Annotated in this window: 112 protein-coding genes, 4 pseudogenes and 2 riboswitches (2 of these 118 cut by a window edge); of the genes and pseudogenes, 93 read left to right on the top strand and 23 right to left on the bottom strand. The window is 36.5% G+C overall.

Features of this window, described 5'->3' with window-relative positions:
- Together AN964_RS12710 and AN964_RS12705 are read right to left on the bottom strand one after the other, a co-directional pair.
- Positions 1 to 118: the 5' end (the start) of a DNA-3-methyladenine glycosylase I gene (locus AN964_RS12710; RefSeq protein ID WP_055741236.1), read on the bottom strand. 452 nt of this gene lie to the left of the window's left edge; only the first 118 of its 570 coding nucleotides appear in the window; it begins with the start codon at positions 116 to 118; its stop codon lies beyond the left edge, outside the window.
- A gap of 27 nt (positions 119 to 145) precedes the next feature.
- Positions 146 to 589 carry a YaiI/YqxD family protein gene (locus AN964_RS12705; protein WP_055740033.1) on the bottom strand — a complete coding sequence of 148 codons (444 nt, stop codon included), beginning with the start codon at positions 587 to 589 and terminating at the stop codon, positions 146 to 148.
- A 274-nt stretch (positions 590 to 863) separates the two neighbouring features.
- Between AN964_RS12705 and AN964_RS12700 the strand changes: the two genes are divergently transcribed.
- The 4 genes from AN964_RS12700 to AN964_RS12685 all read left to right on the top strand — a co-directional run bounded on the left by AN964_RS12700 (position 864) and on the right by AN964_RS12685 (position 8,075).
- Positions 864 to 1,325, top strand: coding sequence for a nucleoside 2-deoxyribosyltransferase (locus AN964_RS12700; protein ID WP_055740032.1), 462 nt, complete (start codon positions 864 to 866; stop codon positions 1,323 to 1,325).
- A 251-nt stretch (positions 1,326 to 1,576) separates the two neighbouring features.
- Positions 1,577 to 2,854, top strand: a complete 1,278-nt coding sequence (locus AN964_RS12695; protein ID WP_055740031.1) for a metallophosphoesterase family protein — start codon at positions 1,577 to 1,579, stop codon at positions 2,852 to 2,854.
- Entirely contained in the window at positions 2,851 to 6,369 is a 3,519-nt protein-coding gene (locus AN964_RS12690) for a YhaN family protein (RefSeq protein WP_055740030.1), read from the top strand. Before AN964_RS12695 ends, AN964_RS12690 begins: the two co-directional genes overlap by 4 nt.
- 236 nt (positions 6,370 to 6,605) lie before the next feature.
- A complete protein-coding gene (locus AN964_RS12685) occupies positions 6,606 to 8,075 on the top strand; it encodes a nicotinate phosphoribosyltransferase (protein WP_055740029.1) in 1,470 nt (489 codons plus the stop codon).
- Between the two features lie 70 nt (positions 8,076 to 8,145).
- On the opposite strand, the gene AN964_RS12680 is transcribed toward AN964_RS12685, so the two are convergent.
- The 4 genes from AN964_RS12680 to AN964_RS12665 all read right to left on the bottom strand — a co-directional run bounded on the left by AN964_RS12680 (position 8,146) and on the right by AN964_RS12665 (position 11,857).
- Positions 8,146 to 9,279 (bottom strand): hypothetical protein, encoded by a 1,134-nt coding sequence (locus tag AN964_RS12680; RefSeq protein ID WP_055740028.1) that lies wholly within the window; start codon positions 9,277 to 9,279, stop codon positions 8,146 to 8,148.
- A gap of 256 nt (positions 9,280 to 9,535) precedes the next feature.
- Complete coding sequence (gene pcp / locus AN964_RS12675; RefSeq protein WP_055740027.1) at positions 9,536 to 10,183, bottom strand: pyroglutamyl-peptidase I; 648 nt, start codon at positions 10,181 to 10,183, stop codon at positions 9,536 to 9,538.
- Positions 10,184 to 10,196: 13 nt separating this feature from the next.
- The gene (locus tag AN964_RS12670; protein WP_055740026.1) at positions 10,197 to 11,150 is read right to left on the bottom strand and encodes a DUF979 domain-containing protein; all 954 of its coding nucleotides are present in this window, start codon (positions 11,148 to 11,150) and stop codon (positions 10,197 to 10,199) included.
- Complete coding sequence (locus tag AN964_RS12665; RefSeq protein WP_055740025.1) at positions 11,147 to 11,857, bottom strand: DUF969 domain-containing protein; 711 nt, start codon at positions 11,855 to 11,857, stop codon at positions 11,147 to 11,149. Before AN964_RS12665 ends, AN964_RS12670 begins: the two co-directional genes overlap by 4 nt.
- A gap of 276 nt (positions 11,858 to 12,133) precedes the next feature.
- On the opposite strand from AN964_RS12665, the gene pxpB reads away from it, so the two are divergent.
- The 22 genes from pxpB to AN964_RS12560 all read left to right on the top strand — a co-directional run bounded on the left by pxpB (position 12,134) and on the right by AN964_RS12560 (position 32,676).
- A complete protein-coding gene (gene pxpB / locus AN964_RS12660) occupies positions 12,134 to 12,844 on the top strand; it encodes a 5-oxoprolinase subunit PxpB (RefSeq protein WP_280513062.1) in 711 nt (236 codons plus the stop codon).
- Positions 12,841 to 13,851 (top strand): 5-oxoprolinase subunit C family protein, encoded by a 1,011-nt coding sequence (locus tag AN964_RS12655; RefSeq protein WP_055740023.1) that lies wholly within the window; start codon positions 12,841 to 12,843, stop codon positions 13,849 to 13,851. The genes pxpB and AN964_RS12655 overlap by 4 nt, the downstream gene beginning before the upstream one ends.
- Positions 13,852 to 13,853: 2 nt before the next feature.
- On the top strand, positions 13,854 to 14,621 hold the full coding sequence (locus AN964_RS12650; RefSeq protein ID WP_055740022.1) for a LamB/YcsF family protein: 768 nt from the start codon (positions 13,854 to 13,856) through the stop codon (positions 14,619 to 14,621).
- 113 nt (positions 14,622 to 14,734) lie between these two features.
- Positions 14,735 to 14,922: riboswitch (cobalamin riboswitch) on the top strand.
- A gap of 152 nt (positions 14,923 to 15,074) precedes the next feature.
- Entirely contained in the window at positions 15,075 to 16,028 is a 954-nt protein-coding gene (locus AN964_RS12645) for an ABC transporter substrate-binding protein (protein ID WP_055740021.1), read from the top strand.
- A gap of 32 nt (positions 16,029 to 16,060) precedes the next feature.
- Complete coding sequence (locus tag AN964_RS12640) at positions 16,061 to 16,651, top strand: cob(I)yrinic acid a,c-diamide adenosyltransferase (protein WP_055740020.1); 591 nt, start codon at positions 16,061 to 16,063, stop codon at positions 16,649 to 16,651.
- Positions 16,652 to 16,748: 97 nt separating this feature from the next.
- On the top strand, positions 16,749 to 17,786 hold the full coding sequence (locus AN964_RS12635; RefSeq protein WP_083489339.1) for a FecCD family ABC transporter permease: 1,038 nt from the start codon (positions 16,749 to 16,751) through the stop codon (positions 17,784 to 17,786).
- A gap of 3 nt (positions 17,787 to 17,789) precedes the next feature.
- Positions 17,790 to 19,256 (top strand): adenosylcobinamide amidohydrolase, encoded by a 1,467-nt coding sequence (locus tag AN964_RS12630; protein WP_055740018.1) that lies wholly within the window; start codon positions 17,790 to 17,792, stop codon positions 19,254 to 19,256.
- A complete protein-coding gene (cbiB, locus tag AN964_RS12625; RefSeq protein ID WP_055740017.1) occupies positions 19,253 to 20,218 on the top strand; it encodes an adenosylcobinamide-phosphate synthase CbiB in 966 nt (321 codons plus the stop codon). Before AN964_RS12630 ends, cbiB begins: the two co-directional genes overlap by 4 nt.
- Complete coding sequence (cobD, locus tag AN964_RS12620) at positions 20,193 to 21,269, top strand: threonine-phosphate decarboxylase CobD (RefSeq protein WP_055740016.1); 1,077 nt, start codon at positions 20,193 to 20,195, stop codon at positions 21,267 to 21,269. The genes cbiB and cobD overlap by 26 nt, the downstream gene beginning before the upstream one ends.
- Positions 21,251 to 21,841 (top strand): bifunctional adenosylcobinamide kinase/adenosylcobinamide-phosphate guanylyltransferase, encoded by a 591-nt coding sequence (locus AN964_RS12615; RefSeq protein ID WP_055740015.1) that lies wholly within the window; start codon positions 21,251 to 21,253, stop codon positions 21,839 to 21,841. The genes cobD and AN964_RS12615 overlap by 19 nt, the downstream gene beginning before the upstream one ends.
- The gene (locus AN964_RS12610; protein ID WP_205603445.1) at positions 21,825 to 23,342 is read left to right on the top strand and encodes a cobyric acid synthase; all 1,518 of its coding nucleotides are present in this window, start codon (positions 21,825 to 21,827) and stop codon (positions 23,340 to 23,342) included. The genes AN964_RS12615 and AN964_RS12610 overlap by 17 nt, the downstream gene beginning before the upstream one ends.
- Complete coding sequence (cobS, locus tag AN964_RS12605) at positions 23,339 to 24,142, top strand: adenosylcobinamide-GDP ribazoletransferase (RefSeq protein ID WP_055740014.1); 804 nt, start codon at positions 23,339 to 23,341, stop codon at positions 24,140 to 24,142. The genes AN964_RS12610 and cobS overlap by 4 nt, the downstream gene beginning before the upstream one ends.
- Positions 24,100 to 24,744, top strand: coding sequence for a histidine phosphatase family protein (locus AN964_RS12600; protein WP_055740013.1), 645 nt, complete (start codon positions 24,100 to 24,102; stop codon positions 24,742 to 24,744). Before cobS ends, AN964_RS12600 begins: the two co-directional genes overlap by 43 nt.
- The gene (locus AN964_RS12595) at positions 24,678 to 25,121 is read left to right on the top strand and encodes a bifunctional adenosylcobinamide kinase/adenosylcobinamide-phosphate guanylyltransferase (RefSeq protein ID WP_055740012.1); all 444 of its coding nucleotides are present in this window, start codon (positions 24,678 to 24,680) and stop codon (positions 25,119 to 25,121) included. Before AN964_RS12600 ends, AN964_RS12595 begins: the two co-directional genes overlap by 67 nt.
- 15 nt (positions 25,122 to 25,136) lie before the next feature.
- Positions 25,137 to 25,604, top strand: coding sequence for a hypothetical protein (locus AN964_RS12590; protein WP_055740011.1), 468 nt, complete (start codon positions 25,137 to 25,139; stop codon positions 25,602 to 25,604).
- Positions 25,601 to 26,302 (top strand): hypothetical protein, encoded by a 702-nt coding sequence (locus tag AN964_RS12585; RefSeq protein WP_055740010.1) that lies wholly within the window; start codon positions 25,601 to 25,603, stop codon positions 26,300 to 26,302. The genes AN964_RS12590 and AN964_RS12585 overlap by 4 nt, the downstream gene beginning before the upstream one ends.
- Positions 26,303 to 26,673: 371 nt before the next feature.
- Positions 26,674 to 27,045 (top strand): FAS1-like dehydratase domain-containing protein, encoded by a 372-nt coding sequence (locus AN964_RS12580; RefSeq protein WP_055740009.1) that lies wholly within the window; start codon positions 26,674 to 26,676, stop codon positions 27,043 to 27,045.
- 362 nt (positions 27,046 to 27,407) lie between these two features.
- On the top strand, positions 27,408 to 28,559 hold the full coding sequence (locus AN964_RS12575) for a DNA/RNA non-specific endonuclease (RefSeq protein WP_152982384.1): 1,152 nt from the start codon (positions 27,408 to 27,410) through the stop codon (positions 28,557 to 28,559).
- A gap of 122 nt (positions 28,560 to 28,681) precedes the next feature.
- Positions 28,682 to 28,831 (top strand): DUF4304 domain-containing protein, encoded by a 150-nt coding sequence (locus AN964_RS27290; RefSeq protein ID WP_083489337.1) that lies wholly within the window; start codon positions 28,682 to 28,684, stop codon positions 28,829 to 28,831.
- Positions 28,832 to 28,853: 22 nt separating this feature from the next.
- Positions 28,854 to 29,084 carry a hypothetical protein gene (locus AN964_RS26385; RefSeq protein ID WP_055740008.1) on the top strand — a complete coding sequence of 77 codons (231 nt, stop codon included), beginning with the start codon at positions 28,854 to 28,856 and terminating at the stop codon, positions 29,082 to 29,084.
- Between the two features lie 579 nt (positions 29,085 to 29,663).
- Positions 29,664 to 30,272 carry a DUF998 domain-containing protein gene (locus tag AN964_RS12565; RefSeq protein ID WP_055740007.1) on the top strand — a complete coding sequence of 203 codons (609 nt, stop codon included), beginning with the start codon at positions 29,664 to 29,666 and terminating at the stop codon, positions 30,270 to 30,272.
- Positions 30,273 to 31,446: 1,174 nt separating this feature from the next.
- Positions 31,447 to 32,676, top strand: a complete 1,230-nt coding sequence (locus AN964_RS12560; protein ID WP_055740006.1) for a collagenase — start codon at positions 31,447 to 31,449, stop codon at positions 32,674 to 32,676.
- A gap of 549 nt (positions 32,677 to 33,225) precedes the next feature.
- On the opposite strand, the gene AN964_RS12555 is transcribed toward AN964_RS12560, so the two are convergent.
- Entirely contained in the window at positions 33,226 to 35,319 is a 2,094-nt protein-coding gene (locus AN964_RS12555; RefSeq protein WP_055740005.1) for a glycoside hydrolase family 3 protein, read from the bottom strand.
- A gap of 345 nt (positions 35,320 to 35,664) precedes the next feature.
- Between AN964_RS12555 and AN964_RS12550 the strand changes: the two genes are divergently transcribed.
- Complete coding sequence (locus AN964_RS12550) at positions 35,665 to 35,982, top strand: YciI family protein (RefSeq protein WP_055740004.1); 318 nt, start codon at positions 35,665 to 35,667, stop codon at positions 35,980 to 35,982.
- 261 nt (positions 35,983 to 36,243) lie between these two features.
- Here the strand turns inward: AN964_RS12550 and AN964_RS12545 are convergent, their stop codons facing one another.
- On the bottom strand, positions 36,244 to 36,669 hold the full coding sequence (locus AN964_RS12545) for a YfmQ family protein (RefSeq protein ID WP_055740003.1): 426 nt from the start codon (positions 36,667 to 36,669) through the stop codon (positions 36,244 to 36,246).
- Between the two features lie 250 nt (positions 36,670 to 36,919).
- Between AN964_RS12545 and pdxR (AN964_RS12540) the strand changes: the two genes are divergently transcribed.
- The 25 genes and pseudogenes from pdxR (AN964_RS12540) to AN964_RS12420 all read left to right on the top strand — a co-directional run bounded on the left by pdxR (AN964_RS12540) (position 36,920) and on the right by AN964_RS12420 (position 60,817).
- Positions 36,920 to 38,353: a MocR-like pyridoxine biosynthesis transcription factor PdxR gene (gene pdxR / locus AN964_RS12540; protein ID WP_055740002.1), complete on the top strand. Its 1,434-nt coding sequence runs from the start codon at positions 36,920 to 36,922 to the stop codon at positions 38,351 to 38,353.
- Positions 38,354 to 38,482: 129 nt separating this feature from the next.
- The gene (locus AN964_RS12535) at positions 38,483 to 38,680 is read left to right on the top strand and encodes a hypothetical protein (protein ID WP_055740001.1); all 198 of its coding nucleotides are present in this window, start codon (positions 38,483 to 38,485) and stop codon (positions 38,678 to 38,680) included.
- A gap of 296 nt (positions 38,681 to 38,976) precedes the next feature.
- Entirely contained in the window at positions 38,977 to 39,423 is a 447-nt protein-coding gene (locus AN964_RS12530; RefSeq protein WP_055740000.1) for a MarR family winged helix-turn-helix transcriptional regulator, read from the top strand.
- 285 nt (positions 39,424 to 39,708) lie between these two features.
- Positions 39,709 to 40,260 (top strand): DJ-1/PfpI family protein, encoded by a 552-nt coding sequence (locus AN964_RS12525; protein ID WP_055739999.1) that lies wholly within the window; start codon positions 39,709 to 39,711, stop codon positions 40,258 to 40,260.
- A gap of 644 nt (positions 40,261 to 40,904) precedes the next feature.
- Positions 40,905 to 41,816, top strand: a pseudogene (locus AN964_RS27085) (serpin family protein).
- A gap of 338 nt (positions 41,817 to 42,154) precedes the next feature.
- Positions 42,155 to 42,982, top strand: a complete 828-nt coding sequence (locus AN964_RS12510; RefSeq protein WP_055739996.1) for an alpha/beta hydrolase — start codon at positions 42,155 to 42,157, stop codon at positions 42,980 to 42,982.
- A 181-nt stretch (positions 42,983 to 43,163) separates the two neighbouring features.
- The gene (locus AN964_RS27610; RefSeq protein ID WP_161809244.1) at positions 43,164 to 43,313 is read left to right on the top strand and encodes a hypothetical protein; all 150 of its coding nucleotides are present in this window, start codon (positions 43,164 to 43,166) and stop codon (positions 43,311 to 43,313) included.
- Positions 43,314 to 43,849: 536 nt separating this feature from the next.
- On the top strand, positions 43,850 to 44,857 hold the full coding sequence (locus tag AN964_RS12505) for a Gfo/Idh/MocA family protein (protein WP_055739995.1): 1,008 nt from the start codon (positions 43,850 to 43,852) through the stop codon (positions 44,855 to 44,857).
- Between the two features lie 164 nt (positions 44,858 to 45,021).
- Positions 45,022 to 45,999, top strand: a complete 978-nt coding sequence (locus tag AN964_RS12500; protein WP_055739994.1) for an ABC transporter substrate-binding protein — start codon at positions 45,022 to 45,024, stop codon at positions 45,997 to 45,999.
- 78 nt (positions 46,000 to 46,077) lie between these two features.
- Positions 46,078 to 47,568, top strand: a complete 1,491-nt coding sequence (locus tag AN964_RS12495) for a sugar ABC transporter ATP-binding protein (protein ID WP_055739993.1) — start codon at positions 46,078 to 46,080, stop codon at positions 47,566 to 47,568.
- A 17-nt stretch (positions 47,569 to 47,585) separates the two neighbouring features.
- Positions 47,586 to 48,611, top strand: a complete 1,026-nt coding sequence (locus tag AN964_RS12490; RefSeq protein WP_235950758.1) for an ABC transporter permease — start codon at positions 47,586 to 47,588, stop codon at positions 48,609 to 48,611.
- A 49-nt stretch (positions 48,612 to 48,660) separates the two neighbouring features.
- Positions 48,661 to 49,980, top strand: a complete 1,320-nt coding sequence (locus tag AN964_RS12485) for an alpha-glucosidase/alpha-galactosidase (RefSeq protein ID WP_055739991.1) — start codon at positions 48,661 to 48,663, stop codon at positions 49,978 to 49,980.
- 190 nt (positions 49,981 to 50,170) lie between these two features.
- A riboswitch (TPP riboswitch) is annotated at positions 50,171 to 50,278 on the top strand.
- Positions 50,279 to 50,400: 122 nt separating this feature from the next.
- On the top strand, positions 50,401 to 51,102 hold the full coding sequence (gene tenA / locus AN964_RS12480) for a thiaminase II (RefSeq protein WP_055739990.1): 702 nt from the start codon (positions 50,401 to 50,403) through the stop codon (positions 51,100 to 51,102).
- A 74-nt stretch (positions 51,103 to 51,176) separates the two neighbouring features.
- On the top strand, positions 51,177 to 51,800 hold the full coding sequence (tenI, locus tag AN964_RS12475; protein ID WP_152982383.1) for a thiazole tautomerase TenI: 624 nt from the start codon (positions 51,177 to 51,179) through the stop codon (positions 51,798 to 51,800).
- A complete protein-coding gene (gene thiO / locus AN964_RS12470) occupies positions 51,797 to 52,918 on the top strand; it encodes a glycine oxidase ThiO (RefSeq protein WP_055739989.1) in 1,122 nt (373 codons plus the stop codon). The genes tenI and thiO overlap by 4 nt, the downstream gene beginning before the upstream one ends.
- Positions 52,919 to 52,931: 13 nt before the next feature.
- Complete coding sequence (thiS, locus tag AN964_RS12465; RefSeq protein WP_055739988.1) at positions 52,932 to 53,135, top strand: sulfur carrier protein ThiS; 204 nt, start codon at positions 52,932 to 52,934, stop codon at positions 53,133 to 53,135.
- 1 nt (position 53,136) lies between these two features.
- The gene (locus AN964_RS12460) at positions 53,137 to 53,904 is read left to right on the top strand and encodes a thiazole synthase (protein WP_055739987.1); all 768 of its coding nucleotides are present in this window, start codon (positions 53,137 to 53,139) and stop codon (positions 53,902 to 53,904) included.
- Positions 53,901 to 54,920 carry a thiazole biosynthesis adenylyltransferase ThiF gene (locus tag AN964_RS12455; protein ID WP_055739986.1) on the top strand — a complete coding sequence of 340 codons (1,020 nt, stop codon included), beginning with the start codon at positions 53,901 to 53,903 and terminating at the stop codon, positions 54,918 to 54,920. Before AN964_RS12460 ends, AN964_RS12455 begins: the two co-directional genes overlap by 4 nt.
- A gap of 310 nt (positions 54,921 to 55,230) precedes the next feature.
- Positions 55,231 to 55,842, top strand: a complete 612-nt coding sequence (locus AN964_RS12450) for a YgaN family protein (RefSeq protein WP_055739985.1) — start codon at positions 55,231 to 55,233, stop codon at positions 55,840 to 55,842.
- Between the two features lie 298 nt (positions 55,843 to 56,140).
- Complete coding sequence (locus tag AN964_RS12445) at positions 56,141 to 56,554, top strand: DUF1259 domain-containing protein (protein WP_055739984.1); 414 nt, start codon at positions 56,141 to 56,143, stop codon at positions 56,552 to 56,554.
- A gap of 165 nt (positions 56,555 to 56,719) precedes the next feature.
- On the top strand, positions 56,720 to 58,054 hold the full coding sequence (locus AN964_RS12440; protein WP_055739983.1) for a hypothetical protein: 1,335 nt from the start codon (positions 56,720 to 56,722) through the stop codon (positions 58,052 to 58,054).
- 82 nt (positions 58,055 to 58,136) lie between these two features.
- Entirely contained in the window at positions 58,137 to 59,249 is a 1,113-nt protein-coding gene (locus AN964_RS12435) for a mandelate racemase/muconate lactonizing enzyme family protein (RefSeq protein WP_055739982.1), read from the top strand.
- A 25-nt stretch (positions 59,250 to 59,274) separates the two neighbouring features.
- Entirely contained in the window at positions 59,275 to 59,544 is a 270-nt protein-coding gene (locus tag AN964_RS12430) for a hypothetical protein (protein ID WP_055739981.1), read from the top strand.
- Positions 59,490 to 59,762: an amino acid permease gene (locus AN964_RS12425; RefSeq protein ID WP_083489335.1), complete on the top strand. Its 273-nt coding sequence runs from the start codon at positions 59,490 to 59,492 to the stop codon at positions 59,760 to 59,762. Before AN964_RS12430 ends, AN964_RS12425 begins: the two co-directional genes overlap by 55 nt.
- 254 nt (positions 59,763 to 60,016) lie before the next feature.
- On the top strand, positions 60,017 to 60,817 hold the full coding sequence (locus AN964_RS12420; RefSeq protein WP_083489334.1) for a GNAT family N-acetyltransferase: 801 nt from the start codon (positions 60,017 to 60,019) through the stop codon (positions 60,815 to 60,817).
- Between the two features lie 515 nt (positions 60,818 to 61,332).
- On the opposite strand, the gene AN964_RS26705 is transcribed toward AN964_RS12420, so the two are convergent.
- The gene (locus AN964_RS26705; protein ID WP_055739979.1) at positions 61,333 to 61,560 is read right to left on the bottom strand and encodes a hypothetical protein; all 228 of its coding nucleotides are present in this window, start codon (positions 61,558 to 61,560) and stop codon (positions 61,333 to 61,335) included.
- Positions 61,561 to 61,967: 407 nt separating this feature from the next.
- On the opposite strand from AN964_RS26705, the gene AN964_RS25565 reads away from it, so the two are divergent.
- Positions 61,968 to 62,138: an aspartyl-phosphate phosphatase Spo0E family protein gene (locus AN964_RS25565; protein WP_083489333.1), complete on the top strand. Its 171-nt coding sequence runs from the start codon at positions 61,968 to 61,970 to the stop codon at positions 62,136 to 62,138.
- Between the two features lie 91 nt (positions 62,139 to 62,229).
- Complete coding sequence (locus AN964_RS12410; protein ID WP_055739978.1) at positions 62,230 to 62,613, top strand: hypothetical protein; 384 nt, start codon at positions 62,230 to 62,232, stop codon at positions 62,611 to 62,613.
- Positions 62,614 to 63,107: 494 nt separating this feature from the next.
- On the opposite strand, the gene AN964_RS12405 is transcribed toward AN964_RS12410, so the two are convergent.
- On the bottom strand, positions 63,108 to 64,007 hold the full coding sequence (locus AN964_RS12405) for a LysR family transcriptional regulator (protein WP_055739977.1): 900 nt from the start codon (positions 64,005 to 64,007) through the stop codon (positions 63,108 to 63,110).
- Between the two features lie 144 nt (positions 64,008 to 64,151).
- On the opposite strand from AN964_RS12405, the gene AN964_RS12400 reads away from it, so the two are divergent.
- From AN964_RS12400 to AN964_RS12385, 4 genes are all read left to right on the top strand, one after another.
- Positions 64,152 to 65,171: an alpha/beta fold hydrolase gene (locus AN964_RS12400; RefSeq protein ID WP_055739976.1), complete on the top strand. Its 1,020-nt coding sequence runs from the start codon at positions 64,152 to 64,154 to the stop codon at positions 65,169 to 65,171.
- A 223-nt stretch (positions 65,172 to 65,394) separates the two neighbouring features.
- Positions 65,395 to 66,576, top strand: a complete 1,182-nt coding sequence (locus AN964_RS12395; protein ID WP_055738254.1) for an IS256 family transposase — start codon at positions 65,395 to 65,397, stop codon at positions 66,574 to 66,576.
- 936 nt (positions 66,577 to 67,512) lie between these two features.
- Positions 67,513 to 68,199 carry an aspartate/glutamate racemase family protein gene (locus AN964_RS12390; protein ID WP_055739975.1) on the top strand — a complete coding sequence of 229 codons (687 nt, stop codon included), beginning with the start codon at positions 67,513 to 67,515 and terminating at the stop codon, positions 68,197 to 68,199.
- Between the two features lie 73 nt (positions 68,200 to 68,272).
- Positions 68,273 to 68,653: a VOC family protein gene (locus AN964_RS12385; RefSeq protein ID WP_055739974.1), complete on the top strand. Its 381-nt coding sequence runs from the start codon at positions 68,273 to 68,275 to the stop codon at positions 68,651 to 68,653.
- A gap of 124 nt (positions 68,654 to 68,777) precedes the next feature.
- Here AN964_RS12385 and AN964_RS12380 read toward each other — a convergent pair whose 3' ends face one another.
- Positions 68,778 to 69,326, bottom strand: a complete 549-nt coding sequence (locus AN964_RS12380; protein WP_055739973.1) for a TetR/AcrR family transcriptional regulator — start codon at positions 69,324 to 69,326, stop codon at positions 68,778 to 68,780.
- 218 nt (positions 69,327 to 69,544) lie between these two features.
- On the opposite strand from AN964_RS12380, the gene AN964_RS12375 reads away from it, so the two are divergent.
- From AN964_RS12375 to AN964_RS12315, 11 genes and pseudogenes are all read left to right on the top strand, one after another.
- The gene (locus tag AN964_RS12375; RefSeq protein ID WP_055739972.1) at positions 69,545 to 70,300 is read left to right on the top strand and encodes a carboxymuconolactone decarboxylase family protein; all 756 of its coding nucleotides are present in this window, start codon (positions 69,545 to 69,547) and stop codon (positions 70,298 to 70,300) included.
- A 20-nt stretch (positions 70,301 to 70,320) separates the two neighbouring features.
- On the top strand, positions 70,321 to 70,725 hold the full coding sequence (locus AN964_RS12370) for a cupin domain-containing protein (protein WP_055739971.1): 405 nt from the start codon (positions 70,321 to 70,323) through the stop codon (positions 70,723 to 70,725).
- Between the two features lie 91 nt (positions 70,726 to 70,816).
- Positions 70,817 to 71,680: an aldo/keto reductase gene (locus tag AN964_RS12365; RefSeq protein WP_055739970.1), complete on the top strand. Its 864-nt coding sequence runs from the start codon at positions 70,817 to 70,819 to the stop codon at positions 71,678 to 71,680.
- A 381-nt stretch (positions 71,681 to 72,061) separates the two neighbouring features.
- On the top strand, positions 72,062 to 72,628 hold the full coding sequence (locus AN964_RS12360) for an MOSC domain-containing protein (RefSeq protein WP_055739969.1): 567 nt from the start codon (positions 72,062 to 72,064) through the stop codon (positions 72,626 to 72,628).
- 1,568 nt (positions 72,629 to 74,196) lie between these two features.
- A pseudogene (locus tag AN964_RS12350) lies at positions 74,197 to 74,531 on the top strand (ArsR/SmtB family transcription factor).
- A 292-nt stretch (positions 74,532 to 74,823) separates the two neighbouring features.
- Entirely contained in the window at positions 74,824 to 75,018 is a 195-nt protein-coding gene (locus tag AN964_RS25560; protein WP_055739967.1) for a DoxX family protein, read from the top strand.
- 31 nt (positions 75,019 to 75,049) lie between these two features.
- Complete coding sequence (locus AN964_RS12340) at positions 75,050 to 75,565, top strand: SRPBCC domain-containing protein (protein ID WP_055739966.1); 516 nt, start codon at positions 75,050 to 75,052, stop codon at positions 75,563 to 75,565.
- 113 nt (positions 75,566 to 75,678) lie between these two features.
- On the top strand, positions 75,679 to 76,056 hold the full coding sequence (locus AN964_RS12335) for a VOC family protein (protein ID WP_055739965.1): 378 nt from the start codon (positions 75,679 to 75,681) through the stop codon (positions 76,054 to 76,056).
- A 604-nt stretch (positions 76,057 to 76,660) separates the two neighbouring features.
- Entirely contained in the window at positions 76,661 to 77,773 is a 1,113-nt protein-coding gene (locus AN964_RS12330; protein WP_055739964.1) for a hypothetical protein, read from the top strand.
- Positions 77,774 to 78,463: 690 nt separating this feature from the next.
- The gene (locus tag AN964_RS12325; RefSeq protein WP_055739963.1) at positions 78,464 to 78,814 is read left to right on the top strand and encodes a DUF6054 family protein; all 351 of its coding nucleotides are present in this window, start codon (positions 78,464 to 78,466) and stop codon (positions 78,812 to 78,814) included.
- A 643-nt stretch (positions 78,815 to 79,457) separates the two neighbouring features.
- Positions 79,458 to 80,018, top strand: coding sequence for a GNAT family N-acetyltransferase (locus AN964_RS12315; RefSeq protein WP_055739961.1), 561 nt, complete (start codon positions 79,458 to 79,460; stop codon positions 80,016 to 80,018).
- Between the two features lie 223 nt (positions 80,019 to 80,241).
- On the opposite strand, the gene pdxR (AN964_RS12310) is transcribed toward AN964_RS12315, so the two are convergent.
- On the bottom strand, positions 80,242 to 81,651 hold the full coding sequence (gene pdxR, locus AN964_RS12310) for a MocR-like pyridoxine biosynthesis transcription factor PdxR (RefSeq protein WP_200915585.1): 1,410 nt from the start codon (positions 81,649 to 81,651) through the stop codon (positions 80,242 to 80,244).
- 104 nt (positions 81,652 to 81,755) lie between these two features.
- Here pdxR (AN964_RS12310) and pdxS point away from each other — a divergent pair, with 104 nt between their 5' ends.
- Both pdxS and pdxT read left to right on the top strand, forming a co-directional pair.
- On the top strand, positions 81,756 to 82,640 hold the full coding sequence (pdxS, locus tag AN964_RS12305) for a pyridoxal 5'-phosphate synthase lyase subunit PdxS (protein ID WP_055739960.1): 885 nt from the start codon (positions 81,756 to 81,758) through the stop codon (positions 82,638 to 82,640).
- Position 82,641: 1 nt separating this feature from the next.
- Positions 82,642 to 83,217, top strand: coding sequence for a pyridoxal 5'-phosphate synthase glutaminase subunit PdxT (pdxT, locus tag AN964_RS12300; protein WP_055739959.1), 576 nt, complete (start codon positions 82,642 to 82,644; stop codon positions 83,215 to 83,217).
- A 248-nt stretch (positions 83,218 to 83,465) separates the two neighbouring features.
- Here pdxT and AN964_RS26700 read toward each other — a convergent pair whose 3' ends face one another.
- Both AN964_RS26700 and AN964_RS12295 read right to left on the bottom strand, forming a co-directional pair.
- A complete protein-coding gene (locus AN964_RS26700) occupies positions 83,466 to 83,615 on the bottom strand; it encodes a hypothetical protein (protein WP_163258633.1) in 150 nt (49 codons plus the stop codon).
- A gap of 45 nt (positions 83,616 to 83,660) precedes the next feature.
- Complete coding sequence (locus AN964_RS12295) at positions 83,661 to 84,038, bottom strand: hypothetical protein (protein ID WP_055739958.1); 378 nt, start codon at positions 84,036 to 84,038, stop codon at positions 83,661 to 83,663.
- Between the two features lie 178 nt (positions 84,039 to 84,216).
- On the opposite strand from AN964_RS12295, the gene AN964_RS12290 reads away from it, so the two are divergent.
- A complete protein-coding gene (locus tag AN964_RS12290) occupies positions 84,217 to 84,756 on the top strand; it encodes a hypothetical protein (RefSeq protein WP_055739957.1) in 540 nt (179 codons plus the stop codon).
- 155 nt (positions 84,757 to 84,911) lie between these two features.
- Here AN964_RS12290 and AN964_RS12285 read toward each other — a convergent pair whose 3' ends face one another.
- Complete coding sequence (locus AN964_RS12285) at positions 84,912 to 85,577, bottom strand: cell wall hydrolase (protein ID WP_055739956.1); 666 nt, start codon at positions 85,575 to 85,577, stop codon at positions 84,912 to 84,914.
- 755 nt (positions 85,578 to 86,332) lie between these two features.
- Here AN964_RS12285 and AN964_RS12280 point away from each other — a divergent pair.
- The 3 genes and pseudogenes from AN964_RS12280 to AN964_RS12270 form a co-directional block, all read left to right on the top strand.
- Positions 86,333 to 86,668 carry a DUF6054 family protein gene (locus AN964_RS12280; RefSeq protein ID WP_055739955.1) on the top strand — a complete coding sequence of 112 codons (336 nt, stop codon included), beginning with the start codon at positions 86,333 to 86,335 and terminating at the stop codon, positions 86,666 to 86,668.
- A 359-nt stretch (positions 86,669 to 87,027) separates the two neighbouring features.
- A complete protein-coding gene (locus AN964_RS27075) occupies positions 87,028 to 87,984 on the top strand; it encodes a glycoside hydrolase domain-containing protein (RefSeq protein WP_055739954.1) in 957 nt (318 codons plus the stop codon).
- Between the two features lie 188 nt (positions 87,985 to 88,172).
- Positions 88,173 to 88,493: pseudogene (locus AN964_RS12270) on the top strand (alpha/beta hydrolase family protein); the annotation flags it as partial.
- A 111-nt stretch (positions 88,494 to 88,604) separates the two neighbouring features.
- Here the strand turns inward: AN964_RS12270 and AN964_RS12265 are convergent.
- Positions 88,605 to 89,764, bottom strand: a protein-coding gene (locus AN964_RS12265) for an IS3 family transposase (protein WP_200915583.1) whose coding sequence is annotated in 2 segments (ribosomal slippage) — positions 88,605 to 89,503 and positions 89,503 to 89,764 — 1,161 coding nt in all. Because the reading frame shifts where the segments join, the coding sequence is not laid out codon by codon here.
- 42 nt (positions 89,765 to 89,806) lie between these two features.
- On the opposite strand from AN964_RS12265, the gene AN964_RS25555 reads away from it, so the two are divergent.
- On the top strand, positions 89,807 to 90,007 hold the full coding sequence (locus AN964_RS25555) for an alpha/beta hydrolase family protein (protein ID WP_083489331.1): 201 nt from the start codon (positions 89,807 to 89,809) through the stop codon (positions 90,005 to 90,007).
- A gap of 252 nt (positions 90,008 to 90,259) precedes the next feature.
- Here the strand turns inward: AN964_RS25555 and AN964_RS12255 are convergent, their stop codons facing one another.
- The gene (locus AN964_RS12255) at positions 90,260 to 90,973 is read right to left on the bottom strand and encodes a host-nuclease inhibitor Gam family protein (RefSeq protein WP_055739950.1); all 714 of its coding nucleotides are present in this window, start codon (positions 90,971 to 90,973) and stop codon (positions 90,260 to 90,262) included.
- A gap of 64 nt (positions 90,974 to 91,037) precedes the next feature.
- On the bottom strand, positions 91,038 to 91,172 hold the full coding sequence (locus tag AN964_RS26375; protein ID WP_126649071.1) for a helix-turn-helix domain-containing protein: 135 nt from the start codon (positions 91,170 to 91,172) through the stop codon (positions 91,038 to 91,040).
- A gap of 333 nt (positions 91,173 to 91,505) precedes the next feature.
- On the opposite strand from AN964_RS26375, the gene AN964_RS12250 reads away from it, so the two are divergent.
- The 4 genes from AN964_RS12250 to AN964_RS12235 all read left to right on the top strand — a co-directional run bounded on the left by AN964_RS12250 (position 91,506) and on the right by AN964_RS12235 (position 95,956).
- Complete coding sequence (locus AN964_RS12250) at positions 91,506 to 91,997, top strand: YehS family protein (RefSeq protein ID WP_055739949.1); 492 nt, start codon at positions 91,506 to 91,508, stop codon at positions 91,995 to 91,997.
- A gap of 314 nt (positions 91,998 to 92,311) precedes the next feature.
- Positions 92,312 to 94,141, top strand: coding sequence for an SEC-C domain-containing protein (locus AN964_RS12245; protein WP_055739948.1), 1,830 nt, complete (start codon positions 92,312 to 92,314; stop codon positions 94,139 to 94,141).
- Positions 94,142 to 94,220: 79 nt separating this feature from the next.
- The gene (locus tag AN964_RS12240; protein WP_055739947.1) at positions 94,221 to 95,225 is read left to right on the top strand and encodes a macro domain-containing protein; all 1,005 of its coding nucleotides are present in this window, start codon (positions 94,221 to 94,223) and stop codon (positions 95,223 to 95,225) included.
- A gap of 77 nt (positions 95,226 to 95,302) precedes the next feature.
- Positions 95,303 to 95,956, top strand: a complete 654-nt coding sequence (locus AN964_RS12235; protein ID WP_055739946.1) for a vWA domain-containing protein — start codon at positions 95,303 to 95,305, stop codon at positions 95,954 to 95,956.
- A 499-nt stretch (positions 95,957 to 96,455) separates the two neighbouring features.
- Here the strand turns inward: AN964_RS12235 and AN964_RS27070 are convergent, their stop codons facing one another.
- From AN964_RS27070 to AN964_RS27495, 3 genes and pseudogenes are all read right to left on the bottom strand, one after another.
- A complete protein-coding gene (locus AN964_RS27070; RefSeq protein ID WP_235950809.1) occupies positions 96,456 to 96,815 on the bottom strand; it encodes a chitobiase/beta-hexosaminidase C-terminal domain-containing protein in 360 nt (119 codons plus the stop codon).
- A gap of 201 nt (positions 96,816 to 97,016) precedes the next feature.
- Positions 97,017 to 97,244 (bottom strand): annotated as a pseudogene (locus AN964_RS27285) (M14 family zinc carboxypeptidase); the annotation flags it as partial.
- Entirely contained in the window at positions 97,225 to 97,572 is a 348-nt protein-coding gene (locus AN964_RS27495) for a M14 family zinc carboxypeptidase (protein WP_083489330.1), read from the bottom strand. The gene AN964_RS27495 and the pseudogene AN964_RS27285, both read right to left, overlap by 20 nt.
- Positions 97,573 to 97,612: 40 nt before the next feature.
- Between AN964_RS27495 and AN964_RS12225 the strand changes: the two genes are divergently transcribed.
- The 5 genes from AN964_RS12225 to AN964_RS12205 all read left to right on the top strand — a co-directional run bounded on the left by AN964_RS12225 (position 97,613) and on the right by AN964_RS12205 (position 103,524).
- Entirely contained in the window at positions 97,613 to 98,902 is a 1,290-nt protein-coding gene (locus AN964_RS12225; RefSeq protein WP_055739944.1) for a S41 family peptidase, read from the top strand.
- A gap of 423 nt (positions 98,903 to 99,325) precedes the next feature.
- Positions 99,326 to 100,342 carry an NADP-dependent oxidoreductase gene (locus AN964_RS12220; RefSeq protein WP_055739943.1) on the top strand — a complete coding sequence of 339 codons (1,017 nt, stop codon included), beginning with the start codon at positions 99,326 to 99,328 and terminating at the stop codon, positions 100,340 to 100,342.
- 176 nt (positions 100,343 to 100,518) lie between these two features.
- Positions 100,519 to 101,811, top strand: a complete 1,293-nt coding sequence (locus AN964_RS12215) for a phytoene desaturase family protein (protein WP_055739942.1) — start codon at positions 100,519 to 100,521, stop codon at positions 101,809 to 101,811.
- Positions 101,812 to 101,816: 5 nt separating this feature from the next.
- A complete protein-coding gene (locus AN964_RS12210; protein ID WP_055739941.1) occupies positions 101,817 to 102,680 on the top strand; it encodes an RNA polymerase sigma-70 factor in 864 nt (287 codons plus the stop codon).
- Positions 102,681 to 103,047: 367 nt separating this feature from the next.
- A complete protein-coding gene (locus AN964_RS12205) occupies positions 103,048 to 103,524 on the top strand; it encodes a CarD family transcriptional regulator (RefSeq protein WP_055739940.1) in 477 nt (158 codons plus the stop codon).
- A 164-nt stretch (positions 103,525 to 103,688) separates the two neighbouring features.
- Here AN964_RS12205 and AN964_RS12200 read toward each other — a convergent pair whose 3' ends face one another.
- Positions 103,689 to 104,477, bottom strand: coding sequence for a DUF1385 domain-containing protein (locus tag AN964_RS12200; RefSeq protein ID WP_083489329.1), 789 nt, complete (start codon positions 104,475 to 104,477; stop codon positions 103,689 to 103,691).
- A gap of 383 nt (positions 104,478 to 104,860) precedes the next feature.
- Between AN964_RS12200 and AN964_RS12195 the strand changes: the two genes are divergently transcribed.
- The 5 genes from AN964_RS12195 (at position 104,861) to AN964_RS12175 (ending at position 108,763) form a co-directional block, all read left to right on the top strand.
- Positions 104,861 to 105,898 carry a DnaD domain-containing protein gene (locus AN964_RS12195; RefSeq protein WP_244885871.1) on the top strand — a complete coding sequence of 346 codons (1,038 nt, stop codon included), beginning with the start codon at positions 104,861 to 104,863 and terminating at the stop codon, positions 105,896 to 105,898.
- Entirely contained in the window at positions 105,895 to 107,157 is a 1,263-nt protein-coding gene (locus AN964_RS12190; RefSeq protein ID WP_055739938.1) for a DnaB-like helicase C-terminal domain-containing protein, read from the top strand. The genes AN964_RS12195 and AN964_RS12190 overlap by 4 nt, the downstream gene beginning before the upstream one ends.
- A gap of 63 nt (positions 107,158 to 107,220) precedes the next feature.
- On the top strand, positions 107,221 to 107,709 hold the full coding sequence (locus AN964_RS12185) for an RNA-binding protein (RefSeq protein WP_200915580.1): 489 nt from the start codon (positions 107,221 to 107,223) through the stop codon (positions 107,707 to 107,709).
- A gap of 18 nt (positions 107,710 to 107,727) precedes the next feature.
- Complete coding sequence (locus tag AN964_RS12180; protein WP_055739937.1) at positions 107,728 to 108,168, top strand: hypothetical protein; 441 nt, start codon at positions 107,728 to 107,730, stop codon at positions 108,166 to 108,168.
- A gap of 181 nt (positions 108,169 to 108,349) precedes the next feature.
- The gene (locus AN964_RS12175; RefSeq protein ID WP_055739936.1) at positions 108,350 to 108,763 is read left to right on the top strand and encodes a hypothetical protein; all 414 of its coding nucleotides are present in this window, start codon (positions 108,350 to 108,352) and stop codon (positions 108,761 to 108,763) included.
- 224 nt (positions 108,764 to 108,987) lie between these two features.
- Here AN964_RS12175 and AN964_RS12170 read toward each other — a convergent pair whose 3' ends face one another.
- On the bottom strand, positions 108,988 to 110,184 hold the full coding sequence (locus tag AN964_RS12170) for an MFS transporter (protein ID WP_055739935.1): 1,197 nt from the start codon (positions 110,182 to 110,184) through the stop codon (positions 108,988 to 108,990).
- Between the two features lie 298 nt (positions 110,185 to 110,482).
- On the opposite strand from AN964_RS12170, the gene AN964_RS26880 reads away from it, so the two are divergent.
- The 3 genes from AN964_RS26880 to AN964_RS12155 all read left to right on the top strand — a co-directional run.
- A complete protein-coding gene (locus tag AN964_RS26880) occupies positions 110,483 to 110,677 on the top strand; it encodes a hypothetical protein (RefSeq protein WP_152982382.1) in 195 nt (64 codons plus the stop codon).
- A 422-nt stretch (positions 110,678 to 111,099) separates the two neighbouring features.
- Positions 111,100 to 114,876: a PDDEXK-like endonuclease domain-containing protein gene (locus AN964_RS12160; RefSeq protein WP_055739933.1), complete on the top strand. Its 3,777-nt coding sequence runs from the start codon at positions 111,100 to 111,102 to the stop codon at positions 114,874 to 114,876.
- Between the two features lie 334 nt (positions 114,877 to 115,210).
- On the top strand, positions 115,211 to 115,343 hold the start of the coding sequence (locus AN964_RS12155) for a metallophosphoesterase family protein (protein WP_055739932.1). It continues 590 nt past the right edge of the window; only the first 133 of its 723 coding nucleotides appear in the window; its start codon is at positions 115,211 to 115,213; its stop codon lies off the right edge, out of view.

Genomic DNA, 115,343 nt, shown 5'->3' with positions numbered 1-115,343 from the left:
CTCCTTCCAGGTTTAAAAATTCGAACAGCAAGCGGTCATCATATACTGGAACACCCCATTCATGATCATGATAATCAAGATAAATAGGATCTTGATTTACCCATCCACATCGATTCATATCCAAAACTCCCCCATCCATTAAATATTATTCCAGGCCAATTATCTTTCTGAACATCTGCCTGAATTTCTCACGATCTTCATTTGTAAATGCTTTAGGACCTTTTGTACGTTTCCCGCTTTTTCTTTCCATGGCACTTAAGTATCGGGATTGCAATAATTGATCGATATTTTCGTTGGTATAAAGAAATCCTTTATGATGTATGATGGTACATCCTTTCGCCAATCCAAGAGAAGCAAGTCCATAATCTTGAGTGATAATGAGATCTCCCTTATGAGCAAGCTTCATAATACGATAGTCCGCAGCATCAGCACCGGTATCTACATAAATAGTTTCGACACCTTCAGGATAAACCTCCGATGAATAATGAGGAAAACTTGTAACAAGTATAACGGGAATATCTGCCCCAGTTGCCTCAGAAATAACGATATTTTTTACTGGACAAGCATCTGCATCGACATATATTTTCATGCTTTATTCTCCTTAAAAAAAATAAAACCATCAAATACAATATATTTTACTATAACCTATTTTTCTATTCATATCATTCCTAAATATGATTTAAGTAGGGGGATACATGTTATCTAAGAAATGTGTTTGGATTGTTCAACCACCATCCTATAGATTGTTTTTATCACATTAAGAGTATCAGAAGAATCTTTATGACATTCAGCAGCATTTTCATCCATATAATGTTATGGGTCTGTTAGTTGATTGGATATTTTATTAGGAGGATGCCAATTTAATGGAAAATGTGAAATCAAAAGTGGTGAGGGTATTTATTGCAAGCCCTTTTTTTAATCAAGAGCAAATTGATAGGGTGCAGAGATTAGAAAATGCGTTAATGAGGAATCCTTATGTAATAGATATTTTTTCAGCCAGATTTCATCAATTTGAACAGCTAAAATTTGGCTCAAAGGAATGGAGAAGAGCTACCTTTCATAACGATCTTAAATTTCTGCGGAGAGCGGATGTTGTAGTGGCTATCCATGATTTTGAAGGATCGAATGTTGATAGCGGTACTGCTTTCGAAATCGGGTATGCCTATGCGTTTCAAAAACCTATTATTCTCATTAATGAAAAAGGTTCACCTATTAATTTGATGTTGTCAGATAGCTTGCATGCTTATTTGAACAGAGTAGAGGACGTTGCGTTGTATAATTTCTTACAAATGCCCTATATTCCATATGAGGGGCAAGTGATTTAATTATCTATAATTGCTAGACGTTACGGAGAGCTGTCTTATGGCGGCTTTTTTTACGTTTTATAGAATAAATAATGCTATCGTAAGTAATGATTTGTAACTGTGCTTAAAAAAGGACGATTCGAATATGGTAGATTGTTAAAAATAGTAAAAGATTTTTCATTCTATCAATTTCTTAAAATTGTCGATTCTTATGGTAAAATGGAAGAAAAATAGAATGAAATGACATTGGTTGTTAGCAAGGAGGGATAGCTTTGGAATTTACATTTATTCACGCAGCCGATATCCATTTAGACAGTCCATTAAGAGGCTTGGAAAAGTATGAAGGGGCTCCTGTCGAGAAAATACGGAATGCGACGCGAGAGGCATTTCAACATTTAGTAGATGTAGCAATTGAAAGAAACGTTGCATTCCTTGTCATTGCAGGTGATTTATATGATGGGGATTGGAAGGATTATAACACCGGTTTATTTTTTATCAGCCAAATGAGCCGATTGCAAAAGGAAAATATTAAAGTGTTCCTCATTCGCGGAAATCATGATGCGGCAAACTTGATCACAAAAGAATTAAAGCTGCCGGAAAATGTCATCGAATTCTCGGTTGATAAACCTGAGACTTTTATAATGGAAGAGCTGCAAGTTGCTTTACATGGACAAGGATTTGCCTCACGAGCTGTAACGGAAAATATCGCAAAAGCCTATCCATCTAAAATGGAAGGGTATGTAAACATTGGTCTATTACATACGAGCGCGACAGGTCGTGAAGGTCATGAAAGCTATGCACCATGTTCTTTAGATGATTTAAAGGAAAAAGGCTACGATTACTGGGCATTAGGGCATATCCACTTAAGAGAAGTACTCCATGAAAAAAATCCCGTTATCATCTTTCCCGGAAATATTCAAGGACGACACATCAAGGAGACCGGACAAAAAGGATGTACGATTGTAACTGTAAAGGATGGTCAAATTCATCACTATGAGCATCAAGACTTAGATGTGCTTCGATGGGAAGTTTGTTCAGTAGATGCTTCCTCTTGCGAAACAGTGCAAGATATCGTGATAACGGCACGAGAAAAACTAGAGGAACTCTATCAAGATTCGGAAGGCAGATTCTTAGCCATTCGCATCCGAATTACCGGATCTACGGATGCACACCAGGCTTTATTAGTAGATAGAGAGCATGTCATCAATAACTTGCGTTCACTGGCCCTAGAAGTAGGATATGGGGATATTTGGATCGAAAAGGTAAAAATCGAAACAACCCGAAAAATGGATATTGAGGAATTAAGAGAAAAAAGCAGCCCAATTGCAAGTATACTAGACTACATTGAAGGGCTTAGTCAGAACGAAGAAATATTCGAGCTGTTGCTTCAGGAATTTAAAGATTTGCAATCTGCACTGCCTAATGAGCTCAAAAGCGGGGAAGATGCTTTTGATTTCTCTAATCCGACAATTCTTACCAATAGGCTAAAAGAAGTAGAGGAGTTAATTTTGCACTACTTAACGACAAAGTCTGGGGTGGAAACGGCATGAAAATAAATTATTTAAATTTACAGGCATTTGGTCATTTCACGGATTACCATGTATTTTTTGATGAAAATAAAAATTTTCATTTATTATATGGCCCGAATGAAGCCGGGAAAAGCACGATCCTGCGTTCCATCTCAAACTATTTATATGGTTTTCCGAGACAAACGACAGATGCTTTTCTCCACAGCAATTCGAAGCTAAGAATTGAAGGAGAACTGCAAAAAGAAAATGGCGAGAAACTGCAATTTACCCGCAGAAAAGGAACGAAAAATACGGTATTGGATGTAAATAACAATCCACTTGATGAGAAAATCGTTGCATCCTTTTTAAATGGAATATCAGAGCAGCAATTTACAAATATGTTCGCATTAGATCATGTCCGACTAAGAGAAGGCGGGGAAAGCCTGTTACAGAGTGATGGAAATGTATCGCAAAGCTTATTTTCAGCCGCGTCGGGAATCAATGCACTTCGAAACGTTTTGGAGGAATTAGAATCCAGGACAGGCAATCTTTATGGAAAAAATAAATCTAAAACTGCCATAAACAGTGCTTTAAAAGAAGAAAAAGACTTAACAAAAAAAATTACCGAAAATCAATTGAAAATACAAGACTGGAAAGATCTTGAACGAAAGTTTTTAGAAGGTAAAAAAGAAATTGAAAAGCTAAAAGAAGATATAAAACAATTAACAAAAGAGGAAAATAAATACAAACGTTTGAAGCAAACCTTGCCGAAAATCGCACTTCGCAAGGAACTGCTTGAAAAATATAAGGAGTTAGCTACTGTACCTGACTTACCGGAAGGAATGGAAGAACTTCGCAAGGAAAATTCGCAAAAATTAGAAGCAGCAAAAGCCGCTAAGAAAAATGCAGAAGAAGAACTGCAAAAAACTGTACGGTTATTGCAAAATATTATTATTCCAGATGGAATTCTTGAACAAAAGACGTTGATTGAATCTTTATATCGGGATAGCTCCAGTTACCAAAAAGATGTAAAGCAGCTTCCTGTTCTGAAAGGAAAATACCGACAATTAGAACAAACCATCTTTGCAAAGTTAAAGGAACTGGGACGTGAAACCGTTAATATTGACATTGTTGAACAATACAGGGTCAATGCTGAACTGAAAAAAACGATACGCGAATTGGCAGAACAAAAGCCAGTCCTAGAAGCGGGCGAAAAAAACGCAAGGGAAGAATATGAATCTCTTGAAAAGGAAAGAAAGAATAGTCAATTCGAATTTCAACAATTGAATGAAGTTGTGAATCTCGGAGATTTAGAATCTGTTATCGATAAGGCGAAAGCAGAAGGTAATCTAGATAGAATATTAAATGAAAAACAAACTGAATTGCATCAAATCGAACATCAAATTTCCGAACTCATTCGTAATCTACCACTTTTTGATGGAACAACGGATGAATTACTGCGATTAAAAGTGCCAAATTTGAAAGAAACCGTGAAGAAGTTTCAAAAGCAATATGAGGAAATTTACCATGACATTCAGCAATTGAATCAAAAAATAGGGGATGAAAATGCTTCTATTGAAAAATATGAAAAGAGAATTCGCGAACTGGAGTCCCTTACAGATATTCCAACTATATCAGAGCTTGATGGAGCAAGAAGCCATCGAGATACAGGCTGGCTTGTGATACGCCAAAAGCTGAATACAGGTGATGTTGACCAAACGGTACTTGCTCAATTTTCAAATGGCCTTCCAATTGATATGGCATTTGAGAAGAGCATCCAAAAAACAGATGAGATTGCGGACAAGCTGCGCACCGAAGCAGAAAAAGTTGGGGAAAAAAACAAGCTGCTTGCTGATATTGAAGCAGGTAAAAATAAAGTTCAAACTCTTACATCTGAATTAGAATGTGCAAACGGAAAAATGGACGTTTGGAAAAAACAGTGGAAAGAACATTGGCAATCCGCGAAGATAGAACCGCTAACTCCGGATGAAATGTTGGAATGGCTGGATAAATATAATACGATTCTGGAATTAAATCATAAAAAACAAATTACGTTAGCACAATTAAAGGATATAAAGGATAAACAGACTAATCTTTTCATACTATTAAAAAATACACTTGCCGTACTTGGAACTAGTACTGAATTTTCTACCCTTGAGGATGTAGTGCACTTTGCTGAACAAACAAGAAAACGATTAACAGATGAGAAAAATAAGCGGGATCATTTGCAAGAAACGTTGAAAAATGTAACCGGAAAGCTTGACCTTGCCAGTGACAAAAGGAACCGTGCAGCAGAAAACTTAAAAAACTGGCAAGTAAACTGGGAGAAAGCGATTGAAAAATTGGGTATCGCTAAAGAAACCTCGCCAAATGTTGTAAAAGAACTGTTAGAGACATTTGAAGCTTGTGTTCAGCACTATGATGAACTGAAACAGACTGAAAAAGACATCATTGCTATAGAAGAACGGATTTCAACATTTGAAACCAGTGTAAAAAGCATGGAACAAAATGTTTTGACCAATCTAGTTCCACATGCGATGGATCTTGCTGTTTCAGATTTATTTAAAGTGTTGCAACAAGCTCAAAAGGATCAAGTGGACATTGCAAATCTAAATAAACAGATTGCCCAAGCAAATGAGAAGATAAAAGCGGCAGAACTCCAAATGACGGAGGCAAACAGTGCCCTAGAAAAATTGCTAAAACAGGCAGGCTGTGATTCAATCGAAGAATTGGAAAAAATCGAGTCAGCTTTTAAACAAAAGTGTGATATTCAAGGGAGAATTCAATTAATTGAGGAGCAAATAATTGAATTAGGCAATGGCCGGATGCTAGAGGAGCTTTTGGAAGAGGCGGATCTTGCCAATAAAGATACATTAGATATGGAATTAGAGGACATTCAGAAACAATTATATGCATTAGATCAAACCCGTTCGGAAATAGAACAAGCTCATGGGGTTGTGAAAAATGAGTACTTGGAAAAAATCGAAGGAGCGAGCTTCGAGTCAGTAAAGGCAGCAGAGGAAAAGCAAAGCAAGTTAGCTGCTATAGCAAATTACACAGAAGAGTACGTTACTTACAAATTGGCCTCTATTTTATTGCAAAAAGGGATTGAATTTTACCGAGAAAGCAATCAAAGTCCTATATTAAATCGGGCAAGTGAGATTTTCCGTCGATTAACATTAGGTTCCTTTGACGGAATAACCGTAGAGTACGACAAAAAAGACCAACCGGTAATAATGGGAGTTCGTAATCAAGACGAAATGGTAGAGGTTTCCGGCATGAGTGACGGGACAACAGATCAACTTTATCTATCATTAAGAGTTGCAAGTATGGAACATTATCTTCGAGAAAATGAACCAATCCCATTTATTGTAGATGACATCCTGGTTCATTTTGATGATGATCGGTCGAAGGAAACATTAAAAGTTTTATTAGAGCTATCAACACAAACACAGATTATCTTCTTCACTCATCATTACCGCAACATCGAGCTAATGAAGGCAATTACAGCCGACAATGCTTATCAATTAACAGAATTAAACACCGTAACAGTATAAAGGACAGCTAATCTGTCCTTTTCGTTTAATTAGATTCAATAAAGCTTACGTAATATTCGCATAATTTGTCTAATTAAAAACATGAATCATCAAGAATATCTATAAACATGTGGTGATGAAAATAATAAAATGAGCATTAATAATCATTGTGAACAAATAATTTTTGAATGCACATTTGCTGAAAGGGAATTATGGAAAGATAAGTACAATAATATATTAACATTTGGAGGGAACCGATGTTAAACAAATTTCCGGATGATAGCTTAGCACTTCATACAGACTTATATCAGGTGAACATGGTGGAAACCTATTGGGATGATCATATTCATAATCGTAAAGCGGTGTTTGAGCTTTATTTTCGAAAGATTCCATTTGGAAACGGGTACGCTGTATTTGCAGGCTTGGAAAAAATCATTGAGTACTTGAATCAATTTCATTTTAGTGAAAGTGATATTGCTTATTTGCGGGATGAACTAGGTTATGAAGAGGACTTTTTAGATTATCTGAAAACATTGAAGTTCACCGGTAAGTTGAGAGCTATGAAAGAAGGCGAGTTAGTATTCGGAAATGAACCGATTCTGCGTGTAGAAGCTCCACTTGCCGAAGCACAATTAATCGAAACGGCACTGCTTAACATTGTTAATTATCAAACGCTAATCGCGACAAAGGCGTCGAGAATAAAACAAGTTATCGGTGACGATACTGCCATCGAATTTGGAACAAGGCGTGCACAAGAAATGGACGCAGCAATTTGGGGAGCGAGAGCAGCTTTTGTTGGAGGATTTGAGGCAACAAGCAATGTAAGAGCAGGAAAACTATTTGGGATTCCTGTATCGGGTACTCATGCTCATGCCATGGTTCAAGCATATCGGGATGAGTATACAGCGTTTCATAAATATGCAGCACGACATAAGGACTGTACCTTTTTAGTTGATACATATGAAACGTTAAAATCCGGTGTACCAACTGCCATAAAAGTAGCGAAAGAACTTGGAGATAAAATTAATTTTAAAGCGATTCGCCTTGATAGCGGAGACTTGGCTTATCTTTCAAAAGAAGCAAGAAAAATGTTAGATGAAGCTGGTTTTAAAAAGACAAAAATAATTGCATCAAATGATTTGGATGAATACACCATTATTAATTTAAAATCCCAAGGTGCAAGAATTGATGGATGGGGAATCGGCACGAAACTGATAACAGCCTACGACCAAGCTGCTTTGGGCGCAGTTTACAAATTGGTTTCGATTGAAGATGAGAATGGGGAAATGGTAGATACGATCAAAATTTCAGGAAACCCTGAAAAAGTAACCACTCCCGGATTGAAGAAAATTTATCGGATCATTAATCGGATTAACCATAAATCAGAAGGCGATTATATTGCCATGGAAGATGAAAAACCTGAGCAGGAAGAGCGACTAAAAATGTTTCACCCTATTCATACTTATATTAAAAAGTTTGTCACCAATTTCGAAGCGAAAGAACTTCATCATGACATTTTTGTAGACGGAAAACTGGTCTATAATCTTCCAGACATAAGGGAAATTCAACAATTTGTAAAAAATAACTTGAATTTATTATGGGAGGAATATAAGCGATCCTTGAATCCGGAAGAATACCCGGTCGATTTAAGTCAAAAATGCTGGGACAATAAGATGGAGAATATTGCAAAGGTAAAAGAAAAGGTCGCGATCAGTATTCGAAAATAAAAATTAGATCACATCCTTCATTAGTGATGTAATATGTACGGTGAAAAGAGGAAGAAGAGCATTGTTAGACTTAAAACCCTGCTCCGTCTTCTTTCTTTTTTATTTTCTTTTGTTTGCCTTGAAACCATTTATATAATTGGATGGCATAGTACACAAAAAGGAACCACCCACAAATGATGTACAAATACTTAATAACAGCAATGTGAAATGAGTGGCGAGGGTCTGCTGACAGAAAGCTGCCAATCAAAATACCAACTGCGAGAATAATGGCATCTCTTATTGGGAAGTACCATTTAACTCTTTTTATATATAAATACATAAAAAGAAGGTATAAATAAGTGAAAACAATAGCAAAAAAGTTACCGTTGTAATCCGAAAATTCCTTTCCTGTAATATCCCAATAGGGAGACCAAAAACATATAATCATGATTTGTAGCAAGGAGAGTATGGTAATAAAAATAATGCTCTTTTTTTGGCGTTTCCGGATTTGTATTTCTTCGAGTTGTTTTTGCTCTTTTGTCACAAACACATTGTTCGTATCTTTAGACTCTGACCCAATGACAAAGGGGAGTCTTCCTTCAAAAACCTCTTTTGGTACTTGTTCTACTGCTTCCGGTGTGTTGGGAATGGATGTTAACGCTTTGCCCGTCTGGAAAATGGTTACATTGTGCTCCTGAAACACTTGTAGCCATTCATCCAATGTGGCTTGCTCCCCGTGACTAAAACATACAACTTTTTGTTCATTATTCGAACTTAGCCCATATATCATCAATTTAGCCATTCTTAATGAAATCGTTTTGGGTATCTCTCGACCAGGGACTTTTCTGTAGGTTGTTTGGTAATCCACCCCAATTAAAACATAGTTAATCTTGTCATATGGGAGAAGAACATATTCTTCATGATTATTTTTTTTATCTTTAAAATAATATTGATATCCTTGATCAGTAAGGTTAATTTTAACAATAAAATCTAGGTAGATTTTAAGATTCCTATAACTGAACCAAGAAAGTCCGAGTGGAATGAAACTAAGCACCAATAAGAAAATAGACAGACCCATTCCGTCCATGATCCATTCTTTAATCGATATATACAGTAATCCTACCCCAAAAAGAAACAAAAAAGAGATAAGCACTATATGAGCTACAATTGCCCACTTTGGCAATTGATTAGTAAAACCACGCTTTCCGTCCGTCTGCATTTCCATTTACATTTTCCTCCTTTTATTTGTTATTTTACCAGAAATACAGATAGGTAAATGTGCTTATTTCTTTCTCAGTATGTTAGGGGAATTCAAAGAGATACAGCATAGGGGATAAAGGAATTTTTGCAGAAACGCTTTGTAAGTTTAAAGGGTATTTATTGAAGATTCCCCATATAAAATGGGAAAACCAGCCAACAAAAATAGGATGTTGACTGGTTGAAAAATATCGAAAAGAATTTGCTCTTTCTTAATGTAAATATTAACTAATCGTACCGCCAATTTCTCGGATATCTTCTTTTTCGTTTGCTGCAACTACCGCAGCCAATTCAAGAGCTTTTACTATCGTATCCAGCCCTAAGCTTGGAGCATTATTATGAACGGTTTGCTCAGGAATGAATGGGATATGGATAAAGCCTCCTCGAATATGTGGAGCATTTTTTTCCAAATAGTTCATTAATCCATAGAAGAGATGATTACAAACGAATGTACCGGCACTATTAGAGACTGCTGCTGGTATTCCAGCTTCTCTCATATGATGAACGATTCGTTTCACCGGCAGGGTTGACCAATAGGCAGCGGGGCCATCTTCTACAATTTGTTCATCAATCGGTTGATTATTTCGATTATCAGGAATGCGGGCATCATCAATATTTATTGCGACACGTTCAGGAGTTATTTGGGTCCGGCCTCCTGCTTGACCAACACAAATAACAACATCAGGTTGGTTTGCTTCAATAGCTTGAGTCACCACTTTGATGGATTCATGAAAGACTGTCGGCACCTCTTGGGTAACTATTTCCACATCATCGATTTTTCTGCCTTCTAATTTCTTCACTGCTTCCAAAGCGGGATTGACAACATCTTTCCCAAATGGATCAAACCCGGTGATTAGAACTTTTTTTCCCATCTGAGCATTCCTCCTATTTAATTAGAAAATACATAAGAACAATATTAAACGCTAACACGAATAAAGCAGTAGGAACCTGAACTCGAATAACATGATTTTTATCTTTTAAGTCTAATAGTGCTGCGGGTACAATATTGAAATTCGCTGCCATTGGAGTCATCAGTGTTCCACAATAACCGGCAAACATCGAAATTGCTGCAATTTGATTTGGATTGGCACCGAATTGTTTAATCAACAACGGAATAGCAATTCCCGCTGCCATCACTGGAAACGCTGCAAACGCATTTCCCATGATCATTGTGAATAGCGCCATTCCGATACAGAATACAAATACGACCCAGAATAAAGAATTTTCAGGAATTACTTTCGATACAACATCTGATACCACCTTGCCAACTCCAGCTGATGTGAAAATCGTACCCAACGTAGCTAATAGTTGTGGAAGTACTACTGCCCAGCCAATTGCTTCTAATAGACGTCTAGACTCTTTAACCGCCGTTTTAGGTGTGCTTTTTGTTAAAGCCATGGCTGTTATGATAGCGATAATACATGCAATTCCCAGGGAAACTAAAGTTGGATTAGCTGGATCTAATAGCTGCAATGTCCCTAGTTTCATGTTTACTAATAGCTTCGAGCCAATTACCGTTAAAATCGGTATTAATAACGCAGGGATAAATAATAGATTCCCAAGACGCTTACGCCGTTTTTCACGGTGTTGATCGGATGCTTCTCCGTATTCTCCTTTACGAAGACCGCCCATTCCAACGATCAGCACCATCAAGATAACCATTATACCGATGTAAAAAGGCGGAATAACTTTCCCTAATAATAGAGTAAGAGAATAAAGGAAATAGAATAATCCAGAGAAAATTCGACGTGGATTTGCTTTATCTAAAAAGGTGTAGATGGAGCAGCACAATCCAATTATACCCATTATAATATAGATGAACTCAACAGAAAAAATCATTTGCTCACATCCTTTTTACTGATCGGATTAACCTTCTTCGCTTTGCTTCCTAATTTACGATCTAACTTCTTATCAAATAAATATAGTCTAATAGAATGGATAATGAAGACGAAGATAGCTGTTGGAATTCCCCAAAGTGCCATGGAGATAGGATCTGCCTTAATACCATTTTGATCAAAGAAACCTTTCATGAGTAAAATGGCGCCAACTGCTACGAATATATCCTCGCCGAAAAAGAGTCCGATATTATCTGCAGCAGCAGCATGTGCTCTAATTTCTTCTTTTTCTTTTTCTGGAACCTCTTCGTATTTCGCTTCTGCAGCACCTTCTGCCATTGGGGCAATAAGCGGTCTTACTGTTTGCGGATGCCCGCCGATACTATTTAAGCCAAGAGCAGCACCGATTTCACGAATCAATAAATAGATTGTAAGAATTCGGCCAGTTGTAGCGGCTTTTATTTTCGAGACAAGATGTCCTGCCTGGTTTTGCAATCCGCTTCTTTCTAAAAGTCCAATCACTGGAAGCGTAACAATTAAAATGGACATATAGCGATTCGTCGTAAATGCTTCGCCGAATTGGGTAATAATATCTTTTAAAGGCATACCAGCAATTAAACCAGTTACTAAACCGGCAACCGTTACGACTACGAGAGAATTTAATCTAAGGGCAAAACCAATGATGATTAATGCAACACCAATTAAAACCATATAAACCCTTCTTTCTTCGAGTAAATGTTGAAAAAATTATATCAAAATATTATTTTGTGAATATTAGAATGTTACCACAATTTAAATAGTCTGAAAAGGTTTTTTAATCGTTCCTTCTTTTTATTTTGGAATTGCTATAAAAATTAAAAGCTATGATAACTTAAAATTGTTAAAATGTTTTAAATACAATATAATAGTATAATAATATCAATTTCATTAACTTGATCTAACGTTGAAAAATATTGTTGCGATTATAAAAGTAAGGAGGGAATGTTGGTGGATTATCGCTTACATCCATTAGGGGAAAACGCGGTTATGATAGAACTGGGAAATGATTTGAACTTAGAAACCCAAGAAAAAGTTCATGCCATTTCTTCCTTTTTAGATGAACATCCATTTGAATGGATGATTGAATACGTTCCTGCGTTTTCGACTATCACCATTTTCTATGATCCTTTTAAAATAATGAATATAATCAATGCGAAGTCTCCATATGATTTTGTCTGTCAGCAATTACAGCAGCTTTTATCAAAAATAAGCTTAAGGCAACAGGTGGAGTCACGGGTAGTCGAAATTCCTGTATGTTATGGAGGAAAGTTTGGTCCCGATTTAGAAACGGTTGCCAGTATTAATAGATTAACAACGGAGGAAGTTATTAATATCCATTCTTCAGCTGAATATACCGTCTATATGATTGGTTTTGCCCCGGGATTTCCTTATCTTGGAGGAATGTCAGAGAAGATTGCAGCACCAAGATTACAATCTCCCCGTTTGAAGATTCCTGAGAGAACGGTTGGAATTGCCGGCAAACAGACAGGTGTATATCCAATTGAAACACCTGGAGGATGGCAGCTTATTGGCCGAACTCCTATAAAGCTATTTCGTCCGAAAGATGAAGTACCAAGCTTGTTAAATGCAGGTGACAAAGTTCGATTTAAACCAATCAGTTATGAAGAATACGTAGAATGGGAGGGCAAAGAGGCATGATTACAATTAAAAAGCCCGGACTTCTAACAAGTATTCAAGACATAGGACGCTACGGATATCAAAAATATGGGGTTATTGTCAGTGGGGTCATGGATCCGGTTGCACATCGAATAGCGAATTTATTGGTAGGGAATGAAGAAAATGCTCCGACATTAGAGATTACACTCCTAGGTCCCGTTTTAGAAATTCATGAGGATACACTTATATCCATATGTGGTGGAGATATGTCTCCTCATATAAATGGAAAACCTGTTCCAATGTGGAGAACGGTATATGTGAAGAAAGGCAGTGAACTTCGATTTGGTACGGCAAAAGCAGGATGTCGTGTGAACCTTGCAGTTGCAGGAGGATTTTCAGTACCGACTGTAATGGGGAGTAAGTCAACGTATTTAAATGCAGGGATAGGCGGATTTAATGGACGTGCTTTAAAGACAGGGGACCATATTTCCGTAAATCAGCCAAGTCCACTTTCATCAAAAATTATTTTGCAAATGAAGAAACAGGCAGGGAGCCGATCTTTTTTGGAAATGGAATGGTCGGTTGCATCGAAATTTATCCCTTCCTTTAAAACAGATCAAACGATTCGTGTAATGAAGGGACGCCAATATTCTTTATTTACAAATCAGAGTCAAAAGGACTTTTTTTCCAAGACATTTGAAGTAAGCACTCAATCGGATCGTATGGGTTACCGTTTAAAGGGAGAAACATTAGCGTTGAAGGAACCGAAGGAAATGCTATCGGAGGCCGTTAGCTTCGGAACCATCCAAGTACCATCAGATGGGAACCCTATTATATTACTCGCTGACCGCCAAACGACAGGGGGCTACCCGAAAATAGGGCAAGTTGCTACTGTTGATTTGCCATTACTGGCTCAAGCGAAGCCTGGAGACCGACTTCGCTTTTCAGAAATTGAACATGAAGTGGCCGAGCAATTACTTATGGAAAGAGAACGAAAAATTCAAGAGCTTAAAAAAGGTATATTACTAAAATTTAAGAGGGAGGCATAAACATGACTAAGGTGGACTTAAATTGTGATATGGGAGAAAGCTTTGGAGCATACAAGCTAGGTAGAGACGAGGAAATTCTTGATTTTATCACCTCAGCAAATATTGCATGCGGATTTCATGCAGGAGATCCCGCGACAATTAGAAAAACTGTCCAATTAGCGATGGAAAAAAATGTAGGGATTGGTGTTCATCCCGGTCTGCAGGACTTAGTCGGTTTTGGCAGAAGAAGCATGCAAATCTCGCCACAAGAAGCATATGATCTTGTTGTTTATCAAATAGGAGCCATTTATGCGTTTGCCAAATCGGAAGGCGGGAAAATTCAGCACGTGAAACCACACGGGGCTCTATATAATATGGCAGCAAAAAGTGCTCCTTTATCGGAAGCCATTGCAGAAGCTATCTACAAAGTAGATCCAGAGCTTATATTATTTGGTCTGGCAGGAGGAGAACTCGTCAAAGCTGGGAAGAAAATCGGTCTGCGCACGGCAAATGAAGTTTTTGCCGACCGCACGTATCAACAAGATGGCTCGTTAACCCCAAGAACGGATTCGCAAGCACTAATTACCAACCACGAAGCTGCCGTTAACCAAGTAATCCAAATGGTAAAGGAAGGAAAAGTTACATCCCTTCAAGGTATCAATGTACCAATCCAAGCTGATACCATTTGCATCCATGGTGACGGAGCCAATGCATTAGACTTTGCTAGATATATTTCTGATAGCTTAAAAGATGCAGGAATTGAAATAGCTAAAATCAAGGAAATTTTATAAGGATGAGTAAGGCGCTTGTCCTTTTCTTATGTGAAACATTCTATTCGTGTAAAATTATTAAAATATAGGAAATTCGGAAAAAATACTGTATAATGATGTTGGTTTACAATTTCATATTAGCAGCGAAATCAGATACCTTCATTTGGAAGGTTTAATAGGGAAGATTGGTGAAAAGCCAACGCGGTCCCGCCACTGTAAATGGGAGCAAGCTGTAATGACCACTATGTATGTAAAAATACACGGGAAGGTACAGTAAGCAATGATCATGAGCCAGGATACCTGTCTGATTTTTGAGTGCACCAATGAACCTACGCGGATAGGGGGTGTTTACGAAACGTTTTTAGTGTTTTTTACAAAACACTATTATTTTTTACGTTTTTTTTTACATGACATCCCTAGATTTAGGAGATGTTTTTTTTTATGCTTTTATACTATCGCAAAAGGGGTTAACACATGAAAAAGCTACTGAATTACTTATCTATCTTACTATTAATTTTTGTCCTTGCAGGATGTGGGGCAGATCAGCAAAACAACAATGCTGGTAAGCATACGACGAAATCCAATGGATTTCCTATTACGATTACGGACGGGGTTGGGAATAAGCTTACAATAAAGAATAAACCAAAACGGATTGTTTCGCTGATTCCAAGCAATACAGAAACCGCGTTCGCCCTTGGCTTAGATAAAGCAATTGTTGGGGTTTCTGATAATGATAATTATCCCGAGCAAGTCAAAAACAAAACAAAAGTTGGCGGGAAAGATATTAATATCGAAAAAGTGATTTCTTTGAAACCGGATGTTGTACTTGCTACCGCTTCAGATGCACATAACTCTCAAGAAGGCCTCAAGCAATTGGAGGACAATGGTATTAAAGTTGTCGTTGTCAATGATGCCACCTCGTTTACAGATGTATATAAATCAATTGAAATGATTGGAAAAGTGACAGGGACACGGGAAAAAGCAGAGGATATCATCGATGGAATGAAGTCCAAAGTAGCAAACATAAAAGAGGAAGCGTCAAAAATCGCAAAAGATCATCCTCAAAAGGTTTGGATTGAAGTATCTGCGCCTCCAAACATTTATACAACTGGGACAGGAACCTTTATGAATGAGATGGTCAATCTATTAGGTGCAAAGAATATTGCGGATGACAAAGCAGGTTGGATTCCATTTTCCGAGGAAGCAGCTGTGAAAGCAAATCCGAATGTCATTGTTCTTACATACGGGTATTATGTGAAGGATGCAGTCAATCAGGTAGTAAAACGAAAAGGATGGCAAGAGGTATCAGCAGTGAAAAACAAACGTGTCTATAATGTTGATTCGGATGAGGTATCAAGACCTGGACCACGTCTTGCGGACGGCTTGCAAGAAATGGCAAAGGCGATTTATCCCGATAATTTTAAATAATAATGGCGGAGAAACAAAAGGGAGGAGAAAAAATGCGTATATATACGAGAACAGGTGATCAAGGGCAAACCAGCATCATAGGCGGCAGGGTTGATAAAGATGATATTCGTGTTCAGGCTTATGGAACGGTTGATGAAGCGAATTGTTTTGTTGGACAAGCGATGGCGGAACTGGATCCCAATTTGTTTGGTGATATTTTAGAAGAATTAGAGAAAATTCAGCATGAATTATTTGATTGCGGCGGAGACCTTGCGAATAAAACGATGAAGCGCCCTTACAAATTACAGCAGGAAATGATTGATTATCTGGAAACGAAAATAGATGAGTATATTGCCAGTACTCCAAAATTAGAAAGATTTATTTTACCAGGAGGCACAAAGGCAGCGGCATCGATCCATATTGCGAGAACGGTCACACGTCGTGCTGAACGTCTTGTTGTTACCCTTTCGAAAACCGACAACAGCGTTCCTCCGCTTGCACAGCGATATTTAAATCGTCTATCAGACTATTTTTTTGCTTTGGCGCGAGTGATTAATCATCGTTCAGGAAAAAGTGATGTTGAATATATAAGAAGTGCCAAGGTATTTCGTGATGGGAAACGTAAAGAAAATAATAGTGAATGAAATAGATGAAAGGATGGGAACAAGGTTGTTTAGATAGCCTTGTTTTCCTTTAAAAAGGAGCTGATTAATACTGCCAAAACTTACTTTTATACAAAAGATGGGAAGAAATAGCATAATTTTTCCCTATTTTCTTGGATGTGTCTTTCTACTATTCTCTATCATTATTGGAATCGCAGTGGGAACTGTATATGTACCAATTCATGAAATTATCCAAATTATAGGATCAGCCATTTTACATATTCCCTTAAAGGATTCAGCAGACCCTATGAATAGCAATATTGTAATGGATATCCGGATGCCCAGAGTGCTACTAGCGGGAATGGTTGGTGCCTCTTTATCGATCGCTGGAGCAGCTTTCCAAGGCTTGCTGCGCAATCCGTTGGCAGACCCGTATACACTTGGTGTTTCGTCTGGTGCTTCCGTCGGTGCAGTGGTAACCCTTTTCTTTCATATTTCCATACCATTTTTGGGGCTCTTGACCTTACCATTTATGAGTATCGTTGGCTCCTTTTTCACGATTTTTTGTGTTTTGTTATTTGCTCGCAAAATGGAGAAAGCGATGAAAGTAGAGACCATTATTTTAACTGGGATTATTTTTAGTTCTTTTTTTAGTTCCTTTATTTCATTAATCATTGCTTTAACAGGGGATGAATTACGGCAAATCATTGGCTGGCTGCTTGGCAGTGTCTCTATGCGCGGATGGAGCTATGTGAATATTATCTTGCCTTTTTTTCTTATTGGGTCTTTGTTGCTTTTAACAAACATCAAGGAGTTAAATGCTATGTCACTTGGAGAAGAACGGGCGTATCATCTCGGGGTGAATGTAGAAAAAAGAAAGCTGTTCGTGTTAATCGCAGGATCGATATTAACTGGGGCTGCAGTTTCCGTTTCGGGTTCCATTGGATTTGTCGGCTTGGTGATCCCGCATTTCATTCGTATCGTATGGGGACCAAATCATAAGAAGCTATTGCCATTATCGATTCTATTTGGAGCAGGTTTTTTAATCTTGGCTGATTTGATTTCAAGAACGATTATCCAACCAACAGAACTCCCAATTGGTGTGGTTACTGCATTAATAGGTGCACCGGTCTTTGCGTTTATTTTGATGAAAAGAAAATTAGGAAGCAGAGGTTAAAGCATGTTAGCAGTAAAGAAGGTAACAGGCGGTTACAAAGGAAGAAACATTGTAAAAGACATTAACTTTAACGTCCAAGCGGGTGAATTTTTTGGAATATTAGGTCCAAATGGAAGCGGGAAAACAACGTTGTTAAAAATGATTAGCGGAGCTCTTCCAATTTCAAAAGGGAGCATACATTTATTAGGAAAAGATATTTTCTCCTACTCCGCGAAAGAAAGAGCAAGGCTCGTCGCCGTTTTACCGCAATTGACTGGCGATGGTTTTTCCTATTCTGTGCAAGAAACCGTGCTTTTAGGACGATATGCACATCAAAGCGGTTTGTTTCAAATGATGAGCCAGGAAGATGAAGCGATTGTCAAAGAGGTTATGATCCAAACAGGGGTATTTAAATTTAAGCAAAAATCCTTACATGAGCTTTCAGGCGGAGAACAACAAAGGGTTTTTCTGGCACAAGCATTGGCGCAAAGGCCAAAGGTATTGCTATTAGATGAACCTACCAATCATTTAGATTTAGCCTATCAAAAGGAATTACTGGATTTTATCAAAAAAATGACTATTGAAAACAAGCTGACAGTCATTTCTGTTTTTCACGATATCAATTTGACTTCCCTTTATTGTGATCGAATTCTTCTTATTGAAAACGGAAGAATGGAAATGACCGGATCTCCAAGTGAGGTAATAACGGAAGAACATATTCAGCATGTTTATCAAACAATAGTGAAGGAACATTTTCACCCAACCATTCCGAAGCCTCAATTAGCATTAATTCCAAATCAAATGAACGCGGAGGCGGATATCATGATCAATGATATGTACTTAAAACAAAAGGGAGATTGTCTGGTTCTAGAATCGCCAATCCGCTTAAAGACGATGTCTTCTGCCGTTATGAATCCAGGTGTCGGCTGGTTTCAAACATTTGTGAATCGTCATGTATCCAAAAATTATAGCTGTGAAAACCATCATGAGGAAATGGCTGCATTTTTAACCTCCGAAGGTTTTCTACCTGAAAATACAGTGGGGATGATGACAGCAGTAATGATAGAGGATGCAGTTTCGGAATTTGTAATGGATGATGGTTTTTCTTTGTTTATTGTGGTGACAGCAGGGGTTGGCAATGCGGTAGATGTATCAAAGGGTGATGTTCATTCCTCTGGATTTTTGCCTGGGACGATTAATACGTGGGTCTTTATAAATGGTGAATTATCGGATGAAGCATATATTCAAGCTATTGCAACGGCGACAGAAGCAAAGGTAAAAGTGTTGCATGATTTAAAGATTGAGGATCCTTTAACTGGGACGATTGCAACAGGAACTTCCACGGACAGCATCTTAATTGCCGCTACTCAGAAGGGGAAAAGGCTGCAATATGCCGGTTCAGTCGCCCCTCTTGGCAAAGTAATTGGTCCGGCTGTGTACCGATGTATCAAAAAAGCAATTGAAAAAACGCGTGAAAGGACCGTCAAATGATATTACATCATCTTTTAGCAATTACCATCGCCATTGTTATCGATTTCATTATTGGAGACCCGCCAAACTGGCCGCATCCTGTTAAATGGATCGGGTCATTTATTGCATTTTTAGACAAGCTCTTGAATAAAGGAAGACAACTTCGCTTTAAAGGTGTAATGATGCTTGGAGCTGTATTGATTTTAACAGCACTCATTACTGTGTTTATTACATACTTAGCCTATTATCTTCATCCAATCGTTGGAGTGGTTATGGAAGCAATTATTATCGTCTCTACCATCGCCCAAAAAGGTTTAAAGGATGCAGGTTTAGAGGTAATGCAACCACTGCTTGCTAAAGATCTTCCCTTAGCAAGAAAAAAATTATCTTATATTGTCGGCAGAGATACGAAAGACTTAGAAGAATCCGAAATTGTCAGGGGAACCGTTGAAACAATCGCAGAAAATACAAGTGACGGCATAACAGCACCTTTATTTTGGGCACTTATCGGAGGAGCACCTCTAGCCATGATCTACCGGGCAATCAATACGTGTGATTCTATGGTTGGTTATCGGAATTCAAAATATGAAAAATTCGGCTGGGCTTCTGCTCGATTAGACGATGCAGCCAATTGGATTCCAAGCAGGATTACAGGTTTTCTTATGCTATTCATTCATAAACCTGCCTACATAGAGAAGAAGAAGGCATGGAGAGAGCTTTTTACAGATGCCAAAAAACATCCAAGTCCTAATAGCGGCTGGGGGGAAGCTGCTGTCGCGATTCTTTTAGGTGTGCAGCTGGGCGGTTTAAATTATTATAAAGGCATTGCCTCCAATCGTGCCAGAATGGGCGAACCATTTGAAGCGCTGAAGGCGGATCATATTCAGAAAACGATTGCTATCATGGAACGGACGATTCTGTATTTTTTATTCTTTTTATGGATAGGGGGAGCTGTCATTGACCTTACCATCTCATGGTTCTAATCCGCATTATGTGTATCAGTCAGCCCGAATCGAGAAACCCGATCGTGTAATAGATTTTAGTGTGAATGTAAATCCTTTCGGGGCTCCCACTATAATACGAGAAAGGTGGCAAAGCTGGTTTTCTTACGTGGAGGATTATCCAGATCCGCTTGCTTCCGAACTAAAACAAAAGCTTTCCATTTTGAACGATATTCAAGAGGATTGCCTGTTAATCGGAAATGGAGGAGCTGAACTTATTACACTTGTTGCTCAGTTTCTGAGAGGGAAAAGAATTTTAATTATACAGCCTTCCTTCAGTGAATACGAACAAGCATGTTTTGCGCAAAATTGCTGCGTGGAGCACCATGTGTTACAAGAAGGAAACTGGGCACTTGGACTAAATGAGCTCCTGCCAAAAGTGAAACTATTTGATGGAATTTTCCTTTGTACACCTAATAATCCAACTGGTGTTGTATATGACTGTCAAGCAGTTATGGAATTAGTGCAGGAAGGAAAAAGAGAGGGCTGCTACATCATTATTGATGAAGCATTTTATGATTTTACAACCGATAATCATTCCTATATTAATCTAATAAAACAATATCCTAATCTCATTATTTTACGCTCATTAACAAAGATGTTTGCGATTGCCGGTTTACGGCTGGGGTATGGGGCAGCCAATCCAAGTGTTATGGAAAAGCTTGCTGCTCTGAAACCTCATTGGAGTGTTAATGCAATTGCGATGAAAGCTGGTTTGGAATGTATTTTGCAAGATTCCTATATTCAACATACGAAACAGCATATTGCTGACGAACGCAAGCGACTTGAATTAGTTTATCAATCCAATGGATTTCAAATGTCTAAATCAGAAGTGAATTTCTATTTATTAAAAGATCCTCAGCTTGAAGACGCAGCACCATTGTTTCATTTTTTATTAAAAAAAGGGATAGTGCCAAGGCATACGATGAATTTTCCAGGATTAAACGGTCGGTGGTTGAGGTTCGCAGTTAAAAAAAAGAAGGAGAACAACCTACTAATGGAGGCGCTTCTTGAATGGAAAAAGTACAATTGATATTTATCAGTGGCGGGGTAAGAAGCGGGAAAAGCAGTTTTGCAGAAAAATTAGCCATTGAGTATGCAAAACAACAAAACAAACAATTGAATTACCTTGCATGCGGCCGTGCCTCGGATCCAGAGATGGCTTCCAGGATTCAACACCATCAAGAAACAAGAAGAACAAGTGGACTGCCATGGAAAAATTGGGAATGCCCTGTGGATATAAAAGGTATTAGTCCAGCCTTTAGCAAAGGTGATGTAGTCTTACTTGATTGCTTAACAACCCTATTAAATAATGAATTATTTCAATCTGGCAGTAGCTGGGAACAAGTGGATTTCCAACAAAATGTATATGATACAATCATGGCCGGAATAGATGCCATCCAGGAACAGAGCAGTGTGTTGATCATCGTTTCTAATGAGGTTTTGAATGAGGAATTACATAAAGGGGAGCTTGTTTATACTTATGCTAAACTGCTAGGACATTTACATCAAAGCATTATTCAACAATCCGCGGTAGCCTATCTGGTAGATGCAGGCATACCGTTTTTGATGAAAGGAGAACAAACGGATGAATGGGGATCATAATATTCATGGTGTAATGGTAGTGGGGACGGCTTCAGATGTAGGGAAAAGTCTTGTTGTAACAGCACTTTGCAGATTGTTTGCAAATGAGGGTATTAAAGTCGCACCTTTTAAATCACAAAATATGTCAAACAATTCTTATATTACTGTTGATGGCAAAGAAATTGGCCGTGCACAAGGGATACAGGCAGAAGCTGCTAGGACGGAAGCAACCATATGGATGAATCCAATCCTATTGAAACCGACATCTGATCAGCAGTCGGAGGTTGTCCTCTTCGGAAAAAGGGAATCGGTATTTTCGGGAAAAGGATATCGGCAATCTTTTTACGAAAAAGGCATTGAATCGATAAAAATGGCATTAGAGCGTTTAGCACAAGAATTCGAGGTTATTGTGATGGAAGGAGCAGGAAGTCCGGTCGAAATAAATCTAAAGGATCGCGAGCTCGTAAATATGAAAGTGGCTGAACTTGCTGATGTGCCGGTCATTCTAGTTGCGGATATCGACAGGGGCGGTGTTTTCGCAAGTGTTATTGGCACCCTTGATCTGTTAACGGAAAGTGAAAGAAAGAGGGTAAAAGGAATGATCATCAACAAGTTTCGAGGGGATATAGAGTTGTTTCAGGATGGAGTTGAGTGGCTGGAGCATCGAACGGGCATCCCCGTCTTAGGCGTACTTCCATACTTGGAACAACACATGATTGAAGGGGAGGACTCCTTGTCACTTCAAGATCGCTTCTCCTTTGTAAAAGACGGGGCATTAGATATAGCAATTATAAAACTCCCTTTCATTTCGAATTATACAGATTTTGAACCATTTTTATACGAGGAGGATGTAACGATTCGCTGGGTAGAGAATGCAAACCAGCTTGGTAATCCAGATGTCATTATCATCCCTGGTACAAAAAGCACGATTCATGATCTGCAATTTTTAAAAAATCATCATTTATTCGAATTGATTCTTTCGCATGTGAAGAGCGGGAAATACTTGGTTGGAATTTGCGGCGGGTACCAAATGATGTGTAAAACATTGACGGATGAAGAAGGAACGGATACCGGAACTAGAAAATATACGGAACATGGACTGGGGCTAATTCCAGCTGATACAGTATTTTATTCTCAAAAAAAGACGACTCGCGTTCAGGGGAAAATCCATGAGGCAACGGGAATTTCGCAAGAATTACACCTACAAGGATATGAAATTCACTTAGGGCACACCTCCTCCCATCGGCGTCCATTTGTGTTACTCGAGGACGGGTCAGAGGATGGCTATTATCAGGATAATGGAAAAATAATTGGAACCAATCTGCATTCGCTATTTCATAATGATGAGTGGCGTCATTACTGGTTGAATGGGATACGCAGTAATAAAGGAATACCAGTACGTCAAATCGTCAAACTACAGAAGCAAAAAGATCAAAAATATGATCGATTAGCGGAACATTTTAAGAGTCATTTAGATTGGGAGAAAATAATAGAAATCGTAAGCATGTGGGATAAGTCATGAGAATCATAAAGGGTGCACTTATCGGACTGTTAATCAATTTTCAATTTTTTACGGTAATTCCCATTTGTAAGGAACTGCCGATGGATAAAAGGCATATTACCTATGCAGTGAAAACATTTCCTATTTTAGGTTTGCTGCAAGGGGGAGCTTTTGTCGGAGTCTTATACATTTTAATGAACCATACTCCTTTTTCCCATCTTGCCATTGCTTTTATCATTTGGTTATTAACCATTGTTATTACCGGCGGTCTTCATTTAGACGGGTGGATGGATGCGAGCGATGCTTTCTTTTCCTATCAAAAAATAGAAAAACGTTTAGAAATCATGAAGGATCCGCGCACTGGAGCGTTTGGAGTCATCTCTGTAATTGTTTTATTAAGCGGTCGTTTTCTCTTTATCTATGAAATAATAAATACGCTGACGATTAGCAGCATGATCCTCATCCTTTGTTTGCCTTTTCTAAGCAGAACTTTTATGGGATATCTCCTTTTAACAGTACCCGCAGCAAAAAAAGAGGGACTGGGCTATTTTTTTCAAAAATCCGTTCCTAAACGCTCTTTAATAATCTATCCGGTATATCTTTTGTTATTTGTAATTGGAGTAGCATTTTTGGACCGTCATGATAGTTGGTTCGTTTTATTATTGGTGCTCATTACCTTTATATTTGGTGAAATGTTGAAAACAAAATCCGAAAAATGGTTTGGCGGCATTACTGGAGATGTTCTGGGTGCATCAGTGGAAGGAATGGAGTGGATACTTTGGCTGAGTATTTGGCTATTACATTATTACGTCACGGGTTAACGGCCGAAAATGAAAGGCATGCTTATATTGGCTGGAGTGATGTTTCACTCAGTAAAAAGGGAAGAGAGCTGTTAGGTAAATATAAAGATTTTCAGGATAACTATGAATTATTTTTGTGCAGCGATAGGAAACGTTGTGTGGAAACGGCGGAAATCCTCTTTCCAAACAATTCTTTAAAAAAGTGTTCGGCATTTCGTGAGATGAATTTTGGGGAATGGGAAAGAAAAACATATGATGAGCTAAAAAATAATGAACTCTATCGTAAATGGCTGGATGATTTCTATAAGGTTTGTCCGCCAGGAGGAGAGGACTTTTATCATTTTACGAAAAGAATAGACGAAGGTTGGCGGAAACTGTTAACTTATCTTTTAACAAATGACCTTCGTAAAGTGGTGATTGTCAGTCATGGCGGTGTTATTCGCTACTTATTAAGTAAACTAGCGCCGGAAAAAACCGAATTCTGGGATTGGAGAATTCCACATGGTGGCGGATATGAATTAATATGGACAGAGCAGGAAGGAAAGGGGGAGATTCGATGCACTTTGTTACGGGAGGTCACTTTAACGGAAAAGCCACATGGGTCCGGAATTTATACGGATTAGCGGAACGCGATGATTTTACATGGGTATCATTCTATCAAACTGAAATAATTGATCCAGTATTTGAGTGTACGAAAAGTAATTTTTACATAATAGAAGGAATCGAAAGCTATATTAAAAGTTTAATAGAAATGGGGCTGAACCAACAGCAAATGATAGAGCAGATGAAGAGTTTGATTGAAGATGGATTAGATTGGGAAAATGCAGCGAAAGAAAGATGTTTTATTTTAATAGGGACAGATATTTCAAAAGGAATCGTTCCAATGGAAAAAAAGAACCGCGATTGGCGCGATATTACTGGTTGGGTGTATCAGGATATTGCAGCTAAAGCGGAAAAGGTTGATGTTATCTGGTATGGGATTTCAAGAAAGTTAAAATAAATAGGGGAAATTATTATGTCTAGTAAAAATATTGCATGGTGGGGTATAGGGATCGCCTTAACGGTTATTGGGTCCACGATAAAAATCCCTGCCATTGTAGGAAGTGTAGGATTAGATGCGTTTACTGGCCTCGTTATTGCAGGTTTAGGCAGTATTGGAATGGGAGCCTGGATCGCAGCAATTGGCCACCTTCTTTCTGCATTATTGACAGGCTTTCCGCTAGGTTCATTTCATCTTTTAATTGCTCTAGAAATGGCTCTATGCGTATTTGTTTTTGGAATTTTAAATAAAGCTGGCAAAAAAGCAATTGCAGCGGTTGCTTTTTGGATTGGAAATGCTTTGATTAGTCCATTGCCGTTTATTTTTATTATGGACTGGACATTTTTTATTGCAATTGTACCTTCCCTTATGATTGGCTCTGCATTAAATGTCATTGTTGCCCGAGTTTTCTTACGATTTATTAGGAAGGGGGAGAAAAGATGAGTGATGCTCTTATTATTCCATTTAATGAGACAGAAAGTATCGTTGTTTCTACAGACAATAGCGGTGGTATTGGTATAAAACCTGATGATGTTGTCAAGGTAACGTATGATGTTGTAGCCTATTATTCTTTTCGTGTTGCGATTATGGATTGTATGGCTGCAGGGGGGGATCCGTTTTCCGTATTGATTCATAATTTTTGCCAAGAAAATTCTTGGGCTGAGATCAATGCGGGAATAAATAAGGGAATTTCCGAAATGGGTTTGACTTCCATTCAGGTAATCGGAAGTACGGAGAGCAATTTTTCATTATTGCAATCTGCCTTAGGAATAACTGTGCTTGGAAAAAAGCGGAACAAAGAACGTAACGAACAGCAATTGTTTATTAAGTTCGCAGTTATTGGCACTCCACTAGTCGGAAATGAGGTAATCGAACATGCGGATCAAGTTGCTCCTCTTTCTTTGTTTAAATGGATGTGCCAACAGAAAGATGTTATACATATTCTTCCGGTAGGATCGAAAGGAATTTTATATAAACTGAAACAGATATATCCAGAATTTGGACAGATACAAGCAAAAAGTGATTTAGATCTATTCAAATCAGGTGGTCCTGGAACTTGCTTTTTAATAGCCTTTCACGAAGAAAGTGAGGATTTGATAATAGAGAAGGCTGGTCCATATTTTCATCGATTACGGGAATAGGGGTCTTGTGCTTTATCCCACTTTCGTTATTCAGAATAAAAGGTGATAAGGGACAGGTTCCTTTTCCTACTATTAATATTTACAAATGTAGATTTAAAAGAAAGTTGTATCGTTTATAAGGAAATGGTACAAATTTCCCCCTTTGCCAAAAGAGGTGCTTTTATATTGAAAAGACGCCTGAATGATAAGATCGAAGAAGGTACTGTTAATTGACAATAGGTTGTTCCATTAAAGAGCCATTTTCTGGAGTAACACATTTGAAGAAAATCGTATCTAACTGAGGGAGCTCAATAAGGCATTAAATGAATGAGTAACCATTCATATCGTGTTATAATGAATATATAGAAAATTTAAAAAATGGAGGGGTATTTATGAAAATTGGAGATATTTACACATGGGAAAGAACTTTTACTAAAGAAGAGGTGTTAGAGTTTGGAAGATTTTCTGGAGACCAAGGTAAGCATCATGTTGAACCAGATGAAAATGGACGGATAATGGTTCAAGGATTATTAACCGCTAGTATAGGAACGAAGATTGGAGGGGATTTAAACTACATCGCTAGAGAAATGGTGTATGAATTTATTCGACCTGTTTTTATTGGAGATACCATCACTTGCGAAATAACCATTAAAAATGTTGAGCAATCGGAATGTTTTAAAACTGTGGAATTGGAAACGGTATATCGTAATCAAAAAGGTAAAGAAGTGATTAAAGGTTCTAGTCATGGGATAATTAGAAACTAAGTAAAATCACGTTAATATACAATGTTACAAAAACGTCTTATTGTATAAACGGGTGCTTTACTTCAAGATGGGATTCTGCACATATCTCATCTTTTTGTAGAATTATAATATAAATGAAAAAAAACATTATTGTTAACAAAAAGAATACCCAAAGTTGTTCATTATTTTCTCTTCCTAAGTTTTGATTATTGAACAAATTTCTACTGAATAGTAATATTAGTGGGTATTTACTTTAGTTAACATAGTACTCTAGTGATTTAGGCCAACCTTTAAACTTCCTGTTAACATAATGATAGAATACAGAATTTAAAATTACTTTTTTAAAAAATAACATCTTTGAAAAGACTTCGAGGGGAACAATGATGAAAACTTTTAAAATGAGAAACATATCTTTTACTTTATTATTTACTCTTATGTTTATAATGCTAAGTGCTTGTAGCGATGTGAGTAACCAATCAAAACCTACTACAAATGACCAAAAAGCAATTACTACAACAAATGTTAAATCAGACGTTACACAAAGTTCTAGGGTAAGTTCAAATTCAGAAGCTAAAAGTTCAACAAACGTAAAAGAAGATTCAGCTACAACCAATAAAATTAATGTGGAAAATCAATATAAAACACTTGCGAACTCAGATTTTAAGGGTAAACAAGTTATTATATTAAATAATAATCATACTACTTTTTCTAAAAAAGACTTAAGTTTAGCTAAAGGAAGTTGGCAATCTTTTTCTAATTTAGATTCTTTCAATCGTGTAGGTGTAGCAAACGCAATGCTTTCAAAAACTCTAATGCCTAGAGAAGATAGAGAGCCACTTTATGTCGATCCTACTGGTTGGAAGAATAAAAAAATTACTGTTAATGGTAAAACAGAATGGCTATATAATCGTTGTCACCTAATTGGTTATCAACTGACAGGGGAAAATAACAATCTGAAAAATTTAATGACAGGAACAAGAAGTCTTAATGACCCCGATATGCTTGTTTATGAAAACAAAGTGGCCTCTTATTTAAAAACAACTAACCATCATGTCCGTTACCAAGTAGAGCCTATATTTAGAGGGAATGAATTGGTAGCTAGAGGCGTTCATATGCAAGCAAAAAGTATAGAAGATAATAAGATAGAATTTAATATTTATATTTTTAATGTTGAACAAGGAGTAACGATTAATTACGCTGATGGTTCTTCAAGAGTACAATCAGCTGCAATAACCAATAATGTCACAAGTAGCTCAAATACAAGCTCTTTAAACGTATCAAAAAGTGAATTAGCTGTACATCCTGGTGATAAAGCAACTGTGTCAGTAAAAACAAAACCGCATGTACAGGGTACTATTGAAGTCGATTACTCTTCTGGACCTAGCCATTCATCAGGTTTAGAGCCTAAAACTTCTGATAGTAACGGTAATATTAGTTGGACCTGGACAGTTGGTACAAGAACAAAACCAGGAACTTATAATGTAAATATCAACGTTAATGGACAAACCATCACAAAATATTTAGTAGTAAAATAATAATGTGGCCGCTATTATAGTGGCCTTTTTCTTTTAGTAATGTTCAAGGATGATTATTAACGATGGGAAGTTTAAAAAGAGTGAAAAAATAATGAATGTATATAACATAAGAAGGTGAAAAAATGTCATTGGGAAGAGAGAAGATGATTTCAGCATTAAAAAAGATTGTTGTTCCTGAACTTAGGGAACGGGGCTTTAAAGGTTCGTTCCCACATTTCCGAAGAATTTTCGAGAATAAAATAGACCTAATCACTTTTCAATTTGACAAATAAGGTGGGGGTTTTGTAATAGAAATTGGAGTTTGTTCCCCAGAAGGAGTTATCCATCACTGGGGAGAAAGTTCTTCCCAATAAAGTGACGGCACACGATTTAATTCCTGATAGTAGGCTAAGGTTAAAGGGGAATAATGGTGAATGGTTTAGGTACGACGTAAACAACGTATTTGGAGATATATACGAAAAGGTTGCTAATAAGGCGTTGACTCAACTAAGTAAAGCTGAAGAGTATTGGGGAATAATGACATAAAATATTGGGCGATTGAGTTAAACAGTGGGGTTATTGAGGCAATCCGATTTCTTATTCGGCTAACAGGGAGTTTAGATGAACAATCTTCAATAGCTTGTATTCAACAATCGGGCCATATTCTTGAATATTAGAAGGAATTCTTAGAAAGTGAAATGAAGCTCTAATTATTCAATTAACGGATGTTTCTTCTCAAAAAGGGAAGTTCGAGAAGTACCATATAACTCATCATTAGCGTTATAAATCCTGAATTTCACACCAACTTTACCAATAAATTGTAGATAGTTCCATATTTCCTTCATTCTATATCCTGATCAGGTGTGAATGTTTCTCGAAAACCTTTAAGTCTTTATTCTTTACTCATTTCTTAATCTTAGATTATAGTAGGTTCGCATTATTTAGAAAAAAATCACTATTTTACACCCTAAATTTTGTTTCGTGATAATAAACTCGTTTAAATCAAAATATAATTGTTTAAAAAATATTAAAGTAATTTAAAATTAAGTTGTCGATGATGCTATTCAACAATCAGGGAAGGAACTGTTAGGGAACTGAATCTGATGAACTTTGGGAGGTCTTAAATTGTCCATCGAGAAAATCCTATCGATTTTGGCCGTATTGTTCTTTTTGAGTTATTTTATTTTTTTCCTCATACTTCACTTTAAGAAAACAGGCTATCATCCTATTCGGCATGCTGTAAGTGATTACGGTGTAGGTGCTACAAAATATTTATTTTTAATTTACGCTTGGCTCAGCAATTTAGGGGCATTGTCACTTTCTATCGTGTTGTTGATTGTAAAAGATCGTTACTCCATATCCGGGTCCATTCCGATTTTAATCATTCTAATGGTCATCTCCCGTATCATCATGTTATTCTTTCCAACTGACCTAGAAGGAGAAAAACTTACGGTTCGAGGAAAACTCCATTACTTATTTGCTATTCTTGCGTTCGCTTTTTCCTATATGGTCATTGATCGTGGAGGAAGTCATTTAAAATTACTGGAAGGCTTTAAAAATCTAAATCCATTTTTTTACATTATAACCAAGATTTCTACTATCTCGCTTGGGGCTGTTATTGTAACGATGTTCAAGCCGTTGCGATTTATTTTTGGGTTTTGTGAGCGAGTGTTTCTGTTGTCAATCAACATTTGGTTTATTGTCGTAAGCATCTGGTTCGTTTACCTTCTATGATAAATGAATGTATTGGTAGAAGGTTTTTAACAATTAAACAAACGAGAGTGATTGTTGCATAATAATTTAGTTTATAAACGACTTTATTGTTATTTCTAGGAGTTCTTATTCAGTAATTGTTCGAAAAATTAAACATCTTTACTTTTTACACGTCCACATTTACGAACGGTGAAATGCGTTTTGCTGCTTTAAGAATAAACATCTCTATTATCATTACATAAATTTAAGCGGAGAGGATAGTTCAATATAACATTTCTTTAAGTAAGCAGCGATTTAAAAGATGGTCCCACCTATTCGGAAGTCCACATCCACAAACTGAGTGCACATAATAACAAATAAATTCTTGTTACATAAGGAATACGATCTATTAGTGATAACTTTTTCCAAAAATAAACACTACTCCAAAAAAAGTAATTATAAATGAAATGTTATCAAATAATTGGATATTTTTTCAGTCCCTTGCACAATCATAATTGGAAATAGAATAAAAGAGTATGTATTTCGGAAAAGTTTGTGTAGAAATACATTTATACTATAGGTGTCATGAGTTAAACTCCGGAGCTGTCATCACTGTCAGCTTTTTTTATATGCTCTTAGTTAAGATTGTTTGGGAATATTTTACTTAAACTAATGGGTGAAAGAGTTAATGATCAGCTGCCAATATAGTGTTTTTTCTTATTCGCTTAACGGGGCAATTTAATTGAACAATCGTCATTAGCGTTTATTCAACAATCGGGCCAAATTGTTGAACATCATATTTTAAGTAAACTGGTAATGATGACGAGATTGTGAAAGTTTGCTCTTTATCTGACAGATCAAATTAGCAGAAGAGGGAGTTTTCTAAATCGATGTGGAATATTGCTTGTGTGAGTTTCTTGTAGTGGTACATTACTACTTTTTAAGGGGTGCTAAGTTGCTGAATATTCCTATTCCGCATATGCATTAAGCGCTATTTCCGGAAAATGGAGGTAGGATTTTAGATTCAATCCTAATCGAATTTGCAGGTGAAAAGTCTAGAATAAATCATAAAGAATTAGTATGGTGCTGATGGAAAATATTTTAAATCCGAAATTTAATATTAAAAGGAAATAAATATCTAAATATAGAAATAAATTATAGAAACAATCTTAATCATTCATACGGTAATTTCATTTTTATAGAAAAGAGGGGGAGTATGAAAAAATATTTATATTCACTTTTTATTATGTTTTTACTGATTTTAACTACGGGATGTACTCAAGAAAAAGTCAGCAGTGGACAGGAAAATACTGCGACCCATCAAAAAAAAGCGAAAAACAAAGAGGATACCTTTAATGATCAAGATAAAGAAAAATTGGAAGCGGAATTAAAACAGTATTTTCTTGGCGTGGAGGAAGCGGTTAAAAACAAAAACTATGATGAGTTTATGAAATTTCAAAATCCAGATAACCCATTGTTTTATAGAGAGCAGGCTAGATGGATTAAAGCAGCTATTTTATATGGCAAAACAAAAGAAGCCACCCTTTCCATTGGACTATATGATATTCAAGTAATCTCAGAAACACAAGGGTTTATCAGTTTTGTTGTAACTATGGGGTTCAAAAATAGTGAACCTACTAATAATCATATCCAATATCAAATTATCAAAACAGCGGATGGATGGAAGATTAATGATTTGCCTTTCCAAAGCATGAATAAAGATAACATCACCTTTTACTATTTACCCGAAAACGTAAGAGAAGCTGAAAAGTATATTGAAGATACTTTTCAAATTGTTCAGTTTTATAAGGAGAATTACCGTTGGAACCCTGACCACGTTGATGTTAAGCTTTTTACTAATAGAGAAGCATTAGCGGCTTCTGTTCCTTTTCCTTCTCTTTCAGGGGAAAGTGGTGACATGGATGGTTCGTTTAAAACACTATTACTAAAAGATAATCCTGAACGCACCTTCTCCATTTTCGCTCATGAACTTACCCATCGCATGTTAATGGATTTTACCAATGATAATTTAACGTCACTGTTCCAAGAAGGGTTAGCAACCTATATGGAGAATGGTGTAAAAAAGGAAAACGGGAAGCTTGTATTAGATAAAAAATCGTTAAACAAAGCAATCGAAAAGGTTCTTGCAGCATGTAAGCATCGATATTATTCTCTTGAAACATTAATAAACATCGATTCTTATGATGATAAGGATATTAATGTTTATGCTTACGGCTTCCTGGTAACAAATTTCCTCATTGAAACAGAAGGTTTCAACAAAATGACCAAATTCGAGAAATTATTGAAGCAAAGTAAATATATCGATAACGTGGATGAGCATAAATCAGATATGATGAATAAAAGAACCCTGTCAGCATTTGAAAAAGTGTATGGCAATCTGGATCAGCTCTCCGCTGCATTTAAAGAGTTTTATAAACTTAAATAAGTATATCATTCTTTAAAATTACTTATTGCTTATAAACGGAATTTTTTGCTTTACGGATGTGACACTATCATCGTTAAGTTCCCTTCTAGACTGTATTCTCCCCCTCGCAGGTAAAACAAAATGGTCTTCCTTTGCGAACGGAAAATGCATGTCTATCTACTACCATAGACCCTTGTCCATCATTTTAAACAGTTTGGAGTTAAAACATTGAAAAACAAAATGAAACGATGTGCATCGTTAATTGATGAAAGTATCTCTTAGCCTAATTACTATTCTCTTTCAGAAGATGAACAATGCTTTGATTTATTCACAATTACTGTTTGAAGCAACTAACAGCATGTCTTTTTTTTACTTTTGTTTTGCCTTAAACGGGCGCGTTAAGGAAACACCATAGGCAAGGAAATGATCAAATTTTTTATAAAAGAATGAGTCAATTAATAATATGAAGAGCGTGTTTTGTTCCATCTTTTTTTACAAAACACGCTCTTTTTTATGATTGTTTAGCGAGGTTATTATTATTAATTTTACAAAGAGGATGCCCTTTCCCCGTCAATATTCCAATCCATGACCAATATTATATAAAATACTTCCATCCTGATTGTAGATAGTTACTGGAAGCTTTCCTGTCGGGTTATTTTCACCAAAAATGGTGTTCACAGATGCTTCAAAGCTAGCTTTATTATAAGAATATTGAACTAAATAGGCTCCGACATTTCGATAGGACATGATGTCATATGGATTTCTGATGCCAACCGCGACAACTGGAATGCCTGTTGCAATCAGCTGATTCGTCATTAACATTTGTGATGCGGAAGGTGCTCTGCCGCTAACAGAGGAAGTATAGGTTCCAACAATAATATATTTTGCATCTTTTATTTGATCTAATTGGGCTTTTGTCAAGGTAGTTGATGTATTGATATAGGTCACATTATTATGATGTTTCTTCACTTCATCTACAAGTGATTGTACATAATATCCGGAATAGCCAACAACCGCAATTTTATCCTCTTTTGCCACGTTCAATGGAAGTAGATGATCATTTTTTACAAGTGTTATAGATTTAGCAGCGACTTCCTTTTCAATTTGCTTATGCTCAGGTGAGCCGACAACCTTTAATGCATTTGCAACTTGATCGTCTATATTTTTTTCCACTTCCGGTTTTACAATACTTCTATTTAACTTTAAAGTAAGAATACGTTCCACAGATTGGTCGATTCTGGTAACTGGGATAGCTCCCGAATATACCGCATTATATAATCCATTCGCAACTTGCTCCACACCAACAGGCATTAACAAAATATCAGCACCCGCGTTAACTGCCCGAATAGCTGCATCCACTGGTCCAAAGTTATCTACAATGGCTCCCATGTTCATGGCATCTGTAACAATAACGCCCTTAAAGTCCATTTGTCCGCGAATTAGACCTGTCAAAACTTTATAGGAAAGAGTTGCAGGAAGCGAAATTTCTGTACCATCTTTTTGGGAAATTACCTTTGTATCATCAATTTTTGGGAAAGTTACATGTGCTGTCATAATAGCATCAATTCCGGCATTCATGGCTTGTTGGAATGGATATAGCTCCACTTGCTTCAATCGATCCATATCATAAGGAACTTCCGGCAAACCTAAGTGGGAGTCTACTGCTGTATCCCCATGACCAGGAAAATGCTTCGCAGTAGATGCCGTGTTCGTTTGATGTAGTCCATTGAGATAAGCCTTTCCCAAATCAGCGACCAATTGAGGATCGGCACCAAAGGAACGAACACCAATAACTGGATTATCCGGATTTACGTTCACGTCCATTACTGGGCCAAAGTCCATGTTAATACCATCTGCTTCCAGCTCTTCGCCAATGACTTTTCCAACTTTACCAGCCAGCTCTTCAGAACGGGTTGCCCCAAGTGCCATATTCCCAGGAAAATCAGTACCAGTTTGCAGCCTTGTTACGATACCGCCTTCCTGGTCAACAGAAATTAGCATCCCGTATTTTTCAGCCGCATCTTGATAAGCTCTCGTAAGTCGGATTGTTTGGTCCGCTGTAACGGTATTTTCACGGAATAAAATAACACCGCCAATATGATATTGCTTGATCAGCTGCGCAATTTCCGGCTGCATTTCTGTTACATTTTTCCCTTTCCACGTACGAAAATCAGGCATCAACATCTGTCCAACTTTTTCTGGCACAGTCATATGATTAATGGCTTTACCAATAATGTCATAGCGTTTTCCATGCTCTTTTTCTACGATTATTTTATCTTGATTACCTTTATATTGAATGGAAATTCTATCTTGGTAATTTCCATCAGTTGCATAGATAAAAGTCTTTCCGTTATGCCCAAGTAAAGTCACTTCACCGCTTGGATCAACAGAAGCTACATTTTTATTGGAAGATTTCCAAGTAATATTTTTGTTGGCTAGTAGAAAGTTACCATCGCTATACACATGAAGAGCATTTAACTTCAGTTTATTATTTAATACATCTCGGCTTACTTGAGGGACATTCAAATCTATTACTAGATCATTTAATTTTGTAGAAGATGGTTCATCAGCTTTTGCTTTATTAGCTCCCCATTCTGGTACGCCAGTAAGAATGAAAGTAAAAATAATGATTGAAAAGCTAAATATTTTTACTAGCTTTTTCATCTTTTCCCCTCCGATTTTGTGGAAAATAGTAAAATATGATGATACGTGAATGAAACAGTAATACTTTTTCTACAGAAAATGATTCCCCCTTTATTACAATTTACCTGTGAAAAAAGCTTGCTTCATACCAACTTTATGCATAGGAAGAATAGTTAATGTAGCGATGGAAAAAAAGGGGAAGAAAGTAGGGTGGACTTTAATGAAAGTGGAAATTACATGGGTGTTAGGTCGCAGTTAAAAAAGTCGGTGCTGTCATCCATTCGTTAGTTGCGCAGTTAAAAGATGTTAAATAGAATATTAGATAAGAATGAATGTTCTAATTCTATTTGATAATGGGTGAAGTAAATGAAAAAATTTGTAGTGATGTTAAAAGATAAAAAGGCAGGGGAACTAACACAGGAATTATTAATACAGCATATTGAACATCTTAGAAAAATGAATGATGAAGGAAAACTATTCATTTGTGGACCCTTCAAAGATAATGATAAAGCGATACAAATCATTCTATGTGAAAGTTTGGGAGAAGCAATAAATCTAGTGGAAAGTGACCCCTTTGTAAAAGAAGGTTATTATGCCACTTATGAAGTCAGTGAACTACTGGAAGCAAACGAAGAGAATAATTGGTTAATAGATATTCCACAAACCAAAGATAACCTAACATAACAAATAACATTATCTTTAAAAGTGCTCAAAAAGACCAACTCATGGCAAAATGCGAGAGCAAATGGTCTTTATAAGGTTTCAAAAGACCAACGCAAGGAAGATTCCGGTTGCAAATGGTCTTTAGAAACGTTCAAAAGACCAACCCAAGCAAAAATTCGAGAGCAAATGGTCTTTATAAGTGTTCAAAAGGCAGACGCAAGGAAAAATTCATCCCATTTTTAAGCACCAGTGATGTTCCTTTATTTGTTTGCCTTTTAAGCGCTATTCCAAGTTTTGAAGGTACTCAGATTGCAATCCATATGCGATTATTTTTTTCTTACACAGTTTTACAACATCTACATGATCATGATATCGATATACAAATAATTTAATGGATTTTTTCCCTCTTTTCGTATCAATGACAAATGGTAAACTATTATTTTTTGGTTGTAAAAATGCATTTTCGTTTCCTTGGAAAATATAATAGCGCTCTAAAAAAACGGCTTTGTTAAAGCTTTGAATAAATTGTTTCTTCTTTTGTTCTTCTAAGATTATCCCGTTCATCGTAATAGTATCATTATTGTCATTGAGTTTTAAATGGATTTCAAATTTACTTAAAAACCACTCTACAAGACTGGTAGGTGGACATGTCAATATTATCTTAACAGCACTGGCAATAACGATTGAAAGTACGATCATCCAAGTCATTTTTATCATCTCCTTACAGTTAATCAAGACATAGTAATAACCAGAACTCTGCTATTTCAACATCATAATAGAATAACCAGTTTAATACACCATCCATTTGCATTTAAATAAGACCAACCACTTATAAAGGTAGAAATAGAATAGTAAAATTACAAAAAAGGACAAAAATGATTTGTATTTGGCAATCTTATTTCCGTTACAATCAAGATAGAAGATGCAATTTTTATTATTTTGGAAGAAGGACAGTTAAATGGATTGGAAACCAGATAGAAATAAGAAAACTCCGATTTACATACAAATATCAGAGTATATTGAAAACGGTATAACAGACGGTACGTTTCCGGTAGATAAGCCACTGCCTTCTGAAAGAACTCTTGCGCAAGCATTAGGTGTAAATCGGAGTACAATCGTTTCGGCTTATGCAGAATTAGAGGCAAGTGGGCTGGTGGAGCGCAAGAAGGGGAGCGGAACCATTATCAGCAGGGATATTTGGGGACTTACGAAAAAGCGAATCCCCAGCTGGAACAAATATATTGAAGCGGGAACGTTTTTACCAAATATTCCAGTCATGCAACGCATCCGGAAAGAAACGGAAGAAAATCATCTCATAAATCTTGCGAGCGGTGAACTATCCGCTGATCTTTTTCCTAATGATTTTATACAGGAAACTCTAATGAAAACAAAGTTTACTGGGAACTTAGGGTATGATCATCCACAAGGGAATATCGATTTGCGCAATACCATAGTCGAACATGTTCGAGAGTATCGGAAAATAGAAACGAAGCCTGAGTCTATCCTTATCACTTCGGGTGCCCAGCAAGCTATCCATTTGATTATCCAGTGTTTATTAAAGCCTGGAGATGCTGTGGTGATAGAAAACCCATCTTATAGCTTTAGTCTTCCTATCTTTAAAACAGCTGGATTGAAAGTATTCCACCTTTCAGCAGAGAAAAGCGGATGGAACCCTGCTGAATTAATTCCTATTCATAAAAAGCATCGGATCAAAATGATATTTACTAATCCTATTTATCAAAATCCGACAGGGACGTTAATGCCGTCTCATAAAAGAAAGGAATTATTGGATATCTCATCTGAATTTGGAATCCCTATAATCGAAGATGATCCATATAGTTTGTTATCTTTTACAGAAGAACATCCATCAACATTAAAATCGATGGATGTGAATGGAAATGTGCTGTATATTAGTTCCTTATCCAAAATCGCGGCACCTGGTTTAAGAATAGGATGGATAATCGGTCCACCTCCAGTAATAGAACGATTAGCAGATGCAAAACAGCAGTTTGATTTTGGGCATTCGACATTCTCGCAATGGATTGGAAATCAATTTTTAAGCTCCTGTTACTTAGAAGAACATCTTCATTTATTAAAAAGGGAGTTAAAAAGTCGAAGAGATGCAATAATGAGCAATCTAATTCAATATTTTGGAAGTCATGTTGAATTTCAAAAACCATTGGGAGGAATTCATTTGTGGTGTCAATTTAAAAATGAAGTAAATGAGAATCTCCTTCTAGAAAATTCGATTAAAGAGGGAGTAATCTTTGCACCCGGCAGTACTCTTGGTACAGAAAAAGGATGTATCCGTCTCACATATGCTAGAGGGGATGAAAATACTATTCATCAGGGTGTGAAACGTTTGTTTCATGCTTTCGAAAAAACAAGATAAGAAAAGTGGATGGCTATATTATTGACGGATTGGATGGTCTCAATTAAAGAATACACCATTATGATGATACTAGAAGGAAATTTTATTTTAGAATAAGGACCTTGTCATTGATGGTGGAGGTGTATCGACATGATGATGGTTGCTTACATTTTAGTTGCTGTAGTAGGGATTGCAGCTCTAGTAGGAACGTTAATGGTGGCAGGGAAAGCCGATGCAGACTATAGCACTGCAACCAAAGGAAATTTAACCCGCATTCTATTAATGTATATTATTCTCGGCATTATTGTTATTATAGGGGCGATAGTAGTTTGCATTTATTTAATATAAAAAATAGAAGAAATTCAAGTTTGCAATAATGGTTAGAATGGCTATTCCAGGAGATGGGATAGCCTTCTACTAATTTTTTCATTCAATCGCATAATGTGATAACTAGTGCATTTATCCTGCAGAGATTCATGCACTTTTTTTGTATTCTTGGTGAAATGATGGCGACACCTAGTTAAAAGGTTGGAGAATTTATGATATATTCAAATAGAAATGCGTTGTTGAAAGCTAATGGTTAATCTCTAACTCATAATTAAGAAAAAAGTCATGGGGTAATTAATAGTAATGAGGGGACCAACATGAATACATTTAATAATAATATATTGGAATCTTTTTCAGAAATAAACAGAGCAATCTATAAGTTAGAAAAATTAGAAGCAGATAAACACGGAATAACGGTAGTTCAATTAAAAACAATTTATCATATTAATCTTAATCCTAATATTGGTTTAAGTGAACTGGCAGAAAAGTTAAGGCTTACGAATAGCACAGTTAGCGGTGTAGTCGATCGATTGGTTCAAAATAATTTCGTTGAACGAGTTATACCGCATACAGACCGAAGAGCCATTTCTCTCCTTTTATCTAAAAAGGGTGAGGAGTTGTTAGAAACCATTTTTTCATCTGACAATACTACGATAACAAGGCTAAACGGATTATTAGAAATACCGGAAGAAGAGATCCAACATTTATTAAGACTGCATAAACTAGTGTTATCCAAATTGAAATTTCAAGAGGAAAAAATATAATGATATACAGAGATATTAGGTGAGTATTTCATAGGAGATTAAAACGTAAGCGCTTCAACGCAAAGGAAAAATACTGTAATTCTATTAATATTTTATTCATAGCATTTGGGGATTGCTATTTATTTAATTGACTTAATTAAGGCAATGGTATTTGCTACCATTCGCCTTTTTTTATTGGGCTAAAAACAATTTATGTTGAAAAAATTTTGAAATTAGAGGAAAGTATAACTTTTTTTAGAATATATAAATATAGGCAAAATGAATATTTGAAAGGGGGAGCATTACATGGCAAAAAAAGTATTGTTATTAGCTGGAGATGCGGTGGAGGCGCTTGAAATCTATTATCCTTATTTTCGCTGTTTAGAAGAAGGGTATGATGTTCAAATAGCTGCTCCATCGAAAAAGCAACTTCAAACAGTTGTGCATGATTTTATTGGCTGGGATACTTATACAGAAAGCAAGGGGTATTTAATTGAATCAACCGTTGCCTTTGAAGACGTAAATCCTGAAGAATATGACGGACTAATTATTCCAGGGGGAAGGGCACCAGAATATATTCGTTTAAATGAAAATGTACCTAGAATTGTATCTCATTTCTTTGAAACAAAGAAACCAGTTGGAGCGATTTGTCACGCGAGTCTTATCCTAACAACAGTGAAGCAATACATGGAAGGACGTGAATTAACAGCTTATATTGCTTGTAAGCCAGATGTAGAAGCAACAGGTGCTACATACATCGAAAATCATCTTCATGTCGAAGGAAATCTTGTCTCCGGTCATGCGTGGCCAGATCTTCCTGGATTCATGAGAGAGTTTATAAAACAATTAAATAAATAATATTTATCCCCTAAGAATGGTGATTCTTAGGGGATTTATTTATTTTATTAATTTAACTTACTTTGCGGGCAGATTCAGTCTATGAACGTCACTGTTGTTCCGGGAATTCCTCTTTTGTGGGCACATTCCGTGATTGAATGTTACCGTAGTCACGGGAATTCCTTTGTAACGGTCACAATAAGTCCATGATTGTTACCGTAGTCGCAGAAATTGCTTCGTAACGGTCACAATCAGTCTATGATCGTTACCGTAGTCGCGGGAATTCCTCTGCTACGGGCAGATAATATCTTTAAAATATTCCTGACAGTCTGCAATTCTTGGATTAGCGATATAATGACCGCCTTCTACCTGAATTGTTTGGCCAATGAATTTAGATTCATGGGAAGCAAGGAATAGAAGGTATAACCAATATTGTCCGATTCACCTTAATAGGGAAGGGCATTAAATTTTTCGAAACCAGGTGCTACAGCGTTACTTTTCCTTAAACACGTCCCATTTCCTCTTTTTATATGAATCTATTAAATATTTTAATTTACAAAAATTTGACTAAAACAAAATTGATTAATTATCTAAAATGGAAATAACAATAAATTGTAACCTTATTCTTCCTATCTCAGTCTAATGTTGTAAGGACGGTGAGGAATATGAAGAAATTGGTTTATCCTTTACTGATAGCGTGTTTCTTATTGATTTTGCCTGGCTGTGGAACCAAAAAGGAAGCAGATGGTCTAGAGATTTCAAGTAATGTGGAGTTTGGTAAGGAAGACTACCAAAGAATCGTTTCTTCACAAAATGAATTAGGATTTGATTGGTTACAACATGTGGTAGCTGATAAAAACGAAAATGTAATTATTTCCCCAGCCAGCTTATTTATGGCATTGTCTATGGCTTATAATGGGGCAGACGGAGTGACAAAGGATGAAATTGCAAAGGTTTTGCATGTGGGTGGGTTAAATAACAGTGAGCTAAATAAAGCGAATGCTTCATTAATGTCCATGCTCCATAATAATTCAGAAAAAGTCTAGCTCAATGTTGCCAACTCTATTTGGTTGAACAATAATTACCACTTTCAAGACGATTTCTCTAAGAATAACAAAGATTATTTTAATGCAAAGATTCAAGAAATCGATATTAAGAATCCGAATGCACCAGATAAAATTAATGGTTGGGTCAAAAAGGCAACTAATAACAAAATAAAAGATTTAGTAGATGCACCTTTAAGTTCTGATTTAATCACCATACTGATCAACGCTGTTTATTTCAAAGGGAATTGGCAGTATGAATTTGATAAAAAGCATACAGAGAAGAAAACGTTTCATTTAAAGGATGGGGCCACCAAAAAAGTTCCTCTTATGAAACTCAATAAAGAGTTGGATTATTTGGAAACAGAGGACTTTCAAGCCGTGGCACTTCCTTATGGAGATGGTGAAACGAGCATGGTAGTATTTTTGCCGAAAGAAAATACTCGTTTGGATGAATTTCAAAAGAAATTAAATGCTGATAATTGGAAGCAATTTATATATCCTTATATTAATCTAATATTTCATGTAGAGTAACGCAATTTGCTGCGTTACTTTTTATTACTTTGCTCCATATGTTTAGTACTATGTAATTGTTAATGGAAAACAGCAGTCTGTATTAGCAAGAAGAGGTACTACAGAAAAGTGGCTGACAACTCCACAAATTTTAGCTCATCCAGAACTACCCACCTATCTAAAAGAGAATATAACAGCAGCAGAAAGACTATTACAAGAAAACAGCAAATTAATTTCAGAATCTATTGAATGCTAAAAACGGGTAGTATTAGGAAGAAGGACTAGTAATCATAGGCAAATTATTTTGTGATAATACATAATACCGATCTGAATTGTATGTATAAGCGGAGGAGTTAGTAATGAAACATTATGTTGAAATTTTCGGAAAGGGAAAAGAAACCATCATTTTTTTACCTGGCACAGGATGGACGGGAAATTTCGGAATGCCTATAGCAAGCGCATTGGATGAAAAGTTCACTATGCATATGATTGACTTGCCCGGAATTGGGAGAAGCGAAGGGTTGGATGGGGTAGTAAAAATGGTTGATGCGGCAAATTGGTTAAATGATTATTTAGAGGAAAAAGAAATCCATAAAATCAATATAATTGGTCATTCATTAGGAGGAGGAATTGGCCTATCATTTGCATACTATTATCCTGAAAAGGTAAATAAGCTGATTTTACTGGATATTGGATTTGCTAAAATTGAACGATTTCCAGTTCAGATGTTTGGTTCAGTTGGATACTTTCTTCCCCTTATTAGTGTTTTACATAGAATTTTTGGTCAGAAGTTTTTAGGTAATGAAACAAAAGAGAGTCAAAATATCGAGTCGAAGGAAATAACGGATGAAGAGATGAAAGCAAGGATTAAGAGTCTAGGCCTTAAGGATAGTGAGTTTATGAGAAATGCTATTGCTAATCAACCAGCATCCTCCTTAAAAGGGTTGAGTCTTCTTCTTGCACTTTATCGCTTCAACATGCCGAGAATATTAAATAAACTTAAAGTACCTTGCCTCGTTCTTTATGGAAATCGTAAAGAAAGTAATGTGAAAGTCCAAAACAAAATAAAACGGCAAGTAAGTCGAATTAAGCATTCGAATATTAGCATGAAAGAACTGAATGGTGGCCATTACGCGCATGTTTCAGATGTACGGGCGTTTGATTTCATCAATTCCTTCTTAAATTAAACGATTGGTTTCTAATAGCTGTTTTTTTATTTTCATTATATGTGTCAATTGGAGGGTTCTTATTAAGTTAAAGATTACATTAATTTTATTAAGTATTGGGGAAACCCCATCTATAAGGGTTTCCCAAAATTTTAGTTCAATAATCAACATTAAAGTTTAACAGAACCATAGAATAAAAAAGATGGAGAAAAAATGGTTAAAGGGTATGGATTCCTCCGTTAACTCAACTTGGAATCTGCACCCAAATTGGCTTGAAAACTGGATGGAACGTTTCCAAGGAGTTACAACGAAATATGTTGGACAACTACCTTTACTGGTTCCGTTAGTTTGAATTGAGTAAAAAGATAGTATTTGATGAACGAGTCGATCAAATGCTTTTTTCTGTGTGTCAAAAGTCGAATTTTATTACTGTTTTGGATTTGCGGGGCGGGTTAAATTACATTCATCGCTTTTATGTTTTTATTAGAATAATAGAAACGAAGCTCCCAGTGAAATACCCCACACTATGATTCTTCAACATTATTCCTCACTTTTTATATCTAGTTATTTTCATCTACAATCAAACATTCACAAGGAAATTAATACTGCGAAATATATAGTTGATTTTTACCAGTAAGCTCTCTAATAATTTAATATTTCGGTGCAAAATCTTTACTAGTTTTTGGAAGATGATTAATCCTCCAATACTTTTTTGACTGATTAGTTCTATTTAAATATTTGCCAACGTAGAAATGGGTACAAAAGACCATAAAAAAGTAGGAATATCTTATTCTAAAAAATGGATATTCATATACACTACTCTGCTTCACGTTGTTCCATGAATAATCCAAGGAACCATATAAATGAGTTAAGAGGGGGGTATGTCTATTGGGTATTAAAGTTGGTATTATTGGATGCGGTTCCATCGCAAGACTTCGTCATGCACCAGAGTATAAAGTAAACCCGCATGTCGATGAGATTGTCTTCTTCGACCGTAATCCGGATAGAGCAAGGGAACTGGCAAACATGTTTGATGGCAGTGCAGTTGAAAAGGTAGAAGAACTTTATAAGGATCCAAAGATAGTGGCAATTAGTGATTGTTCCTCCAATGATGCACATCATATTTATACTTCGAATGCTTTGCTAAATGGGAAGCATGTTCTATGTGAAAAGCCTTTGGCTATTAATGTTGAGTATGCTGAAATAATCCTCAAAGCGCAAAAGCAGTCTGGAAAGATATTAATGGTAGATCATAACCAACGATTTACGAAGGCGCATCAAAAGGCTAAGGTAATCATCGAAAACAAGGAATTGGGTGAAGTGTTAACTTTTAAGACGACATTTGGACATAAAGGACCGGAAAGCTGGGGCACGGAGAAGTCGAATGCAACTTGGTTTTTTAAAAAAGAACGATCTTCCTTAGGTGTTGCCGGAGATCTGGGAATTCATAAAATCGATCTCATTCACTATTTATTAGATGATGTAGTAGAAGATGTGAAGTCATTCCATGGTGCTTTGGATAAAGTTGACGAAAATAGAGATCGTATTAAGGTTTGTGACAATGTAGTTTGTGCTTTAAAAACAAAAAGAGGCCGTATTGGAACGGCTTCCTTCTCATGGACATATTACGGTGCCGAGGATAACTCCACCATCATCTATTGTCAAAAAGGGATTATCAAAATCTATCATCATCCAGATTACCCGCTTTTGATTGAAACGGAGGATGGGGACGTAATCAAATACGAAATAGAATCTATTCAAACTAATGATAACCAAACAAGTACTGGTGTGATTGATGCTTTTATAGAATCGATCCTTTATGATAAAGAGCCTCCTATTACTGGCCAAGAGGCACTCGCATCACTAAAGGTGATAGAGAAAATCATAGGTGGATAAGTTATCTGGAAGTTTCGGTATAAGAAAAAAATTGGTTTCATAAAATGTAGTAATTATTCTTTATAGGATCAAAGAGGGAACGTGCCCGTTAACAAAAAAATTGCACTAGAAAGGTCAATAGAATTACTTTTTAATAGTTTGTAAATTTTAAGGGGGAAAGTCTAGTGAAGAAGACTTTATCGTTGATGGTGCTTGTCTTTTTAATAATGGTGCCTCTTCTTACTGCTTGCGGCGGTGAAAAATCATCGGGCAACAATGGAAATGGCGGAAGCTCAGGAACAAAAAAACATAAGATTGGGATTCTGGCACCGGCTGTTACACATGGCTGGGTGGCTGCAGTTGCCTATAATGCAGAGTTGCGGGCAAAGGAATTAGGAAAACAGATAGAGTACAAAATTGAGACTAGTAATAATGCAGAAGAAATGACTTCCCAACTTGATGATTTAAAAACATGGGGAGCAGAAGCGATTGTAGCATTTCCGCAATGGGAAGGCATGGAGGTACCGATAAAGCAGGCATTGGATGCAGGAATTAAAATCATTAACTTTGATATCAAAATCAATGTTGATGGTGTCTACCGAGTAGCAGGGGACAACAAGGATATGGGTATTCAAGGAGCTAAGTATGTTGTCGATAAAATCGGAAAAACAGGAACGGTAGTCATGCTGGAGGTACCGTCATCCGGGTCTGTTTCCGAATTAAGAAAACAAGGTTTTGTTGATACGATGAAAGAGATTGCACCTGATGTGAAGATTCTCTCTTATGCTACGAAATTTACACGCGAAGACGGGCTAAAAGACTTTTCGGATATCCTAACGAAAAATAAAAAGATTGATGCTGTTTACTCCATGGATGATGAAACCTCCATCGGTGTACTGCAAGCAATTAAGGAAGCAGGGAGAACCGATATTAAAGTCGTCACAGGTGGCGGTGGAATGCAAGAATATTTTAAAATGATGCCGGATAACAATGACATTTGGATCGAGTCAGCACTATATAGTCCGGCAATGGTAAAAGATGCGGTGGATATTGCGTTGAAACTGTTAAACGGAGAAGATGTACCAAAAGAGACCATCATTCCTACTACAATTGTTGACAAATCTAATTATGAAAAATACTTAGACGATAAATCTCCATATTAATCTATGTTTCTATAGAAAGATAAACAAATGAGGGGTTATGGCATAGCTATAACCTCTTTTTACAAAGGGGTGGATGCCATGTTCGTAGAAATGAAAAATATTAGAAAGTCCTTTGGAAGCAATGCAGTATTAAAAGATGTATCGTTCACTCTGAAAGGCGGAGAAATTTGTGCGCTGCTTGGGGAAAATGGAGCGGGAAAATCTACATTGATGAACATACTTGGCGGCGTTCACCAAATGGATTCAGGAAGCATAAGTCTAGATGGCAAACAGGTAAAGTTTGCCACTCCTGCACAATCACAGGAGGCTGGAATTGCCTTTATCCATCAAGAGTTGAACCTCATCAATGATTTACCAATTTATGAAAATATGTTTCTTGGCAGAGAACTAAAAACAAAAAGAGGAAGACTGGACTTAGAAAGAATGATGAATGAAACAAAAGAAGTATTTAAACAAATGAATGTCCAGCTAGATCCGAAAACATTTGTGTCTGACCTAGATGCTTCCTATAAACAAATCGTAGAAATATGCAGGGCAATGATGATGAATGCATCTATTATTATCATGGATGAACCTACTACCTCTTTAACCGACCAAGAAATTGAACGAGTCTTTTCAATGATGAAAACGCTAAAGGACAAGAATGTTGGGATTATTTTTATCTCCCATAAACTGAATGAAGTAATGAGTGTTTGTGATAGATTCACGGTACTAAGAGATGGCGGGCTAATTGCAGAGGGAAACATCAGCGAAGTGACAACAAATGATTTGGCACGGCACATGGTGGGATATGAGGTTAGGACAGGTTCCCTTTTAAAGGAGAAAAAACTGGGGAAGGAAGTTTTACGAGTAGAGGGACTTACCAACAACCGAGACTATCGCGATATTCATTTTTCAATTAAAGCAGGCGAAGTCCTTGGGGTGACAGGACTCTTAGGGGACGGAAGAAGTGAGCTATTTCAAACAATCTTTGGCGTAGATAAACCTTCATCAGGCAAAATTTTCTTAAATGGTATGGAGGTAAAAATAAAAAGCACTGCCCATGCAATCAAAGAAGGAATTGCGTATCTGCCGAGAAACAGAAAAGAAAACGGTATTATCAAAGATATGAATATTCTAGAAAATGCTTCTATCGTGACTTGGCCAATATTTTCAAAGCGCGGAATGATTGATACAAAAAAACATATAGCAGAATTTGAGCAACAAAGAAACGCTTTGCGAATCAAGATGGGAAAGGAAACGGACAGCATTAACAGCCTTTCAGGAGGAAATCAACAAAAAGTGGTTTTATCCAAATGGCTGATGGCAAAGCCGAAGCTGCTGATCTTAGACAACCCTACTCAAGGTGTGGATGTCGGAGCGAAAGAAGATATTTACAATATTATCTTAAAACTTGCTGAAGAAAACATTGCCATCATTGTGCTTTCCAGTGAAGGACAAGAAATCATCCGCGTCTGTGACCGGGCGCTTGTTATGTACCATGGAGTGATTCAAGGGGAAGTATCCGGAGAAACAATGACAGAGCAACATATCATGAGTCTTGCTACTGGAGGCCAGTTGACGAAGTAAGGGAGGGGATGTTGGAGATGAATAAAAATTTTTTTCGATGGTTTCGTCATAAATGGAAGGAGTCTCCACTATTTAGTACGGCCATTGCGCTCATTATTATGGTGATTCTGCAGACATTGGTACTGGGATTTAATTATGATTCATTCGGCAGCTGGTTTCAGTCCTGGATCAATAACTGGATTAATATCCTGAGAAATAACGCAGGGATAGGAATCATTGCATTAGGGATGACGTTTGTTATTATGACCGCAGGGATTGATTTATCGGTGGGATCTACATTAGTAGCTACTGGAGCATTTGCAATGATCCTTTTGGATACAGGATCGAAAGGACTTTTGGCGCAAATAGGAATTACGGGAATTCCTGCATATCTTATTGCGGTTTTACTGGTATTAGTTTTCGGCTATTTGTTAGGTTCTTTGATAGGAGTCACCATTACTAAAGGGAAAACTCCTCCATTTATTATTACTTTAGGCGCGATGATGATCTTTAGGAGCGTTACCCAACAATTCATGCAAGGTTACAACCCGACAGTACCGATGGATTTCTTACAAGTTTCCAATCTCAGCATTGGAGGATATTTGATTATGCCGATTCTATATTGGGCTATCATTGCATATATCCTTTACTATGTCTCTAAGCGAACCGTTTTCGGGAGACAAGTCATTGCGGTCGGTTCCAATGAAAAATCGGCAAAGCTATCCGGAGTAAATGTAGATAAAATTAAGGTACGAGTATATGCATTAATGGGGATTCTTGTTTCCATTGCGGCTATTCTTCAAGTGACTAGGATAGGTTCCATGGACTTTGCAAACGCTGGAAGAGGAGCAGAAATGGATGCTATTGCTGCAGCGGTAGTAGGCGGAACAAGCCTGATGGGCGGAAGAGGGTTTATTATCGGTACCATCTATGGGATGTTAATTATTGCGGTAATGAATAATTTATTGAATTTATTTGGAGTGCCGCCGTTTTTAAGAGAGGCGTTTAAAGGGATTATAGTGATTGGAGCTGTGCTTCTGCAAAGGAAGGAAAAATCAGCTTAAGAGTGGAATAGTTTAATAGAAAAAAATTCTGTTAAATAAGGAGAGAATAATGTCTAAAATTACGTTTTTAGGAGCCGGAAGTACTGTATTTGCAAAGAATGTCCTGGGAGATTGTATGTTAGTTCCAGCTTTAGAAGGCTTTGAATTTGCGTTGTTTGATATTGACGAACAGCGTTTAAGTGATTCAGAGAAAATGCTGACTAATTTAAAAGAAAACCTAAACAAAAACATTCAAATCAAAGCGTATCATGATCGGAAAGAGGCACTTAGGGATGCAAAATACGTCATCAATGCCATTCAAGTAGGCGGATACAAACCAAGTACGGTTATTGATTTTGAGATTCCGAAAAAATATGGTTTAAGACAAACGATTGCAGATACGGTCGGTATAGGCGGAATCTTCCGAAACCTGCGCACCATTCCGGTAATGCTTGATTTTGCAAAGGATATGGAAGAAGTGTGTCCTAATGCATTATTCCTCAATTACACGAATCCAATGGCGGTTTTAACTGGGGTTATGAATCGTTTTACAAATATCAAAACGGTTGGATTATGTCATAGTGTCCAAGTTTGTACAAAAGAGTTATTTCGTTCATTAGGGATAGATTCAAAAGGAGTACAGGAAAAGATTGCTGGCATTAACCATATGGCATGGTTGTTAGAAGTAAAAAAGGATGGGAAAGATCTATATCCTGAAATAAAGAAAAGAGCGAAAGAAAAACAAAAAACAAAGCACCATGATATGGTCCGATTCGAATTGATGGATAAGTTTGGCTACTATGTAACGGAATCATCCGAACACAATGCTGAATACCATCCATATTTTATAAAATCAAGGTATCCAGAGCTGATAGACAAGTACAATATTCCACTTGATGAATATGCGCGCAGATGTGTGAACCAAATAGAAAATTGGGAAAGAATGAGAGAGGATTTAGTAAATAACAAGTCATTAGACCATACTCGTACAAAAGAATACGGCTCAAGAATTATCGAAGCAATTGAAACAGATATTCCATTTAAATTTGGCGGAAATGTGCTCAATACAGGAAGACTTATTAGCAACCTACCTGAAAAAGCATGTGTAGAAGTTCCGTGTATTGCAGATCGCAGCGGCATCACACCTACCTATGTAGGGGATCTCCCAGAGCAATTAGCAGCACTTAACCGAACAAATATCAATACTCAACTCCTCACCATAGAGGCAGCCATTACTGGAAAGCGGGAACACATTTATCAAGCAGCTATGCTGGATCCACATACATCAGCTGAATTATCGTTGGATGATATCGTTTCGTTATGTGATGATTTAATCGAAGCGCATGGGGAATGGCTGCCGAAGTTTGATGGATCACCAGTGTTAGTTTGATGATAAGTATTTATCATGTATGAAGTGGTTAAAAGTTGGATCCGTGAAGATCTAAAAATACTTAAATATCATTTTAAATAAGTAAGATAGTTGAAAGGAAATAAGACATTACTAGACAATATATCTTCTTGACATATATTTAAATCATGCTATGATAATAGCGAAATATTGTTGGAAAACTTAATATTTTTTTTACCACTAGGGGTGCCATTTAAATGGCTGAGATTAAAGTGTGACTTTGAGACTCTTAGAACCTGATCTGGTTTATACCAGCGTAGGGAAGTGGAACAAGGAAATTTTTTGTGTATTTTAATTTCCATATAAAACCACTTTCTTGAGCGTTGAGAAAGTGGTTTTTTGTTGCACTTTGAAAAGATCTCTAGTGGATGCACAACAAAATGATTTTTTGGAGGAGATCGTATGAATTTTTCAGAACAGTTACGACAAGAAGTGGATACCATTTGGGAAGCTAGTTTTTATCATCCTTTTGTGACGGGAATTGCAGATGGAAGCCTATCATTGGAAAGTTTTCGATATTATGTGTTACAGGATTCGTATTATCTTTCTCATTTTGCAAGGGTGCAAGCTTATGGGGCAGCTAAGGCACCAGATTTACATACAACGGCACGTATGGCGGTCCACGCACAAGGGACGGCTGAAGCCGAGCTTAAACTACATGCTCATTTTTCTAAACAATTGGGGATCACAGAAGCTGAAAGAGAGGAATTTAAGCCTGCACCGACAGCTTATGCTTATACATCTCATCTGTACCGTGCGGCATTTGCAGGTCATATCGGTGATATAATTGCTGCCTTATTGCCGTGCTATTGGCTTTATGATGAAATTGGGCAGCGATTAAAGGGAAATACACCAGAGGAACCAATTTACCAAGAATGGATTGCGGCATATGGCGGTGAGTGGTTTCATGAAAAAGTGATGGAGCAAATCCAGCGTATTGACGAGATTGCCAAGCAAGTAACGGATTCGGATTTAGAACGAATGACACAACATTTTATCATAAGCAGTCAATACGAATACTCCTTTTGGGAAATGGCTTATCGGATGGAAGATTGGCCGATTAAGCAAAAGGTCAACAGTTTATTAATAGCTGATTTGGAATAGGAAAAAGATTGCACTCTTATTAAATATGAAATAGAGTACGAGATTTATCAAATATTGAGGTTGGTGGATGTAAATTGAGGCCCGAGCTACATATTATTTCAACAGGAATGCAGTCTGTTTCTGAAATGGTTCAAATCGTAGGTGAAATTCATCCTTATATCGATGCTTTTCATATTAGGGAAAAAAAGAAATCGGCCAGGGAGCTTATTGAAATAGTGAATCAATTAAACGCTAACGGCGTTCCGTTAGAAAAAATAATAATCAATGACCGTATAGATGTAGCAATGGTCGCGCGGGTAAAGGGTGTACAACTTGCTTATCATAGCTTGGACATTTCTGCGGTAAGAAGGGTGTTTCCAAGTTTAAGGTTGGGCTGTTCCGTTCATTCTCTAAATGAGGCGTTGTATGCTGAAAAGTTCGGTGCAGATTATGTGTTGTTTGGACATATTTTTTCCACGCAATCCAAGCCTGATGTAGAACCACGCGGTTTGGAAAAATTAAGAGAAGTAACTACGAAAGTGACTATTCCTGTGATTTCTATTGGCGGTATTGATTTTAAGCACGTGAAAAAGGTGTTAAAAACAGGGGTACAAGGGGTTGCTGTAATGTCTGGGGTCATGTTGGCGGACAATCCCCTTCAAGCAGTAAAAGAATATTCATTTCAACTTGGGTTAAGGGAAAGAGGTAAAGCAAAATGAGTGAATGTTATGATGCCATCGTTGTAGGTGGCGGTGTTAATGGCAGTGCAATTTCCTATAACCTTGCGAAACGTGGCTTAAAGGTAATTCTATTAGAAAAGGACCGTTTAGCTAGCAAAGCATCAAGTGCGGCGGCGGGAATGCTTGCTGCCCAAGCAGAGCTTGAAAAGGATGGCCCACTCTTTCAATTGGCCAAAAAGAGCCGTTCGATGTTTCCTAATCTAGCTGTGGAATTAAAGGAAAGGTCAGGGATTGATATTGAATTGGTGCAGAAGGGATTAGTCAAGATTGCCAGTTCACAAGCAGAGGTACAGGAGTTTCAAAAAATGATGGAGGCACAGCAGCAAGCAGGGGAAACGGTGGAATGGATGACAGGAAAACAATTATGTGAAAAAGAACCTGCTTTATCACCTAATTTACTTGGAGGAATGTACATTCCAAATGATGGCCAGCTTTCACCTTTCCAACTAAGCCATGCTTTTGCTAAATCAGCAGCAAGCTATGGGGCAGAAATAAGAGAATTTACAGAGGTACATTCCTTTATTCATAGGAAAGGAAAAATAAACGGGGTTGTAACAGGAACCGGAAAAATTTATGGAAATCATGTCATTGTTGCGGGGGGCGCATGGAGTGATCGGCTGCTTCAAGAATCAGGACTTATCCTTAAATCTTATCCGGTGAAAGGCGAATGCTTTTCTATTATTTCCCCACGCCCACTTTTAACGGCAACCATATTTTCACATGATTGTTATCTCGTACCGAAGAAAGGCGGACGTACGCTTGTTGGTGCAACATCGACACCAGATACATTTGATCAAAGCGTCACTTTAGAGGGAATTCATTTCCTGATAGAAAAAGCAAAGAAACTTGTACCTGTTATTATGGCTGGTGAATGGGAAAGAGCATGGGCAGGGATTCGTCCGCAGTCGCTAGATGGTCTTCCTTATCTTGGTGAGCACCCAGTGTGGAAACATTTATGGATTGCTACCGGTCATTTTCGTAATGGTATATTATTATCTGCCATCACGGGGGAATTAATAGCGGATATGCTGGAAGGAAAAACAGTTCAGGTTGATCTATCAGCATTTAGTATCGATAGAGTATTTAAAACAGTGTAAAAGAGGTGAATCTATGAAGCTTCAAATTAATGGGGATTTTATTGATGTCCCTGAAACCGTGAAGGTGGTTTCAGATGTTTTACAATATTTTCAACTCGATTCAAAGGTTGTAATCGTAGAGTTGAATCGAGAGATTTTAGAAAAAAGCCATCATTCTGAAATACCCATTTCCGATGGTGACAAAATAGAAATTGTACATTTTGTAGGAGGCGGATGAAATGTTAAAAATCGGACCATATGAATTTCAATCAAGATTATTATTAGGAACCGGAAAGTATCCAAATTTTGATGTGCAGAAAGAAGCGGTAGAAGTATCAGAATCGGAAATTCTTACATTTGCAGTTAGAAGAATGAATATTTTTGAGGCAAGCCAACCGAATTTTTTAGAAAAACTAGATTTAACCCGATATAAATTGCTCCCAAACACAGCAGGTGCTACAACAGCCAAGGAAGCAGTCCATATTGCAAAACTTGCAAAGGCTTCCGGCTTATGTGACATGGTTAAGGTTGAAGTGATCGGCTGTCAGAAGACATTGTTACCTGATCCTTTTGAGACTTACAAAGCGTCTGAAGAACTATTGAAGGAAGGCTTTATCGTTTTACCATATACGTCAGATGATGTGCTGCTTGCGAAAAGATTGCAAGAATTAGGTGTGCACGCAATCATGCCTGGTGCATCTCCAATTGGCTCTGGTCAAGGAATTATCAACCCACTGAATTTAAGTTTTATTATCGAGCAAGCAACTGTTCCAGTAATTGTAGATGCGGGGATTGGAACACCATCCGATGTCGCGATTGCAATGGAACTTGGAGCGGATGGTGTGCTTTTGAATACGGCAGTATCAGGAGCAGCAGATCCAGTAAAAATGGCAGAAGCAATGAAACTCGCAATCCAAGCAGGACGACTAGGCTATGAAGCTGGTAGAATAGCAAAAAAACGCTACGCAACTGCAAGCAGTCCAACCGAAGGAATGAGTATAGGGTGAGTAATCGTTATTCAAGACAAGAATTATTTTCTTCAATAGGGTCAGAAGGACAGGAAAAAATAAGGAAAAAACATGTCTTAATCATTGGTGCAGGAGCCCTTGGAACAGGAAGTGCAGAAAGTTTCGTTCGGGCAGGTATTGGCAAGCTTACGATCGTGGATCGTGATTACGTCGAATGGAGTAATCTTCAAAGGCAGCAATTATACGAGGAAGAGGATGCCAAACAACGTATTCCTAAGGCTGTTGCTGCCAAACGGCGGTTAAATCAAATAAATACAGATGTGGAAATTCAAGCATTTGTACAGGATGCTTCAGCCAGTGAAATCGAAGCTTTTGTCAAAGATGTTGACCTAATTGTGGATGCGACCGATAATTTTGACACCCGAATGATACTAAATGACATCTCACAAAAATATCAGAAACCATGGATTTATGGAGCGTGTGTAGGCAGTTATGGAATTAGTTATACAATCATTCCAGGTAAGACCCCTTGTTTAAACTGTTTACTTGATTCAGTGCCAATTGGGGGTCTGACCTGTGATACAGCAGGGATCATCAGCCCTACTGTACAAATGGTTGTAGCATATCAAGTATCAGAAGGATTAAAAATTCTTGTGGAAGATTATGAATCACTAAGAAAAAAGCTTGTCTCCTTTGATTTGTGGTCTAACCAACATACATCAATTTCTGTAGATAAGTTAAAAAAAGCAAATTGTCCTTCATGCGGGCAGAAACCCACCTATCCCTACTTAGATTATCACAACCAAACCAAGACAGCTGTCTTGTGCGGTCGGGAATCTGTTCAAATTCGGCCGCCATCACCGGTTGAACTTGATTTAGAAAAGTTAGCGCAAACATTATCTAAACTAGATGGAAAAGTGGAACGGAACCCTTATCTAGTTTCTTTTATAGTAGGTAATCATAGACTTGTAATGTTCAAAGATGGAAGAGCACTGATCCACGGTACAAAGGAAATTGAGGTGGCGAAAACCTTATATTACCGTTACTTTGGTTAGTGTGAATGATCAAATGACTAGAGTATTTAAAATTTAAAAATAAACGGTTTGAAGTTTTACAGTAGAAAGATTAATTAGTTTTATTTTGGTGAATATATTGATTTGTAAAGGATTAAAGTGAATCCAAAAACATTTAAAAATCGACCAGCAGTGTTAGGTTTACGGGTGTTATCTTAAGTGATTCACCGAAAGCGGAAGTGACAATAAGTTACTTTCGCTTTTGTTTTGCGTTGCATAAGGAAATTTATAAAAATAAAGGTATATACTGGATAATTATAATATAATAGATAGAAAATAGGGGGAAACTAATTTGAAATGTTATAGAAAATACATCATTCTTGTTTTGGCAGTACTCCTGTTGGCATCATGCTCACAACAAAAAGAAGATGATCAGAAAACTTCAGGACTAACCATTGAACCACTTGAATTAAATAAAAAAGAGAAAGTCCTAATCAACAAAACAGGTGTGAACTTTATCCGATATTTCAAGTTAAATGGTCATCTAAAGAAAAACGAAGATTTAAAAATAGAACTCGACAAATACGTAAATGGTAAAAAAACGGACGAATCAATGAGTAGCACTAATGAACCAAATTTAACGTTTCAAGATGATATTCTATCATTCGGAATTCAGACATTACAGGAAGAAAAGAAACTAATACTATTCATGGGTTTAACTAATGGGATATCAAGTACAACGGAATCAAAAAATAAAATAACTGCGAGCTCGTATGGAAATGTGTTAAATAAAAAAATCAAATTAATTAAGGAGTCACCTGTCTATTTAGCTGCTTGGATGGGTACCTCAAAAAATGAAATACATGGAGGATTTGAAGATGAGGAGGGGAAATTTCCAGATGCTGTCAAACAATCAGAATTAGCATTTGTTTATAAAATTACACTCGTTCATCGGGAAAAATAACTTAGTTTGTTAAAAGCTCTAAATCGGCGGACAACAGGTCCGTTATTTGTGACAAAAAGGGTGATTTCCTTATGTTAGCGGACACAGGTTCCGTTATCTTGCAGAAAATCAGTGTTTTTACTGTAGATTATCACAAATAACGTACCTAGTGTCCGCTTAACCCTTAATTTGGCGCCTTTTTGCAAAAATAACGGATTCATTGTCCCCTAAAGCGAGTTGACGATATTAAGGTTTATCTCCTTATGTTTCATAGCAATCATGTTACATGCATATGTATCAAAGGGGAGGGGGAAACAAAATGAGAGTAGGGAACTTTGATTCGGTTTGTGAACAGTTTGCACATATTTTACAAGGTAAAAGCAAAGTAGATCATGGAGTATGTTCTGTAAATTTTAAGCGTCCATTTGACATAACCATTCAGGGAAAGAAAAGCACGGCCGTTCTTGGAGTAGATGCCACGTTCGAATCACTGGATCAATATGGGAATGCACTCAATATTGCAGAAGTGGCGATATTTGAAGAAGAAATTCCTGCGTTTACACATGCAGCAGTTCAGCAAGGACTCATTATAAGTGCCCTTCATAATCATTGGCTGTTTACTCATCCAGTAATCATGTACATTCATCTTCAATCGGTAGAATCACCCATTCATTTCGCACATAAAATCGCTTATTGTTTATCCAAGCTGAAACAATATCCTGTGCCTGGCTAAAAATCTTTTTTTCAGGAATTTTAAAAATCATCTGTTGAAAGCGAGAGGGATTTTCTACATCTTCTCGTTCTTTTTATGTGCAAAACAGTGCTTGTAAGAAATTAACTACTATTCCTCATGACCATGGTATACTTTAAAAAAGAGTTATTGTAGGAGTTGTCAAAGATGGTTGCAATTGGAGTATTAGGTTCAAAATTATTTATAGATGCGATTTCTGAATATTATGCTTTATATCCGGAAATTTCGTTTATTAACTATTCCTATGAGTCTCCATGGGATATTGACCATTTACTAGATAAGGCAGGCAAAGAGGTTGATTTTTTACTATTTTCCGGCGCAATTGCCTATTATTTTGGACAGAAAAAAATGAAGGAATATCGATTAATGGCTACTTATGTTTCCTTTAATGAATTCGTCCTTTCCTTATCATTATTTTCAATCTACTTCCACGAAAAAATCCCGTTGGAAAAAATATCGATAGATTTACCTAAACAGGAATTTTTAGAGAATGTGTTAAAAGAAATACATATTACGGATCTGACTATGTCAGTAAAGGACTACCCTTGGATATTTCATTTAGAAGAACAAACACAATCCTTAGATATTTCTCAATTTATTCAGTTTCACTTGGATCTATATAAACAGGGAAAAACACAGTTTGCTTTAACGAGTATCCACGCTGTATATGAGGAGCTTCAGAAATTATCGATTCCATCTATCTATATGGTACAGACTAAGCAATCGTTAAAGGAAACGTTGGAGAGGGCGGTTACGCTAACAAAATTTAAGAAAACAAAGGATTCGCAAATTGCTGTAATTTCCATCAAAGTAATGAATTATCCTACCAGTCATGGTGAGCAAGAATTTCGCCTTAAGCTACTGCAATATTTGCATGAAATCGCAAAGCAATTAAATGCGAGGGTGTCATTAGAGCAGCATCAGCCTTTTTTGATTTATACCAATCGGGGTTCATTAGAGACTGGTTTGAAAGAAAAAAGCTTACAAAAGGTTCTGGAGCTTGAAGGCAAAATAAATTCCAGCCTACAAATTGGGATTGGCTACGGATATACCATGAATGATGCAGAAAACCATGCCAACGAAGCATTATTTTTTTCAGAAAAACATTCAAAAGAAAAGACACAAATATTTCTATTGGATGAAGACAAAAAACTTATTGGGCCATTGTTTGAAAATGAAAAACAATTTTCCTTAAAGAATGAAGATAAGGAAATTCAAAACCTATCAGAAAGTCTAAAAATGACTGCGAAAAATCTGAATCGGTTTCTTGACTTTATTCGGCTCCAGCAATTTCGTTCCTTTTCTGCACAAGAATTAGCTGATTATTTTGAAGTGAGCAGGCGTTCGGCCGAGAGAATAATTAAACGTTTTCTAGAAAAAGAATTATTGATGGTAACGGGAGAGGAGCAGCCATATGATCTTGGGCGTCCGCGAGCACTTTATAATATATCAGATAAACTAAAAAAATATTTTGTTTCATGATTGATTTTCGTGAATTGACAGTATATTATAAAAATAACCTATTAGCGACAACCAAACGACAATTAATACGGAGGGAATTCTATTGAAAATTACGAAAGCAGAGATCGTTGGAATTCATTTGCCATTAAAAGAACCATTTATTATTTCTTATGTTACATATGATTTCATGCCATCCATTATCGTGAAACTGGAAACGGATGACGGATTGGTGGGCTATGGAGAAGCAGTCCCAGATGAAAATGTTACGGGTGAAACCTTTTTCAGCGTGATTGAAGTGTTAAAACACCAATTATTGCCTGCTATTATGGGAGAAAGTCCTTTTTCTATTGAAAAAATTCACGACATGATGGATAGCCGAATCCATGCTAATTCTTCTGCAAAGGCAGCGATTGATATCGCTTGTTATGATCTGATGGGGAAATATACAAATAAACCGATATATGAGCTAATTGGCGGAAAATATCACAACGAGCTTACATTCGCGAAGGTGTTAAGCATTGAGGAACCAGAGATCATGGCGCACAAGGCAAAAGAGGCGCTGGCACTTGGTTATAGCTCTTTAAAGCTAAAGGTTGGCTTTGATCTTTTTAAAGATCTGGAACGAATCAAAGCAGTTCGACAAGCTGTTGGATATGAAGTACCGATTCGCGTGGATGTTAATCAAGGCTGGAAGAATTATTCCACAGCAGCTCAAGCTCTTCCGTTATTAGAACCGCTGCGAATTTCCTGGCTGGAACAGCCGATTAAAATGGGGGATATCAACGGTCTTGCTGAGTTAAGAAAGAAGACCATCATTCCAATCATGGCAGATGAAAGCGTTCATAATACTTTTGAGCTATTGGAAATTATCAAGAAAAATGCAGCGGATAAAATCAATATTAAACTAATGAAATCTGCAGGTATTTATCCTGCTCTACATATGGCAAAAATCGCAGAATATGCAGGTCTCAGCTGCCAAGTAGGCTCGATGGTTGAATCCTCGATTGGGTCTGCAGCCGGATATCATACGGCAATGGCCAGAAAAAATATCACAAGTACGGAATTAACAGGGCCATTACTGTTTAGCAAAGATATTGGGAATCTGGAATATCGAATTCCGAATGTTATCCTAAGTGGAAAACCTGGACTAGGTGTTGAAGTGAACGAGGATACACTCCAAGAATTAACGATTAAAAAAGAAACCGTACAACTGTAGTCGAAATGTATAAAGAGGGATACAAATGAAAAAAACACTAGCTAAATTAAGTCGAAAAATTTTTGATATCTTTAATTATCTACATCAAAATCCGGAAGTCAGCTGGAAAGAGGTTAACACTACTAGTTATATAGCCAATATTTTAAAAGAAAACGGCTGTCTTGTCACAACTTTTCCTGATCATACAGGAGTAGTCGGTGAAATAGGGGATGGACCAGTAACAGTCCATGATCCAAGACTATTAAATCGGATAATGTTTCAGAAAGTCCGTTTACGCTCGTTTTTGAACGAGTAGGACTAGCTTTTGCAGCATCCGTGATGAATGCTGTTGTTTTAACGGCTGTCCTTTCGACGGCAAATTCTCAAATATATGCCGGAAGCAGGCTTTTATGGACGATGGCGAAGAAAGGAAATGCACCGAAATTTTTAACAAAAGTGAATGTACGCGGAATACCTATTAATGCACTTTACGTGACTACGGTTATAGGGATGCTCGCATTTCTAACCTTATAAAGCAAAATGGTTCCCTTTTGGTCCCATATTGACATTAGCTTTATGTATAATAGCCGTAGTCGGTCAAGATTATAAAGCGTTTTGGGGGATAACACGACTGGTATGGTTTGCTCGTTTCTATGTTGGGATTCCAATCTTTTTAGTCATTTGGTTTGGTTAGAAATTTATTAAAAAAACAAAGGTTGTCACATTGAAGGATATGGATTTTAAGCAAGAAGAGCTATCAAATTTTTTTAAAAAAGGAAGTATGATAGATGATGAATAATATTGTTATTCGTACACTCGAAACAATTGATGAGCTTGAAGAATTAAGAAGATTGGAATCCATCATTTGGAGTGAGTCCGAATCAATACCAAGCAGTCAAACCATTACGGCAATAAAGAATGGCGGCATGGCGTTAGGAGCTTTTTTAGAAGATGTGTTGATAGGATTTCAATATAGTTTTCCAGGATATGATGGGAAAAAGGTCTATTTATGTTCCCATACATTAGGAATTCATCCCGATTATCAAAAGTTAGGCATTGGCGAAAAGTTAAAACTCGTGCAAAAAGAGGAAGCATTGAAGAAGGGGTATGACTTAATTACCTGGACATATGATCCATTAGAAACCGTTAATGGCTATTTAAATCTGCACAAGCTTGGTGCAAGGTGTTCTATTTATGTAGAAAATTGCTATGGAGAAATGCAGGATAATTTAAATCAAGGGATGCCTTCTGATCGATTTACGGTTGAATGGTGGATAAAGGAAGAGAATCCTGCAAGACCAGCTCAGTATAAGGTAGGGAATATGTTAATAAAGCCGGACCGTGATTCCAATGGGAATTTGGTTCCTGCGGAAATAGATTTGAAGAAGGATGCTGCAGACGATTACCTGTTTATCCCAGTGCCAAGTGACGTTCAAAGCATGAAAAAAAATGATCCCGAGCTTGCTTTATCGTGGAGAAATGGCACTCGAGAAGTATTCTCACATTATTTTCATAAAGGCTGGACAGCCATTGATTTATTTAGAAGTGAGATTGAATCGGATTTGTGTTACTACGTGTTGAAAAAATAATAATTTGGGATTAATTCACGGGTTCACTTGTGAGGTGCATAACGGTAAATCACAAACCTAATCACATAAATTTCACATCAATAATCACAGTATATTGAATTAAAAGGCTTAGAAATGCAAATATCTCTAAGCCTTTTTTCAATTTTTTTCGCTAAAGCATCTGTAAAGTTAAAGCGAGTTTGATCAATAAGCGGAGAAATTTCTCTTAATGAGGAAATAGCACTGAAAATAGTTTAAATAGACGGAAGGATTCCGACTATTGACTCGAAAAACGGGAAAATGGGTAAATTAGCTTTGTTTATTCGGAAAAACTCCGCTTATTTTAAATTTCACTTGTCAGCACTGGTGTTAAAAGTCCTGAAATAAATTTACTAAACATTAATGACCGTCATGCCTTTTTCCACTTTTATAACCCGAATGGCAATAAACTTCAAATACACTGGAAAGATTACAGAAATCAGACGTTCCCATGTTATTTGCCTGAAAAACAATAATAAAATTTAACAAAGCCTTTTTTAAAAGAAGAAAGGAGGCCTTGCTCCTAACGCCAATCCAAGGCCGCGTAAACCATATGCAGCTCCGGCTAAGCCAGCAACAGCTCCTAAACCGCCGAAAGCCAAGCCAAGACCGCCTCCAACACCACCAAAACGACCGGGACCGTAAAAGCCGAACGGCCCATACGGAGCAGCATTCCCTCTGAATTCTTTGCCATAAACACCGAAAGGATAATTAACATTTCTCATCCTATTTTCCACCTTTCTTGTGAACATATTTTCCCGAATATATCTTATGAATACTAGACAAATACGGAGCTTGAATAGATCGAGGTACCAGGCTGTTAATTAAAGAAGAGCTGAGTTGCATCCATAACGCAATCAGAAATGAAGAGAAGATAGCACACTGCAGAACCGATTAGAACACTCACAATAATTTCTTCCCTATGTTTTTTAACTTTGTGAAAGCATTTACTTTTGTAAAATAGTCGCTCCAAAAGATGATAATGGGAACGGCTTATCACGATTTATTTCCTTTTTTTACTTTTTAAAGAAATCCAGCATATTAATGAGTTTTTTCCGACTATGATGTTAAAGAGGAGACATGCCGTTGAGCAAAAACTTTTTTTACAAATCTACTTAGGAGCTATGATTAAGTGATCTTTAGAAAAGGAATATCCCTGAATAAGAAAATTTATGAATATCGTCAGAATTTATATGAATGGCCAAAGAAGAAAGGACTTTTTGTTCCCGAGGTAATAAAAATTAGTCAAAACTGGCAGGTAAATGAACAATCATTATTAGTAAAAACAAAATTCCCATTATAAAAGATATAGTTGACTATTATACTTATCCAATAGAAATGACAGGACTCAGCATATCATATCACTAGAAAATAGAAAGGAGGTGGATTTAAATATGTCATTAGTTTATTCTACTGGGCCACTTGAAAACCAAATAGATGCTTCAGCAGCAAAGTCATCAACCACAGTCTATACCAAAGTTTTAAATAACCATAAACATACGACAATTACCGCTAAGATTGAAGTTTTTCGTTTAGATGGAACTAAAACATTAATAGACACAGCCACTTTAACAATCTCACCAAATTCCTCAGGATTCCATGTTTCCGATGTTTCAAATGCTTTTGAATTTGAGGTCCAAATTAAAATCAGTCCTAGTCGAGATATAAATGATGTTTTAATTGGAGTTTTTGGAAAAGATGCAGCAGGAAACCTTAACCCAAGTCACCGTTTGGTTCATAAAGAATTGACTCGAATCCGTAAACTAACAATTGAATAAAATTATACACACTGTATGTATAAAGTAAATAAAAAGGTAACGGAAGATTCTAAACAAGGTTTTTCTGTAGCCTTTTTGCTCCTTTAATTAACAGACGCGCTAAAAGTAGATACAATAAACGATCCATTTGGGTAAAAATGAACCGTGAAAAATTAAAGATCACCTCTATTATTACAAGAAAAAATAAAGTTGTTTATAGAATGCATCCAATTAGTTTCAACTATATGGGGCAAGATTTTAGAAACCAGCTGCTTTTTTCTGTGAAAATAAAATGGCGAACTTGGAATCTGGAATATCAGGACCTTAGTAAATGGCTGTTAGAATCTTCTATTAAATAAAACTGCAAAAATACCTCATTATTTATAGGAGGAGCATAAGTAAGGCATCTTAATTATCAAACCAAGATGCCTTACTATTTTTGTGAATATTAAAACGTCTGATAGTAAGTGCTTATTTAGAGAACCACAGTAGTTGGGAAAATATCTATGAATTGGCTAAACGGTTTTATTCACTTCTATAACTTCTCTCGCCGTTTCTATGAAAGATGATATGATTGGTGAAAGCCACTTGTCTTTATGCCATGCCATATGTGTATATACGTGCAAGTCCGGAAGTTGCCATGGTAGAGCAACAAGTTCACCCCGTTCAACTTCAGCTTCCACTGTTATTTCCGGAAGAAAGGCAATACCGATTCTCGCAATTGCACATTGTTTTATGGCTTCGGCATTTTGAAACTCTAAATAAGTAATATCATCAATGCCTCTTTTTTCAAATGACCGGTCAAACATAGTTCGATAGGTACAACCTTTTTCATTGACCAGGAACACTTCTCCGTGAAAATCCTCCAGCTGCAGGGCCGTTGGTTTTGCGAGAGGATGGTCTGGAGCAACGAATAGTCGGAAAGTTTCTTCTTGTAGCGGTTCCACTGTAAGTCCTGTTGAGAGTATGGTTTCGTCCAGCATAAAGACAACATCCGCGGTTCCCTCAAAGAGTGTTTGCTTGAGTTCTTGATTTGGAACAGAGCGGAAGATGAGACGAACTCCCGGATAGCGCGAACGAAAAAGCTGGAAGACAGCTGGAAGCCGGTAGGCGCAGAGAACCTCATTAGCACTTATCGTTAAGGTGCCGCTTAGATTTTCATTGTCATGCACAACACTGCGAGCTTCATCCAATTTCTCAAGGACACTTTGGATATGTGTTAAAAAGCGTTCACCCGCAGTGGTGAGAACGAGTTGCTTGCCCAAACGGTCAAAGAGACGAACTCCAAGCTCTTCCTCCAATGCTTTTATTTGCATCGTGACGTTGGAGGGAACGTAATTCAAAACTTCCGCTGCCCGACTGAAATTTAATGTTGATGCAACCATGCGGAACGTAATCAGTTGGCGCAATTCCATCATACTACCCCCATTGTACTTTCAATATTTTTGAAAACTCCTTTGAATTTTATTCACTTTTTTTGAGATTACCACAGGTTTATACTAACAACAAGAAATACATTCTAGATGTTTGTGTTTCATTTAGAAGGGAGCGACAATACTATGGATTATGAAATTTTTGATTTGGGTGACGTTACCTTGCAATCAGGAGTGACGTTACCGAGTGCTTTTCTTGCTTATAAGACTTATGGGAAATTGAATGAAAAGAAAGATAACGTGATTGTCTATCCAACTGCTTTTGGCGACCAACATGTTCAGAATGAATGGTTGATTGGAAACGGTCTGGCATTAGATCCGCGAGAATATTTCATTATCGTTCCAAATCTGCTGGGAAACGGATTATCTTCGTCTCCTAGTAACACACCGCCCCCATTCGACCGGGCTAATTTTCCTCAGGTAACCATCTTTGACAACGTTAAATTACAACATCGGCTGGTGACAGAAAAATTCGGCATTCAAAAGATTGCTCTTGTAGTTGGCTGGTCAATGGGAGGCATTCAATCATTCCAATGGGGGGCAAGTTACCCCGACATGGTGGAACGAATTGCACCTTTTTGCGGAGGTGCAAAGACTTGGCCGCAAACGTATGTGGTCCTGGACGGAATGAAAGCTGCGCTCATGGCTGCAGTTGGCTTTAATTCAAGTAAACTAAACCAATTGACTTCCGCAGACATGCGCGCTGTTGGCCGTGTCTATGCGGGATGGGGCTTATCACAGGCATATTACAGAGAGGAACTTTATCGTGATATGGGATATGCTTCATTGGAAGATTTTGTGGCCGGTGTCTGGGAAGATAGCTTTATGAAGATGGATCCGCACGATGTTTTGGCCATGTTATGGACAGGGCAATTTGCAGATATTAGTGCAAACCCCGTCTATAATGGTGATTTCGATGAGGCACTTAAAAGCATTAAAGCACTTGCTTGTGTCATGCCTGGGAACACGGATCTATTCTGTACGGCGGAAGAAAACAAATACGAGGCTAAGCTTATACCTAATGCTGTTTTTAATCCTATCAAATCGATCTGGGGCCATTTTGCAGGTCGTGGAATCAACAGTGTCGATAATAAATTCATTGATGACAACCTAAAACGCTTGTTGGCGCTTAGTACAAACGGATAAATTATCAATAGTAATTGTTGCAGCGGAAAATGTCACAGTGATGAATAAAAAAATATAAAGCTACAATTCATCTTTACAAGTATTGTGCCCGAAACAAGATAAAAAGGCAAAAACGGTAACAATAGTCGATTAAGTCCATATAATTGTGTAAAAAGAATAGGTCATCATCATGACCCGTGTTACAATGTTTTCGACCAAGAAACCATTTACGGAGGACATGATGATGACCCAAATAAATATTACTATAAATTTAGAAGATCTCAAAGAAAAAATTGAAAAAAGCTCACTTGAATCACCCGTAAAAGCCTCTTTGACATTAATTTTAAATTCTTTGATGGAGAAAGAAAGAGACGAATATATCAATGCTCTTTCCCATGAAAGAACAGAAGAACGTAGAGGGTATCGAAATGGTTATTATGAGCGTGAATTAATGACTGGTGCGGGCTCACTTACGTTAAAAGTTCCTCGAACTAGAGACGGTGAATTTTCTACGACTATCTTTGAAAAGTTTAAACGCTGCGATCAAGCATTAATTCTATCCATGATTGAAATGGTAGTAAATGGTGTTTCCACACGTAAAGTGACTAAAATTGTAGAAGAATTATGTGGGAAAAGTGTGTCTAAATCACTTGTTTCTAACCTAATTAAAACATTGGACCCTGCAATTAATGAATGGAGAAACCGACCACTAAACGTAAGTTATTACCCATATATTTACGTTGATGCCATGTACATTAAGGTTCGCGAAAACAAACAAGTCGTTTCAAAGAGTGTCCACATTGCTGTTGGAGTGACCGAAGGTGGCCATAGAGAAATCATTGGCCTAAAAATTAACCATACGGAGTCCACAGAAAGCTGGTCTTTCTTCTTTGAGTATTTAAAATCCAGAGGACTTCAATCTCCTAAAATGGTTATTTCAGATGCTCATAGTGGCTTAGTTTCATCTATTAAAGAGACATTTTTAGGTACTTCATGGCAACGCTGTACGGTCCATTTCATAAGAAACCTCCTGGATTCGCTACCTAAAAAAGGAACAGCTGAAGCTAGGCAAGAGCTAAAATGTTTATTTAAAAACTCAGATATGGATGTTGTGAGAGATTTGAAAAATCGTTTTGTAGAAAAATATCAAGATACCAAAGGCTTTTCCAAAACCATAGACATCTTAGACAGTGGTTTTGAAGATGCAATCCAGTTTCTTGCACACCCGGTTGAGTATCATATAAGTTTACGTACAACCAACATGCTAGAACGATTAAACCAAGAGGTCCGTAGAAGAGAAAGAGTCATTCGTATTTTTACCAATGATCAGTCTGCCATAAGGATTATTGGCTCAGTATTGATGGATATTAATGAAGAATGGACGTCAAAGGATTACCCATATTTAAAAAAATCAAAAGATAATTAACTCTATCATACAGAGTGTAAAAGCCTAATTTCGAATTGACTTTGAGCCTCCAGTAGGCATGATAAAAAGCCAGGAAGCCAGGAGTTTACAACACCTGGTTTACCCTCCAGGCTATCATGCCCACCCCTCAAAGTAAATTCGAAATAATATAGTTCATTACACAAGTTGAATTAACTCGAAAATATTGTTAACACTTTTACACAATTAAATGGACTTGACTCAATAGTCCAAGTATTGTGCCCGAAATCAAGGTAAGCAGCCAAAAACGGTAACAATAGTCCAAGTATTGTGACCGAAATCAAGGAAAGCAGCCAAAAACGGTAACAATAGTCCAAGTATTGTGCCCGAAACAAGGTAAAAAGGCAAAAACGGTAACAATAGTCCAAGTATTGTGCCCGAAATCAAGGTAAGCAGGCAAAAACGGTAACAATAGTCCAAGTATTGTGCCCGAAACCAAGGTGAGAAGGCAAAAACGGTAACAATAATAATCCAAGTATTGTGCCCGAAACCAAGGTAAAAAAAGGCAAAAACGGTAACAATAGCAAAGCCAAAAATGATTCCCGATGAGTTAGTGGAGGAATATATTGGACAAAGATAAGGTGCCGTTTACCTGCTTGCGGTCAAGTCTATCCTGGCAATCTATCTTGATGTTTGTTTTGCATTCTTCTAAAGACGAATGAATGGAAGTTAAAATGGCTTCTCATAAATTTATATTTTTCAACACTTTTCTAAAATATAGAGTAAAATGAAAGATAATTATGTAGATATGTACTTAAATTATAGGGTAAAAGAGGCAAAGATTCAGCCGCCAATTTGGTGGCTTTTTCTTCTTTAGCTAAAAGGACAGGATAATGGAACAAGGATTTAAAATATAAATGTATAATAAGGCTATGAAAAATAATTGATAGGAACACATTATTTTAGGGAGGAAAAACTATGATTGGAATATTAGCAGGAATGGGACCGAAATCTACTGGACCATTTGTAGATAAAGTCGTAGACCAGTGCCAAAAGATTTATGGAGCAGTAAACGACATTGATTTTCCACACATGATGATCTATTCATGCCCAACACCTTTCTACATGGATAAACCAATCAATCATAATGAAATGGAATTGGCAATTATTAATGGTGCTCAGAAACTTCAAAATACAGGTGTTGATTTTATTGCGATACCATGTAATACGGCACATATCTACTTTAATCAAATAATAAATTCTGTTTCCGTTCCCGTATTAAACATGATTGATGAAACAATAAAGAACATACCAAAAAACTCAAAAAAAGTGGCCCTTCTAGCTACCAATCCAACGGTACAGTCTGGAATATTTCAAGATGCCCTAGTAAGAGAAGGTTATGATTTTTTACATCAAGATAGTTGGCAAACCTATGTGAATCAAATAATAGTAAAGATTAAACAAGGTCAAATCAATGAGTCCTTTCAATTATGGGATGAATTATACTCAGAATTAGCTGAAACGATTGATACCGCAATCATTGCATGTACAGATTTAAATGTTGTAACAGATAAAAAATCCAGCGATGTTTCCTTTGTTGATTCATCAACTTGTCTCTCTCAAGCCGTTGTACATAAATATTTATCATTAAGGGACAAAGGTTAGACTTTCTATAAGATGAAAGTTTATTATTTGGTACTTTTCCACTAATTTGAATATCACATGGGGTGAAATCGAGATGAAAATTGAACATGTAGCTATTTGGGTCAATGATTTAGAAGTGATGAGAGAGTTTTATGAAACGTATTTTAATGGTAAATCAAACAATAAGTATCATAATGCAGAAAAGAAATTTGAATCATATTTTCTTGCATTTGATTCTGGAACACGATTAGAGATTATGCGTAAATCGGGAATCGATAAGAAAAAACTGGATGATATGATAGGCTGGGCTCATATTGCAATTTCTTTAGGAAGCAGAGAGTCCGTTAATCAAATGACCGCAAGATTAAAGAATGATGGTTATCGCCTTATTAGCGGTCCTCGAGTTACTGGAGATGGATATTATGAGAGTGTTATTGAGGATCCAGAAGGAAATCTTATTGAGTTGACTGTATAAATCAATGGGAAAAATCAGTTTCAATGACAAAACACATACACTGCCATGAAATTAATTTCAGTGAGATCAAATAAAAAACCTGAGTCCTGTATTGATATGGACTCAGGTTTTTTAATAATACGAATTATTCAAGATTTCTATCTAATAATGCCCCCGTTTGTTCTGCCATGACACGAGCAGGCAAAGGCATTCCATTCTTAAACCACCATTCTACCGATCCTACGATTGCGGAAGCAAAAAATTGAAGAATAACATCTACACTTAATCCTTGATTTTTTCCGTCGGTCGTATCCACTTCAGGTTTATACTCTTCTACAACTAAATCAAGAAACCGACTGCGAAAATAAGGGGCACCTTTACTTGCTAACATCGTTGAAAAAAATAAAGAATGACGCTCAAAGTATTCGAACCAGACATAATTACCTTCTTGAAACGTCATATCAGATGCCGATTTGCACAGTTCTCGGAGATTTTCCATATGTTCTTCTATCATCTTATCCAGGAGGTCATATTTATCTGTGTAATGGAGATAGATGGTTCCGCGATTAACATCTGCTCTATCAGCAATATCTTGAATGGTAATGTCGTCAAAACCTTTTTCAGACATCAGTTCAGTTACAGCATTTTTTATAGCTAGCTGGCTTTTTGCTATTCTCCTATCCACTTTAGACATTTCATTCACCAATCTTTTTAAAAGATACTCAACAATTTTAATCGATTTGTTGATTAATCAACAATTTGCTTTCATTTAACCATTGAATGCATTCCATTTCTCTTTTTATAATTATTAACAGATGTTGATTAATCAATCAATATTTATTTTTATCATGGGATTTAATCTATTAACTTTAGAAAAATAAAAGTATTTATGTTCAAGGAGGAGGTTTACCGATGGATCGACTTGAAAAGAGCAAGGAAAAATACAAACAGCTATTTGGGGATGGAGTACCTGCTGCAAATGCTACCGACCCTGATTTTCAGGACATATTAAGCCATTTCATTTTTGGAGAAGTTTTTTATCAAGGTAATTTGGATGATAAACAGCGTGAGTTGATTACCCTTGTGGTTCTTACTACAAGTGAGACTTTACCTCAACTTAAGGCACATGTAGGTGCAGCACTGAAATTAGGGCTTACACCTGTAGAAATCAAAGAAGCTATCTACCAATGTGCTCCATACATTGGATTTCCTAAAACATTAAATGCCATCCATGAAGTAAATGAGGTTTTCAAATCCAAGAATATAGCATTACCAATTGAAAGCCAAAAACAGGTTGATGAAAAAAATCGTTTTGAGAAAGGACTTGCAGTGCAGGTAGAGATTTTTGGTGATGTTATAGCAAAAAATAGGGGGAGCGCACCATCAAATCAGAAGCATATACAAGATTTTCTTTCGGCTTTCTGCTTTGGAGACTTCTACACTCGTAGCGGGCTAGATTTGAAAACTCGGGAATTGTTAACACTCTGCATCGTAAGTAGCCTTGGTGGGGCTGAAGGCCAAGTGAAGGCACATGTACAGGGAAACTTGAATGTCGGAAATGACAAGGAAACGTTGATTACCGCTATCACCCATTGCCTTCCATACATGGGCTTTCCGAGAACATTAAATGCATTAGCATGTGTTAATGAAATGATTCCTGAAAATTAAAGTTTATTGGAGGAGTTTAAATGGCAAAACATGAAGAATTACAAAATGGCGTTATTTTCCCAGCGGGTGAAAAAAATCCTTTTTCACAATTTTTTGTGGGACAAAGTTATCTTAAGGGATTAGTGGCTGATCCTAAAGTCAACGTTGGTGTTGGGAATGTGACTTTTGAACCAGGATGCCGAAATAACTGGCATATCCATCATGATGGATTTCAAATTTTATTGGTAACCGGCGGCGAAGGTTGGTACCAAGAAGAAGGAAAACCTGCTCAATTTTTAAAAGCTGGCGATGTCGTAGTCACTCACGATGGAGTGAAGCACTGGCATGGAGCTGCAAAAGATAGCTGGTTTGTACACATTGCAATCACTGCAGGTAAGCCGGAGTGGTTAGAACCTGTCGATGATGAAACGTACAATAAATTATAATAATGATTCGATACGGTTATCCATATGTCCAAAACTTATTTAAAAGACGTAAAAGTCTATAAGTTACTAACTATGCAAAGGAGACAAAAACATGTTTAACGAAACTTACAAACTATCAAATGGCGTAGAAATTCCAAAATTAGGTCTTGGTACCTGGCTACTTGATGATGCACAGGCAGCACAGGCAGTGCGTGATGCGGTTTCTATCGGTTATCGCCATATTGATACTGCTCAGGCTTATATGAATGAAGCTGGGGTAGGCGATGGAATCCGTTCCTGCAGTGTTGCAAGAGAAGAACTTTTCATTACGACAAAGGTTGCTGCAGAAGCAAAGACCTATGATGCAGTTACACGGTCCATTGATGAGTCTTTAGCAAAATTGGGGCTGGATTACATTGATCTTCTGATTATCCACAGCCCTCAGCCTTGGAAGGAGTTCCGTGAGGAGAACCGTTACTTCGAGGAAAATAAAGAAGTTTGGAAAGCAATGGAGGATGCTTATAAAACAGGCAAGGTAAAGGCGATCGGTCTTTCTAACTTCCTTCAGGATGATATAGAGAATATTCTTGAAAGCTGTGAGATTAAGCCAATGGTAAATCAAATATTGGCACATGTGAGCAATACGCCTTTAGAACTAATTGAATTCTGCCAAAAGAATGACATCCTGGTAGAGGCATATTCACCAATTGCACATGGTGCCGTTCTTGATAATGCAGAGGTTAAGGTAATAGCTGATAAGTATGGAGTATCAGTTGCTCAGCTTTGCTTACGTTATGATATCCAGCTTGGTCTTGTGGTAATTCCAAAGACGGCAAATCCGGATCATATGAGAAACAATGCAGAACTTGATTTTGTTATTAGCGATGCAGATATGGAGACTTTGAAGAATGTAGAGCATATCCAGAATTATGGTGAGCATAGCTTCTTCCCGGTTTTTGGAGGGAAATTAAAATAAACGAGTAATGAAGTGGAGGACAGTGGAAATCAAGAGATAAATCTAAACTAGAATCAATTTATAATAAGAAAGTGGTTTTCCTTATCTAACGGGGGAGTCTTCAGCAAATTGCTTGGTAACATTGGATTTGTAAAGAAATCCCTTTTAACTCACTAGAGGAATGCTAAAGGGTGCAAGAGTTAAAGATTCAGCTGCAAATATGGTGGCTTTTTCTTCTTTAGCAAAAAGGGCAGCATGATTTGAGATTTGAATTAAAAAAGACCTCTTGATAAGATAAACCTAGTTTAATCTAGACAAGGGTAAGATAGTAGAAGAAGGAATAATTAGAACTTTATCGAATATGATCATACAGCGAGTTTAAAATGGAGGCTGTGATGATGGATGTTTGATGAAATAAATGAGAGTTCCATTATAGGAACAGTCATAGCGGTTAGTTTAAGTAAGGAGCATACGTTTAGTAAAGAAAATCAGAAGATGATAAAATTAGTGAAGGGCTTTGGAGTCGAAGGCGATGCACACTTTGGTTCAACGGTTAAACATCGATCGAGAGTGGCACAAAATCCGAACCAACCTAATCTTAGACAAGTTCATTTAATTCAAAATGAGTTATTCGAAGAGATAGCAGATCGTTTTACTGTTAAACCTGGACAAATGGGTGAAAATATAACAACTGTCGGAATAAACCTTCTTGAATTACCTACTGACACGAAATTAATTATTGGTGAGTCTGCCATTATTAAAGTAACAGGCTTACGCAATCCTTGTGCTCAAATTGATAATTTTAAACAGGGGCTTTTAAAGGCTGTTTTGGATAAGGATTCAGATGGAAATCTAATAAGAAAAGCAGGAATAATGGGAGTTATATTGAAGAGTGGAGAAGTGAAACCAGGTGATACCATCCGCGTTGAACTCCCTCCTAAACCATTTAAAAAGCTTGAACGTGTATAACCAGCATGGTCCGTATTTGTACCTTAGTAAAATTAATTTTGATTGTGAAACAATGTACTTTAAAGTTATCGGGGCATTCCTTTAATTAATAAGGGATGCTTTTTCTTGTTTGTAACAAGGGGAGGAATGCATATTCATCGAGTAGGAACTTATAACTGTTGTACAATCAACTGACAATATCCCTTATCCGATTTGGGCAAAGAATTCAATAAAATACCCATTGCCTCCATATAAAAAGAACTGAAGAAATAATGAATCTAAACTTATGAAGTTGAAAAAATGAACTTAGAGAAAGGGTCTTTAAAGGTTCATTCCCACATTTCCGAAGAATTTACGAGAATAAAATAGACTTAATCACTTTTTATTTTTGACAGATATGGTGGGGGGGTTGTCATTGAAATTGGGGTTTGTTCTTCAGAAGGAGTTACCCATCACTGGTGAGAAAAAGTCCTCCTAATAAAGTCACTGCACACGATTTACATCCTGATAAAAGGCTAAGGTTAAAGGTGAATGATGGTGAATGTTTTAGGTACGACATAAACAACTTATTTGGTGATATTCACGAAAAGATTGCTAATAAAGTGTTGACTAATTTGACGGTGCAGAATATAGGTGAAAATCTTTAATGTCACTGTTGAACCATTATGTGGAAAAACCTTTCCTGATTAAAATTATCTAAAGAAATCCGCTTGGATATATATATAACCTAGAAGTTATTTTCCACGGGAAATTAGAAAAAATCTATTTATAAAATAGATAGCCTAAAATATATCTCAAATGTCTGTTCTTTATTGACCAAACCACAATAGCAAGAATAGTTGATAAAAAGGTAATTGATAATAATGAGAAAACAACTATGTAAGTTATTCTATTGTCACGTTTCAATTTATCTTCCTCCATTTCAAAATATGATTATTTTTATTGTTACGATATCCTTTTTTGTATTAAATAGACCTTATATTGAGGTCTAATTCAATCATCTGAATACAATTTGTACTTGGCAAAAAAGGGGCAAAGCCCTGTTAAAACAAATAAAATAATGATTGCAATTGCAAAATTAATTATTGAATGTTCTTTTGAAAAGTAAAGGATATAGATCAAAATAGGACTAATAGTAATTAATCTCAGTAGTAATCTTGAGGGAATATTGATGATATTTACGCATTTGCATTTCTTACATTGAATTGATTTGTCTAGTAGACAAGAAAAATATATTTCTTTCCATACAAATGGATTAGAACAATGTTTACATTTTTCCATGGCTATACACCCCTATTGAGAGATACTTTAAATAAAATACGCTTTATATAGTAAATAGTTTCAAAAATTGGAAGGAAAAAATAAATAAAAATGGTTATTGAACATTGCGAAGATAAAGCGCAATAGAACCATATCCGCAGCAAATTTAGTCCTGAAAGGGGTACGGTCAGGAAAATACGGATATACAACGTTATTATTCAATAAGTTCGATTAAGAAGATCATGTTTTAAAGCGTATAGCCATAACAATTTAAAAAAACTTTTAAATATTCCTCTACAGATATATTCCCTAAAAGGTATATTTAATTCATGAAAACAATTTTGAGTGCTCTTGCTGAGCCCAACCGGCTACAAATTGTTGAACTTTTGCGTGAAGGTCCTCTCACAGTAGGGAAATTGCCGGTCGACTTGGACTCAACCAACCACAAACTTCTAAACATCTTCGTGTACTTAGTAATGCAGGACTCGTCGAAGTGGATGCAATCGCCAATCGACGGATCTACAAGCTTAGAGCCGATTCGTTCAAAGAGCTTAATTCCTGGTTGAAGTCCTTCCATCGTGTCTGGGAGGAGAAATTCGATCGCTTAGATGGGTATCTGCAGGAACTACAAAGAAAGGAAGTGAACGATGAAAATAAGCAGTAGTCTTACCAAAGATTATAAAAACAATGAGATCATGGCAATCCTATTGAAGCCTGTAGAAGATAGGAAACTTTTTAGGATGGTCTAAACCAAAGAAGGAAATAAGGTATCAATGAAGAATATAACAATTGGATACTGTTTTTTTTACGGGGCTGTTGACAGCATTCATGCTTTTTGATTCTATTCCTGCTATAATGTTCGCCCCTGAAGCAGTTGCGTTATTTAAACATTAGGGTAACTAGCAAACTTTCTTCCTTTTATTGGCGTTGCCAAACTGTTAGGTGTAATTGGGATATTGGTACACGGACTTCCTCGAATTAAGGAATGGGCTTATGCTGGATTTGTTATTGATTTGACGGGTGCGATGTATTCTACCATAGCAGTGGGCGACCCTTGGGTATTTTTCATTATTGGGTACATTTTGATTGCCGGTTCCTATGTTTTCTACCATAGAAGACGAAGAGCCGTTTCATTAAGTGAAGTAAAATAACTTAACAAAAAATTTATTGGGAGGAATTACAATGTCCAAAAATACTATCATTTCGAGAGTAGAGGACGATCAGGTACTCGTGCTAGAGCGTATTTTCGACGCACCGCGCGACCTCGTATTCAAGATGTTTAAAGATCCCGAGCATCTCAAACACTGGTGGGGTCCGAAAGGCTGGGAGCTTCCTGTCTGCAACGTCGATTTTAGGCCAGGCGGCGTTTGGCACTACTGCATGAAGTGCGTCGATCAAAACCAAGGTGAATTCTACGGTATGGAATCTTGGGGTAAAGGAGTCTATAAGGAAATCATCGAGCCGGAGAAGATCGTCTACGTCGATTTCTTTTCAGATGCAGAAGGCAATACGAATGACGCCATGCCGTCGACTAATATCACATTAGAATTCATCGATCTGGGTGGCAAGACGAAGCTGATCAACCGTGGTGAATATGCGTCGGCGGAGAGCCTCAAGACCGTCATGGACATGGGCATGCTGCAAGGTATCACCGAAACTTGGGACCGCCTGGAAGCGGTACTTGAGCAGTTTAAATAAGGAATCATCACGAACGGTCGCCAGGCAGGCCCGTTCAGAAAAAAACATATACTTATAGTAAGGATTTGAAGTATCGAGTGTGGAATTAATTATGATAAGGAGTGGAAAAATCAATGATTAGTAAAGTCGGTCAAATTATGTTGTATGTAAATAATCAGGATGAGGCAGTAGATTTTTGGACAGAAAAAGTAGGATTTAGTGTCGTTTCTGAAGAAAATAACGATGAAATGAGATGGATTGAAATTGCTCCAACAAAGGGTGCAGAAACAAGTATTATTCTGCACAATAAAGAATTCGTTGCTAAAATGTCACCTGAATTAAATCTTGGTACACCTTCTTTAATGTTTTTTTCTGAAAACCTCGATGAATTACGCAGCAACTTATCAAATAACAATGTCAAAGTCGGAGAAATTGTAAATATGCCTTCCGGGAGAGTATTTAACTTTGCAGATAATGAAGAAAATTACTTTGCTGTAATGGAAAAAAAGTAAAAATACTATAAAAATGAAATAACAATTTTTTAACGGAAAACTGAACCAATATCCATTAGGTGGCAGACATGAATAGTCGGCCGCCTTTTCTGCTATCGGAGGCTGATTTTAAACAAAATGTACCTTCAAATGAACAAACCTTTTTATATAACTGAAACTTAAATCTGCTATATAAAAATACATTTTGATCCAGGATTATTTACTGTAACATACGGGTTTGTGAGGTATTTTTAAACTAACTTTTTTTAAAAGCAACAACTTATAATCTTCCACAATCGGGACATTAAGTGAGAAACGAAAAAATCCTAATTTTTCAATTTTAATGTTGGGAAAACGGGCTTTTTAATATTGAAATATCCTTAACGCTGTATATTCGCATTTACAACGTTAAGCATTTTAATATGAGTCTTATTTTATGAAGTAACTAAAGCCTAATTTCTCGGTGGTGTAAGTGAGAAATTAGGCTTTTTATATTTGGGTTTCCTTAACGCTGTAAATCCGCATTTTTTGATGCTAGCCCAATTTGATTAATATTTAAAAAAATGCAGGGGACAATATATTTAGTTATTAAAAAATACTCTCAAAGAATATGGAGGCGCAAAGGATGACAAAACTGAAAGCGAGCCCAAGTATGTTAAGATTTGACAAAAATTCCCCGGCAACGCAACAAACTACTATTAGTTATTCTTATTCTTTTGAAGTAACCATTTGGGAACGTCTACAAGGACAACCGTGGGGTATGAGGGAAACTTCGACAACTAATCAACGTAAATCCCCAAATCTCAAGGCTGGGGACATTTACGAAGTTCTTGCAATTCCAGGAAGTGGACAAGTAGATCCTAATAAACCATCCGATTTTAAGCCGGAGGAATTAGGAGATTTAGTGCGTGTTTTTTGCGTACAGATAGATTCACAAGTAGCATTTCCATTTGATCCTGAATTTGGTTTTTCTCAGGAAATAGGAGGGACATGGTATAGGCAGACAGTAAACTCAGGCTATAACCTTACCATGGCAATTGCTGTTAGTCGTACTGCACCACTCCCAAGTTTTGATCCTAAAAAAGAACCGGAAATAGAGAAGGCTTTTCCGAATAATGCTATAGAAGCATATGCAATAGCTCCCAATAGCCTTTTCCATGATACCGAATTGAGTCCACTTTTCGCCGGAAATACCTACCATTGCCTAATCCGTTTTACTGATACTAGAGGTAGTTGGCAAGTTTTTCAGTTTACATTTGAAACTAAAAAAAGAACAATTGAAATAAACATAGAAGATGTGTATATCGACAATTGTGGTGATGATAGTGGTACAGGAGAATTGATGGATTTTAGAGTTAACATTCTGAAAGGAAACACTCCCTTTACTGGTCTGCTTCCTTTTCTAGACGAAAATCACACAATAGACATACATACTGGCCAATATTTTTCTAACTTTCATATTACTGCTCAAAATCCGTTTATTCTCGGACCTGAAACTATTGACGAGTCAAACAAGGATGTAAATATTATTGTATATGGTAGAGAACAGGATGGTATTGGTGAAAGAGATGAACCAGCAGGCAATACACTCGGAAACCATACGAGGTTATTTATACCAACAGGGATGCATAGTGAAGAAGTAACTAATGCTGGTCAAGATTTTAAGGCATTACCAACCAAGGACTATTCAACCCTTGAATTTACTGTAAGAGTAAAATACTCTGTGACATATGACTGAGTTAGTACTACAGTATTAAAATCAATGTTAGATTTTACAATGGAAATGATTTAATTAAAGGGCGCTTTAACGATGTAAAGCCCAACTTAGAGAAGTTGGGCTTTTTAATAATGGGAATTCCTTAACGTTGTAAATATGTGCATTTTCCTGACGGTACCCCTAAAAAGTTAGAAATCTTGACTAAGTTAAATATAAAAAAGAAGCCTTTTAAGACTCTTTTGTTTTAGTTCTTATGTACTTTACTATGTCGTAAATTGCTCTAAAGGAAATTAAGAGTATGCACAAAACAATAGCCCAAACTTCCGCATTTGAAAAAGTACGAATTAGTATAGTAATAAAAATAACATAGAATACTAGACTGACAATTAAATTTGCAAATTCTGATTTGAACATTAATACCATCGCCTTTTGTTCATTTACTAGAGTTATACGTTCCAAAAATAAATAAGTTTCATACGAGGTAAATTTAGCAGAAATGCGAAGAAATTAATGTCGCTTTAGGAAGATAATATGTAAAAAGAAAACTATACATTGTTGAACGAAAGATGCAGTTTACTTAAAGAAAGCCTATCTAATTAGGAGAAAATGAAACTTTTTGAAGGAAATTTCGTAAATGAAGGATAATGAAATTCTTCCTCATAGAAGGAAAGATTCAGCACTATTATATATAAATAAAAGAGGAGTTACATAATGCAAAAACATATAGAATTCAAGATATCCGTATCACCTTTTGAAGGGGCTAAAATTATTCTAAGTGCTCCAAATTCGAAGGAAGATTTAGTGTATTGGGAACATCATTTAGTTGGCGACGATGGAAAACAAATATGTACTTTTATATTTGAAAGATATTATCATCGTACAAGTGGTAGGGCGACACTAACCATAATCTTAGAAAATTTTGATGGAGAAAATAAAGTGAGATGTATCACTTCAGGAAGCGCTGAAAGTATTATCAATGTTGATTTTGGAGCAAGCAAAAACTTTGTCAATTGGATAAAGGATGTACTAAAGGAATATATTTTGATTGAATCTGAACAATAATCAAAAAATTTATTTTAGTTCAATAACGGATTGGATTTTTTTGGTATAAGAAATACTCAGGAGGGGAGTGTCAAAAAAACGCTAAAAAAGTCATCTTTTTTGGGGCTAGTTGCTGCAATAATTACCATTGTTTTATGGTTATTATTAAACTTCTTTAATCCTTATTCGAATGAAACAAATAATGGGACGACATTACTAACTTTATTTATGTTAGTTTTACCTGCTATTACAGCAATAATCTCTTATTTTACATCGAGAAAATTATTAATGCTGATTGCCTTCATTTGGTCTTTGCCTTTAAGTCTATATATGCTTATGACTCCAGGTATTTTTCTTTTGTTTGGAATCACAAGTTTTTGTTATTTATTTAGTTATATCTTTATGAGGAAAAAACAGAGGTTACTTGAATAAGGAATAATTAATAGAGTTAAAAGGCTTTTTAAACTTTATTCAAGTAACGGGGCTGCATTCCTGTAATAAATAAAATGAACCAGATTAAGTTTGTGAAAATTACACTATAAATTATAAGGATTAACGTTCTTTTTGCTAAGTTATGAATATAGCAATCATAGAAGTGCAAAAAGAAGTTTATAAACAGTCTTGCACAGTGCAGGTGTATCAGAAATGGAGGACCATTCGAACAATGCAAATTAAGCAAATCGACCATTCAAAGCTTTCCGATTACGCAAAAGTTCCAATTGCATTCGAAGTGACTAGCAAACTTCAAATTTGTCCTACGAACAACGGGTTGGGGGGACTTCAGTTAATTGAAAGACCATGTACACCATATATAAAGGACTATGATCTCTTAGCAGATTGTCATCCACTCAGTTGGAAAAAGCAGTTTGACTTAGATGAATGGGGACTGTTTGTAGCAATAGAAAACGACATGTTCATCGGTGGAGCTGCGGTGGCACCTGAAATGGCAGGGTTTATGAGAGGTGCGGCAAACTTATGGGACTTACGTGTTCATCCTGATACCAGGAATAATGGAGTTGGAGGGAAACTGCTTGAAGCAGTCATACATTGGTCCAAAGAACGACATTATGGAACACTGATGGTTGAAACCCAAAATGTAAACACTCCTGCGTGTAAATTTTATTCCAAAAAGGGATTTGTTTTAGGAACTATCGACGTACATGGTTACGATGATCCCTTAGTACAGGATGAAACTAAATTAATGTGGTACATGGACATTCATTAGTTGTTGTTCTTAAACTAACTTGTGCTTGGAGTTGAAGATGAACTAAAGAATGTCTGCTCTTTTTCATTATTTAACAATAGGGCAGCGTTAATCTAAGAAGGGAATAACGCTTTTTTGTGTTGAAGTTATTAAACTACCATGAAAGAACGAAGTCATAGATGAAACATACTTTTGAGACTAGCGGAAGTATCTAACGCAAAATTCTCAGACTCCCGCTATTCATTTAAAATCGTCTTTTTGATTTCGAAATACCCCAACATTGCATTAATTGGTGGATCCCTTTTTCTATTTGCTCCAATGGAATACCGCCAAAGCCAAATAGAAAAGTAGGATTTTTAGATTCAATTGGACTTAAGAGATAATCGCTTACCGGATAGATGGCAATATTGTTTTTTTCCGCAATCTCTTTTAACTCGCTTTCACTTTTGGACAGGGGAACGGAAATTAATATGTGCATTCCTGCTATGTCACCAGTGAATGAGACAAGCGGGTAATACGTATTAAATATTTCAGTTACTTTTTCATGTTTTTTACGATAAATTTTCCGCATACGGTTTAAATGTTTGGAAAAATAGCCATCTCTCATAAAGTCAGCTAAAATATGTTGATCAAATCTCGGTACAGTTGCTGAGTAAAAACTGAATGTCTGTTTGTATTTTTGCACCAATGTTGCAGGTAATACAAAATAAGCAACACGTAATGAAGGCATTAACGATTTGGTAAACGTACTCAAATAAATAACTTTATTGTTTTGATCCATCCCTTGTAATGCTGGAATGGGTTTTCCTTTATAACGAAACTCACTGTCGTAATCATCTTCAATAATATAGCGATTTTCTTTTGCTGCCCAATTCAATAGCTGTGTTCTTCTTGTTGCTGATAAAACTGCACCAGTAGGGAATTGGTGAGAAGGTGTAATGTAAACCACATTGGCGTTTGTTTTTTCAAGTTCATCCACCATTAAACCATCTTCATCCACTGGAATGGGGAAGGCGATATTTTCCAATTGTATTCTCGGGATTGCAGAATAGCCTGGATTTTCAAGGGCAAATTTTGAATCATCTCCCAGTAATTTTAGAATCATCGGAAGGAGTTGTTCCGTTCCAGATCCGATGACAATCTGTTCCGGCTTGCAAATAATCCCCCTCGATTGATAAAGATAGTTTGAAATTTCCGCTCTTAATGCATATTCTCCTTGCGGGTCGCCATTTTGCAAAAGCTCTTTTGAACGAAGATCATATAGATTTTTGGCATATTTTCGCCATATGGAAAACGGGAATGAATCGGCATCTATTTTTCCTGGATGAAAGTCAAATTGATAGTTTTTTTTCTCAGCATTCTCAATAGGCATGGTTAAAGGCTTTTTTTCAATGTACGGTAATTCATCGATCTCTTCGACAAAATAACCAATTCGGGGCTTTGATCTAACATAGCCTTCCTCCATAAGCTGTGCATAGGCAATTTCAATGGTAGTTTGACTGATATTCAAAAACTCTGCAAATTTTTTTTTGGAAGGCAATTTGGTTCCAACTTCAATTTGTCCATGGATAATGGCTTCTTTAATCCCGATATAAAGCTGTTCATACAATGGTTTTGCGGTACTTTTATCCAACTTAAAAATAAGCATGTCCACCTACAATTCCTCCAACTGACCATATTGATATTTAAAAAACTGAACCTTTTCATAAAGTCAATTTCTATTATACTAGTAATCATCAAACGAATGGAGGTTTTTTTATGAAGGAAGTTGGAACGGAAAGAGTAAAACGTGGCATGGCAGAAATGCAAAAAGGCGGTGTCATTATGGATGTCGTGAATGCGGAACAAGCAAGAATTGCGGAAGCTGCAGGTGCCGTTGCGGTTATGGCTTTAGAACGGGTGCCATCCGATATTCGAGCAGCTGGAGGAGTAGCACGTATGGCAGATCCTCGTATTGTCGAGGAAGTGATGAACGCCGTAACCATTCCGGTAATGGCAAAAGCACGTATTGGCCACATAGTCGAAGCGCGAGTATTAGAATCAATGGGTGTTGATTACATAGATGAAAGTGAAGTATTAACACCCGCTGATGAAGAATTCCATTTATTAAAAAGCGACTTCACTGTACCTTTTGTTTGCGGATGCCGTGATTTAGGGGAAGCTGCCCGTCGTATTGGGGAAGGAGCTTCCATGTTAAGGACGAAAGGGGAACCGGGAACAGGAAATATTGTCGAAGCGGTTCGCCATATTCGAAAAGTGAATGCACAGGTCAGACGCGTTGTCGGAATGAGCACAGATGAACTAATGACAGAAGCAAAAAATTTAGGAGCACCATATGAATTATTACTAGAAATCAAAAATTTAGGGCGCTTGCCTGTTGTCAATTTTGCAGCCGGCGGGGTAGCAACACCTGCTGATGCCGCTTTAATGATGGAACTTGGAGCAGATGGTGTTTTTGTAGGATCCGGTATTTTCAAATCTGACAATCCGGAAAAATTCGCACGTGCCATTGTAGAAGCAACCACACACTATCAAGACTATAAACTGATTGCCGAAATCTCAAAAAAATTAGGGGTACCGATGAAGGGTATTGATATTGCAACGCTGGATGCAGCTGAGCGTATGCAGGAACGTGGTTGGTAATATGCTGAAAATTGGGGTGCTTGCATTACAAGGTGCAGTCAGAGAGCACATTAGACAGATTGAAGAACTTGGTTGTGAGGCCATTCCGGTTAAATCGGTTGAAGATCTAAATGAATTAAATGGTCTAATATTACCTGGCGGAGAAAGTACAACAATGCGTAAACTGCTGGACCGTTACAATTTGCTGGAGCCTATTCGTGCCTTAGCCGCCAAAGGAATTCCGATGTTTGGAACATGTGCGGGTCTGATTTTATTAGCAAAAGAAATCGTCGGCTATAAAATGCCGCATCTTGGATTAATGGATGTCGTTGTGGAACGGAATTCATTTGGTCGCCAAGTAGATAGTTTTGAAGTGGAACTATCCATTCGAGAAATAGGGGAAGACATTCCGGCAGTTTTTATCCGGGCACCGCATATCGTGTCTGCAGGTGAAAAGGTTGAAATTCTGGCAAAACATGAAGAGCGTATCGTTCTAGCTCGCGATGGCCGTTTTTTAGGTTGTTCCTTTCATCCAGAGTTAACAGAAGATACTCGGATTATGAAGTATTTTATTGAAATGGTACGAGAATATAATTGATATATTAGGAAATTTAGCTTGTTGAAAAATAAAGTAGAAGAAAAAATACAGCTTACGAATGTAATGATTTGGATATACATTCATTTATCTGATGGTTATGGTTAATATTTTCGAACCACAAAACAATACCCATATAGCAAAAGACCTGGTGTGAAAAAAACACCCAGGTCTCTTTTTGTACAAAATCTTAGCAAAGACTTTAAAATGCTTTCTTGAAGTCTTTAAAATAATCAGCAAGTGATCTTGTTCTATTTCTGTTTCTTGCCTGTTCTAGCGGCTTGCGTATTTGGTACAGACTGAGGAGAATGGTGGTTGACACTTCCTCCATTCGGCGGCCCATATGTATGAGCATCGTCAGTGACTTTTGGCCCTTCTATAAAGTCATCTTTTGTTTTCATATCTTTCACCTCCATTTTTTATTATGAGATTTCTCTTTCATATTATTAATTGGATTTGTATTCTGCATGATAGGAATTCGATCCTGCATGAACAGATAATAGGGTATCAGCGTAACCAATCAGCCGATTGACTGTTTCGTCTGCAATTGCATATACAAGTGAGTAAAGTTCCTGGTTAAAGAGCCTTTCGTCGTCGAAGATAATAGTTGTATTAATAAATATCTCCTTATTTCCATATAAATTATAATGGATAATCGCTTTCCCTGCGGCCCCACCAGTTTCAGGATCAGCATAATTCTTCATAAAAATGTACCATTCTTCCGCAGTAGCGGAGCGGAAATTCTTTGTAAATTTTAATGCGTTTATTTCATCCTCAATATCTTTTTTTACCTGTAAATCTACAATCGTTTTTTCCTCATTCATTTTGCAATCACCTTTGCACGAGAAAATATTCAAAAACCAACCAAAGTGGACTTTAAAACTGTAGTTATATTTTGGTCTCCCATATGCTTTCTTAATCGCAGTTTCAGTTTAAAGTAAGAATTTAAGAAAATATGCGAGTTAGTGTAATAAAGCGATAGCAGTCTGGAGGTGAAATTATATGAAACTAAAAATAATCATTTCTTTTTCTTCAGTGGTATTGCTGATTTTTATTTTCATTCTTACTTATTATAAAGTGAATTATAAAAGTTTCGATGAAGCTTTAAGCGAATCAAATGTCTCAATTGATGAAATTTTCCACACTACTGACTATAAAGGTAATACTATTATATTTTATGGAAAGGACGATATTTTATCAGTAGCATTAATGGAAAAGACCCCTCTTGGGTTTCGATGGGGGAATGGAGCGGGAAGTAAACTATTCAACGAAGAAGGAATATTAACTAGAGCGTTTAGTAACTTGCAGCCCAGACATATAAAGTCGGATAAAGAACTTGTCTCCTTTACAATCGGTGTAATTAACGACCCTTCTATAAAAGAAATAAAGATAAAGTATAAGGACCAAGATATTAAGGATGCAACAATTATAGATACTAGTAAGGGGCGAATATGGTATTGCTTTTCAGAATCTCCTGTTAATTATGACCCTGAGGTAAAAGTTATTTATAAGGATGGAACCATAAAGACAGGTTGGTATTGAACTAACAGATGCATGTGCGGTTTGAGCATAGGTCGTATCATACAACAAAAAATATTGTTGTTATAAAAAAGAATAGATGAATACAGGAACTTTACTCCTGTTCATCTATTCTTTCTTCAAACACATGTATCTTATCTCGAATGTACGAGACTTTTTTATTTTGCGAACACATGATTTCCTATAGTTGTCACAACATCTCTGCTGCGGATCCAAGTATCAGTCGCAATTTTTGGGTTATAAAAATAAACGGAATCATGTAAACGGTCTTTACTCTTTAATGCTGCTTCTACCGCTTTCTTAGAATCTTTAGATGCCGGCTTCTCAATCTCCCCATTTTGTACAGGAGAAAAGGCATAACAATCGCCAACTTTTTGTTCTATTACACCTGTTATACTATCTGGAAAATCAGGAGATTTCAGACGATTTAACACTACTGTTGCAACGGCTACCTTACCTTTGAACGGTTCGCCTTTAGCCTCAGCTTGAACAAGGCGTTCAAGTAGATCTTTCTCTTTGCCTGAAATCTTAATAGAGTATTCTTCTTTCTTTTTTTCTTTTTCCTTTTCTTTTTTTGCTTTATCTTGCGTTTTATCAGGAGGAATGGATAATTTTGGAATACCGACTCCTTCTTGTTGTATCTTCGTTTCTTGCTCTATATTTTTAAAATAGATTTTCCAATCTTGATTTTCATTATTTGAAAGGTTATCTATTTTTACTGAATGTTCACCTGTAAAAGCCTCTGCTGTTTTATTTTGTATACCAATTAAAGTAGTTGTAGCAACACATGCTACAACTACCATCTTCATGTATATGTTTTTCACGGATGCTACCTCCTGTTGTGATCTTCTCTCACATTATCACAGGCTTGTAACACTTTTACAGAACGGCAAGTTTACATTTCTTTATAATTTAATGACAACAATACAGAATTGGTACAAACGTGACTTTTTTACTACGTATTTGTTATATTGCATCCATAATTTACAAAGTGAAGGAAAACATTGGTGTCGTTTTGGAGTAAAAACAAAAAAATGAAAAATGTAATTTGGCTAATTGGAACGATAAAGAGGGGGAAAGTAAAATGAAAAACTCTCCATGATACTAACGCGTTCATTCACAAACCTAATCACATAGCAAATGAATTAAATTTCACAACACAATTCACAGTATATTGCATAGTCAAAAAGGCATAGAGATGTAAAATAAAGCATCCTAAATAGTTCATTAGACACTAAGTGAGTTTGATAAATAATCGGAGAAATTTCTCTTAATGAGAAAATAGCACTGAAAATAGTTTAGATAGACGGAAAGATTCCGACTATTGACTAAAAAAACGTGAAAATACGGTCATTTTGACTTGCATAATCGGAAAACCTCCGCTTATATACCTCGAACCGAGCTCTTTTCTGCAGTCTAACCGGAAAATCTACGCTTATTTTAAATTTCATTGGTTGCTCAATTAAGGATAAGAATTCGGTTAGTTAATATTCAATAAAATAAATCCATAAAAGAAACCAAAGAAAATGAACAATCGTATATATAGGTAAATTTTATTATGGGATAGGAGGAAGTAATCATGGCAAAATATGAAAAGACAATTACTGGTCAATTTGAGGAAGTGGTTAGTCATTTGCAAAACGATATTGGTAATAGTGGAATAAGTATGAAATTAGTGGATGAAAGCAATTACACTATTGGAGATACTAAAATAGCTGTTCGAGTTTATGATAAATACTTCATGAGAAATGGAAATAGAGCAAGTTTGAGTCTTACTGTAGTTGGTCATAATAATAATATTTTTATTTCAGCAATTGGCGCTGGCGGAGGACAAGGTATTTTTTTTAACTTTAGTCTTGGTGCCGAAGATGATATGGTGGCAATAGTGCAAAACAGTATAGAACAAATGGAATAATAGTTTATTATATTTCTAATCACAGTTTGCTCCGTTCGAAGTTTGTTATGAATATGGCAAATTTCACGGAAGGAAAATTATTAAGCAAAATTGGTTTTATCCTAATAAAATTATGATATTTGTTATCGCTCACTTTATAGATGGTGGATTCGGAAATAATCACATGTTCCGATATGCTGCCATCTTTTTTATCTTGCCAATGAGCTTTTATCAATAATGGAAATGTTGAAAAGTTAGGATTGACGGTTCCGGATCAGCTATTGCAAGGTGACAGTAAATAACGGTTGCATTTTTTACCAAAATGCCTGTACCAATTGTCAATTATTTTCATTCTATAAAAATAAAGGAGGGATTCCATAATGGCAAAAGGATTGGATTGTGCTACAAAGTTAACTGCCACATCCGCGAAATCTTTAAAAGCAGCTGGTTTTGATTATGCTGCTAGGTATTTACCTACATCTGACTGGAAGGGATTGACGAAGGAAGAAGTAAAAGCTATCCAGGATGCAGGATTAAAGCTAATCAGTATCTTTGAGAAAAATTCAATCAAAGCATCTTATTTTACCTTAGATCAAGGTATTGCAGATGCAAAAGAAGCAGAAGGGTATGCAAAGTTGCTAGGGCAACCAAAGGGCACTGCGATTTATTTTACTGTCGATTATGATGCACAAACTAATGATATGGCAGCCATTAAGCAGTATATCGCTGGATTAAACCGTACACTTGTGGATTATGAGGTCGGTATTTACGGTTCTTATTCGGTTATGGTCGCCGTCAAAGGGCTTGTAAAATATTATTGGCAAACAAACGCCTGGTCTAGTGGAAAGGTTGCAGATTTTATTCATATGTACCAGAACAAAAATGACGCACGAGTTTCTGGCATAGGTATCGATTTTGATGACATCAAAAAGGAACCAGGAGCATGGAACTTGGAAGTAGCACCAGCTACAAAGCCTGTAGTTAAAAAATATACGGTAAATAAATTAATAAACGGATATGTTAACGCCGCAGATGCAAAAGCCAAGAAAAATGCAAAGGGTACTGTTAAAGAAGGAACTTATTTTATATTTAACGAATCAGATGGCATGATCAATGTCACGACAAAAGCTGGTGCGCCGGGCAGCTGGATCAATCCTGCTGATAATAAAGGGGCGGCAAGTACCACTTCCAAACCGGTGTATCATACAGTGGTAAAAGGAGATACAGTATCGGAACTTGCAATTAAATACGGTTCGACACAAACAGACATCAAAAAGTGGAATAACCTAAATAATGACTACTTAATTAAAATTGGCCAAAAGCTGCGGGTTAAGTAGTTTATTTTGATTGTTAATTGATTAACACTTCACATTTGAAGCCTTTCTCGATGGAGAGGGGCATTTTTTATGTAAAAAATCACTAGTTTGGTAAGGATAATAAACATTTTTGTCTAATATGGTAGTAAAAAGGAAATGAGTGGATTGCATAAATGAGAATAGTACACATTGTTCGGCTTATATGCAGCGATGTAGAAGGCATAGAATGGTTGTTAAAAGTAGGAAAAGCAGACCCCAAAAAGTTATTCCTAATGGGAGGTAGTTTTGGAGGGTACCTTTCATTACTACTGCACGGGAGACATGGTGATTACTTTAAAGCAGTTGTGGATTTATATGGAGAGTCCGACTTAATCTCTTTTTTACAATCAGTCCATTCTTCTTGGAAACCACTTATGAAACAGAGACTGGGTGACCCTGTTGAAAATAAAGAACGTTTGATTCAAGATTCACCGATTACTTATGTGGATAATATGACTAAACCTATGTTAGTTATACAAGGTAAAAATGATTGATACTACGTCAAGAAAATAGACACAGATTTTTCTACCGCGCTTTCGCTTGGTTGCCTTCATAAAAAAGTTTAAATAAAGTGCGATTTAAACTTTTTTATGAAGGTAAAATCAAGCTGCAGATTTTCTATACATTCGCTCAAATTCATTCGGCGTATAGTATCCCAACGTTGAATGGATCCGCTTTGAATTGTAAAAGAACTCGATGTATTCGAACAATGATTTCTTCGCTTCTTCTCTAGTTTTATATTTTATTTGATACACTAGCTCACGTTTAAGAATACCGTGAAAGGACTCGATACAAGCGTTGTCATAACAGTTTCCTTTTCGGCTCATGCTACCAACCATATGGTATTTTTTTAATAGCTTTTGATATTCAGAAGAAGCATATTGAACACCTCTGTCTGAATGATGAATAACACCTTTTCCGGGTTTTTGACGCTTGTAAGCCATCTTTAATGCAGAGATAACCAATTCCTTTGTCATGGTTTTGCCCATTGCCCAACCTATTATTTTACGAGAATATAAATCCATTACACTTGCTAAATACAACCAGCCCTCATTGGTCGGGATATAAGTTATATCCGTTACCCACACTTGGTTTGGTTTACAAGGTTTAAATTGTCGATTTAAGACATTTTCACTTACTGGATGTGCATGTTTCGAATTGGTCGTAGCCTTGTATTTTTTGACTATACAAGACTTCCATTGGTTCTTTGTCATAATACGTGAGACCGTACGCACACTTACTTTTACGCCACGACTATTGAGCGTTTTAGCAATTTTAACACTGCCGTAACGTTGCTTGAATTCTAGGTGGGTCTGTAAAATCTTTTGTGATAATTTCTCGTGTTGTTTCTTCCTGTTACTTATCGGTTGTTTTAACCATTTGAAGTAACCACTTTTAGAAACTCCCAGAACGCTGCACATCTTCTCCACTCGGAATTGGGAGCGATTTTCATGAATGAATTCATATTTTACCGAGGGCTTTTTGCGAAGTAGTGCATCGCCTTTTTTAAAATTTCATTCTCCTCCTGTAGATCACGAATTTCTTTCTGAAGGGCCCTTAATTCAGCTGATTCTGAGGAAAAAGATTTTACAGCTTTAATCTCTGGTTGTTGGCCGTATTTCTTCAACCAGCTATATAAAGTATTTTCATTGACCCCCACTTCTCTAGCAACTTGAGCTACAGACTTATGGTTTTCATTGATATACTTAACTGTTTCAATTTTAAATGCATCTTCGTATCGATTGCCGTTACCTCTTGCCATCCTGACACACCTCGTTATAGTTGATATTTTTATTATAACAATCTGTGTCTACTATTTAGTCTAGCATCAGATACTCGTGTAGTGAAAGCACAATCTGACTTGATTGTTAATGCTTTAAGAGAAAGGAAAAGAAATGTTGAATATTTAGTTTTAGATGATGAAGGACATGGATTTTCTAAGAAAGACAATGAGATATTTGTTTATAAACATATAGTAGATTTTTTGGATAAAAATATAATTTAAAAATATGTTGTTTAACAAATACAGTTGAGAGAAAAGGAAACACCATCCACATCTATTTCAAAGAAATTTGTGAAGAATTTTACTTAAAGTAAATGACCTCATTTATTGTAAAAAATGGATAGATGAGTACAGGTATTATTCCCGTTCATCTATCCTCTTTCTTTTACAATAAAAATGTTTTGATATTAACTCCAACCATCTAATTTCATGGAACTATAATTTTTTAATAAAACATTATGGACCGTTTATTATTTATTTTACAGGTATGAATTTTGCTGAAGTTGTTAGTTGGATTTCGTCTCCTTCATCAGCATCAAACACATATTCTTTAACAGATAATGAAGCGTCGTAACCTAAAATGATATTTACTTTAGCGCCTTCATTTACAAAGAAGTTACCCATTCCACCATTAGGAACAACCTTATATCTTCCGGCTGGAATATCTTTTCCTACAGAAAAGTAGCCTGCAGGTAGAACTTTTGGCGCCCCTTTACGTTTCTGAATCTGTCCAGCAACACTTGCTAATTCCTTTTTCTTACTATTTAATTTAGAATCCCAGGACTTAACTTCTTCTTTCTTGGAATCTATATCTGATTGAAGTTTTTTTAATTCGTCTTCAGATTTCTTTTTATTATTAACAACATCCATGGCGGCATTTATTTGATCTTCTTTTTCAGTATATTGATTATTAAGATCATCAAGTTGTTTTTTAACATTGTTAAGCTCTTCTTTTTTAGATTTAATTTCAGCAACTAATTTATCATAGTCAAGTTTCTTTCCATCAATGGATACGGTTTGTGCTGAACCTGATGGTATACAGATACCAAGAATAAACAATATTATTCCTGCTCCTCCTATGTACATTAGAAGATTTTTCTTAAAATTCTTTTTAATGAGTGACACAATCAGATATACAATTGCCCCTATTATTAATAAAAAGCCTACCAATGCAAAAAAAGTCCCCATTTTTATTCTTCCCCCTTATTTTTATTTATCATTTATATATTACATTATTACTAGTTAAAAAGTATCATATTTTTTCATCTTCTACCCATTCATATTGTTCATCAACTTTTACTGCTATTAAATTTGCAAATTCAAATGCTTTATCTACAGAAGGATACTTTTTACCAGTACTCCAATTTGATAACGTATTTGTACTCACTCCCAAATTTTTTTATGGTAGCTCTGAGTTGGGTAGTGAAGCAAGGTTCGATATATTGCTAACAATGTGATGACGAGAGCCATACAAATTAGAAGAGATGGAACAATTGGCGGGAGAATAAGAATTTGATAAGGCTAAAGGAATCATAAGGAATGTTTTAGAAAAAAAAGAACAAAGTATAATTAGTGAAACCTTGTTCATGCATTTTTTAGAATCAACTCCGTTTATTAAATGAACAAAACATAGAATTAGTTGCGAGAAAGGAAGTATTAGTAATAAAATAGTGTCTGTTGTATTGTGACAGGGATTACATATAAAATCGGGGGTTTATGAATGGAGAATAACGATATATTAATTCGCTTGAGATATGCACTGGAGTTAAAAAACAGAGAAATAGCTGAAATATTTAGACTCGGCGGAGTGGAAGTATCAATACCTGATGTAGTAAATATCCTTACTAAACCAGATGAAGATGAGATGGACACTCAATTGAAATGTAATAATAAAATGTTTGATTCGTTTTTAAATGGATTAATTATATACAAAAGAGGAAAACAAGATCCTAAACCAGGAAATCCTGATAAACCAGAACCATCCATACAGAATAAAGCAAATCTTAATAACCTCATGCTGAAGAAAGTAAAAATAGCCCTTTCGTTAACGACAGAGGATATGCTGGAAATATTCGAGATGGCGGGGATTTTTGTATCAAAAGGAGAACTTGGCGCGTTTTTACGAAAAGAAGGGCATAAGAACTATAAAGAGTGTCTAGATAAATACGCCCGGAATTTCTTGAAGGGACTAGCAATCAAATATAGAGGATAAGGTAAATAAAAGTAAAATGGCATTAGAAAGCCGTTAGTGCACGATACATTGCTTAGTATTTTGTCATTTGTAGTTGATTCTGTTTTTACATAGAATTTAGGTGGTAAAGAGAGTTGCTTTCAGCTTCTATCTTTTTAATCGTAATACTAGGAATATTTAACCACCACACTACCATCTTCAGCTGAATGGTTGAAAATGTTATAATGGAGATTAGTGGTCTCTAAAGCTCGCCATATACATACCTGGCCATTCGTAAAACCAACCTTATGACAACTATCTAGAATCTAGCATAATAAAAAAATGAAGGTGAAAGAATGAAAATAAATCGTAATGATCCATGTCCTTGTGGAAGTGGAAAGAAATATAAGAAATGCTGTTTATTAAAGGAAAGTATTGTTCAAATCAGTGAAGTGAAAGAAGAGCGTTTTCTTCGGGAAAGACATGAACTGATGTTGAAATTAACTAGTTTTGTAGATAAGAAAATTCCAAGAAACCAATTGTATCGTTTACATAGCGAGTTCCGAAGAAGATCACAATCGAAAATCCCAGATAAAAATGAATTGGACTTCTTTCAATACTGGCTCAACTTTTTCCATTCCTATGAAAACGGACTTCGCGGAATTGAATGGTTTCTGAAGGAAAATGGAACCCATCTATCCAACGATGAAAAAACATTGGCTGAAAAATGGGCAAAACTAACTCCAAAAGTAGTACAGGCTATTGGAAAGAGCGAAACAGATATTCAATTTGAAGAGGTAAACACAAAGGAACAATTTACGATTTTAGATAACAATGAAAATGTACCTGACTTTGCACCATGGATTGGTACCATCAGTTTAATTGATCGCTTTGATAACAAGGATTATTTCAACGGTATTAGCATATTTCAAGGACCCGAAAATATGAACCATATTAATGACTTCATCCAAAAGTTAATGGTAGAAACGAAATCCAACCGTGATGATATTCTCTTCCATTATTATCCGGAAATCATCGGAGAGTTTCTAAAAGATCCAAATGGAATTGCTGATCGAGAGGGAAAAGAAATCCATGTATACAGCGTTCAATATCAGGTACAGGATGAGGAAATCGTTTCGAATTTCCTACAAGGAGAACCAGAATTTGTTACTGATTACTGGGAGCAAAATGCCAAGAGACTAAGCTGGCTTCAAAACTACAATGAATTCATGGATAATGAGATGGAAGGAAAAGCACGGTTAGCGGAAAGTATAGGAATTATCTCATTAAGGAAAAACCAGCTCCAATTTGATTGCTATGATAAAAACATTCTGGAACAATTTAAACAAAAGGTAAATAAAGTAGAAAAGGCTGTTGAATGGATGGATGAAAAGGAACAATCACTCATCATTCCATCTCAAACCGAAGTCAAGAACATGGCCATTCAAATCAGCGAAAATGTACCGAAATATTTTATCCTGTATGCCCAAAACAACTTGCAACTAGATATCGATAAATCCTTACCAAAATTCGATGATCTTTCACCACGTGAAATGGTCCAAAACGGTAGAGTGGAAGAAGTTGACACATGGTTAAAGCAACTAGAATATAAGCTATATCTGCAAGTAAAGGCTCAGTTTGAAAAAGTAGAAAAAACAGCCGATTTTAATACGGTCCGAAAAGAATTAGGGCTGCCGCTATCCTCTTTTGTGACGGGTGGAGAAAATCGTGTATCCGCGATTGTACCGATTATTCAACAAAATAAAGAGCCAATCGTTAAAAATGAGGATATTCCTTTTTACGAGGATCTAGGCTTTACACCTGACACCATTGATAATGTTTATGCAAAGTCATTCGTAAACTTTTTCAAAGAAAAAACAGATGGCAAGAGTGAAAATACAGTAAGGAAATATAGAAATAGTTTATCTGATTTACGGGAGATTCTTGAGGCATATTCATTCAATAGTTGGGATGAATTGACCCAAAAACAATGGGAACGAATCCTAACAAAGGATTACTTTGATATGTTTGAATCCGTAAGCAAGACGCAAGTGAAGGACTTCTTAAGCACAGTAAAAGCTTTAGTAAAATGGCTGGATGAGAAGGAAAACACAAGGCTTTCGGAGGACATGCTTAAGGCAATGGAAGTAACAGAGAAAAAACGCCTCCAATTGGCTGGAATTTAAGATATGATAGAAAAAAGACCGATTTTGAGATTCGGTCTTTTTTATCAAGGTAAGCGGACAATGGGAAGGGGGAAAGACGGTGCCGTTAGAACTAATTCGTCAAGATATTACGAAAATGCAAGTCGATGCAATCGTGAATGCAGCCAACACAGAATTGAAAATGGGTGGCGGTGTTTGCGGGGCAATCTTCAATGCTGCAGGTGCCAGTGAACTGCAGAAAGCGTGTGATAAAATCGGTGGATGTAAGGTCGGAGAAGCAGTTATAACCGACGGCTGTCAGCTAGATGCAAAATATATCATCCATACTCCAGGTCCTATTTGGCAAGGAGGAGGTAACCAAGAGGCAGATCTATTAAAGGCATCTTATATGAACTCTTTAAAACTAGCAAAAGAATATAAATTTCAATCTGTCGCTTTTCCATTGATATCTACCGGTATATATGGTTATCCAAAAGAAGAAGCATTGCAAATTGCGATATCCACCATCAGTTCATTTTTATTGGAGAATGATATGTTGGTATACCTTGTTGTTTTTGATAAAAAATCATTCGGAATAAGTAATAAGTTGTTTACATCTATTCATCAATATATTGATGAGCATTATGTAGAAGCAGCAGAAAAGGTATTTGCAAGGAATCGTTTCGAACAATACGATGTGATGGAGAGTTTGCGGGAACCTGATATTTTCCAAGAGAAAAAAATATCGGAAGAAACTTATTCTTTAGCGAACCGATTAAATCAGCTCGAAGAATCATTTTCCGAGCGGCTGCTTCGATTCATTGATGAAAAAGGTCTGACGGATGTAGAAACTTATAAGCGGGCAAATATCGATAGGCGATTATTCTCCAAAATTAGGAACAGCATTGACTATACACCAACGAAGAAAACAGCTGTAGCCTTTGCCATTGCATTAAAATTGAATTTAAATGAAACGCTGGAGCTATTAACAACTGCTGGGTATACATTGTCACACAGCAGTAAATCTGATGTGATCATTCAGTATTTCATGGAACAAAACAACTACAATATTCATGAAATAAATGAAGCATTATTTGCTTTTGACCAGCCATTACTTGGTTCTTAAAATGTCGCTTTGGAAGCGACCTTTTTTTATGTGATTCTTGTTATTCTAAGTTTATCACAAAACGGAGGATGATAAGAATGAAGAAGAATCTAACCGAACTAGTATTTATTTTGGATAAAAGCGGATCTATGGCTGGACTGGAAGCTGATACCATCGGCGGTTACAATTCGATGTTGAAGAAACAACAGACAGCGGAAGGAGAAGTGATTGTTACCACGGTTTTATTTAATCACCATTACGAATTATTGCATGACCGTATCAATATTAAAGGCATATCGCCTCTTACTGAAAGAGATTATGAAGTCGGAGGAACCACTGCATTATTAGATGCGATTGGTTCTTCCATTCAAAAGATTGTCAATGTACAAAAGAGAACAATGGTGGAAGAACAGGCAGAAAGGGTACTATTTGTGATTACAACGGATGGCCTGGAAAATGCCAGCCGTGAATACACAACGGACAAAATAAAAAAAATGATTCAGTATCAAAAAGAGAAATTCGGTTGGGAATTCATTTTCCTTGGTGCAAACATCGATGCCATTGCAACCGCTGCTCGATTTGGAATCGATAAGGATTTTGCGGTTGATTACCATGCAGATTCTGTAGAAACACAGGTAAGTTATGAAGCAATAAATGAAGCGGTGCTTAATCTTCGAGGTGGGAAAAAGATTGATCGGAATTGGAAGAATGGGATTGAAAGGGATTATAATCAGCGTTCAAGAGAGAGGTAAAAAACGTTGATATATTGTGAGTTGTGGTTGTCCCTTATTGGTCAAAGTAAGATGGCGAAATATGGAATAGTGTAACCTAACTTTGGAAGAGTCCAATTGTTATAGAGCAGATAACACCAGAGGATACATTTTTTTACCTTTATCTGCTTGAAAAATACTCAAATAGGAATCTATCGAATTGCGCACGGTGTTTTCTTCGAGTGGTTAGTTAAAGTATCAAAAAAAGTTCACAGGAAAGGATTACAACGGAAAAAGCTGCTATGTGGCTGGAGTTATGCGTCATTATGCTAGTGCAAATCTGAATGATTTAGCTCGAGAAGGATTCATGATCAAGAAAAATTGTACGCTTCTGGGCTGTAGAATCAATTAGTACAGGAACCGGTGGAATATCATAAAATGGCTTTACAAGTGCATAGCACCAATCTTATTTCTCAAATATCGCATTGGAAAGCAGGCGGAAAAGGTAAGAGTTGGCCCCGTGGCCAACTCTTTATAAAGATTAATTGATTGTAATTGTCACCGAGTTATAGTTATTTCCTTTGCTCAGCGGGTTGTAGTTTTTCTCAATATTTCCTGCTGTGTCAACCGCGAAATAATTGATTGTAGTTGTTTTGTTAATTTTAAAGGTTTCCGCAGATTCACGAATTCCGTTTAGCTCAACTTTTTTCGAATGAAAATCAGGGCGGCTGCCGTCAAGGGTATAGTAGACTGTCGCCGGCTCGCTGGTTTCAAATTTTACTTCGACCGGTCCGGTGTACTTGCCATTCCCCGGTACTGCTTTAGACGATGGTGGCTGATGGTCTTTCGCATTGTTATAGGCAACTTTTAACAGGCCGATTAAGCCATTGGAAAATTCCATTGCCTCTTCATGGCCTTCGGAAAATGCCGGCTGGAATCCAACAGATTCCCATCTTTTCGTATCCTTATTCCATAAATCAGCCCCGACTTCAAAGTCCCAAGCATAAATCCCTTTCTCATACCATAGATAGTCAGCTGAGTTGCCTGCTGCAGAATAGAGGACATCCGGGATTTGCCCGGTTTGGCCCGGGAGAATGACGGTTCCGCGGTAGTCCTGAATTTTGTTTAAAATGGTGTTGGACGCTGCCCATATAAAGTAGCCGCCATAGCTATGGATATTCATCGCGAACTTAAGGTTTGGATATTGGTCCGCCAGCCACACAATATTCTTAGCTTCCGGTTCAGAGTTTTCCGCTGGTCCTGCATAGGTGCCGCTTCGGCATTGTATAGTAGATGCTCCGACATAACCGTCAAATGCAGAGCCGACTGAATGGTTTCGGTTTTAAGTCAACCCCCCATGAAGTACGGTATCCTGGGTCTGATTCGGTTAGACCACAGTAATTGGTCATATTTTTTCGCTGCATATTGTAATCATAGAAACTATAATTGGCGCCATCAGGATTAGTGCTCGGTACTAGGAAAATATCTAGATTATCAACAAGTTTCTTTGTTTCGCCGTCATGAGCATAGTTGCGCAGCAACCGCTCTGCCGTTTCAATGGTGACAAGCGGAGTTACCCTTTCGCGGGCGTGTTCTGAGCATATCCAAGGACGCGCATGTGGAGCCTTTAATTTACATAAAAGAACGTGTATAATCAATTATACTAAATAATCAAAAAATGGTGAATAGAGGGATAAAGTGAACTACATAGAGATATTTGAAGAAATAGTAACGATTATACATAATGATTATTCAGGCTGTCTAGACAAAAAGGGATGGGATTCGCCGGACGAATATAGAAGAGAGATAATAGAATTAGAAAATCAAAAATTACTAGATCTTCAGAAGTTTGTTCAGATTGTTTCCGATTATTTATTAGACTGTAAGGATCAACATTTATTTGTGAAGCTATCAAATAGTAGTAGTAATAAAATGATGAATGTCGGATTTAAAGTTAGAAGATATGAGGATTTACTGTACATATATGAAGTCGACAGGGAAACTCGAGTACACATGGGAATGGCCATCAAATCATTAGATAACATTACCATTCCAGAATTGGCTGCGATACATAAGAGATCATTAATGGAAGATAAATACGAAAGGCAAAGATGGGAGCCAATACTAAAGAAATATAATATGTGTGAAATAGTGGACCAGAATGATCAAATAATTCAAATGGATATAAGACTTTATGAGCCAAATAACAAGGAACCAGAATACTCTATTAAAGAAATTAACGAAGATACATTATTAATGAAAATAACAGATTTTTTGAATGTAAACGCAATAGATAGGCTAATAAAAGATTGGGAAGATAGATTAGATAGCTGCACCAATTTAATTATAGATGTTCGTGTTAATGGAGGTGGCAGCGACGATTCCTATTTTCCCTTACTAAATTATATCGTGGATCGCAGTTGCAGTTTGGTGGAGTTTGCAGGTACGGATGATACGGCAATTTTTAATTGCACACACCGTAATTTTACTAATAAGATAGAGCCATTGTATGAGGAGTTAGAAAAAGCGGAAAACGAAGAAACGCGAAAGTTTTTACAAATTTATATTGATGAGTGGAAAAGAAATATTGGAAAAGGTTTCGTAGAATTAGATTTTTCCGAACTTGCACAAGATATATATTTTCAAGCTAAAGGAAAACCGGAAAAAGTGATCATATTATCTGATTATTATTGTGGAAGCTCAGGGGATCAGTTCGTAGAGGTATGCAAAAATTCCAAAAAGGTTACCGTTATTGGCAGAGCTACAATGGGAGTGACCGATTATTGTAATCTCGCTATCCAAACATGGAATAACCAAATCGAATTGTGGTATCCAACATCAAGAGTTTCAAAAATTGATAATGGAATGGGCTTAACAGGGGTCGGTGTTTTACCAGATATTTATATTCCATGGACTCCCGAACATATTTTTGAGGATATTGACTTAAAGAAAGCATTATCGTTGTGTGAGAATGTGAAGGAAGTTTAATTGTGGTGGAAAGGGATTATTATCAGCGTTCAAGTGAGATGTAAAAAACATGATATTAGGAATTTTCGTTGTCCCTCATTGGCCGAAGTGAGGGACATTTTTCCTTTGGCTAACCAACGCAAAACCAACTTCATGATATGCAACCGTTCATTTATACATCATAAGTATTTTGGTAGTTTTCTTCTCGGCACTATTCAAAGATATCGGTTTGCTCTAACTAATTATATATTCTTGATGCATTTTTAGAAAATAATAAGGTATTTTTTTTGACAAAAAATTTATCAAGAGTATACTGTTATTTTGACGTTTGATCCTATCAATTGTTCAAAATGAGAATGGAATCCGTCCATGAAAATAAATGCATAATAAAAAAATAAAAGTGCTAAAAGATGGATAATCCCTTTACCGAATGGAGGAGTAATCATGAGTCAAATGCAAAAACAAATTAAGCTTGCAAAACGTCCAATTGGGACACCAGTGATGGAGGATTTTGCTTTTATCGATGCACCAATTGGAACACCATCAAATGGTGAAGTGCTAGTTCGTACTATATATATTTCGGTTGATCCGTATTTACGTGGAAGGATGCAGGATGTAAAATCGTATATTCCTCCATTTCAATTAAACGAGGTCATTACAAGTGGAGTAATTGGCCAAGTAGTAGATTCAAAATCGGAACTGTTTGCTAAAGGCGATGTGATAATAGGAAATCTTGGCTGGCAGGAATACTCCATTGCGAAGGAGAAGGAGATTCGGAAAATTGATCCGAAGCAAGCTCCTGTAACAGCGAATTTAAGTATTATTGGATTGACAGGATTAACAGCTTATTTTGGCCTGCTTGATATTGGTCAACCAAAAGCAGGAGAAACCGTAGTTGTATCTGGAGCTGCTGGGGCGGTAGGAGCGACTGTTGGACAAATTGCGAAAATTAAAGGCACTCGTGTGGTTGGAATTGCCGGGACAGACGAAAAATGTCGCTACCTCATAAATGAACTTGGATTTGATGCAGCCATCAATTATAAAAAGGAAGATGTTCCAAGTGCATTAGAAAATGCATGTCCTAACGGAATTGATATCTACTTTGATAATGTTGGGGGATCTATTTCTGATGCTGTATTCCCACTCCTTAATAAGTATGCTCGTATTCCAATTTGCGGGGCAATTTCTTCCTATAATAATGTAAATATTGATATGGGGCCGCGTGTTCAAACTTATCTCATAAAAACCAGTGCGCTTATGAAAGGTTTCACGCTTGGAGATTACTCTAATCGATTTAAAGAAGGTGGCGCAGCACTAGCCGCATGGTTAAACGAAGGAAAACTTAAATATGAGGAAACCATTACAGAAGGTTTCGACCATATTATTGACGCCTTCCTTGACCTCTTTAAAGGAGCGAATATTGGAAAGTCGCTCGTCAAAGTGGCAGATATTAAGTATTAAGTTAGAATGTTGTTGTTTGACAATAAAGTCATTTAATTAGTGTGACCTAATTAAATGACGTGTAAGAAGAAATCTTTTGCTATAAAAAAATTATATAAAATTTTTTTATAATGACTGTCACAAAATCCTTCCCTCCTTCGTTTTGTTTACAGAACAAATGTAGGAGGGATTTTTTTATGTTAAATTATGATGTTGTAGTCGTAGGTGGAGGATTGGCTGGGTTAACAGCTGCTAATTTATTGGCGAGGGAAGGAAAAAAGGTCGTTGTTTTGGAAAAATCGAGTCGTCTAGGTGGAAGGGGGATAACTAATGATAAAAATGGGGTTCTCATGAATTTGGGACCGCATGGATTGTATATGTCAGGGGATGCTGCTCACATTTTTACGGAACTTGGAATATCACTTCCAGGTGGAAATGCTGTGACTGCTATTCACGGCATTTTAAATCATGACGTTCATATCATTCCAACAGATTTTTCAACGATTATGTCATCGACCCTTTTATCGTGGAAAGATAAATTTATGTTCAGTAAATTAATGTTAAAGATTATGAAATTAAATATTGATTCCATTCCGGAAGTCAGCCTTATGGAGTGGGCAGATTCTGAAATATCCAATCCGATGGTAAGGCATATTTTTTACTCCATCTGTCGGTTGACGACCTATACAAATGTACCGGCTTTACAGCTTGCAAAGCCAGCTTTGAGGCAGGTGAAGCGCTCTTTAAAATCGGATGTCCTATATGTTGATGGAGGTTGGGAAACGATTGTTCAAAAACTGAAGAAGCAAGCAGAAGCGTACGGAGTCGAAATATTAACGAATAAAAATGTATCAAGTATTGAGCATCATGAGCAATATCAAATCATACAATGCTTAGATGGGACGGTCTTTACTGTTCCTGATTGTATCGTGGCAGCACCTCCGAAAGAGGCAATGAACATGATAAATGGATCAGAACATACATCGTTGCGCCTTTGGAATGAACAGGCAATTCCTATTACGGCATGCTGTTTGGATATAGGGATTAAAAAGTTACCTAACCCACAACATCAATTTGCGATAGGACTCGACCAAGCTTTGTTTTTCACGAACCAATCGAGGGCTGCAAAGTTAAGTGAGGATGGGACACTGGTTGTAAGCATAGCAAAACACCATAATCCAATGGAAGAAATAAACGTAACCTCAGATAAGCAACAATTAGAATCAGTGATGGATTTACTTCATCCTAACTGGCGAAAAGAAGTCGTGGTGCAACAATTTTTATCTAAACTAACGGTAATGCATGATTTTCCACATGTAAAACGAAAAGAATATCCGGGTCCAAGCATACCAGAAATGAATGGAATCTTTATAGCAGGAGATTGGGCAGGACATGAAGAAGTATTAGCAGATGCTGCGGTTGCGAGTGGGAAGCGTGCAGCGCAAGAAGTTTTAAAAACAAACAAAGTGCTTTTAGAAAAGGAAGGTTAATCGTTTTGGAAACTGAAGAGTTGTATCAGACATACAAACCTTTGTTATTTTCGATCGCCTACCAAATGACTGGTAGTGTTACAGATGCAGAAGATCTTGTACAAGAGGCGTTTCTCACGTATAACCATGTTAGCAGCGAAAAAGTCATTGAAAACAAGAAAGCGTATTTATGTAAGATCGTGATGAATAGCTCCATTGATAAATTACGATCAGCTGCCAATAAGCGCGAGGTATATGTTGGAGAGTGGTTGCCAGAACCATTGGTAGATGCAGAAAATGATCCTTCTCATACTTATATGATGAAGGAATCGATCTCGACCGCTTATCTCTTGCTTTTGCAGCAGTTATCTGAAGATGAACGAGCAGTCTTCTTATTACGAGAAGTATTTCAGTATAGCTATGAAGAAATTGCAGCTATTATAGAAAAATCATATGCCAATTGCAGGCAGATTTTTCACAGAGCCAAAAAAAGCATGGAGAACCGACCGAAAGCTACCACATTGGATTTCCAATCGATGAAAAGCAGCCTAGAACAATTTACGATGGCACTTCAAACAGGGAATATTAAGAAGATGCTAGAGTTATTGAAGACAGATGCTGTATTAATTTCTGACGGAGGCGGAAAAGTAAAAGCTGCACTAAACCCAATCTATTCATCGGAGCGAATTGTCCTTTTGTTTACAAGTATTATGAAAAAGCTTCCTGAAAACACGAGGATGGAATTTAAAGTTGTAAATGGATTTCCAGGGGTTTTTGTAATCGTTAATGACAATGTCGCTTATGTCGTCTCTCTGGAGTTTCAAGATGATAAGATTTGGCGCATGTATATGGTGGCAAATCCGGAAAAGCTTGTACATTTGCAAAAATAAAATTAGCAAACAATCATTTTCACCATTACTGAGGTGAAATGCAGATCAATAAGTAGAAAATGATCGAACTTTTTATAAAATTGAAACTTAATTATGCTAGAGAAGAATCCATTTTTTTAAATGGATTCTTCTTATTCTTTTTATAAAATCATACGCTAGGCGTAAGGTTCAGGAAATAAATTCAATAGTAGCTAATCCTGCACTGTGATATTTTTTTGTATTGGTAAATAAAACCACCTAAAATAATGATGATTTTCCAGCTAAAAATATTGAAATTTTCTATTGTATGGTGTTATAATAAAATATTTTGATAAAAAACATAATGTGTGTTATGATTAAGGAGGTGTCAAATTCGGAGGTGTTCTAAATGTTTCATGTTGGAGATTCCATTGTTTATCCAATGCAAGGCGCAGGTCTTATTGTAGCAATAGAAGAAAAGGAAATTCTCGGTGAGAAACATAGGTATTATATGATAAATGTACCTATCAAGCGATTACAAGTAATGATTCCTATTGACAAAGTGCAAAAATCACGCATTCGCTTAGTTGCAGATGAACCAACACTTAAACACGTTTTGGACATTTTTCAATACGGTCAAACAGATACAAATCTTTCAATGAAAGAAAGATTCAAGATTAATACGGAAAAGTTGAGAACAGGTAATTTTCAGGAGGGTGCAGAAGTTGTACGTGATTTAATGCGCTTAAACAAAAAGAAAGCTCTCAATGCAAGCGAAAAGCAAATGCTAGACAGCGCACTGAAGATTTTCATTAGTGAATTGGGCATAATTAGAGGAATCACTGAAAGTCAGGCAAATGATTTGTTAAACAAAAGGGTTGGATGAGTGCTGTTAATGCTTCTGACTTTAAATGAACTAAAGTTCTTTAAAACGAGGAGAAATATATGTTTTTGGGAAACACTTATACATTCTCCAAGGGAAAGAGATTGCAGTATGCATCCAGATAAATGGATGCTTTTTTCATTTACTTTTCCTCCAATGTTTATTCTTCAAATACCATTCTTATTGGCTTCATGGATTTTAAGAATACATTCGTATGCTGCTTTGGCAACTAATAGATGTTCTTTGTCGGGTGGGGTAGTAAATAAATTTTTTTGCAAGAAATATCCTATAAAATAAATTGGTCTTAAAAAAGGAGAGATCCATCTAGTATTAATTTTATAAACTTCATAACCGAAAATACAACCCAATAAAAAACTTAATATTAAGCTTTTAATGAATAGACTAAATATAATATAAAACAAGATAATAAAAACACATAAATTGGTCCCACATCGATGATGAATTCTGGAGTATTTGATAACATTGTTAATAGAAATATTTTTGGACTTTTCAAAAGCATTGTCTACCATGTGTTCAGCAGAATGATATTTCCCTACGGGAGAAAATTTAATAAAAAGGGAATATAGTACTAATAAAAGAATTATTAATATATATGTATACCAAATAAGGAAAGTATGATGTACTATTTTATTTCCGATTGAACTGGGCATTTTTGTAATAAATCGACTGCTTAAAAACAGAGTTGCTAAATAAATTCCAAATATAAATAGAATTGTTTTCCAAGAATCTAAATACCCTTCGAAGATCATCCAAATCCCACGAATAAACGGTATTTTGTCTAGTTTCTGACCAATTTGTCCAAATATCGATTTCTTTTTTGAAGTTACATTAATTTTTATCTCACCAGTTTTATTTCTGTATGCTGTCACTTTCGTTTCATTAGTAGAAAAACTCACAGAATTTATCCCCGCTCTACCACCAATTACTATACTCATTTTATCCACTCGCCTTGTAAAAAGAATTAATTATTCTTAATAATAACATATTTGTGGGTATTTTAACCTATTTATAGTACAAAGGAACTTAGAATATTTCCCACTTTTGTCTGAGCATAGAAAAAAGATCTTGTGTTTCCAAGTCCAGCTTTTACTTAGTCAATTCGTGCAGTTGGACAGTTTCTAGTCAAAAAGAACTTGTTTTTAACAAGTCATGGGCAAGGGGGCAGGAACCTTGTCCCATTTTTATTTTTAAGATAGGAAAACGTAGGAAACGTCCCTGTGTTTCGAAAATTTTATAAAAACACGGTGTCCTTTTTCTCCCTAAAACCCTATATCAAATATGATGACTATTTTATTTGAAGATTGGGGAGTGGAGGAAGATGGCAAAATATCGAATGGTGCGTACTGATTTTTGGAAGAGTCCGATTGTTTTAGAGCAGATGACCCCGAAGGATAGATATTTTTACCTTTATCTGCTGACGAATCCGCATACTACTCAAATTGGAATCTATCGAATTACGAAGAAACAAATGGCTTTTGATTTGGGCTTTTCGATTGAAAGTGTTCATTCGTTAATGGAGCGTTTCGAGGGGCACCATCAGTTAATTCGTTACAATCCTAAAACAAGGGAACTGGCGATTAAGAACTGGGGGAAAGAGAATCTCCAAAAAGGTGGAAAGCCGGTCATGGATTGTATTATTTCCGAATTGAAAGAGGTCGAGGATCACTTACTTATCCAATATGTTGCAGAATCCATACATAAGGAAGAGATTAGAAGGTTATATGAAGCTTTTTATCATCAAAAAGGGATGCTCATAGACGAAGAAAAAGATCCCTGTCAAGAATTGGACGAAACGATGTCACCTCGTTATGCGACAGATGTTCAAGAAGAAGAGGCTGAAAAAGATCTCTTTATTGAATTGGACGATACGTTTTCGACTCGTTTTACGATACGTGGGCAAAAAGAAAAACAAAAAGAAAAAGAAAAACAAAAACAACAACAAGATCTCTATCCAAGTATAGAGAATAATCCGGACATAGTGAGTCCGTCACAGAGTCATCAAAAAACAGATGATGTGAAAGAAATTATCGAATTTTGGGATGCGAATGGATTTGGTTTTACGAACATAAATGCGAAACAACAGTTGTTGTCGTGGTTAGATGATTCTCGTTTTTTACAGCCAAAGGAAATGATAATAAAAGCCATGAATATTGCGTGCGCCAATAACAAGCGAAGGCTGAGTTATATTACGGGGATCCTGAAAAACTGGGAAAATGAATCATTACTTACGGTTGAAGAAGTAGATTCGTATGATGAAATCCAAAAGCAATCTAAAGCGTCAACCGTTTCATTTCCAGCTGGAAGAGCGATACCAAGCGAATTTGTATTTGATCCAACGGCAGGTGAAGTGGAATGAGTGTGGTGGAAAAAACGTTCTTAGGATGCTTAATGAAAGCGGATTATTTACTTCATGATACCATCATTCAACCCGACCAGCTGGAAAGTGCACGCCATAAGGCATTAATGCGAAGAATGGTGGAGTTAAAGCGTGCTGGTAAGGGGGTTGATTTGCTTACCTTCACCACCTTACCTGACCTGGAATCATTTGGCGGAATGTCTTATCTTACAGAGCTTTTATCGTATGCAGAGCCTGAGAAATTTAATGAAACGGAGAAGCTCATTCTGGAACTCTGGAAGGAACGGGAAAAGCGAAACATCTTAACGCTTGCAGCGATGAATGATTGGGAGATTACAAAAGTAATTTCCGAATTGGATAAAATAAACCAATCGAAAATGGAGGATCACACCTCTTTACACCAAGCATTGGTTAGGATTTATGAGGCGCCATGGGAAGATCAAACCCATTCGAAAGGTGTGACAACGGGTATCAAAAAGCTTGATCTCTTGACGGGAGGCTTTCAGGGTGGAGAAGTGACGATTATAGCAGCAAGGCCCTCGATGGGGAAAACCGATGTAATGCTTCATTTTGCAAAAATATCGGGTTGGGCAGGGTTTCTTCCACTCGTCTTTTCCTTAGAAATGCCTGAAAAGCTCATCACCTCACGATTAATGGCTTCAACTGGAGGGTTTAACCGTTCAAAGATGCGGGATCCGAAAAGAATGCTAACGAAAAGCCAAAAGGATAAATGGGCGGATGTCATTGGAGACCTCGATGAAACCAACATACAAATTTTTGATGGAGCTGGGCAAACAGTTGCTGAAATGCGAGCGAAAACCAGAAAGCTCATGCATGAATTCCCATCTAAGAAACCAATCGTGTTTATCGATTACTTAACATTGATCCAACCAAGTGAAATGTACGGGGGAAATACCCATTTACAAGTAACGGAAATATCGAAATCCCTCAAGATGATGGCAAAAGATTTTGATTGCCCCGTCATTTGTTTGGCACAGCTCAATCGATCAGTGGAGACGCGTGCTAATAAACGTCCGATGATGTCCGATATTCGGGAATCAGGCAGTGTGGAACAGGATGCAGATGTCATTTTGTTCTTATATCGCGAAGCCTATTATGACAAGGATTCCGAGGATCATTCTCTCGAAATGATTGTCTCCAAAAACCGGAATGGTCCAGTTGGAATGATAAAGGTGGGTTATAACGAACATACAGGAGCGATTGGAGAGCAAAAAGAACAAAGTCCTGCCAACAGCTAATAGATATGATCCTTTTAAAATAAGTATCGATATTGATAAAAATGGAAAACGGGGTGTTATCACATGTTGGTCAGAGAGATGTATGAGAATCTTATTCTTTATGAGGAATCCACATTGGCTCATTCCCTGTATCATTTACTAGCGGAGGAGAAAATTTCATTAGATGACGACATATCTAAAATAGACATGAATCAAGTAAATCCTGAGAAAGTAGCGGAATTGGTTGAAAAGAATGTACTAGGTATTCATAAGATTGGCGTCTACTCCCTGAAGATGGACAAGAAAACCTTTGTCTTTATATATGCAAGCAGCGAGGAAGAGGCAATACAATTCTATAGGAAATCCTTTCATAAAAACCCATTGAACTGTCACGAATATTCCCTAGATTTCGAGCTTACTAGGGGGAATGGGGTGATTTCGTTTAGGGAAATGAGGAAGGAGTTTACGCAGTTTCCTGCTGTGGCGGGGTATTATGTGAAGGAAACATTGGGCGGGTTCCGCCGTTTCAATGTTAAAAACAGATTAAGGAAAATTATGGGTATTCTGGTATAATTAATTAGGGGGGATTATATGAATAACAAAAGGTATTTAATCATAGGACTTGCCTTAATAACAATAATAATCATTTACTTTATAAAAAATTATTATGGATATAGAGAAAAGGCATTAGATGACGTAATTAGCTATGATATTAAAAATTTTGAATCCTTGGTATTTAATGAAGGTGTGGAACAGTTTGAACGGAGAACGGACAACAAGGCACATGCAGAAAAGTTCAATGATTTTTTGAGTCAATATCGAGTAAAAAAGATGAAAGATAGTGAATGGAATGGTAATGTTTCAAAAGAAAAGGGCTTTCTAGTTACTATCTACACAACAAGAGGTCCTATAATGGCTTCAATTTATGAACACCGTTTAACTTTTTATAATGATGGTGCTTATTATAAGGTAATAAACGGACCAATAGATATTGATTGGGTAAAAGTTTATATTGATAAATTTAAACAATAAGTAATAAATTTTTGTATGTGAACAATCGATCGTAATTTTGGTGCTGGTCCCCCAGTATGCTGAGACTTTAGCATATTGGGGGACCGGCACCGTTTTCGAAATGGGAAATGCAGCAAATAAAGGAATATTCCTTCTCAATATAGAAAGGAAAGATGATCACTACCATTAAGGAGGTTTTTTTATGGATAACACCTTTCGACAATTTCTCGATTCTTATATAGATGTTTGGAGAACTTCCTCTATTACCGAATTAAAGGATTTAATATCAATAGATTATAAAGGAAGAGAAATAACAGGCGGAGAAATAGTAGACTTTGGTTATGAAGAATCCATCAATGGGTGGGAGGAAGGCTTTAAGTTTGTCCAAGAAAACAATGCCCGATGGGTTTTAAATGAAATATCCATTTTTCCATTAAGAGTTGATGAGACGTTGGTGATTTTATCCGCTACGATGGTTATTAATGGTAAGAGTTTAGAAACAGCAAATTTATTCTTTCAAACGTTCAAAAAAAATAACATTGGCGATTGGAAATTGGTAAGAAGTTATATAGAAGCAGGAATTCCGAATGGTAATTTAAACTTAGTACAATCATAAATTTTGGCGCCTAACTCCAATACGATAAAAGGTTAGTGCACTGGAGGTTATGCGCTTTTCTAGGATTTTTAATGTTAAAAATAAATTTATAGATTGAGAATGAATGCTGGAAGGGATGAGGGGACAAGTACCTCATCCCAATTTTATCGATAAGAATAAAAATAAAAATCAACTTGCCATCAATACAAAAGCAATAAAACTTTACACTAGCTTTAGCCTCTTTTTTACACTGGCAACTTCTTATCCAACCGGTCACTCGGCAAAAAGACAGAAATCAACGAGCCGGCAAGGGGAAGGAGAGAAAGAATTGTAAAGACCGTTGCAACACCGAAAATGTCTGAAATTCCTCCCATAAAAACAGAACCAATTCCACCTGCCCCCACACCAAAACCAATCGAAAGTCCTGAAGCTAGACCAATATTTTCAGGTAGCATTCGCTGCATATAAACCACACTTACCGAGAAGGAAGAGAGTACACAAAACCCAAATAAAAGTAAGTCTAGTACCGATAACACTCCATGTACATATGGAAAAATCAATGCAAATGGGGTGGCTAGCAGCATAGAGCTAACAAGTAAACGTTTCATCCCAACTTTATCCGATAATATACCACCTACGAATGTTCCCAGTGCCCCTGCACCGACAAAGACAAAGCTAAGGATTTCTGATTGCTGTACGGACAGATTATGAAGATAAAAGGGTAAAAAGACGACAACTCCAATTTGGCACCATGAACGAAGGATAATTACACATGAAAGCAGGCTTGCTCCAAGATAATTGTTCGTTCCTTTTCCTACCTTTTTAGTATTTACTTTAGTAGCTTTTAATTTCCCACCTAACCAGGGGAGAATTTGTCCGGTTAATATAAGGGATAAAAATGCTACGGGAATAAGCCAAATAAGGCTATGTATTCCTGAATGGATAATGAAAATGGATATGATTAACGGGCCAAAAGCCTGGCCGGAATTTCCTCCTACTTGGAAAATAGCCTGGGCAAGCCCTTTTTTTGTTCCAGAAGCTAAGTGGGTAGCCCGCGATGCTTCCGGATGGAATGCGCCGGAACCAAGCCCGGAAATGGAAATAAATAAGAGCAGCCAAGGTAGAGATGGTGCGATGGCTGTTAAAGCAAGCCCTATAATAGAGCAAAATAATCCCGCGGAAAATAACCAGACTTTAGGCTTTCGATCCGCAAATAAGCCAAAAAGTGGTTGCGAAACGGAAGAAGTTAAATAAGACATTAACACGATTAATGTTGACTGGGTGTAGTTCAAATCTAAGGCATGTTTATAAAGGACGACTAATGCCGGAACCATACCTGTGGTCACTAAATCATTTAAAAAATGGGCTCCACTGAAAGTAAAGATTCCCCGGCGATAAAGGGGTTCTTCGCCTTTCATGAGTGTTTGGGAAACAGGTTCCATTGATAAGTTCCTCCTTTTAAATGAATCAACTATTTTTATAATATGGTAAAAAACGAAGTATATTTGCCTTTTTAATATTATCCCAGATTATGATTACAGTCACTAATTTTCACTATTAAAATAGCACAGGGACTGTCCCTATGGTATTTTCTATAGAATCTTTATCGCGGTGCAATTCTACGTATTTAAAAAAGAAGGAATTTCTTCGAATGGAACTAAATACGGCAAGATTCCATTTAATAGCAGGCTTTTTTGTCCATATTTGATTCTAGACAAGGAGGAAGAAGAGCAATGGAAAATGGAAAATAAGTCACTTAACGAGCTGGAGGCGATGAAGGTGATGGAATTGAAAACGGCTTGGGAAGTAAAAGCGGAGGAACGTGGGATGAAGAAAGGAATTGAGAGAGGGAAAAGGGATGGCATCATTTCTATCATTAATAGGATTATACAGGTCCAATTCCCGAATAATTTTCATGAAATTAAGGGAATGTAGACATGATAAATGATTTATCGTTTCTGAAAATCTTTCGAAAAAAATTCCTACTACTAAAGATCATAAGGAATTAGAAGAATGGATTGACTGCACTGATAACGCATTATGGAATCACTAAATTCTACTGATTCTGTTCATCAAGCAATTCAGCCATATTTTTTAGAAATCCTTTACGATGATAATGACCTCCGTGATAATTCGTTTATTAAAGTAGAGACTTTTTTCTAAGAATACATGGACTTCTTATTTTTCTAATCCTCGTGATTCTCCATGTTTCCCTCAGAAAGGCCATTATATATTATAGTATTTTTCCATAAAAGATTTGCCGGTCTTTGTCTATTATTGTAAAAAAGGAAATGTTATAATATAGATAACAAAAAATATTAATACATAATGAATAATAATTTTAATAGGTGATAAATTTGAAAGATAAATTGGTTTATTTAAAGGATCGTTTAAATGACCTCAGTAGAAGAAATCGTTCTATTCGGATGTTGAAGCTATATGATAAGTGGTCCTTTGATATTACTTTAGTAAATAAAGTAAATCCGGAAAGTTCCAGTAAAATTCTTGAGAGAATTATGGAACAAAACGGTAATATAAGCTTGTTAAAGCAAGATGTGAATAATGAGGCATCCTTAATATTGTCTAATAAACTGAACTCATTATATAGAAATTTAAAATCCATTGAAGAGGAAACAGGTCTTTACGACCTATATGTTGGTTATCCCTACATATCCGGATTTATGTTAGATGGTACCTATATAAGAGCTCCACTATTTTTATACCCCGTTAAATTAGAGAAAACAAAAGCAAATGGAGTCCATTGGAAATTATCTTTTCAGGATGATGAACCTCAGTTAAATCGAACCTTGTTCCTTGCTTTTAAAAAATATAGTGGCATTGATGTAACAGATTCCATTTATGAAGAAGCGGAAGAATTCGCAAAAAAACATGATTTTTTAAATTGGATCAAATGGCTGAAGAATTATTCTATCAACATTCTTTGGTCCAATGAAGTGGAATTAAAGCCTTTCAAGGATCTTAAACAGAGCGAGATACCCAACGGAAAAAAAGGGCAATTTGAACTGGAGAAGATGGCAATTTTAGGGTGTTATCCTCAAGGAAATTCTGCTTTGTTGAAGGACTATGATGATCTTATTTTATTAGATGAACAAGCTGGAAATTCTGACTTTGGAATTTTAGGAGAATTATTAGATTCTAATTTTAACAATGAATGGGAAATAGAAGAGAGAGAAGATATCGATCGGCCAGAATTTGAAAAACACATTCCAGAAAAAGAAAAATTCTATCTTCTAGATACGGATGCATCACAAGAGGAAATTATTAAGGAAGTCGAAAAACAAAAAGGACTTGTCGTTCATGGGCCACCAGGTACAGGTAAATCACAAGTTATTGTAAATTTAATTGCAAATACAATAGCTCAAAATAAAAGAGTTCTACTTGTTTGTCAAAAAAGAGCGGCACTTGATGTCGTTTATCAGAGAATGGATTCTCTTGGACTCTCCGGGCATGTTGCATTATTGCATGATGAAAAAAATGACCGTAAAACACTTTACAAGAAACTCTTTAATTTGTTGCAAAGTGATATTAATATAGTGGACTATGAAAATGAGCTGTACCAATTATCGGCAAAAATTGAACATTGCGAGGCCCAGTTAAATGCAATTGCTAATGGTTTATTTGAAGTACAAGATCATGGTTTTAAAGCTTATGAACTTTATGGCCTAGGAAAGCCTATAAATGATATTGATGTAATCCTTGATATGGAAGCAGCATTATCTTCCTTAAATAAAGAAAATCTTGAAGATGTATTAATGAAAATCTTTTCCTATGGAAGTTACTACGGACGTTTTGGAAGTAAAGATTATCCATTAAAACATCGTTTATCATTTGCCAATTTAGATTTAAAAGATCGAATGAAAATCATTGAAATACTGAAAAATATTATTGAAAAAGCTGAAACAAGCATTGAATATTTGAATACATTTGACCAAGAGGATATTACACCAGAATATAGCTGGAATATCAATGATAAGATTGAAAAAATATTTGATGATTTGAACCCGGATGAAAAGAAAAGTTTACAAAAACTTAGATTATGGTGGTGGACCTCTTTTACAGGTAAAACTATTGTGGAAGAATTATTAAATGGAGAAAAATTTAAAGGGCTATCCTCTAAAGAATGGCCGAAATTAAGAGAAAGTCTACGAGTCCTTTTTGAATTGGCGAAGGTTTCTGAGAAAATGTTTAAAGAAACAGATTCATTGAAGACCTACTTTTCAAAAGAGATGGTAAATCAGTTAAATCAAAAAGTTGCAAAAGGTGATATACCATTAAAAGAGTTTCAAAAACAACAGGAATATATTATTCAAGATTTTGAAGAAGTAAGAGAAATGGATCGATTCTATGATCAAAGTCCACCTTTCATCAAAGATATTATTGAATTATTGAAAGAAAAATCTGATGACAATATTTACAGGGAAATGGCAAATGATTGGGTGGATATTGTTAAACAATCTGCCTATATTCACTGGATTGATCAAATTGAAAGGAAGCATCCCGTATTAACGAAAATTGGAACAGAAGAGTTTACTAAGTTACGAAATCAATTTAAAGATTTATTACTACAGAAAAAGGAATTATCAGTGAAGGTTTTAATCAATCGATTATTATCGAAGCTTTTGAAAGTGAAACAAACCAATTCCAAAGCTATGAAAGAGTTACAACATCAAACAGGGAAACAACGAATGGTATGGCCAGTAAGAAAACTTGTTAGGGAATTTTCTTTAAATGGATTATTGGATGTAATGCCTATTTGGTTAACATCACCGGAAACTGCTTCTGCCATTTTCCCATTGCAAAAGGATTTATTTGATTTAGTAATATTTGATGAAGCCTCACAATGTACAGTAGAAAATGGACTCCCTTCTGCATTTCGAGGTACTAAACTAGTTGTTGCTGGGGATGAAAAACAGCTTCCACCATCTTCATTATTCAAAAGTGAGATCGTTGGAGATGAAGACGATGAAGAACAAATGGACTTTCAAGAATCAGAGAGTTTATTAAATCTTGCAAAAAGATTTTTACCCGAAAAAATGCTGCAATGGCATTACCGATCAAAATCAGAAGAGTTGATAAACTTTTCTAATCATGCTTTCTATAACGGCAATATTCAAATTGCTCCAAATGTTGAACCTCTAAGAGATCCTGCTGCCATCCAATGGCATAGAGTAAATGGTTTATGGATAAATCAACATAATGAGGTTGAAGCAAAAAAAGTAGTTGAATTAGTTAAACAACTAATGATTGAAAATCCCAATAAATCATTAGGTATTATTACATTTAACGCAAAACAACAAGATAAAATCCTCGATTTAATAGAGGACGAGGCAGAAAATGACATAGAGTTTGGCGTTTTATATCAGCAAAATATGAGTAATGATATGGATCAGCGACTCTTTGTTAAAAATATTGAGAATGTTCAAGGGGACGAAAGAGATATTATTATTTTCTCGATAGCCTACGCTAAAAATGAAGAAGGGCGCGTATATAATCGATTCGGAACTCTTGGACAACAAGGTGGGGAAAATAGGCTAAATGTTGCCATTACTCGTGCTAAAGAAGAAATTCATATCGTATCGAGTATTGAACCATCTGATCTAAATGTATCCAACGTTAAAAATGATGGTCCAAAACTTTTAAAAAGCTATATGGAATATGCAAAGGCTGTTTCTTTAGTTAGAAGAGATGAAATTGAATCTATTTTGACTTTGTTAAATGAAAATAAAGCTACAAAAAAACAATTAACAGCATTACAATTTGATTCTCCGTTTGAGGAACAAGTATATAATCAATTGACTAAGCTAGGATATACCCTAGATACTCAAGTAGGGATGTCTGGATATCGAATTGACTTAGCGGTCGTCCATCCACGCAATCCTCAAAAGTATATATTAGGAATTGAATGTGACGGTGCAATGTATCACAGTTCAGCAAGTGCCAAAGAAAGAGATGTATATAGACAAAGATTTCTTGAAAACAAAGGATGGAACATCACGAGAATTTGGAGCCGTAATTGGTGGAGAAATCCTAGTGTTGAGATTGAAAGAATCGATCAATTAATCAAGGAAATGTTGAAAGCGGAAAGTGTAAAAAGGGAATTGCCGCAAATTTAGGGATATGAGTTTTAATTTTATTTAAAATCAAATGTGTTTGTAGGATTCTTTGTAAATAGTCTTTTAATGCGTAAAGCAAGTTATGAACTTGCGCATTAGGAGACTTTTTTTGTTGACCAAACAAAGGGCCGGTTTGTCTGTTTTATTATTTCTTGAAAATAATGGATAATATTTCACAATTTAAAAACCCAATTGAACCTTTATTGTGGTATATATTTTTAAAATGTGTGATTTTCCAGATTTTGTGACACTCTTGTCATCCTTTTTATATTAAATTATTGCAAAATTTAATATATACTGACTGTATAGGTTTTTACATAAGGGGGATTTCAGTTTGTCAAAAATAGCAATTATTTCAGATATTCACGGTAATTTAACGGCATTAGAAGCAGTGCTAAAAGATATTGAAAAACGTGGTGTGGATCAGATATTTTGTTTAGGAGATTTGATTGGGAAGGGTCCGCGTG

The sequence above is a fragment of the Heyndrickxia shackletonii genome, from assembly GCF_001420715.1.
In the GTDB taxonomy this organism is placed as follows: Bacteria; Bacillota; Bacilli; order Bacillales; family Bacillaceae_C; genus Margalitia; species Margalitia shackletonii.
This window is presented reverse-complemented; position numbering and strand designations above follow the sequence as displayed.

What these genes read in the sequence shown, in the direction of transcription:
- AN964_RS12705 (WP_055740033.1), bottom strand. Translation starts at nt 589, where the DNA reads ATGAAAATATATGTCGATGCAGATGCTTGTCCAGTAAAAAATATCGTT.
- AN964_RS12700 (WP_055740032.1), top strand. Translation starts at nt 864, where the DNA reads ATGGAAAATGTGAAATCAAAAGTGGTGAGGGTATTTATTGCAAGCCCT.
- AN964_RS12690 (WP_055740030.1), top strand. Translation starts at nt 2,851, where the DNA reads ATGAAAATAAATTATTTAAATTTACAGGCATTTGGTCATTTCACGGAT.
- AN964_RS12685 (WP_055740029.1), top strand. Translation starts at nt 6,606, where the DNA reads ATGTTAAACAAATTTCCGGATGATAGCTTAGCACTTCATACAGACTTA.
- AN964_RS12680 (WP_055740028.1), bottom strand. Translation starts at nt 9,279, where the DNA reads ATGGAAATGCAGACGGACGGAAAGCGTGGTTTTACTAATCAATTGCCA.
- pcp (WP_055740027.1), bottom strand. Translation starts at nt 10,183, where the DNA reads ATGGGAAAAAAAGTTCTAATCACCGGGTTTGATCCATTTGGGAAAGAT.
- AN964_RS12670 (WP_055740026.1), bottom strand. Translation starts at nt 11,150, where the DNA reads ATGATTTTTTCTGTTGAGTTCATCTATATTATAATGGGTATAATTGGA.
- AN964_RS12665 (WP_055740025.1), bottom strand. Translation starts at nt 11,857, where the DNA reads ATGGTTTTAATTGGTGTTGCATTAATCATCATTGGTTTTGCCCTTAGA.
- AN964_RS12655 (WP_055740023.1), top strand. Translation starts at nt 12,841, where the DNA reads ATGATTACAATTAAAAAGCCCGGACTTCTAACAAGTATTCAAGACATA.
- AN964_RS12650 (WP_055740022.1), top strand. Translation starts at nt 13,854, where the DNA reads ATGACTAAGGTGGACTTAAATTGTGATATGGGAGAAAGCTTTGGAGCA.
- AN964_RS12645 (WP_055740021.1), top strand. Translation starts at nt 15,075, where the DNA reads ATGAAAAAGCTACTGAATTACTTATCTATCTTACTATTAATTTTTGTC.
- AN964_RS12640 (WP_055740020.1), top strand. Translation starts at nt 16,061, where the DNA reads ATGCGTATATATACGAGAACAGGTGATCAAGGGCAAACCAGCATCATA.
- AN964_RS12635 (WP_083489339.1), top strand. Translation starts at nt 16,749, where the DNA reads ATGGGAAGAAATAGCATAATTTTTCCCTATTTTCTTGGATGTGTCTTT.
- AN964_RS12630 (WP_055740018.1), top strand. Translation starts at nt 17,790, where the DNA reads ATGTTAGCAGTAAAGAAGGTAACAGGCGGTTACAAAGGAAGAAACATT.
- cbiB (WP_055740017.1), top strand. Translation starts at nt 19,253, where the DNA reads ATGATATTACATCATCTTTTAGCAATTACCATCGCCATTGTTATCGAT.
- AN964_RS12615 (WP_055740015.1), top strand. Translation starts at nt 21,251, where the DNA reads ATGGAAAAAGTACAATTGATATTTATCAGTGGCGGGGTAAGAAGCGGG.
- AN964_RS12610 (WP_205603445.1), top strand. Translation starts at nt 21,825, where the DNA reads ATGAATGGGGATCATAATATTCATGGTGTAATGGTAGTGGGGACGGCT.
- cobS (WP_055740014.1), top strand. Translation starts at nt 23,339, where the DNA reads ATGAGAATCATAAAGGGTGCACTTATCGGACTGTTAATCAATTTTCAA.
- AN964_RS12595 (WP_055740012.1), top strand. Translation starts at nt 24,678, where the DNA reads ATGCACTTTGTTACGGGAGGTCACTTTAACGGAAAAGCCACATGGGTC.
- AN964_RS12590 (WP_055740011.1), top strand. Translation starts at nt 25,137, where the DNA reads ATGTCTAGTAAAAATATTGCATGGTGGGGTATAGGGATCGCCTTAACG.
- AN964_RS12585 (WP_055740010.1), top strand. Translation starts at nt 25,601, where the DNA reads ATGAGTGATGCTCTTATTATTCCATTTAATGAGACAGAAAGTATCGTT.
- AN964_RS12580 (WP_055740009.1), top strand. Translation starts at nt 26,674, where the DNA reads ATGAAAATTGGAGATATTTACACATGGGAAAGAACTTTTACTAAAGAA.
- AN964_RS12575 (WP_152982384.1), top strand. Translation starts at nt 27,408, where the DNA reads ATGAAAACTTTTAAAATGAGAAACATATCTTTTACTTTATTATTTACT.
- AN964_RS27290 (WP_083489337.1), top strand. Translation starts at nt 28,682, where the DNA reads ATGTCATTGGGAAGAGAGAAGATGATTTCAGCATTAAAAAAGATTGTT.
- AN964_RS12560 (WP_055740006.1), top strand. Translation starts at nt 31,447, where the DNA reads ATGAAAAAATATTTATATTCACTTTTTATTATGTTTTTACTGATTTTA.
- AN964_RS12555 (WP_055740005.1), bottom strand. Translation starts at nt 35,319, where the DNA reads ATGAAAAAGCTAGTAAAAATATTTAGCTTTTCAATCATTATTTTTACT.
- AN964_RS12550 (WP_055740004.1), top strand. Translation starts at nt 35,665, where the DNA reads ATGAAAAAATTTGTAGTGATGTTAAAAGATAAAAAGGCAGGGGAACTA.
- AN964_RS12545 (WP_055740003.1), bottom strand. Translation starts at nt 36,669, where the DNA reads ATGACTTGGATGATCGTACTTTCAATCGTTATTGCCAGTGCTGTTAAG.
- pdxR (WP_055740002.1), top strand. Translation starts at nt 36,920, where the DNA reads ATGGATTGGAAACCAGATAGAAATAAGAAAACTCCGATTTACATACAA.
- AN964_RS12535 (WP_055740001.1), top strand. Translation starts at nt 38,483, where the DNA reads ATGATGATGGTTGCTTACATTTTAGTTGCTGTAGTAGGGATTGCAGCT.
- AN964_RS12530 (WP_055740000.1), top strand. Translation starts at nt 38,977, where the DNA reads ATGAATACATTTAATAATAATATATTGGAATCTTTTTCAGAAATAAAC.
- AN964_RS12525 (WP_055739999.1), top strand. Translation starts at nt 39,709, where the DNA reads ATGGCAAAAAAAGTATTGTTATTAGCTGGAGATGCGGTGGAGGCGCTT.
- AN964_RS12510 (WP_055739996.1), top strand. Translation starts at nt 42,155, where the DNA reads ATGAAACATTATGTTGAAATTTTCGGAAAGGGAAAAGAAACCATCATT.
- AN964_RS27610 (WP_161809244.1), top strand. Translation starts at nt 43,164, where the DNA reads ATGGAGAAAAAATGGTTAAAGGGTATGGATTCCTCCGTTAACTCAACT.
- AN964_RS12495 (WP_055739993.1), top strand. Translation starts at nt 46,078, where the DNA reads ATGTTCGTAGAAATGAAAAATATTAGAAAGTCCTTTGGAAGCAATGCA.
- AN964_RS12490 (WP_235950758.1), top strand. Translation starts at nt 47,586, where the DNA reads ATGAATAAAAATTTTTTTCGATGGTTTCGTCATAAATGGAAGGAGTCT.
- AN964_RS12485 (WP_055739991.1), top strand. Translation starts at nt 48,661, where the DNA reads ATGTCTAAAATTACGTTTTTAGGAGCCGGAAGTACTGTATTTGCAAAG.
- tenA (WP_055739990.1), top strand. Translation starts at nt 50,401, where the DNA reads ATGAATTTTTCAGAACAGTTACGACAAGAAGTGGATACCATTTGGGAA.
- thiO (WP_055739989.1), top strand. Translation starts at nt 51,797, where the DNA reads ATGAGTGAATGTTATGATGCCATCGTTGTAGGTGGCGGTGTTAATGGC.
- thiS (WP_055739988.1), top strand. Translation starts at nt 52,932, where the DNA reads ATGAAGCTTCAAATTAATGGGGATTTTATTGATGTCCCTGAAACCGTG.
- AN964_RS12460 (WP_055739987.1), top strand. Translation starts at nt 53,137, where the DNA reads ATGTTAAAAATCGGACCATATGAATTTCAATCAAGATTATTATTAGGA.
- AN964_RS12445 (WP_055739984.1), top strand. Translation starts at nt 56,141, where the DNA reads ATGAGAGTAGGGAACTTTGATTCGGTTTGTGAACAGTTTGCACATATT.
- AN964_RS12440 (WP_055739983.1), top strand. Translation starts at nt 56,720, where the DNA reads ATGGTTGCAATTGGAGTATTAGGTTCAAAATTATTTATAGATGCGATT.
- AN964_RS12430 (WP_055739981.1), top strand. Translation starts at nt 59,275, where the DNA reads ATGAAAAAAACACTAGCTAAATTAAGTCGAAAAATTTTTGATATCTTT.
- AN964_RS12420 (WP_083489334.1), top strand. Translation starts at nt 60,017, where the DNA reads ATGATGAATAATATTGTTATTCGTACACTCGAAACAATTGATGAGCTT.
- AN964_RS26705 (WP_055739979.1), bottom strand. Translation starts at nt 61,560, where the DNA reads ATGAGAAATGTTAATTATCCTTTCGGTGTTTATGGCAAAGAATTCAGA.
- AN964_RS12410 (WP_055739978.1), top strand. Translation starts at nt 62,230, where the DNA reads ATGTCATTAGTTTATTCTACTGGGCCACTTGAAAACCAAATAGATGCT.
- AN964_RS12405 (WP_055739977.1), bottom strand. Translation starts at nt 64,007, where the DNA reads ATGGAATTGCGCCAACTGATTACGTTCCGCATGGTTGCATCAACATTA.
- AN964_RS12400 (WP_055739976.1), top strand. Translation starts at nt 64,152, where the DNA reads ATGGATTATGAAATTTTTGATTTGGGTGACGTTACCTTGCAATCAGGA.
- AN964_RS12395 (WP_055738254.1), top strand. Translation starts at nt 65,395, where the DNA reads ATGACCCAAATAAATATTACTATAAATTTAGAAGATCTCAAAGAAAAA.
- AN964_RS12390 (WP_055739975.1), top strand. Translation starts at nt 67,513, where the DNA reads ATGATTGGAATATTAGCAGGAATGGGACCGAAATCTACTGGACCATTT.
- AN964_RS12385 (WP_055739974.1), top strand. Translation starts at nt 68,273, where the DNA reads ATGAAAATTGAACATGTAGCTATTTGGGTCAATGATTTAGAAGTGATG.
- AN964_RS12380 (WP_055739973.1), bottom strand. Translation starts at nt 69,326, where the DNA reads ATGTCTAAAGTGGATAGGAGAATAGCAAAAAGCCAGCTAGCTATAAAA.
- AN964_RS12375 (WP_055739972.1), top strand. Translation starts at nt 69,545, where the DNA reads ATGGATCGACTTGAAAAGAGCAAGGAAAAATACAAACAGCTATTTGGG.
- AN964_RS12370 (WP_055739971.1), top strand. Translation starts at nt 70,321, where the DNA reads ATGGCAAAACATGAAGAATTACAAAATGGCGTTATTTTCCCAGCGGGT.
- AN964_RS12365 (WP_055739970.1), top strand. Translation starts at nt 70,817, where the DNA reads ATGTTTAACGAAACTTACAAACTATCAAATGGCGTAGAAATTCCAAAA.
- AN964_RS12360 (WP_055739969.1), top strand. Translation starts at nt 72,062, where the DNA reads ATGTTTGATGAAATAAATGAGAGTTCCATTATAGGAACAGTCATAGCG.
- AN964_RS12340 (WP_055739966.1), top strand. Translation starts at nt 75,050, where the DNA reads ATGTCCAAAAATACTATCATTTCGAGAGTAGAGGACGATCAGGTACTC.
- AN964_RS12335 (WP_055739965.1), top strand. Translation starts at nt 75,679, where the DNA reads ATGATTAGTAAAGTCGGTCAAATTATGTTGTATGTAAATAATCAGGAT.
- AN964_RS12330 (WP_055739964.1), top strand. Translation starts at nt 76,661, where the DNA reads ATGACAAAACTGAAAGCGAGCCCAAGTATGTTAAGATTTGACAAAAAT.
- AN964_RS12325 (WP_055739963.1), top strand. Translation starts at nt 78,464, where the DNA reads ATGCAAAAACATATAGAATTCAAGATATCCGTATCACCTTTTGAAGGG.
- AN964_RS12315 (WP_055739961.1), top strand. Translation starts at nt 79,458, where the DNA reads ATGCAAATTAAGCAAATCGACCATTCAAAGCTTTCCGATTACGCAAAA.
- pdxS (WP_055739960.1), top strand. Translation starts at nt 81,756, where the DNA reads ATGAAGGAAGTTGGAACGGAAAGAGTAAAACGTGGCATGGCAGAAATG.
- pdxT (WP_055739959.1), top strand. Translation starts at nt 82,642, where the DNA reads ATGCTGAAAATTGGGGTGCTTGCATTACAAGGTGCAGTCAGAGAGCAC.
- AN964_RS26700 (WP_163258633.1), bottom strand. Translation starts at nt 83,615, where the DNA reads ATGAAAACAAAAGATGACTTTATAGAAGGGCCAAAAGTCACTGACGAT.
- AN964_RS12295 (WP_055739958.1), bottom strand. Translation starts at nt 84,038, where the DNA reads ATGAATGAGGAAAAAACGATTGTAGATTTACAGGTAAAAAAAGATATT.
- AN964_RS12290 (WP_055739957.1), top strand. Translation starts at nt 84,217, where the DNA reads ATGAAACTAAAAATAATCATTTCTTTTTCTTCAGTGGTATTGCTGATT.
- AN964_RS12280 (WP_055739955.1), top strand. Translation starts at nt 86,333, where the DNA reads ATGGCAAAATATGAAAAGACAATTACTGGTCAATTTGAGGAAGTGGTT.
- AN964_RS27075 (WP_055739954.1), top strand. Translation starts at nt 87,028, where the DNA reads ATGGCAAAAGGATTGGATTGTGCTACAAAGTTAACTGCCACATCCGCG.
- AN964_RS12255 (WP_055739950.1), bottom strand. Translation starts at nt 90,973, where the DNA reads ATGGGGACTTTTTTTGCATTGGTAGGCTTTTTATTAATAATAGGGGCA.
- AN964_RS12250 (WP_055739949.1), top strand. Translation starts at nt 91,506, where the DNA reads ATGGAGAATAACGATATATTAATTCGCTTGAGATATGCACTGGAGTTA.
- AN964_RS12245 (WP_055739948.1), top strand. Translation starts at nt 92,312, where the DNA reads ATGAAAATAAATCGTAATGATCCATGTCCTTGTGGAAGTGGAAAGAAA.
- AN964_RS12235 (WP_055739946.1), top strand. Translation starts at nt 95,303, where the DNA reads ATGAAGAAGAATCTAACCGAACTAGTATTTATTTTGGATAAAAGCGGA.
- AN964_RS27070 (WP_235950809.1), bottom strand. Translation starts at nt 96,815, where the DNA reads ATGGAATTTTCCAATGGCTTAATCGGCCTGTTAAAAGTTGCCTATAAC.
- AN964_RS12220 (WP_055739943.1), top strand. Translation starts at nt 99,326, where the DNA reads ATGAGTCAAATGCAAAAACAAATTAAGCTTGCAAAACGTCCAATTGGG.
- AN964_RS12215 (WP_055739942.1), top strand. Translation starts at nt 100,519, where the DNA reads ATGTTAAATTATGATGTTGTAGTCGTAGGTGGAGGATTGGCTGGGTTA.
- AN964_RS12205 (WP_055739940.1), top strand. Translation starts at nt 103,048, where the DNA reads ATGTTTCATGTTGGAGATTCCATTGTTTATCCAATGCAAGGCGCAGGT.
- AN964_RS12200 (WP_083489329.1), bottom strand. Translation starts at nt 104,477, where the DNA reads ATGAGTATAGTAATTGGTGGTAGAGCGGGGATAAATTCTGTGAGTTTT.
- AN964_RS12195 (WP_244885871.1), top strand. Translation starts at nt 104,861, where the DNA reads ATGGCAAAATATCGAATGGTGCGTACTGATTTTTGGAAGAGTCCGATT.
- AN964_RS12190 (WP_055739938.1), top strand. Translation starts at nt 105,895, where the DNA reads ATGAGTGTGGTGGAAAAAACGTTCTTAGGATGCTTAATGAAAGCGGAT.
- AN964_RS12185 (WP_200915580.1), top strand. Translation starts at nt 107,221, where the DNA reads ATGTTGGTCAGAGAGATGTATGAGAATCTTATTCTTTATGAGGAATCC.
- AN964_RS12180 (WP_055739937.1), top strand. Translation starts at nt 107,728, where the DNA reads ATGAATAACAAAAGGTATTTAATCATAGGACTTGCCTTAATAACAATA.
- AN964_RS12175 (WP_055739936.1), top strand. Translation starts at nt 108,350, where the DNA reads ATGGATAACACCTTTCGACAATTTCTCGATTCTTATATAGATGTTTGG.
- AN964_RS12170 (WP_055739935.1), bottom strand. Translation starts at nt 110,184, where the DNA reads ATGGAACCTGTTTCCCAAACACTCATGAAAGGCGAAGAACCCCTTTAT.
- AN964_RS26880 (WP_152982382.1), top strand. Translation starts at nt 110,483, where the DNA reads ATGGAAAATAAGTCACTTAACGAGCTGGAGGCGATGAAGGTGATGGAA.